The 115343-nt window shown below is 64.6% G+C and carries 103 protein-coding genes (1 of these 103 only partly in view); 42 read left to right on the top strand and 61 right to left on the bottom strand.

Annotation, left to right across the window (positions count from 1 at the left end; all coding sequences use genetic code 11):
* Positions 1-179 precede the first annotated feature (179 nt).
* From FQ775_RS23650 to FQ775_RS23630, 5 genes are all read right to left on the bottom strand, one after another.
* A complete protein-coding gene (locus FQ775_RS23650; RefSeq protein ID WP_167813151.1) occupies positions 180-1199 on the bottom strand; it encodes a DUF5681 domain-containing protein in 1020 nt (339 codons plus the stop codon).
* The gene (locus FQ775_RS23645; protein ID WP_167813150.1) at positions 1196-2572 is read right to left on the bottom strand and encodes a site-specific DNA-methyltransferase; all 1377 of its coding nucleotides are present in this window, start codon (positions 2570-2572) and stop codon (positions 1196-1198) included. The genes FQ775_RS23650 and FQ775_RS23645 overlap by 4 nt, the downstream gene beginning before the upstream one ends.
* Before the next feature lie 307 nt (positions 2573-2879).
* Complete coding sequence (locus FQ775_RS23640; RefSeq protein WP_146297493.1) at positions 2880-3998, bottom strand: CaiB/BaiF CoA transferase family protein; 1119 nt, start codon at positions 3996-3998, stop codon at positions 2880-2882.
* Positions 3999-4008: 10 nt separating this feature from the next.
* A complete protein-coding gene (locus FQ775_RS23635; RefSeq protein ID WP_146301772.1) occupies positions 4009-5178 on the bottom strand; it encodes an acyl-CoA dehydrogenase family protein in 1170 nt (389 codons plus the stop codon).
* 25 nt (positions 5179-5203) lie between these two features.
* Positions 5204-6772 (bottom strand): MmgE/PrpD family protein, encoded by a 1569-nt coding sequence (locus FQ775_RS23630; RefSeq protein ID WP_246730223.1) that lies wholly within the window; start codon positions 6770-6772, stop codon positions 5204-5206.
* On the opposite strand from FQ775_RS23630, the gene FQ775_RS23625 reads away from it, so the two are divergent.
* The 16 genes from FQ775_RS23625 to FQ775_RS23550 all read left to right on the top strand — a co-directional run bounded on the left by FQ775_RS23625 (position 6762) and on the right by FQ775_RS23550 (position 22223).
* Positions 6762-7673: a LysR family transcriptional regulator gene (locus tag FQ775_RS23625; protein ID WP_146297495.1), complete on the top strand. Its 912-nt coding sequence runs from the start codon at positions 6762-6764 to the stop codon at positions 7671-7673. The two genes, FQ775_RS23630 and FQ775_RS23625, sit on opposite strands and share 11 nt — an antisense overlap.
* Before the next feature lie 102 nt (positions 7674-7775).
* Positions 7776-8192: a carboxymuconolactone decarboxylase family protein gene (locus tag FQ775_RS23620; protein ID WP_146297497.1), complete on the top strand. Its 417-nt coding sequence runs from the start codon at positions 7776-7778 to the stop codon at positions 8190-8192.
* Between the two features lie 151 nt (positions 8193-8343).
* Positions 8344-8979, top strand: coding sequence for a TetR/AcrR family transcriptional regulator (locus tag FQ775_RS23615; protein ID WP_167813149.1), 636 nt, complete (start codon positions 8344-8346; stop codon positions 8977-8979).
* Positions 8980-9056: 77 nt separating this feature from the next.
* Positions 9057-10073 (top strand): DctP family TRAP transporter solute-binding subunit, encoded by a 1017-nt coding sequence (locus tag FQ775_RS23610; protein WP_206064807.1) that lies wholly within the window; start codon positions 9057-9059, stop codon positions 10071-10073.
* Between the two features lie 49 nt (positions 10074-10122).
* On the top strand, positions 10123-10602 hold the full coding sequence (locus tag FQ775_RS23605; protein ID WP_146297503.1) for a TRAP transporter small permease: 480 nt from the start codon (positions 10123-10125) through the stop codon (positions 10600-10602).
* Positions 10599-11885 carry a TRAP transporter large permease gene (locus tag FQ775_RS23600; RefSeq protein ID WP_146297505.1) on the top strand — a complete coding sequence of 429 codons (1287 nt, stop codon included), beginning with the start codon at positions 10599-10601 and terminating at the stop codon, positions 11883-11885. The genes FQ775_RS23605 and FQ775_RS23600 overlap by 4 nt, the downstream gene beginning before the upstream one ends.
* Before the next feature lie 19 nt (positions 11886-11904).
* Complete coding sequence (locus FQ775_RS23595; protein ID WP_146297507.1) at positions 11905-13617, top strand: class I adenylate-forming enzyme family protein; 1713 nt, start codon at positions 11905-11907, stop codon at positions 13615-13617.
* 53 nt (positions 13618-13670) lie between these two features.
* Entirely contained in the window at positions 13671-14459 is a 789-nt protein-coding gene (locus FQ775_RS23590) for a hypothetical protein (protein WP_146297509.1), read from the top strand.
* Between the two features lie 15 nt (positions 14460-14474).
* Entirely contained in the window at positions 14475-14804 is a 330-nt protein-coding gene (locus FQ775_RS23585; RefSeq protein ID WP_146297511.1) for a carboxymuconolactone decarboxylase family protein, read from the top strand.
* A gap of 49 nt (positions 14805-14853) precedes the next feature.
* A complete protein-coding gene (locus tag FQ775_RS23580; RefSeq protein WP_167813148.1) occupies positions 14854-15726 on the top strand; it encodes an amidohydrolase family protein in 873 nt (290 codons plus the stop codon).
* Entirely contained in the window at positions 15723-17537 is a 1815-nt protein-coding gene (locus FQ775_RS23575) for a CoA-transferase (RefSeq protein WP_146297515.1), read from the top strand. The genes FQ775_RS23580 and FQ775_RS23575 overlap by 4 nt, the downstream gene beginning before the upstream one ends.
* Positions 17534-18313: a citryl-CoA lyase gene (locus tag FQ775_RS23570; RefSeq protein WP_146297517.1), complete on the top strand. Its 780-nt coding sequence runs from the start codon at positions 17534-17536 to the stop codon at positions 18311-18313. The genes FQ775_RS23575 and FQ775_RS23570 overlap by 4 nt, the downstream gene beginning before the upstream one ends.
* A 40-nt stretch (positions 18314-18353) precedes the next feature.
* Entirely contained in the window at positions 18354-19433 is a 1080-nt protein-coding gene (locus tag FQ775_RS23565) for a C4-dicarboxylate TRAP transporter substrate-binding protein (RefSeq protein ID WP_167813147.1), read from the top strand.
* A 79-nt stretch (positions 19434-19512) separates the two neighbouring features.
* Positions 19513-20016, top strand: coding sequence for a TRAP transporter small permease subunit (locus tag FQ775_RS23560; RefSeq protein WP_167813146.1), 504 nt, complete (start codon positions 19513-19515; stop codon positions 20014-20016).
* A gap of 10 nt (positions 20017-20026) precedes the next feature.
* Positions 20027-21352 carry a TRAP transporter large permease gene (locus FQ775_RS23555; protein WP_146297523.1) on the top strand — a complete coding sequence of 442 codons (1326 nt, stop codon included), beginning with the start codon at positions 20027-20029 and terminating at the stop codon, positions 21350-21352.
* Positions 21353-21371: 19 nt separating this feature from the next.
* Positions 21372-22223, top strand: a complete 852-nt coding sequence (locus FQ775_RS23550; protein WP_146297525.1) for a hypothetical protein — start codon at positions 21372-21374, stop codon at positions 22221-22223.
* Positions 22224-22957: 734 nt separating this feature from the next.
* Here FQ775_RS23550 and FQ775_RS23545 read toward each other — a convergent pair.
* The gene (locus FQ775_RS23545; protein WP_246730222.1) at positions 22958-25072 is read right to left on the bottom strand and encodes a PQQ-dependent dehydrogenase, methanol/ethanol family; all 2115 of its coding nucleotides are present in this window, start codon (positions 25070-25072) and stop codon (positions 22958-22960) included.
* A 288-nt stretch (positions 25073-25360) separates the two neighbouring features.
* On the opposite strand from FQ775_RS23545, the gene FQ775_RS23540 reads away from it, so the two are divergent.
* Entirely contained in the window at positions 25361-26275 is a 915-nt protein-coding gene (locus tag FQ775_RS23540) for a helix-turn-helix domain-containing protein (RefSeq protein ID WP_146297529.1), read from the top strand.
* A 69-nt stretch (positions 26276-26344) separates the two neighbouring features.
* Here FQ775_RS23540 and FQ775_RS23535 read toward each other — a convergent pair whose 3' ends face one another.
* Positions 26345-27241 carry a DMT family transporter gene (locus tag FQ775_RS23535; RefSeq protein WP_146297531.1) on the bottom strand — a complete coding sequence of 299 codons (897 nt, stop codon included), beginning with the start codon at positions 27239-27241 and terminating at the stop codon, positions 26345-26347.
* Between the two features lie 91 nt (positions 27242-27332).
* On the opposite strand from FQ775_RS23535, the gene FQ775_RS23530 reads away from it, so the two are divergent.
* Positions 27333-28259: a LysR family transcriptional regulator gene (locus tag FQ775_RS23530; RefSeq protein ID WP_146297533.1), complete on the top strand. Its 927-nt coding sequence runs from the start codon at positions 27333-27335 to the stop codon at positions 28257-28259.
* Positions 28260-28286: 27 nt separating this feature from the next.
* Here FQ775_RS23530 and bhcD read toward each other — a convergent pair whose 3' ends face one another.
* The 4 genes from bhcD to bhcA all read right to left on the bottom strand — a co-directional run bounded on the left by bhcD (position 28287) and on the right by bhcA (position 32672).
* Positions 28287-29252: an iminosuccinate reductase BhcD gene (bhcD, locus tag FQ775_RS23525; protein WP_146297535.1), complete on the bottom strand. Its 966-nt coding sequence runs from the start codon at positions 29250-29252 to the stop codon at positions 28287-28289.
* A gap of 95 nt (positions 29253-29347) precedes the next feature.
* A complete protein-coding gene (locus FQ775_RS23520) occupies positions 29348-30469 on the bottom strand; it encodes a DSD1 family PLP-dependent enzyme (protein WP_146297537.1) in 1122 nt (373 codons plus the stop codon).
* Positions 30470-30495: 26 nt separating this feature from the next.
* The gene (gene bhcB / locus FQ775_RS23515; protein WP_146301774.1) at positions 30496-31452 is read right to left on the bottom strand and encodes a beta-hydroxyaspartate dehydratase BhcB; all 957 of its coding nucleotides are present in this window, start codon (positions 31450-31452) and stop codon (positions 30496-30498) included.
* A gap of 20 nt (positions 31453-31472) precedes the next feature.
* Positions 31473-32672 (bottom strand): L-aspartate--glyoxylate aminotransferase BhcA, encoded by a 1200-nt coding sequence (bhcA, locus tag FQ775_RS23510; protein WP_146297539.1) that lies wholly within the window; start codon positions 32670-32672, stop codon positions 31473-31475.
* A gap of 204 nt (positions 32673-32876) precedes the next feature.
* On the opposite strand from bhcA, the gene bhcR reads away from it, so the two are divergent.
* Positions 32877-33713, top strand: coding sequence for an HTH-type transcriptional regulator BhcR (gene bhcR, locus FQ775_RS23505; RefSeq protein ID WP_146297541.1), 837 nt, complete (start codon positions 32877-32879; stop codon positions 33711-33713).
* Here the strand turns inward: bhcR and FQ775_RS23500 are convergent.
* From FQ775_RS23500 to FQ775_RS23480, 5 genes are all read right to left on the bottom strand, one after another.
* Complete coding sequence (locus FQ775_RS23500) at positions 33710-34537, bottom strand: dipeptide ABC transporter ATP-binding protein (protein WP_146297543.1); 828 nt, start codon at positions 34535-34537, stop codon at positions 33710-33712. The two genes, bhcR and FQ775_RS23500, sit on opposite strands and share 4 nt — an antisense overlap.
* The gene (locus FQ775_RS23495; protein ID WP_146301775.1) at positions 34534-35385 is read right to left on the bottom strand and encodes an ABC transporter ATP-binding protein; all 852 of its coding nucleotides are present in this window, start codon (positions 35383-35385) and stop codon (positions 34534-34536) included. The genes FQ775_RS23500 and FQ775_RS23495 overlap by 4 nt, the downstream gene beginning before the upstream one ends.
* A 2-nt stretch (positions 35386-35387) precedes the next feature.
* Positions 35388-36242, bottom strand: coding sequence for an ABC transporter permease subunit (locus tag FQ775_RS23490; RefSeq protein ID WP_146301776.1), 855 nt, complete (start codon positions 36240-36242; stop codon positions 35388-35390).
* An 82-nt stretch (positions 36243-36324) separates the two neighbouring features.
* Positions 36325-37329 carry an ABC transporter permease subunit gene (locus FQ775_RS23485; RefSeq protein WP_146297545.1) on the bottom strand — a complete coding sequence of 335 codons (1005 nt, stop codon included), beginning with the start codon at positions 37327-37329 and terminating at the stop codon, positions 36325-36327.
* A 58-nt stretch (positions 37330-37387) separates the two neighbouring features.
* Entirely contained in the window at positions 37388-38980 is a 1593-nt protein-coding gene (locus FQ775_RS23480; RefSeq protein ID WP_146297547.1) for an ABC transporter substrate-binding protein, read from the bottom strand.
* Positions 38981-39210: 230 nt separating this feature from the next.
* Here FQ775_RS23480 and FQ775_RS23475 point away from each other — a divergent pair, with 230 nt between their 5' ends.
* Positions 39211-39774 (top strand): DUF924 family protein, encoded by a 564-nt coding sequence (locus FQ775_RS23475; RefSeq protein ID WP_146297549.1) that lies wholly within the window; start codon positions 39211-39213, stop codon positions 39772-39774.
* A gap of 247 nt (positions 39775-40021) precedes the next feature.
* Positions 40022-41650, top strand: coding sequence for a long-chain-fatty-acid--CoA ligase (locus FQ775_RS23470; RefSeq protein ID WP_146301777.1), 1629 nt, complete (start codon positions 40022-40024; stop codon positions 41648-41650).
* Between the two features lie 25 nt (positions 41651-41675).
* Here FQ775_RS23470 and FQ775_RS23465 read toward each other — a convergent pair whose 3' ends face one another.
* The gene (locus FQ775_RS23465; RefSeq protein ID WP_146297551.1) at positions 41676-42584 is read right to left on the bottom strand and encodes an SDR family oxidoreductase; all 909 of its coding nucleotides are present in this window, start codon (positions 42582-42584) and stop codon (positions 41676-41678) included.
* Between the two features lie 95 nt (positions 42585-42679).
* On the opposite strand from FQ775_RS23465, the gene FQ775_RS23460 reads away from it, so the two are divergent.
* Complete coding sequence (locus FQ775_RS23460; RefSeq protein ID WP_146297553.1) at positions 42680-43243, top strand: TetR family transcriptional regulator; 564 nt, start codon at positions 42680-42682, stop codon at positions 43241-43243.
* A gap of 160 nt (positions 43244-43403) precedes the next feature.
* On the opposite strand, the gene FQ775_RS23455 is transcribed toward FQ775_RS23460, so the two are convergent.
* Complete coding sequence (locus FQ775_RS23455) at positions 43404-44123, bottom strand: hypothetical protein (RefSeq protein WP_206064805.1); 720 nt, start codon at positions 44121-44123, stop codon at positions 43404-43406.
* 112 nt (positions 44124-44235) lie between these two features.
* Here FQ775_RS23455 and FQ775_RS23450 point away from each other — a divergent pair, with 112 nt between their 5' ends.
* On the top strand, positions 44236-45783 hold the full coding sequence (locus FQ775_RS23450; RefSeq protein ID WP_167813142.1) for a B12-binding domain-containing radical SAM protein: 1548 nt from the start codon (positions 44236-44238) through the stop codon (positions 45781-45783).
* Positions 45784-45804: 21 nt separating this feature from the next.
* Complete coding sequence (locus FQ775_RS23445) at positions 45805-46107, top strand: hypothetical protein (protein WP_146297558.1); 303 nt, start codon at positions 45805-45807, stop codon at positions 46105-46107.
* Between the two features lie 205 nt (positions 46108-46312).
* On the opposite strand, the gene FQ775_RS23440 is transcribed toward FQ775_RS23445, so the two are convergent.
* Positions 46313-47026, bottom strand: a complete 714-nt coding sequence (locus FQ775_RS23440) for an HAD family hydrolase (RefSeq protein WP_146301778.1) — start codon at positions 47024-47026, stop codon at positions 46313-46315.
* Positions 47023-48699: a glucose-6-phosphate isomerase gene (gene pgi, locus FQ775_RS23435; RefSeq protein WP_146297560.1), complete on the bottom strand. Its 1677-nt coding sequence runs from the start codon at positions 48697-48699 to the stop codon at positions 47023-47025. Before pgi ends, FQ775_RS23440 begins: the two co-directional genes overlap by 4 nt.
* Positions 48700-48865: 166 nt before the next feature.
* On the opposite strand from pgi, the gene FQ775_RS23430 reads away from it, so the two are divergent.
* Positions 48866-50356, top strand: coding sequence for an aminotransferase-like domain-containing protein (locus FQ775_RS23430; protein WP_146297562.1), 1491 nt, complete (start codon positions 48866-48868; stop codon positions 50354-50356).
* Between the two features lie 31 nt (positions 50357-50387).
* On the opposite strand, the gene FQ775_RS23425 is transcribed toward FQ775_RS23430, so the two are convergent.
* Positions 50388-52202 (bottom strand): IlvD/Edd family dehydratase, encoded by a 1815-nt coding sequence (locus FQ775_RS23425; protein WP_146297564.1) that lies wholly within the window; start codon positions 52200-52202, stop codon positions 50388-50390.
* Between the two features lie 140 nt (positions 52203-52342).
* Here FQ775_RS23425 and FQ775_RS23420 point away from each other — a divergent pair, with 140 nt between their 5' ends.
* Entirely contained in the window at positions 52343-52795 is a 453-nt protein-coding gene (locus FQ775_RS23420; protein ID WP_146297566.1) for an SRPBCC family protein, read from the top strand.
* Positions 52796-52804: 9 nt separating this feature from the next.
* Here the strand turns inward: FQ775_RS23420 and paaG are convergent, their stop codons facing one another.
* On the bottom strand, positions 52805-53602 hold the full coding sequence (gene paaG, locus FQ775_RS23415; RefSeq protein ID WP_146297568.1) for a 2-(1,2-epoxy-1,2-dihydrophenyl)acetyl-CoA isomerase PaaG: 798 nt from the start codon (positions 53600-53602) through the stop codon (positions 52805-52807).
* A gap of 163 nt (positions 53603-53765) precedes the next feature.
* Here paaG and FQ775_RS23410 point away from each other — a divergent pair, with 163 nt between their 5' ends.
* Entirely contained in the window at positions 53766-54452 is a 687-nt protein-coding gene (locus FQ775_RS23410) for a Crp/Fnr family transcriptional regulator (protein ID WP_146297570.1), read from the top strand.
* A gap of 15 nt (positions 54453-54467) precedes the next feature.
* Here the strand turns inward: FQ775_RS23410 and FQ775_RS23405 are convergent, their stop codons facing one another.
* The 3 genes from FQ775_RS23405 to apbC form a co-directional block, all read right to left on the bottom strand.
* Positions 54468-58640 (bottom strand): cytochrome P450, encoded by a 4173-nt coding sequence (locus FQ775_RS23405; RefSeq protein WP_146297572.1) that lies wholly within the window; start codon positions 58638-58640, stop codon positions 54468-54470.
* Between the two features lie 98 nt (positions 58641-58738).
* The gene (locus FQ775_RS23400) at positions 58739-60541 is read right to left on the bottom strand and encodes an adenylate/guanylate cyclase domain-containing protein (protein ID WP_146297574.1); all 1803 of its coding nucleotides are present in this window, start codon (positions 60539-60541) and stop codon (positions 58739-58741) included.
* Between the two features lie 234 nt (positions 60542-60775).
* The gene (gene apbC, locus FQ775_RS23395; protein ID WP_146297577.1) at positions 60776-61948 is read right to left on the bottom strand and encodes an iron-sulfur cluster carrier protein ApbC; all 1173 of its coding nucleotides are present in this window, start codon (positions 61946-61948) and stop codon (positions 60776-60778) included.
* Between the two features lie 188 nt (positions 61949-62136).
* Here apbC and FQ775_RS23390 point away from each other — a divergent pair, with 188 nt between their 5' ends.
* Genes FQ775_RS23390 through FQ775_RS23375 form a run of 4 tightly spaced genes read left to right on the top strand, consistent with a single transcriptional unit; the run spans position 62137 to position 64474 of the window.
* A complete protein-coding gene (locus FQ775_RS23390) occupies positions 62137-62556 on the top strand; it encodes a hypothetical protein (RefSeq protein ID WP_146297579.1) in 420 nt (139 codons plus the stop codon).
* A 32-nt stretch (positions 62557-62588) separates the two neighbouring features.
* Positions 62589-63002, top strand: coding sequence for a VOC family protein (locus FQ775_RS23385; RefSeq protein ID WP_146297581.1), 414 nt, complete (start codon positions 62589-62591; stop codon positions 63000-63002).
* Positions 63003-63011: 9 nt separating this feature from the next.
* A complete protein-coding gene (locus FQ775_RS23380) occupies positions 63012-63500 on the top strand; it encodes a VOC family protein (RefSeq protein WP_146297583.1) in 489 nt (162 codons plus the stop codon).
* 47 nt (positions 63501-63547) lie between these two features.
* Positions 63548-64474 (top strand): LysR family transcriptional regulator, encoded by a 927-nt coding sequence (locus FQ775_RS23375; protein WP_146297585.1) that lies wholly within the window; start codon positions 63548-63550, stop codon positions 64472-64474.
* Here the strand turns inward: FQ775_RS23375 and FQ775_RS23370 are convergent.
* Positions 64450-64743 carry a hypothetical protein gene (locus FQ775_RS23370; protein WP_167813141.1) on the bottom strand — a complete coding sequence of 98 codons (294 nt, stop codon included), beginning with the start codon at positions 64741-64743 and terminating at the stop codon, positions 64450-64452. The two genes, FQ775_RS23375 and FQ775_RS23370, sit on opposite strands and share 25 nt — an antisense overlap.
* A gap of 233 nt (positions 64744-64976) precedes the next feature.
* Here FQ775_RS23370 and FQ775_RS23365 point away from each other — a divergent pair, with 233 nt between their 5' ends.
* The 6 genes from FQ775_RS23365 to FQ775_RS23340 all read left to right on the top strand — a co-directional run bounded on the left by FQ775_RS23365 (position 64977) and on the right by FQ775_RS23340 (position 71491).
* Positions 64977-65207 carry a hypothetical protein gene (locus FQ775_RS23365; protein WP_146297589.1) on the top strand — a complete coding sequence of 77 codons (231 nt, stop codon included), beginning with the start codon at positions 64977-64979 and terminating at the stop codon, positions 65205-65207.
* Between the two features lie 264 nt (positions 65208-65471).
* A complete protein-coding gene (locus tag FQ775_RS23360) occupies positions 65472-65957 on the top strand; it encodes a formate dehydrogenase subunit gamma (protein WP_146297591.1) in 486 nt (161 codons plus the stop codon).
* Complete coding sequence (locus FQ775_RS23355; RefSeq protein WP_146297593.1) at positions 65954-67510, top strand: formate dehydrogenase beta subunit; 1557 nt, start codon at positions 65954-65956, stop codon at positions 67508-67510. Before FQ775_RS23360 ends, FQ775_RS23355 begins: the two co-directional genes overlap by 4 nt.
* A gap of 10 nt (positions 67511-67520) precedes the next feature.
* Positions 67521-70409: a formate dehydrogenase subunit alpha gene (gene fdhF / locus FQ775_RS23350; protein ID WP_146297595.1), complete on the top strand. Its 2889-nt coding sequence runs from the start codon at positions 67521-67523 to the stop codon at positions 70407-70409.
* Positions 70410-70422: 13 nt separating this feature from the next.
* On the top strand, positions 70423-71250 hold the full coding sequence (gene fdhD, locus FQ775_RS23345; RefSeq protein ID WP_146297597.1) for a formate dehydrogenase accessory sulfurtransferase FdhD: 828 nt from the start codon (positions 70423-70425) through the stop codon (positions 71248-71250).
* Positions 71240-71491 (top strand): formate dehydrogenase subunit delta, encoded by a 252-nt coding sequence (locus FQ775_RS23340; protein ID WP_146297599.1) that lies wholly within the window; start codon positions 71240-71242, stop codon positions 71489-71491. Before fdhD ends, FQ775_RS23340 begins: the two co-directional genes overlap by 11 nt.
* 82 nt (positions 71492-71573) lie before the next feature.
* On the opposite strand, the gene FQ775_RS23335 is transcribed toward FQ775_RS23340, so the two are convergent.
* The 35 genes from FQ775_RS23335 to FQ775_RS23165 all read right to left on the bottom strand — a co-directional run bounded on the left by FQ775_RS23335 (position 71574) and on the right by FQ775_RS23165 (position 109678).
* A complete protein-coding gene (locus tag FQ775_RS23335; RefSeq protein WP_167813140.1) occupies positions 71574-72968 on the bottom strand; it encodes a hypothetical protein in 1395 nt (464 codons plus the stop codon).
* 118 nt (positions 72969-73086) lie between these two features.
* Positions 73087-74514 carry a gamma-aminobutyraldehyde dehydrogenase gene (locus FQ775_RS23330; protein WP_146297605.1) on the bottom strand — a complete coding sequence of 476 codons (1428 nt, stop codon included), beginning with the start codon at positions 74512-74514 and terminating at the stop codon, positions 73087-73089.
* A 17-nt stretch (positions 74515-74531) separates the two neighbouring features.
* The gene (locus FQ775_RS23325) at positions 74532-75347 is read right to left on the bottom strand and encodes an ABC transporter permease (RefSeq protein ID WP_146297607.1); all 816 of its coding nucleotides are present in this window, start codon (positions 75345-75347) and stop codon (positions 74532-74534) included.
* The gene (locus tag FQ775_RS23320) at positions 75337-76305 is read right to left on the bottom strand and encodes an ABC transporter permease (protein WP_146297609.1); all 969 of its coding nucleotides are present in this window, start codon (positions 76303-76305) and stop codon (positions 75337-75339) included. Before FQ775_RS23320 ends, FQ775_RS23325 begins: the two co-directional genes overlap by 11 nt.
* Positions 76302-77300, bottom strand: coding sequence for an ABC transporter ATP-binding protein (locus tag FQ775_RS23315; RefSeq protein ID WP_146297611.1), 999 nt, complete (start codon positions 77298-77300; stop codon positions 76302-76304). Before FQ775_RS23315 ends, FQ775_RS23320 begins: the two co-directional genes overlap by 4 nt.
* Before the next feature lie 144 nt (positions 77301-77444).
* Entirely contained in the window at positions 77445-78599 is a 1155-nt protein-coding gene (locus FQ775_RS23310; protein WP_146297613.1) for an ABC transporter substrate-binding protein, read from the bottom strand.
* 131 nt (positions 78600-78730) lie between these two features.
* On the bottom strand, positions 78731-79639 hold the full coding sequence (locus FQ775_RS23305; protein WP_146297615.1) for a LysR family transcriptional regulator: 909 nt from the start codon (positions 79637-79639) through the stop codon (positions 78731-78733).
* A 102-nt stretch (positions 79640-79741) separates the two neighbouring features.
* Entirely contained in the window at positions 79742-80131 is a 390-nt protein-coding gene (locus FQ775_RS23300; RefSeq protein ID WP_146297617.1) for a DUF8776 family protein, read from the bottom strand.
* An 11-nt stretch (positions 80132-80142) separates the two neighbouring features.
* Entirely contained in the window at positions 80143-80682 is a 540-nt protein-coding gene (locus FQ775_RS23295) for a chemotaxis protein CheD (protein ID WP_206064804.1), read from the bottom strand.
* The gene (locus FQ775_RS23290) at positions 80679-81068 is read right to left on the bottom strand and encodes a response regulator (protein WP_146297619.1); all 390 of its coding nucleotides are present in this window, start codon (positions 81066-81068) and stop codon (positions 80679-80681) included. Before FQ775_RS23290 ends, FQ775_RS23295 begins: the two co-directional genes overlap by 4 nt.
* On the bottom strand, positions 81056-82129 hold the full coding sequence (locus tag FQ775_RS23285) for a protein-glutamate methylesterase/protein-glutamine glutaminase (protein ID WP_146297621.1): 1074 nt from the start codon (positions 82127-82129) through the stop codon (positions 81056-81058). The genes FQ775_RS23290 and FQ775_RS23285 overlap by 13 nt, the downstream gene beginning before the upstream one ends.
* Entirely contained in the window at positions 82126-83007 is an 882-nt protein-coding gene (locus tag FQ775_RS23280; protein ID WP_146297623.1) for a CheR family methyltransferase, read from the bottom strand. Before FQ775_RS23280 ends, FQ775_RS23285 begins: the two co-directional genes overlap by 4 nt.
* Positions 83004-83480, bottom strand: a complete 477-nt coding sequence (locus tag FQ775_RS23275; protein ID WP_167813139.1) for a chemotaxis protein CheW — start codon at positions 83478-83480, stop codon at positions 83004-83006. Before FQ775_RS23275 ends, FQ775_RS23280 begins: the two co-directional genes overlap by 4 nt.
* Positions 83477-85663 carry a chemotaxis protein CheA gene (locus FQ775_RS23270; protein WP_146301781.1) on the bottom strand — a complete coding sequence of 729 codons (2187 nt, stop codon included), beginning with the start codon at positions 85661-85663 and terminating at the stop codon, positions 83477-83479. Before FQ775_RS23270 ends, FQ775_RS23275 begins: the two co-directional genes overlap by 4 nt.
* 28 nt (positions 85664-85691) lie before the next feature.
* The gene (locus FQ775_RS23265; RefSeq protein WP_146297625.1) at positions 85692-86057 is read right to left on the bottom strand and encodes a response regulator; all 366 of its coding nucleotides are present in this window, start codon (positions 86055-86057) and stop codon (positions 85692-85694) included.
* A gap of 1 nt (position 86058) precedes the next feature.
* Positions 86059-86346, bottom strand: a complete 288-nt coding sequence (locus FQ775_RS23260; RefSeq protein WP_167813138.1) for an STAS domain-containing protein — start codon at positions 86344-86346, stop codon at positions 86059-86061.
* Between the two features lie 300 nt (positions 86347-86646).
* Positions 86647-89109: a methyl-accepting chemotaxis protein gene (locus FQ775_RS23255; RefSeq protein WP_206064802.1), complete on the bottom strand. Its 2463-nt coding sequence runs from the start codon at positions 89107-89109 to the stop codon at positions 86647-86649.
* Between the two features lie 71 nt (positions 89110-89180).
* Positions 89181-90353 (bottom strand): ABC transporter substrate-binding protein, encoded by a 1173-nt coding sequence (locus FQ775_RS23250; protein WP_246730220.1) that lies wholly within the window; start codon positions 90351-90353, stop codon positions 89181-89183.
* 410 nt (positions 90354-90763) lie between these two features.
* A complete protein-coding gene (locus tag FQ775_RS23245) occupies positions 90764-91729 on the bottom strand; it encodes a flagellin N-terminal helical domain-containing protein (RefSeq protein ID WP_206064801.1) in 966 nt (321 codons plus the stop codon).
* A 755-nt stretch (positions 91730-92484) separates the two neighbouring features.
* The gene (locus FQ775_RS23240) at positions 92485-92790 is read right to left on the bottom strand and encodes a DUF6074 family protein (RefSeq protein ID WP_146297632.1); all 306 of its coding nucleotides are present in this window, start codon (positions 92788-92790) and stop codon (positions 92485-92487) included.
* Between the two features lie 180 nt (positions 92791-92970).
* Positions 92971-93732: an ABC transporter permease gene (locus tag FQ775_RS23235; protein ID WP_146297634.1), complete on the bottom strand. Its 762-nt coding sequence runs from the start codon at positions 93730-93732 to the stop codon at positions 92971-92973.
* On the bottom strand, positions 93729-94655 hold the full coding sequence (locus FQ775_RS23230; RefSeq protein WP_146297636.1) for an ABC transporter ATP-binding protein: 927 nt from the start codon (positions 94653-94655) through the stop codon (positions 93729-93731). Before FQ775_RS23230 ends, FQ775_RS23235 begins: the two co-directional genes overlap by 4 nt.
* A gap of 239 nt (positions 94656-94894) precedes the next feature.
* The gene (locus FQ775_RS23225) at positions 94895-96469 is read right to left on the bottom strand and encodes a hydantoinase B/oxoprolinase family protein (RefSeq protein WP_146297638.1); all 1575 of its coding nucleotides are present in this window, start codon (positions 96467-96469) and stop codon (positions 94895-94897) included.
* A 30-nt stretch (positions 96470-96499) separates the two neighbouring features.
* Entirely contained in the window at positions 96500-97498 is a 999-nt protein-coding gene (locus FQ775_RS23220; RefSeq protein WP_146297640.1) for a zinc-binding dehydrogenase, read from the bottom strand.
* Positions 97499-97547: 49 nt separating this feature from the next.
* The gene (locus FQ775_RS23215) at positions 97548-98648 is read right to left on the bottom strand and encodes a M24 family metallopeptidase (protein ID WP_146297642.1); all 1101 of its coding nucleotides are present in this window, start codon (positions 98646-98648) and stop codon (positions 97548-97550) included.
* Between the two features lie 26 nt (positions 98649-98674).
* Positions 98675-99511 carry an aspartate/glutamate racemase family protein gene (locus FQ775_RS23210; protein WP_146297650.1) on the bottom strand — a complete coding sequence of 279 codons (837 nt, stop codon included), beginning with the start codon at positions 99509-99511 and terminating at the stop codon, positions 98675-98677.
* Between the two features lie 20 nt (positions 99512-99531).
* A complete protein-coding gene (locus FQ775_RS23205; protein WP_146297652.1) occupies positions 99532-101196 on the bottom strand; it encodes a hydantoinase B/oxoprolinase family protein in 1665 nt (554 codons plus the stop codon).
* Positions 101197-101207: 11 nt separating this feature from the next.
* On the bottom strand, positions 101208-103283 hold the full coding sequence (locus tag FQ775_RS23200) for a hydantoinase/oxoprolinase family protein (RefSeq protein ID WP_146297660.1): 2076 nt from the start codon (positions 103281-103283) through the stop codon (positions 101208-101210).
* 1 nt (position 103284) lies between these two features.
* Positions 103285-103785 carry a GAF domain-containing protein gene (locus tag FQ775_RS23195; protein WP_146297661.1) on the bottom strand — a complete coding sequence of 167 codons (501 nt, stop codon included), beginning with the start codon at positions 103783-103785 and terminating at the stop codon, positions 103285-103287.
* Entirely contained in the window at positions 103772-104584 is an 813-nt protein-coding gene (locus FQ775_RS23190) for an ABC transporter ATP-binding protein (protein WP_146297662.1), read from the bottom strand. The genes FQ775_RS23195 and FQ775_RS23190 overlap by 14 nt, the downstream gene beginning before the upstream one ends.
* Entirely contained in the window at positions 104581-105474 is an 894-nt protein-coding gene (locus FQ775_RS23185; protein ID WP_146297665.1) for an ABC transporter ATP-binding protein, read from the bottom strand. The genes FQ775_RS23190 and FQ775_RS23185 overlap by 4 nt, the downstream gene beginning before the upstream one ends.
* Entirely contained in the window at positions 105471-106304 is an 834-nt protein-coding gene (locus tag FQ775_RS23180; protein ID WP_146297667.1) for an ABC transporter permease, read from the bottom strand. The genes FQ775_RS23185 and FQ775_RS23180 overlap by 4 nt, the downstream gene beginning before the upstream one ends.
* The gene (locus tag FQ775_RS23175; protein ID WP_146297669.1) at positions 106301-107326 is read right to left on the bottom strand and encodes an ABC transporter permease; all 1026 of its coding nucleotides are present in this window, start codon (positions 107324-107326) and stop codon (positions 106301-106303) included. Before FQ775_RS23175 ends, FQ775_RS23180 begins: the two co-directional genes overlap by 4 nt.
* Positions 107327-107391: 65 nt before the next feature.
* Positions 107392-108993 carry an ABC transporter substrate-binding protein gene (locus tag FQ775_RS23170; protein WP_146297675.1) on the bottom strand — a complete coding sequence of 534 codons (1602 nt, stop codon included), beginning with the start codon at positions 108991-108993 and terminating at the stop codon, positions 107392-107394.
* 10 nt (positions 108994-109003) lie between these two features.
* Positions 109004-109678, bottom strand: coding sequence for a helix-turn-helix domain-containing protein (locus FQ775_RS23165; RefSeq protein WP_146297677.1), 675 nt, complete (start codon positions 109676-109678; stop codon positions 109004-109006).
* Between the two features lie 264 nt (positions 109679-109942).
* Between FQ775_RS23165 and FQ775_RS23160 the strand changes: the two genes are divergently transcribed.
* The 5 genes from FQ775_RS23160 to lpdA form a co-directional block, all read left to right on the top strand.
* Positions 109943-110767, top strand: a complete 825-nt coding sequence (locus FQ775_RS23160; protein ID WP_146297679.1) for a metallophosphoesterase family protein — start codon at positions 109943-109945, stop codon at positions 110765-110767.
* A gap of 249 nt (positions 110768-111016) precedes the next feature.
* On the top strand, positions 111017-112249 hold the full coding sequence (locus FQ775_RS23155; RefSeq protein WP_146297681.1) for a 3-methyl-2-oxobutanoate dehydrogenase (2-methylpropanoyl-transferring) subunit alpha: 1233 nt from the start codon (positions 111017-111019) through the stop codon (positions 112247-112249).
* A 1-nt stretch (position 112250) separates the two neighbouring features.
* The gene (locus tag FQ775_RS23150) at positions 112251-113264 is read left to right on the top strand and encodes an alpha-ketoacid dehydrogenase subunit beta (protein WP_146297683.1); all 1014 of its coding nucleotides are present in this window, start codon (positions 112251-112253) and stop codon (positions 113262-113264) included.
* 1 nt (position 113265) lies between these two features.
* A complete protein-coding gene (locus FQ775_RS23145) occupies positions 113266-114591 on the top strand; it encodes a dihydrolipoamide acetyltransferase family protein (RefSeq protein WP_146297685.1) in 1326 nt (441 codons plus the stop codon).
* Positions 114592-114595: 4 nt separating this feature from the next.
* A protein-coding gene (lpdA, locus tag FQ775_RS23140) for a dihydrolipoyl dehydrogenase (protein WP_146297687.1) crosses the window boundary here: on the top strand, positions 114596-115343 show its 5' portion. Its footprint extends 650 nt past the window's final position; the window shows 748 of its 1398 coding nt (coding positions 1-748); it begins with the start codon at positions 114596-114598; the stop codon falls past the right edge of the window.

Here is a 115343-nt window from a genome sequence, read left to right as displayed (position 1 = left end):
CATCTGGCCCCGGTCAAGCCGAAGGCCAGGCACCTTCGAATGACGGGTTTCAAGGTCGCGCCAGATCAGGCGGAATGACCGCAATTGGGTCGGCTGCGGATTGTCAGCTTACCCAACTCTTCGGCCGGAACCGGACAGTCCGCAATCGGCCCCGTTTCTGCCCTTCTAGTTTCACGGTTCTACGCCACCGAGCCGTTGCCTCGAATGAATGGACGCGGCGTCTCGTCAAACTCACCGCGGGCAATTGCATCGACATCAATGCGGCCTTCGCGAACTGCCTGCACGAAGTCGAATACGTTCGTTAGCAGTTTGTGCGCTGACTGCAGGTCGGCGAACCGTGCGCCACGCTTGGCCGAGGCGCCGGCTGCCTTCCAGGCGCGATAGGTGTCCTTGAGAAGCTGTCGCAGATTGACCGCTTCGTAGCGCAACTGCCGAAGGATGATGGTGGTGTCATCAAGACGGAAGCGTGACGGCAAGGTCGAGTCGAGAACACTGGCAAAGAGCAAGGCGCCTGATTGCTCGGACCTGTCCGGTTGCTCGGTTTGGCTTGCCTGGCGCGCCGCCAGCCGCTCGTCCAGCACGTCCTGCATGATCAGTGCGTCACGGTAGCGGACTATCTGTTCGACCTTGCACAGCTCGGCTTCGTCGACAGGGCCTGCAAAATGGTAGCCGTAGTCGTCGTCGATGACGATATCGTCGGGATGCGGAAGGATCCGTCTCGTCTCCTCGCCGGCCTCGACTGCTCGTTCGAACCGTCTCGTCTGCACGCGTTTGAACTCATGTGCGAAGGCCTGCCGTTTCGACCTGTCGCGCGCCCGCTGGATGTCGGCAGACCGGATCAGGTCGAGTGCAAGGCCCTGTGAGCGAGCATTGCCCTTGAGCGCAGCCACCATCACCGAGCGGGTAACGGCTTCTCGCGTGGGGACTTCCAGGACGGTATCCCCTTCCCTCATTCTGATCGGTTTGGCAGCCTGATCGTGCACGGCCTGCAAGAGCGGCTGATCTTCGAGCGTCAGGCCTTCGGCCTTGGGTGCACGGGGCCGCCCGCCGGGATTGCCTGACTGCCCCCTCTGGAAGCGTGTTGCCTTCGGTGGGTTCCTGTAGCCAACGCCCCCGATGATCTGCTCCTTCGCTCTGGCGACGGCCTTGTCGGCAATGGGCTTCGGCTCTTGACTGGACTTTTCTCCATCGTCGCTCATGCGTGGCGCCCTCGGCGGAGGCCACTAGCGCGCACCGGCTTGGTTGACGCACTATTCTGGTCAGCCTGTCCCAGCCGCTCGGCTGCGATCTCCTCGAAGCAGCGCCCGTCGCCGACAAGCGTTGCCCGCTTGCCGGTGTAGGTCTGCCAGCGGCTGACGATCGTGTCGCAGTAGATGGCGTCGAACTCGATGAGGCGAGCCTCACGCCCGCAGCTCTCGGCCGCAATCAGCGTCGAGCCGGATCCGCCGAACACATCGAGCACGACCTCGCCTCGCTTCGAACAGTCGCGGATCGCATCGGCAATCATGGCGACCGGCTTGACGGTCGGATGCATGGCGAGCTCGTCAGCCCGGCTGGCGCCGAGACTGCTGATACCGGCATAGTCCCAAACATTGGTGCGATAGCGACCGGTCTCGCCAAGGCCGAAGGCATTGGTGTGTGGCGCCGTGCCAATCTTGTAAACGAAGACCAGCTCATGCTTGGAGCGGTAGAAGCTGCCCATGCCGCCATTGGTCTTGTTCCAGACGCACAGATTCTTCAGCTCCGAGAACAAGCCATCCGCCGCCGCCGCCAACTCGCGCATGTGACGCCAGTCCATGCAGACGAAGGCAATCGCACCGTCCTTCGCGACGGAAGCGGCATTGCCGAGCGTGGATCGCAGGAACTCGGTGAACTCCGCCTCGCTCATCTCACCCGAGGCAAAGGCGAACTCGCGATGACGCGTACGGCCAAGCCCGCCGACGTGACCCTGGATCGGCACGTTGTAGGGCGGATCGGTGAAGATCAGGTCGACCCGCCCTGCCCCCACCAGACGCCCGACGTCCGCAGACGCCCGAGCATCGCCACATAAAAGCCGATGGCGCCCGAGCTGCCACAGATCACCGGTTTTGGTGGCCGCTTGCACCGGCAAGGGCGGAACCATATCGGCGCCGTCAGGGGAAGCCGCAGAGGCCTCCCGCGCGTGATCGAGCGTCAGGTCGATCTCGGCCAGCGAGAATCCGGTGATGGTGACATCGAACTCAAGGTCGATCAGTGCCTGCAGCTCAAGTGCCAGGAGTTCCTGATCCCAGCCCGCATTGAGAGCCAGCTTGTTGTCGGCCAGCACGTAGGCTCGTCGCTCTTCCGCCGACAGATGCGACAGCCGCAACACCGGTACATCCGCCATACCGAGTTGCCTGGCTGCAAGGACCCGTCCATGACCGGCGACGATCTCGTTCTCGTCACTGACCAGGACGGGATTGGTGAAGCCGAAGCGTCGGATACTGTCAGCGATCTGGCCGATCTGCATCTTCGAATGGGTGCGGGCGTTGCCGGCATAGGGGCGTAGCGCCCGCACCGGCAACATCTCTATCTTCGGATGCTGAAGATCCATGGTCTCTCCTTGTCCTGCGGCGTACGAAGAGTTGCCGCTGCAGAACAATGAGAGAACATGGGTGCAAGGCGCAAGGCCCCAAAGCTATCATCAAGGTGCCGTAAATCAGCGGTTCCAAGCGCTTCTCGAAGGCCAATCCTGTGAAGGGTCTTTGAAGACCCTTTGAAAGGCCTTTGACCGGAATCCGGCTTCGAGAGCTACGCGAGCTTAGGGGTCACAATTCCGTGATCACGGGTCCTGCCTGCCTGGTACTGGTATGTGGACTCGCGCCCGATCCACCGGCGCAGATGTTCGATGTCGACGCCGCTCATCCTGCCGTCTCCGCGAATTCCTTCCGCAGCGCCTCGGTGTGGGCGCCGAGCGCCGGGACCGGGCCGCCCTTGATCTCGCGCCGGACGGGAGAGGCGACGCCGTCGAAAGGGCCGCCGGGCGTCTCGACCCTCAGGCGCCGCAGCGCGGCGTGGCCGGAGAGATTCTCGACGGTCGACACGTTCGACCAGGCGAGCTTGTTCGCCTCCAGCTTCGCGACCGCCTCGGCGCGGCTCATGGCGCCGAAGATGCCGGCCATGATGACGCCGAGCGCCTGCCGGTTCTCCACCCGGCGCGGATTGTCGCGGTAGAGCGGGTCGTCGATCAAATCCGGCCGTTCCAGCACGCCCGTGCACAGGCGACGCCACTCGCCGGGGTTCTGCACCACGATGACGATCTCGCCGTCGGAACAGGTCACGGCGCAATAGGGATAGATCGCGGCGTGCTCCAGACCGGTGCGCGGCGTCGCCTTGCCCCCATAGTCGTGGTGGAGCAGCGGCACGCTCATCATGTCGGCCATGGTGTCGAACATGGCGACCTCGATCGCCTTGCCCTTCCCGGTGATCGAGCGCTCGACGAGCGCCTCCAGCACGGCGGCATGTGCGTTCATCCCCGTCATCACGTCGGCGATGGAGACGCCGACCTTCACCGGCGTGTCGGGCGTGCCGGTGACCGAGCACACGCCGCTCTCGGCCTGGATCAGCATGTCGTAGGCGCGCATGTCGCGCGCCGCGCTGTCCTGCCGGTAGCCGACGATGTCGACAGCGATCAGCCGCGGATGGCGCGCCACCACGGCGGCCGCGCCGAGCCCGAGACGGTGCGCTGCCCCCGGCGCGAGGTTCTGGATGAAGACGTCGGCCTTCGCCACCATGCGCTCGACAAGCGCCCGGTCCGCCGCGTCCTTGATGTCGAGGACCGCGCTCTCCTTGCCGCGGTTGAGCCAGGCGAAATAGGCGCTCGTGCCGCGCACCGCCTTGTCGTAGTGCCGGGCCGTCTCGCCCTCGGGCTTCTCGATCTTGATCACCCGCGCGCCGGCATCGGCGAGCCTGAGCGTACAGGTGGGAGCGGCGACCGCCTGCTCTATGGCGACGACCAGAAGTCCATCCAGGGGCAGCATCGCGTCGGACTCAGTAGGAGCGCGGCATTCCGAGAACGTGCTCGGAAAGGTAGCTCAGGATCAGGTTGGTGGAGATCGGCGCCACCTGGTAGAGCCGCGTCTCCCGGAACTTGCGCTCGATGTCGTATTCTTCCGCGAAGCCGAAGCCGCCGTGCGTCTGCACGCAAGCCTCCGCCGCCGCCCAGGAGGCCTCGGCCGCCAGCATCTTGGCCATGTTGGCCTGCTCTCCGCAATCCTGCCCGCTCTCGAAGAGGTGTGCTGCCTGGTGCACCATCAGTTCGGCGGCCCGCATCTGCGCATAGGCGCGCGCGATCGGGAACTGCACGCCCTGGTTTTGGCCGATCGGACGCCCGAACACGGTGCGCTCGCCGGCATAGGCCGAGGCCTTCTCGATGAACCATTTGGCGTCGCCGACGCATTCGGCCGCGATGAGGATGCGCTCGGCGTTCATGCCCGACAGGATGTAGCGGAACCCCTTGCCTTCCTCGCCGATCAGGTTCTCGGCCGGCACACGCACGTTGTCGAAGAAGACCTCCGTGGTGGAATGGTTCATCATGGTGCGGATCGGCTTGATCGACATGCCCGATTTCAGCGCTTCACGCATGTCGACGATGAAGACCGACAAGCCGTCGGTGCGTTTTGACGCATCTTCCTTGGCGGTAGTGCGGGCGAGAAGCAGCATCAGGTCGGAATGCTCGGCGCGCGAGGTCCAGACCTTCTGGCCGTTGACCACATAGGTGTCGCCCTCGCGCCTCGCGAAGGTCTTGATGGAGGTGGTGTCCGTGCCGCTGGTCGGCTCTGTCACCCCAAAGGCCTGGAGGCGCATCTCGCCTGATGCGATGCGCGGCAGATACTGCCGCTTTTGCACGTCGCTGCCATGCCGCAGAAGCGCGCCCATGATGTACATCTGGGCGTGGCAGGCCGCCCCGTTGGCGCCGGCTCGCTGCACTTCTTCCAGAATCGCGACGGCCGCCGAAAGCGGCAGGCCGGAACCGCCATATTCTTCCGGAATCAGCACCGAAAGGTAGCCGGCGTCGGAAAGCGCCTTCACGAACTCGCTGGGATACTTGTTCTCGCGGTCGAGCCGACGCCAGTAGTCCGGCGCGAAACCATCGCAGAGCTTGCGAACGCTCTGCCTGATCTGCGCGATCTCGTCGCCCTGTGGTAGATCCTTGACCATCATGTCTGCCCGTCCGTTCCTGTCATCATGCGATTGCCATGCCTGCGCCGGCCTCCTCGCGAGCCGGCAAAAGCGTGCCGATCGCGTCCCGCCGGCCGATCGCCCACAACTGCAGCAACAACTCATCCAGTTCTGGTGGTGAGACCGCGCCCGAGAAGGCCGCCAGCCCGCGCACCTTCGTCTCGATCTCGTCCCGCGAGAGCGTGTTGCCCGGATCGCCCTTCGGTTCGTCGACCCGTGCCTCGAAGCGCTGGCCGTCGACCGTCTCGACCATCACCTTTCCGATCCAGCGTGCCGGATAGGCTTCGTCTATTTCGGCATCGAGTTCCATACGGACGCAGTCGCGGAAAGCCGCCACGTCCTGCCGGGCGTAAGCCTGGTCGAACTCGTTCATACCGGCGCGGCCGAAAGCTGCGATCAGGCCCAGCGTCGTGCCCATGGAGAACTTTGCCTGGTGGACGCTTGCAGGCGAGACCACCGGGCCGAGCACGTCGATCGCGCCCTGGTGAACGTGCGCGGTTACGCTGGTGATGTCGGCCATTGCAAGGCTATTTTCACGCATTGCCTTCAGCAGCGCGTCCGCCGCCGGATGGGTATGCCGGCACGAGGCGTGGAACTTGAAAGAGGTTTCCGCAAGCGCCCAGCGGGTGCCCAGCCGGTCGGTCAGCTTGGCAGGATCGGCATCGCTCGACATGCCGGCCGCGACACCCTGGCGTCCTTCGAGGATCTGCTTCGCGCCGGTAAACCCGTCCTTCGCAAGACAGGCTGCCATTAATCCGTTGGCGGCGGCCTTGCCGGTGTGCAGAGGCTTGGAGTCGGCGCCGTCGCGCAGGAATTCCCATAGCCCTGCCGCCTGAGTTCCGGCGGACCCGAAGGCGTGGAGCATTCCCTCGGGCGTCAGGTCCAGCAATCGCGCCGATGCCGCCGCAGCTGCGATCGTCCCGGCCGTACCGGTCGTATGGAAGATCTTGTAATGGGAGCGACCGAGAAACTCCCCGACGCGGATACCCACTTCGTAGCCGGCCACGATAGCCGCGATGAACTCCCGTCCCGATGCTCGGTGCGCCTGCGCGAGCGCCAGCGCGGCCGGAAAGACCACGGCGGCGGGATGGAACACCGAGCCGTTGTGGACGTCGTCCTGCTCGGCCACGTGCGAGGAGGCCCCGTTCACCAGAGCGGCGAAGAGCGGCGACGACGAGGAACGGTCGATCAGGATCTCGCACGGTCCGTGCGCCGGTCCCATGGACGTCGCGAAACCGGACAGGATCTCGACCGGGCGCACGCCCTTGCCGGCAAGCGCGGAGCCCACCCAGTCGACGAAGAGATCGACTGCCCGGGCCACGACATCGGCCGGTATATCCTTATAGCGAATCCCGGCGGCGAAGGCCGCCAGTTCCGCGCCAGGAAGATCAGTCTTCTCGTCACGCATGATTTTACCTCCGCTAAGTGGTAGACGGCATTCGTTCACGCCGCGAGCCGTCCACGACGAATGGCTTCCACCATGCCGGACCGCGGCCGGCAATTCGTTATTCGGGAAAGAAGTTTTCAGTAGAAATGAACGGGGCGGTGATTCGAAGGGGCCCATGACCAGCATCCGCTACGATCTCGTCGACCTTCGCCTGTTCATCAGCATCGCTGAGGCCGGCAACCTGACGCGCGGGGCAGAAAGGGTACATCTGTCGGTCGGTGCGGCCTCGATGCGCATCAAGAACCTGGAAGAAGCTCTGGGCACGCCGCTGTTCATGCGGCGCAGCAAGGGCGTGACACTGACGCCGGCAGGCGATTCCCTGCTGACGCATGCCCGGCGGGTCTTCCGCGACCTGGAGCGGCTGCATGGCGACTTGCAGTCTTTTTCCCGCGGTCTCAGGGGCCGCATTCGCGTCTTGGCCAACACCACTGCTATCACCGAAATCTTGCCCCGCGCACTTGGTTCCTATCTGACTTCCCATCCTCATGTGGACGTGGAACTGGAAGAGCGGCTGAGCCCCGAGATCGCGCGCTCCGTCGCCGATGGGTCTGCCGACATCGGCATCCTTGCCGGCAACATCCGCACCGACGAACTCCAGGTGCTGCCCTATCAAGAGGACAGTCTGGTCCTGGCTGTCCCGAGCCGTCATCCACTCGCTACGCGGACTGAGATCGACTTCGCCGAGGTGTCCGCGCTGAGCTTCGTCTCTCTGCAACAGGGAAGCGCCATTCACGGCTTCATGGAAAACATTGTCGCGGACATGGGCGTAGAACTGGACATCCGCATCAAGGTCGCAGGCTTTGGATCGCTGTGCCGGATGGTTGAGGCCGGCGTTGGCGTCGGCATTCTTCCTGGCTCCGTCGCGCACCGGCTTAAGCAAAGCCATGACATCGTCGTCGTGCGGCTCTTAAATCCCTGGGCAGTGCGCGAACTGAAAATCTGTGTTCAGTCGCTCGAGGACCTGCCGTCCTTCGGCCGCGAACTCGTCGAGCATCTGATCGCGCAGAGTTCGCAGGCTCGACCCTGAACCCTGTCCGTTTAGACTGGACGCATTCAGACTTCCGCGAAAGCGAACGTCGCCGACCGCACGATTGGCTGTCGGAACCAGTAACCCGACGCGGAGGACGACATGAATCGCAGGCAAGATGGAACGGCGGTTATCAGGCAGATGATGGGTGCGGAGATGGCCGAACGGCTCATCACCTCGGCAGAGTCGAAGACCTTCGGGGCGGATGTCGCAGGTTACGCGATCGACCAAGCCTTCGGCGAGATCTGGATGCGCGAGGCGCTCGACCGCAAACAGCGCAGCCTCGTATCGATGGCAGTGATGATCGCCCTGAGGCAGCCGAACGAGTTCGGGATCCACATGAACATAGCGCTGAACAACGGTCTCACCCTCACGGAGATCGAGGAGGTCATCGTCCAAACGTTGCCCTATGTCGGGTTCCCGGCGGTGGCGACGGCATTGACCTCCGCCAACGCAGTGATCAAAGCGCGCGGCTTGGATGAGAGCCCCGACTACGAAGGGCATCGTGGCCTTCTCTAACTGCCCGTTCGTGCGAGCTGCACCGTCCATTCAGCAACAACGAACGCAAGAAAAGCTTCATCGCTTTGACTCTGATCGGGCGATCAGGTAGCAAGTCCTGATCAGCTGATCAGGATTACCTGGTCCGTGAATCACGGATGGAGAACCCTACGTGCAGCGGGCGATCAACGCGCAGGTTCAGGACACGACGCGAGTCATCGAGACACGCGAACGCATTGTCCGCGCCGCGATCGCGGTATTCCGTCGCAAAGGATTCCACGGCGCGACTACGCGCTGCATTGCCGAGGAAGCGGGGGTCACTCAGAGCAACATCTACAACTACGTTCGCTCCAAGGACGACATCCTCTATCTGGTCTGCGAGCACCTTGTGGGGCTCTATTCAGCGAGCGTCGACGGCGTGATGCGCGAATACGTGGACCCCTACGCGCGCCTGATCAATGCGCTGAGAGGCATCATGGCGGTGATGTTCGATCACCGTGACGAACTGGTTCTCCTCTACAACGAGGTCCATGCGCTTCAGAAACCTGACCGCAAGCTCGTCCTGAAGGCGGTGGCGCGCTTCATCCGACAGTTCCAGCAACTGCTCGACGGCTACGTCGCCGATGGCGGGCGGCTGCGTTTTTCCAACACGCGGATTTCGGCGAACCTTTTATCTTTCGTTCCCGCCATCGTCGCCCTGCGCTGGTGGGACCTTTCGCTTTACAGCGACCGCGAAGAAGCGGAGCAGGCGATTTTTGAATTTATCCTGGCTGGACTGGGAATTCCCGGTCCTGGCGCCGGGACGTAAGCGGCGCCGGCCCTATGGAGCTCGGGCCGGCGTTCGCCTTCTGCAAGAAAAGAAGCTACACAGCGGAGGAAGCAGAGATGAAACAAAGAATGTGCGCGGCGGCAGCCGCCCTCAAAGCGCTTGCGGCAGCCGGCGTCTTTGCATTTGGAATGGGTTCGGCGCTCGCACAGGATGACATACAAGAGCGCAGCCTGCGCTTCGCGATGTCCGTCGGGGCCAATTCCCCGTGGACGCAGGCGGCGCAGCGCTTCGCCGACAACGTCGAGGAGGCGAGCGGAGGTAAGATCGAGATCACCGTCTATCCCGACGGCCAGCTCTCGAACGGCAACCAGGTCGCCGAATTCGAACTGCTGCAGAACGGCACGGTCGACTTCACCTTCCATTCCAGCATCATTCTGAGCATCGTCGATCCGCGCTTCAGCCTCTTTTCCATGCCGTGGATCGCTCCGTCAGAGGAGGAGCTCTTCGCACTGATCGACGGCCCGGGGCAGAGAGTGTGGGACGGATTGTCGGAAAAGGGAGTGAAGCCGCTCGGGGGGTTCTCGACCAGCGGATTCCGTCAGCTCACCAACAACGAGCGTCCGGTCACCAGGCCGGAGGACCTCGACGGCCTGACCCTGCGCGTGCCGGGCCTAAAGCTCTATCAGGATGTATTTAAGGCCATGGGCGTCAATCCCGTGCCGACGAGCTTCGGCGAGCTCTACGGCGCCCTTCAGCAGGGTGTTGTCGATGGCCAGGAGAACCCGATCAGCCTGATCTATGTGTCCAACTTCCACGAAGTCCAAGACTACATGACGATCTGGAACTATTCGGCGGACGCGATCGGCATCCTGACAAACCAGGCGCTATGGGACGCCCTGAGTTCCACGGAGCAGGAGATATTCACGACCGCGGCGAAGGAGGCCGCGTCCTGGCATCGCGCGGAGCAGTCGGCGGCCGACACCAAGCTGCTCGAGGAAATCGAGAAGTCGCTCGAAGTCACGACGCTGACCCCTGAACAGATCGCGGCTTTCCGCGAGAAGATGGCACCCATCTACGCGGAGTGGGAGCCGACTATAGGCGCGGATCTCATGAAGTCGGCGATGGGTAACTAGCACGGAACCGGCGCGGCCCCGGCCGCGCCGTACCTTCCGCGAGATCCTCATGGCCGAACAGCGACAGCCGCGCATCCCGACCGCAGTGGTCATCGAGCACAGGGTGCTCGAAGCCGCGCTGCTGGTCCTGCTCGCCCTCAACACGGTCAGCATCGCTGCTCGCTATGTCTTCAATCATGCGATCGGCGAACTCTTCGAACTCATGATCCTGGGAAGCGTGGCCTTCTACTGGCTCGGCATCGCGACCGCCGAACGTGCGATGGCGCACCTCGGCGTCTCCGTCTTCATTCCGCTGTTGCCGGCTGCCCCGCGCAAGGTCTCGGAACTCGTGAGATTGCTCGTCATAGCCGGCTTCCTTCTCGGGGTCGTCTACAGCGGCGTCCATCTCGTCGCCGGACAGGCAGGGCTGGGATTGACCTCGGGGCTGCTCAACATGCCTCTCTGGCTGTTCTCGGTCTTCATGCCGTTGGGCGCTGCGCTCATGCTCGTCCGGGTACTGCGCGGATATTTCAACGGCGGACGGCAATGAACGACACCGTCCTGCTCATCCTTTTGCTGGCGGTCTTCATCGCCATCAACGTTCCCGTCGCCATCGCGCTCGGCGCCTCCGCAATGGTCGTGGGCTACATGATGCAGGGCAACCTGAGTTTCGTCGCTTCCATCCTGTTCTCCTCCCTGCAGAAGATCGAGCTTCTCGCCATTCCCTTCTTCATCCTGGCCGGCAACGTGTTCGATCGCTCCGGCATCATGCGGCGTCTCTTCGGGCTTGTCGATTCGCTGGTCGGCCGCGTGCGCGGCAAGACCGCGATCGTGACCAGCGGCGTCTCGGTGCTGCTCGGCGGACTGTCGGGCAGCGGACCGGCCGACACCGCCGCGCTCGGCGCAACGCTCGGCCCCATCATGCGCGAGCGCGGCTATTCGAAGGGCTTCGCCGCATCGGTCATTTCCGCCGGCGGAGCGCTGGGGCTCGTCGTTCCACCGAGCATCGCCTTCATTCTCTATGGCGTGGCCGTACCCGGCGTCTCGATCGGTCGCATGTTCGTTGCCGGCATCCTGCCGGGCATCCTGCTCGGCGTGCTGATCGCCATCTGTGCCTGGATCATCTGTGTGCGCCGGTCCTACGATCCGCCACGCGACCGGTTCTCGCTCCCAGCCGTTATCGGCGCCTTCGCGCAAAGCGTTTTCGGCCTGATGGCGCCGCTGTTCATCATCGGCGGGATCTACCTCGGCATCTTCACGCCGACTGAGGCGGCCGGGGTCGCCGTCGTCTACGGTCTGCTGGTGGGCATCTTCATTTATCGCGAGATTGGTTTCCGGCATCTGCGGGAGATCGCACGCGTGACGATGATCGACACCGCCGTTGTGCTCTTCATCGTCGCCTGCGCCTCGCTTTTCTCCTGGGTCATCACGATCGACGGGACTGTCGTGCGTTGGGTGGCGGATTTCTCGTCGTCGGTCAGCGCCGAATGGCAGGTCTTCCTGCTCGCCGCGATCGTGCTCCTCATCGCCGGGCTCTTCATCGACGGCGCCTCGATCTACCTTATCCTGGTGCCGCTCCTGATACCGGCGGTGCGCGCACAGGGTATTGACCTGACCTGGTTTGGCGTCTTCGTCGCGGTTGCAGTGGCAATCGGCCAGTTCACGCCGCCGGTCGGGGTGAACCTCTTCGTCGCCGCGCGCGTGCTGGACGTCCGAGTCGAGGAGATTCTCCGCGAGATCCTGCCGTTCGTGGCTGTGTCGATGTTTGCGCTCGTCCTCCTCTACCTCTTTCCGGCGATCACGCTGTGGTTGCCGTCCACGATGCCCAAATGACAGACGGGGAGAGCGACCGATGAGAGATCAATGGTACGTCGATGCCCTCACGACCTGGGCCGATGTGCTCGATCGCCAAGTCGAGCGCCACGGCGAGAAGACGCTGTTTGTCTTCGAAGATCAAACGATGACCTATGCCGAGTTCGGTGCCGCGGTGGACCGCTTCGCCAAAGGGCTGATCGCGCTCGGCGTGCGCAAGGACGACGTGGCCGCGATCTGGATGACCAACAGCATCGACTGGGTGGTCTGTCAGTTCGCCATCTACAAGGTCGGCGCGACGCTTCTGCCGCTCTACAGCTACTATCGCAGGCCGGAACTGGAATACGCGCTCGACCAGGCGCAGGTCTCCACGCTGATCATGGCCGACAGTTTCCTCGGCAAGATCGACGCGCTGGCGATCTTGGAAGAGACCATCCCCGAACTGCGGACCACTGACCGGAATGCCTTTGCGAGCGCCAAGTTCCCCGCATTGAAGCGCGTGATCCTGGCCGGGGAGGGCGAGGATCTGCCGGGCCGCCACAGCTTCGACGATGTCTGCACCCGCGGCGACAACGAGGTCTCCGACTACGAGCTTCTCAAGCGCCAGACCTCCGTCTCGCCCTTCGACTTGATGAACATCATGTACACCTCGGGAACCACCGGCTTTCCCAAGGGCGGCATGTCGATGCACGTCACGAACCTGACCACCATCGGTCAGTGGTCGCAGATGGCCGAACTCGGCCCCGATGACGTCATCCTCTGCCACGTCCCCTTGTTCACCAATTTCGGCGGCCTCTATGGCGCAGCACTCGGCATCCGCAATGGCGCGAAGGTGGTGATCACCGAGCAGTTCGACGCGGCACAGTCGCTGCGGCTGATCGAGGCGGAAAAGGTCACCTACATTCCAGGCACGCCGAGCATGTTCCGCATGATGCTCGACCATCCGGACGTATCGCAGCGCGACCTCTCCTCGGTGCGTGGCGGCCACGTCGCCGGCGCGCCCCTGACTGACACCACCATGCGCGAGATCCTCGAGGTCCTCGGCGCCGAAAACATCATGCAGGCCTGGGGCCTCAGCGAATGCGGGGGGCTCTCCACAGTCTCCACCCGCCACCATCCGCGCGACAAACGGCTGAAATCGGTGGGCAAGCCGCTGAAGAGTGCCGTGGTGCGGGTGGTGAACTCCGACACGTTCGAGGACATGCCCGCCGGCGCGCAGGGCGAGATCATCCTGGGCGATCGCTACCCTGGCTCCTGCGTCGGACGCGGCTACTACGGGATGCCCGACAAGACGGCGGCGGCCATTACCGAGGACGGCTGGTTCCGCACCGGCGACGTCGGCTTTTTCGACGAGGAGGGGTTCCTTTACATCACCGGCCGGGTGGATGACATGTTCACCGTCGGCGGCTTCAACATCTATCCCGCCGAGATCGAGAACAAGCTCGAGCAGCTGCCGGGCGTGAAGGAGGCCTTCATCGTCCCAGTGGCCGACCGGCGCCTGGGCAACGTTCCGGCAGCCTGGATCGCACGCGCCGAAGGCACGACGATTGATCCGGTCGAGATCGTGGAGTTCTGCCGGCGGACCATGACCTCGCAGAAGGCGCCGCGCCGGGTGTTTTTCTACGAGTCCGGCGACCTGCCGATGACGCCGGCCGGAAAACTGAAGAAGAAGGACCTGACCGCGCGCACCGCCGCCCTCGTTGAGGCCGATGCCGGGGCGGGGCTCGTCCTGCAACCGGAGACGCAGCAATGACGGACTGGCCCCAGCACGTGATGGTCGATGGTCCGCGCGGCAGGATCGTCGCGATGGATTCCGTCGGCCACGTGGACGAGCGCAACGACGTCAGCGACGTCCTGATATGCGGCTCGCATGGCGCCCCGTGCGCCACCCAGCTGATGGTCTGGTGCCGACCGCGCGGCGTCTTCGTGCACGATGCCGGCGTCGGCCTCGGCGAAGGCGGCGTGAGTGGCCTCAAGCTTCTCGATGCCTACCTTATCCCCGGCGCAACGGTGGATGGAAACTCCGCCCGGATCTCCGACGGCCGAGACATGTACGAGAACGGCACGGTTTCGCGGGCCAACCAGGCCGCGAGGCTGATGGGCATTTCCGAAGGCATGGCGGTGCGTGAGGCCGCGCAGATGCTGCTCGACCGCAACCCGGCCTTCCGCGCGCCCGCGCGCCGGCAGATCAGGGTGCACGCGGACGAACTGGGCAGCGTCTACGCCCTCGACACCGTGAAGTATGCGGATTCCCGCATTGCGGGCGGGGTCCTGTGCATGGGCTCCCACGCCGCTCGGGCCATGGCCGACTACGTCGAGGACATGGACTACCGGCTGGCCGGAGTAATCACCAACGACGCGGGGCCGTCGAAGGACCAGTCCGGCATCGCCGGACTCGCGCAGCTCGACGGCATCGGCATGCCTGCAGCGGCGGTCAGCTGCGCCACGGCGCGCGTCGGCGATGCCCGCAGCACCTATTTCCAGGGCCGCATCTCGGCCCTCAACGAAACGGCGGCCTCGATCGGAATCGAAAAAGGCCAACCGGCCACGGAGGCCGCACGGCTGATGCTCCGGCGCGCATCCGGCACGAAATGATAGGGAGGTTTTCGAATGTACGAACGCAAGCACAACTGGCGCGATGTCATCAAGACGATCGATCCCGAACTCGAAACGCGCATCAGTGGCTATACCGGCTATGCGCTGGGGCAGGAATCGGAAATCCCACGCAAATACAAGGAGCTGATCCTGATGGCCTGCTCCGCGGCCGTCCGCTACGGCTCCTCCATCCGCACACATGGCAGCGAGGCGATGTACCACGGCGCCACCGACAAGGAGGTCGTGGAGGCGCTTGCGCTCGCCTCGCTCACCGCGGGTTTCACCGCCTTCATCGACGGCATCGAAGCGCTCGGGGACCAGCTCACCGTGGACGAAAAGAAGTGACCGGCGTCGTGCCGAACCGAACGAAGACAGGACGCCGAGACCGCATCGCATGACCCAGCCAATGGCCATCGACTACTGGACCAACATCTTCACGCCCGACGGGCTGCGCAAGATGTACACGGAGAACGAGGAACTCGCCCCCGTCGTCAAGTGGTGGAGCATGGACGAACGCATCAAGGGCTACCAGCCCGACCAGTTCGTCCAATTGCTCGACGAGTGCCGCATCGAGAAGGTCTACGTTCCGAGCTTCAAGATGCAGAGCTACAAGCGTCGCGCGCCGATCCTGTCCGTCGAGGCGGACGACGTCCGAGAGTTGATGGCGGGCTGCCCCGGCCGGGTCGGAGGTCTCTTCGGCATCGACATATCGCTCGGGATGGGAGCCGTGCGGCAGCTCGAGATCGCCGTGCGCGAGTGGGGCTTCGAAGGCGCCCACATCCACTGCAACGGCTGGGGCATCCCGCTGAACCACCGCGAACTCTATCCGATTTACGCCAAGTGCGTGGAACTCGACATTCCAGTCATAGTGCAGAGCGGCCACTCGGCCGAGAAGATGCCCTCGGAGATGACCCGGCCGATCCACCTCGACGACGTGGCGCTCTACTTCGAGGACCTGCGGATCGTCGCCTCCCACACCGGGTGGCCGTGGGTGGAGGAACTGATCGCGATGGCCTGGAAGCACCCCAATCTCTACATCGGCTGCGGCGCACACGCGCCCAAATACTGGGATCAGAAGCTCGTCCGCTTTCTCGACAGCCGGGGCAAGGGAAAGGTGCTGTGGGGCACCGATTTCCCCGTCGTGCGCCACAAGGACAGCCTTGAGCAAGTAGCGGCGATCGACCTGAAGCCGGAGAGCCGCGCGCTGCTGATGCGCGGCGCCGCCGAGAAGGTCTTCAAGTCACTCAAGGCGGGCGGCTTGCAATGAACGCTCTGCCCACGGATCGCGAAGCGCTGAGGGCGATGTTTGCCGAACCGGCGGACGGCCGCTTCGGCCGCTCCAAGGTCATGCCGCTTGATGATGCCATCCGCGCCCATGTCGAGCCCGGCATGTTGCTGCACTTCGCCTATTCGGAAGGCCGTCCGATGGCGGCCAGCAACGCGCTGGTGCGCGTCTTCGCGGGGCGCGATCCGGGCTTCACGATCGTCAGCGCCGGCCTCGTCGCCAACCAGGCCTCGCTCGTCACCGAGCGGATTGCCAAGCGCCTGATCGTCTCCTTCGTTGGCGAGAACTATCCCACGCCAGGCCCGAATCGCCTGTTCCAGAAAGCCATCGACAGCGGCGACGTCGAGGTTGAGAACCACTCGCTGCTGGTCCTGTCGCAACGGCTGGCCGCCGGCGCCTACGGCTTTCCCTTCGCTCCCACACGGTCGTGGGGCGGAAGCTCGCTGGCCGACAACGAGTGCTATGCCGAGATCGACGATCCTTTCGGAACGGGCCAGAAGATCGGCGTCGTCAAGCCGCTCATCCCCGACGTGACCTTCGTCCACGGGCTGGCTGCCGATACCGAGGGCAACATCATACTGTCACCGCCCTTCGGCGAGGGCGACATTTCGGCCTTTGCGGCAAGCAAGGGCGTGGTGGCGACCGTAGAGCGCATCGTTTCGCCCGATGTCGTGCGGCGCCACGCGCATCTGGTGAAGATCCCCGCCTACCGCGTGCTCAGCGTCTCCGAGGCTCCGTTCGGCTGCCATCCTTATGCGATCTATGCGCCCGAGGGGCTGGGCGTGCCGGCATATGTCGAGGATTTCCATGCGTTCGCTCAAATCCGTGCGGCTTCCAAGACGCCCGAGCTCTTCGACGAATGGGTGAGGGATTGGATTCTCGGCGTCGACAGTCACGAGGACTACGTCGCCAAGCTCGGAGTCGATCGGCTCGACGCCCTGCGAGGCAGGGCGCCCTCCGACGCCTGGATGGACGACGTCGCACCCGCCACCCTGAAACGACTGAGCGGGATCGAGGGCTACGACAGCCGGGAGCTGATGGTGGTGGAGGCGGCGCGAGCCGTTGAGGCGAAGGTGCGCGACGAGGGGCGTACGATTGTGGAGGCGGGCGTCGGCCTTGCCAATCTTGCCGCTTGGCTGGCTGTCGCTAAGCTCCAGCACGAGGAGGGCATTCCGGCCGAACTCGTGGCCGAGATCGGGCTGTATGGATACCTGCCCAAGGCCGGCGAGCCCTTCATCTTCTCGAACCGCAACCTTCCCACCTGTAAGAGCATGACCGGCGTGGAAGCGGTGCTGGGTCTCTATGTCTCCGGCCGCCACAACAACTGCATCGCCATCATCGGTGCCGGTCAGATCGACAGCGCCGGTAACATCAATTCGACCCAGACGGGCGACGGCCGCTTCCTCCTCGGCTCGGGCGGTGCGAACGACATCACCTCCGGTGCAGCCGACACGATAGCGGTCACACAGCAGTCCCGCCACCGGCTGGTCGACACGCTCCCCTATGTCACCAGCCCCGGAAAGAACGTCTCCACGCTCGTCACAGACCTCGGCGTCTACGAGAAGGAGGCGGGTCGCTTCGCACTGACCCGCTACTTCCCGCTCCCCGACCAGTCGAGGGACGAGACGGTCGCCCATATCCGTTCGCAATGTGGGTGGGACCTCGTGGTCAGTGAACGGCTCAGGGCGGCCGAGCCGCCGCGGCGCGAGGATCTCCTGAAACTGCGTCTCTACGACATCCGCAACGATTTTCTCGATTACAGCGCCGAGCGCGAGCAAGGAGCCGCCCGATGAGCCCGAGGTCGCAGCCCCGCATCGAGACCAGTATGGGAACCCTGACGTCGGATACCATAACCGTCCGCGGACGGGACCTGGTCGACGACCTGATGGGCAAGGTCGACGCCGCGTCGCTGTTCTTCCTCGAAGTCACTGGCCGCCTTCCGGACGAGGTCGAGAACCGGCTCCTCAACGCCATGATTGTTTCCATCGCCGAGCACGGGATGATGCCCAGTGTCATCGCGGCTCGGCTGACGATCTTCGGCGCCCCGGAATCCTTCCAGGGAGCGGTCGCGAGCGGGCTTCTCGGCGCCGGTGACGTCTTCGTCGGCCCCACCAGCAACGTCGCACGCATTCTCCAGGTGGAGGCCGCGGGGTACGAAGGAAGTTCCGCCGAGAAGGCGAAAAAGATCGTTGACGCCTATGAGAAACAGGGCAGGCGGATACCGGGTCTCGGGCATCCGCACCATCCCGTCGACCCGCGCTCGGAAAAGCTCCTCGCCATGCAGCGCGAACTCGGCGCACCGCGCGCGCACACCGACCTGATGCTCGCCATCCACGAGGCGGCCTGCAAGCAGCGAGGCAAGCACCTGACCTTCAACGCGGTCGCGGCAGTGGGCGCCATCGCATCCGACATCGGAATCGACTGGCGTGCGGTACGCGGAATCGGGCTGGTTGCACGCACCATCGGCCTGATCGGCCATGTCTTCGAGGAGCTCAACCGCCCGTCCGCGCAGGCGATCTGGAACCTCGTCGAGGAGAATTCGGATTATTCCGATCCACAGGGCGCGTAGCTGTACGAACCGCGCCGTCAACGAAGAAAGGGAGGAAACGATGACCAGGATCAAAATGCTTATCGCCGGCCTGTTTGCGGGAACGGCGGCAACGATGACATTCGCCGCTCCGGCCTGGGCTGCGGAATACGATCTCCAGTTCGCGAGCTATATCGGCAAGGGTGCGGCGCAGAGCCGCGCGCAGGAATGGTGGGCGCAGGAGATCGAGAAGCGCACCGACGGCCGCGTCCAGGTCGAGTTCTTCTACCAAGGCTCCCTGCTGCCGGCCACGGATATTCTTCAGGGGGTCGCCGACGGCCGCGCCAGCCTCGGCTACGTCGCCAATGCCTATCACCCCGCCGAACTGCCGCTGTCGAGCATCGTCGGCTTGCCGTTCATGACGGCCAACGCTGAAGCGCAGATGCTCACCTTCACCGAACTCTACGAACGCAACGAGGCCTTCCGCAACGAATGGGAGAGCAAGGGCGTCCACGTGATGTTCTTCAATCCGCTGTCGGAAAACATCGTCGGCATGCGGGAGAACGTCACCACGCTGGAAGGCATGAAGGGCAAGTCGATCCGCGGCCTCGGCTACGTCAACCAGGTTCTCCAGGCGATCGGCGCCAATCCGGTGGCCATCGCCGCGCCTGAGATTTACGAGGCGCTGCTGCGCGGCACCCTGGATGGCTACTCCGGCTTCGCCTTCGAGGTCGTCCCGGCCCTGAAGCTGCACGAGGTCGCGCCCTACACCTTCGCCACCGGCACCGGCAACTACGTCTTCGCCGCCACGCCGATCACCAAGTCGCTGTGGGACGGCATGCCCGACGACCTGAAATCGATCATCAACGAGGTGAACGCGGAATACACCTCCAAGGTGATCGAGATCCTTACGCAGACCGAGGACGAGGTCTGCCGGACGATCAAGGAGTCGGGTGGTACCGTCTCCGTGCTTTCGGAAGAGGAAACCGAGACCATCCGGGAGGCGGTCGGCGACAGCATCGAAAAGAAGTGGATCGAGGAAGCGTCCGCCCGCGGGGCGCCCGCGGCCGAATTCCTCGAGGACTACAAGGCCACGCTGGCGAAGCACGAAGCCGAGGCGACCTATGTCTCGGGCGTGAAACGCTGCGCCGACGCGAACTAGACTACAGCGAAAGAGGAACGGGAGGCGAGGCCGTCGCGGCCCCGCCTCTCACTGGATGCCGATGAGGAAACCGATCGAAATGATCTCCGCCGCGTTCGCCATCCTGGCGTCGGCCTGCGTCATGTCCATGATGGTGCTGACGTGCCTGGATTCGGCAATGCGCTGGTTCACCGGCCGCTCGGTCGCGGGTGTGCAGGAGATCGTCGAGCAATTGATGGTGGCGATCGTGTTCCTGGGGATGGCCTATGCGCTTCGGCGGGGCGAGCATGTCTCGGTGAAGGTCTTCACCTCGGTCCTCCCCTTCCGCGTGGCGGCGGTCCTGCGCCTGGTCGGCATCGTCATCATGATCGGCATCGTAGCCTGGATGACCTGGCGCACCGGCCAGACCGCGTGGCGATCCTTCCTCACCGGCGAGGTCCGGTTCGGGCTGCTGCAGGTTCCGGTCTGGCCCGCGCGACTCGCGATCCCGCTCGGTCTGGCGGCGCTGATCCTGCAGGCTCTGCCGAGCGCCGCCGATCAGTTCCGGCAGGTGCGAACTGGCGAGGGCGCTCCCGCCTTGCCGGCTGGAAACCAGGCTTTCTAGCGGGCGGGCTATGGACGTATCACTCATAGTCCTGCTGGTCTTCGTCGCGCTGATCGTGCTCCTCCTCATCGAGGTGCCGGTGGCGTTCTCGCTTGCGGCCAGTGGTGCGTTCGGGCTCATCCTGCTGCGCGGCACCTCCGTGGCGGGCGCGACGCTCGGAAGCGTCCCCTTCCAGTCGTCCTCCTCCTTCACGCTGATCGTTGTGCCGATGTTCATCCTCATGGGCATCTTCGCCATGCATGGAAACATCGCCGACGACCTCTTCCGCCTCACCAACCGACTGATGCGCGGCGTCCGCGGCGGCGTGGCGGTGGCCACGGTCGTGACCTGCGCCGGATTTGCCGCCGTCTGCGGATCGAGCGTCGCGACAGCGGCGACCGTAGGCCGCCTGACGATCGGGGAGATGATCCGCTACGGATTCAACCCTGCATTCGCAGCCGCCATCGTCGCCTCGGCCGGTACGCTGGGCGTGCTGATCCCGCCCAGCATCGCGCTCGTGCTCTTCGGCGTGATCACCAACGAATCCATCGGCCGCCTGCTAATCGCCGGCATCGTGCCGGGCATCCTCTCAGCCGTGGTCATGGGAGTCGGGATACTTGTCTGCGCGCGCCTCGGGATCGGCTTCGACCGCAAGGCGTCCGTCCCTGCCGAGGAGGCCGGAACCGGGCATGGCGGGCGGCACGGCGGCGTGTTCAAGCTCCTGCTGCTCTTCGTGATCATCGTGGGAGGGATTTATTCGGGCCTGATCACGGCCACGGAAGCCGCGGCGATTGGCGCCTTCGCTGCGTTCCTCATCATGCTCGTCTCGGCCATTTGGAACGGAACCGGCGTTGTGTCGCGATTGTTCGCTTCGCTGCGGGACAGTGCCTCGATCACGAGCATGGTCTTCGCGATCATCGTCGGCGCCAGCATCTTCTCCTACTTCATCGTCTCGGCCGGTGTGCCCAATGCCTTCGCCGGGTGGATCCTCGGCATCGACCTGCCGCCCCGGCTTCTCGTGCTGCTTTTGCTCCTGTCGCTGATCCCCCTTGGGATGTTTCTGGATGGAGTGTCCATCCTGCTCATCACGGTGCCGCTCTACTATCCAGTGGTCGTGACGGGCCTCGGCTATGACGGGCTGTGGTACGCAGTGCTGACGGTCAAGATGATTGAGCTCGGATTGATCACGCCGCCGGTGGGGGTGAACGTCTTCATCGTCGCGAACATGGCGAAAGGTGCGGAACTGGAGAAGGTCTTTCGCAGCATCACCACCTTCATCGTGCTCGACCTGGTCATATTCGCAATCTTGTTCGCCTTTCCCGTGCTGGTCACCTGGCTTCCGGCCAGCGTGCGCTGACAACTTCAAGGACCCCACCATGACAGAAGTACCCGAAGTCCCGACAACACAGGAAATCGTGGAGCAGACTCTCGACGGGCGCATCATCGTCATGGATTCGATCACCTTCGCGGATGCGCGCAACAATTCGGGCGACGTCCTCATCGGCGCTTCGTTTTGCGGCATGCTCTCGATCCGATGGCCTCTGCGGGTGAACCCGAAAGGCGTCATCTGCCACGCGGCGGGACCCGGCAAGGACGCGGCCGGCGTGAATGGGCTTTTTGCGCTGGAAGCACGGGAGATCCCCGGCGCGGCGGCCGCCACGATGTCCTGCCGCATCGCGGACGGGCGGGACATGTACGACAATGGCGTCGTCGGCTATCTGAACGACAGCGCGGCAAAGCTCGGGATTGAGGAAGGCATGCCTATCCGCGACGCCGCGCGCCGCATGCTGGAGCGCAGGCGTGATATCGGCGACGTCCACCGTCCCGTCGAGATAGCCTGGCAGGGCGACGTCGGACGCGTCATCGCCATGGGATCGGTGACTTTCATCACCACCGCCAACGCGGGCGACGTCGTGTGCGCCGGTTCGCATTTCGGCCGGACCTCCGCGGCCTACTCGTCCCGCTTCGACCTCGCTGGGGTGATGTGCAGCGACGCCGGTGGCTGCAAGGACGGCTCCGGAATTTCCGGCCTCGCGGTCCTCGATGCAAAGGACGTACCCGGAGCGGCAGTCTCGACCGACAGCGCCAGGATCGGTGACGGGATGAGCACCTACCGGGACGGCATCCTTTCCGCCGTCAATGCGAAGGCGAGCTCAATTGGCATCGAAGCCGGGATGATGGCAAAGGATGCGGCACTCATGATGCTTAAATATCGCGCTCACAGATGAAATATTATGGGGTGTTTGTTGATCTGACACTAGGATGGGTTCACCATCGTTCGACAAAGTTTGGCGACAACGCTTGGCGTTGCGGAGCAGTGATCTACTCCCCCGCCGACGTAAGTTCTACCTGAGCAGTTGCTCCTGCAATCGCCTGGCCCGCAGCTCTCTCAGTCAATCCGACCCGTGTCATGCTGAAACAAACGCTTCCCGTCGACGACGCGTGTGTGCCCACGGGAGGACATACCGCTCCCGTCGACCAACAATTGATTAGCACCTTGTGACAATCCTTTGCCGATAGTCGGCACTCGCTTCCCGTTTGCCGGCTGTAGTTTCCCACTCAATGCAGATCGTTTCCCACCTAGCGACAATCGCTTCCCAGCCAACGACAATGGGTTCCCGCTACATGGCAGCGGGAATCCCTGTTCTTCGGCTTCGATCGCCTGTTATTGGCCGGGCATTCGCTGTTCTTCGGAATTGGTTGCCCCGTTATGAGAAGCGGGGAAAATGGTCGTAGGTCTCGGAAGAAGCGGGGCTATTCGCTGCAGCCGCGGCGAGCATTTCGGCGAAAACGAGGGGAGTCCCCTGTTATTTCCCTCTTAACAGGGAACTGCAGGAGAGACGAGTTAGCGGCAGACTGCACTCGGCACCAGTCCGGTTCTCAGTCGTCATATGCTCTCCTTGCGACCTGTTCGAGAAGGACCGCGAGGAGCATCCGGCGCTCCCCGCGATCGCGTGACCGGCTATTTGGGACGCACGGCGTCAGCCGTGCCCTGGATAAAGGCGACGATCTTCTTCACCTCGTCCTCGGTCAGCTTGCCCTCGAAGGTCGGCATGCCACCCTCGACGAACGCACCGGTCAGCAGCAGCTCCGCCGCATTGTTCAGCGTGTCCGCACTCGAGAAGCCGAGATTGGGGATGTTGCCGCCATTGTTGACGCCCGGCACACCGTGGCAGAACAGGCAACTCGATACGTAGAGCGCGGCACCCGGCCCGATATCTTCGGGATTGTAAGGCACGCCTGCGACAAGCGTCGCGGGCTCGCGCTCGACCATCTCGGGCATCTCGCCCTTGCCGTCGAGCATGAAGGTGTAGACCCTGCCCGGCCCGGTCTTCTCGGTCGCCCGCTGCATCTGGCCATAGACGCCACCCCAGCCGACGGCGACGGTCACATACTGGACGCCGTCCTTCTCCCAGGTGCTCGGCGCGGCAACCACGCCGGAGCCGACGGGTGTCTGCCAGAGCATCTCGCCCGACTTGGCATCATAGGCGACGAAGCGGCCGTCAGCCGTACCCTGGAAGACGAGGCCGCCGGCGGTCGTCAGTGTGCCGCCGTTCCACGGAGAAACGTAGTTGGCGCGCCAGACTTCCTTCTGGTTGACCGGATCCCACGCCAGCAGGTGGCCGAACGGCGTCGCCGTCGGCGCCACGGTGTTGAACAGGTAGCCGAGGTTCCAGCCCAGATTTGACATGGCCGCCCCAGGCACATGGGTGTTGAGCTGCCAGTCCGGATTGTGCTGCTGGACGAGCGGCACGCCCTGCGCCGGAATGTAGACCAGTCCGGTCTGCGGGTTGAATGACATCGGGTGCCAGTTATGGGCACCATACGCACTCGGGATCGTCTCCCACGGCTCGGTTCGCGAGCGCGCACCATCGACCTCGATTGGACGACCCTCCTCGTCGTAGCCGGTCGCCCAGTTCACCTCGACGAATTTTTCGGCGGAGATGAAATCGCAATTGGTGCGGTCGACGACATAGAAGAAGCCGTTCTTCGGGGCGTGTAACCAGACCTTTCGCGCCTCGCCCTCGATTTCGAGGTCGGCAAGGATGATGTGCTGGGTCGAGGTGTAGTCCCAGTTGTCGCCCGGCGTCTCCTGATGGTGGCAGACATATTCGCCGGTATCGGGGTTCAGCGCGACCACCGAGGCGAGGTAGAGATTGTCGCCGCCGGCCGGGCTCCTCAGGTTGCGGTTCCAGGGACTGCCATTGCCGGTGCCGACATACATCAGGTCGAGCTCGGGATCGAAGGCCATAGAATCCCACATGGTGCCGCCGCCACCGGCCTCCCACCACTTGCCGGCGGGATCCCACGTCTCGGCGGCCGCCTTCATGCTGTCGTCCTCGAACGGCTTCGAAGGATCGCCCGGCACCGAATACCAGCGCCATTGCTGCTCGCCGCTCGTCGCGTCGTAGGCGGTAATGTAGCCGCGCACGCCGTATTCGGCGCCGGCATTGCCGATCATCACCTTGCCCTTGTAGACCCGCGGGGCGCCGGTGATGGTGTAGGACATCTCGCGGTTTTCGATCGTGTCGATCTTCCACGCTTGCGCGCCAGTTGCGGCGTCGATCGCGTGCAGGAACCCGTCATAGGAGGCGACGAAAACCTTGCCTTCGTAAACGGCGACGCCGCGATTGATGACGTCGCAGCAGCCCTTGTAGGCATAGTCCTTCGGGACTTCGGGATCGTATTCCCAGAGCTTTTCGCCCGTGACCGCGTTGAAGGCGTGAACGATGCTCCACGAGGCCGTCACATACATGACCCCGTCGACGACGATCGGCGTCGCCTCGACGCCGCGGCGCGAATCGAGGCCGGCCGACCATGCCAGCGCGAGCTTGGAGACGTTCTCCGTGTTGATGCCGTCGAGCTTCGAGTGACGCGTCTCCTCGTAGTCGAGGCCGTGCGTCGGCCAGTTCCTGGTCGCTTCCTTGTTGGCGATGATCGCCTCGGTATTCACGGCCGAGATCGCCTGTGTGATGGCATCGGCTGACAGTTCTTGCGCCGCGGCGGCAAACGAAAGGGCTGCGCCGGCGATGCCCGCCATAGCGGCGGGTATGGCAGTTCTCATTGTTCGTGGCATGGCTTCCTCCCGGGATCGAAGCATGTCGTCGCCATCCGCAGGCTCCTCCCGGCGGAATGCGACAAATGAAAGTCTAGCTCGACCAATGGCTGCCGGCTTGGATTCTCACGCCATAACGAGCGGAATTTTTGCGCCGGCCGGAAACCGTGTCTCCACACGACTGGTTCCACCCGCCGAAGGGGCGCCCAAGTGTTCGTCCTTGCCAAATCCGAAAGCCGCTTTACCATTTCCCGAAAAACCGCCGGTCGCGCTGAGGAGCCCGCCGGACAATAAGCGGAGGGAACCCAGGTGCATTTCGACGAATGGCATTCGCGCCTGCACCGCACGTGCGGCCACTATTACGGCGTACCAGGGCGTGGTCGGCATGACATCGACGGCCATTTCAAGGCCGTCCGTTTCCACGGCCTCGACATGGCCAACGTCGCCTGCGACCTCGATCTGATAGAGCGGTCGCCAGACGGCATCAGGCGGGATGAGAACGAGCACATCTTCCTGTTCGCTCAGCTTTCGGGGCGTTCGCTGGTCGAGCAGCAAGGGCAACAGGACATCGTGGAGGCAGGCGAGTTCTATCTGCTCGATTCGACGAAGGTGGCGCAGATTCGCTACCAGCGCAGGACCTCGCATTTTCTCTCGGTTCACCTGCCGCGCGGCACGTTCCTTCTGGAAGCGGACAACAAGCTCGCCATCGGGCGAACGCTGAGGTCGGGCCATCCCATGAACGCGGCCATGCGCGCGCTTTTCACGAAGGGCGAAGGGAAGTGGAGAAACGCCTGGCATCGCGAGCGCGACCCGAGCTACCTGTTCGACCTGGTGCGGATCGCGTTCACGCCCGAACAGGACGCCATGGACGCCGCGCGCATGAGTTCGCGCGAGAACCGCTTCGCGCTCGCCGTCAGCGTGATGGAGCGCAACCTCACCAACCCGCAGCTTTCGCTCAACTGGCTCGCGCGCAAGATCGGCATTTCGGAGCGCCAGTTGCAGCGCGACTTTCTCGACAACGGGACCAGCTTCATTCAGCTTCTGCGCAAGAAGCGCCTGGTCCTGGCGACCGAACTCCTGTCGCTCCATCGTCCTGCCGAGAGCACGGTCAACATTACCGACGTCGCCATGCGCTCGGGCTTCAACGACATCTCAAACTTCAACCGGTCCTTCAAGGGCCGCTATGGCTGTTCGCCCAGCCAGTATGCGCGTGAGCACGCCTGACGCGAACTCCCCGCAAGGCAAGCAGAAAGGGGCGCCGATGGCGCCCCCTCTGCTTCACCGCCCGCACATTCAGCTGCGGCTGAGATTGACGACCACGACGCCACCAAGCGCCATCAACCCGCCGATCATACCGAGCAGCGTCGGAACCTCGGCCAGCCAGAAATAGCCCATGACGGTGGCTACAGGCGGAACGGCGTAGAGGAAGTTCGAGGCGCGCGCGGCCGGCAGGCGCGACAGGGCGACCGCCCAGCTGGCATAGGCGATCAGGCTCGGCACCACGCCCAGATAGATCGCCGCGAAGAAGCCTTCCATATCGGCCGTCGCAGCCTGTCCGATCGCTTCCGGCAGGAAGGGCGACAGCACGACGGCGCCGATGACCATGTTCCATGCCGCCACGGTGAGCGGATGATGGGTCTTGAAGAGCGGCTTCTGAACGATCGTCGTGGTCGCCGCCGCCAGGGCTCCGCCGAGGATCAGCAGCGCTCCGAATTCAAGCTTGAGCCCCTCGCCCTCGCCGAGCGCGATCAGGCCGATACCGGCGAAGGACAGGATCGTCCCCGCCCAGGCGATGGCGGGGAAGCGTTCGCCGAGCACGAACACGGCGAAGGCGGCAGTGATGATGGGGCTGACATTGATGATGAAGCTCGCCGCGCCGGCCGAAACGGTCCGCTCGCCGAAATTCAGGAACAGCGTGTAGAGGCCGACGAACACCACGCCGCCATAGACGAAGCGCCAGGCCTCGCCGCGCGCCGGCCACGCCGGGCGCATGACGATCAGATAAAGCGCTGCCGGAAGGGCGGCGATGGCGAAGCGGATGGCGCCGAGCTCGGCGGGGCCGAAGCTGTGCAAGCCGGCGCGGATCGCCGGAAAGGCCGAGGCCCAGCCGATGATGGTGACGCCGACGGCGATCAGCGCGCCCATGTCCAGTCGAGTCTGATTTCCTGAGAATTCGATTGCGGTTGTCATGGCTTTGTCTCCGTCGCACCGAGGCGTTGGAGCCAATAAAGGATCGAACGAGCTCGTTGACAAACGAAAGGATCGAGGGTCAGCTGTGAGCATGGATCACAGCTCGCGAGACCTCCCACCGCTCGACACCCTGCGCGCCTTCGAGGCCGCGGCGCGCACCGGCAGCTTCTCGGGCGCGGCCGAAGCGCTCAACATCACCCATGGCGCGATCAGCCGCCAGATCGCCAAGCTCGAGGACTGGCTCGGCCTGAAGGTGTTCGAGCGCGGGGCGCGCGGCGTCGAACTGACGCTGGAGGGCCAGCGGCTGTTCCTGCGCACCTCTGAAGCCTTCGCACTGATTGCCGACAATACCGACCGCTGGACGGAACCGCGCGGCGCCATGGTGGTGCGGCTCGCCTCGATCCCGTCGCTTTCAAGCCTGTGGCTGATCCCGCGGCTGAAGGAACTGGAGGGCGGGCCACCACCGCTGCGCATCCTGCTCGAGGTCGACATCCGCCAGACGGATCTGGAGGATGAAGGCATCGACCTGTCGGTGCGCTGCGGGCGCGGTGGCATCCCGGGTCGGGTCTCGGTCAAGCTGTTCGAGGAGCATATTTTCCCGATCGCGCGGCCGGATATCGCGGCGGAACTCGGCTCGGGTGATCCGGAGCGGCTGTTGAAATACCCGCTGATCCACGATTCCGACGCCTCGGGCTGGCGTGCCTGGCTGGGCGCGCATGGCATCGACTATCGCCCGCGAGCGCAAGACCGGCGCTTCGAGGACTACAATCTGGTGCTCGACGCCGCCGCCTACGGGCTTGGCATCTCGCTGGCGCGACCGCCTCTGGCGGGGCCGGTGATCGCGAGCGGGCGCATCGCCCAGGTCGATCAGCGCACCGTGCTGAACCCGGTTTCCTACTGGATGGACCGCCCGGTTGGCGAGGCGCGCCCGGCGGGGGCCGAACTGGCGCGGCGGATCGCCGCCTGTGCCGAGCTCGACCCGGCCCGGGTCGAGCAGTTCCTGAAGGACGGTCGCTAGCAGCTTTTCCCGACCCTATTGTCCCGATCAGAGATCGACCGACACCAGCGGCCCGGCATCACGCGCGAGCTCGACGACCTTGGCCGCGCCGGCGAGGTCTTGCAGGGCCACGCCGGTTCCGTCGAACAAGGTGATCTCCTCCAGTGACCTGCGGCCGGCAGCGGCGCCCGTCACCACGGCGCCGATCTCGCCAATGTCTTCGGCGAGGACGAGCCCGGCGGCGACGGCGTGCTGGCATTCGCCGATCGAGATCGATTGCGCCACCTCGTCGGTGAAGACGCTCGCTGCGGCGACCAGTCCCGGATCAAGTTCCTGCTTGCCTCTGGTATCGGTGCCCATCGCGGCGATGTGGGTGCCCGGCTTCACATGTTCGGCGAGCAGGATCGGCGCGAAGCTGGAAGTGATGGTGATGATGACATCCGCCTCGGCGCCAAGGCGATCCAGTTCGACGGCCTCGAAGGCAACGCCTTCCGCCTGCGCGACGGCGGCGAGCCCGGGCAGCATTTCAGGATGCAGGTTCCAGCCCACCACCTTCTCGAAATGGCGTTGACGCAAGGCAGCGCGCATCTGGAACGCGGCCTGGTGCCCGGCCCCGACCATGCCAAGCACCCTGGCGTCCGGTCGAGCGAGATAACGAATGGAAACGGCACTTGCGGCGGCGGTTCGCATCGCCGTCAAATGATTGCCCGACACGATGGCCGAGGGACGGCCGGTGTCGGCATCGAACAAAAGCACCGCTGACTGATGGTTGGTCAGCCCCTTCTCCGCATTGCCCGGCCAGTAGCCACCTGCCTTGAGGCCGAGCGCGAGGCCGGCCCGGTCGAAGCCCGACTTGATGCCGTAAACGGCGTCGGCGTGGCCGATCATGTCGCGCACAACGGGAAAGTTTTCCGCCTCGCGCCGGCTCATCGCGGCAAAGACCGCTTCCACGGCCTCGAAGGCGGCCTCGGCCGTGAACAGCCTTTCGACCAGGTGCTCGGGTATCACGATCATGGGTGGCGCAGACTTTCCTGTAGGTGAAGGGCCCACCCGGCGCGGTTCCCCTTCGGCACGCCGGGTGGTGGCATTCGCGAGTTCCATCGCAGCGGCTACAGGCACATGCCGCGCGCCGTGACGGGCCAGAGCGCCTCCACGCGGCCATTGCGAATGCCGACATACCAGTCGTGGACATTCACGGTCGGATCGCAATGTCCGGGGATGAGCTTGAGCTTGTCGCCAAGCCTCAGCTTGTTTTCGGGATCGGAGATGACCCCGTGCTCGTCCGACGCGCCGATATAGGTGACGTCATCGCGGTCGAAGATGACCGGCAAGCCGCTGTCGACGCTCTGTGCCTTCAGGCCGGCGTCGCAGATTGCGCGGTCGGTCTTCGTCTTCGACATGACGGTCGTGTAGATGAAAAGCGCGTTGTCGAACTCGCCGATGAAACCGCCCCTGTCGTCCTTCACGCGCTGGTAGTCGGCATCCATGAAGATGTAGGAGCCGCACTGCAACTCGTTGTAGACGCCACTGACGCCCTCGAAATAGTAGGTTCCCGTACCGGCACCAGCGACGATGTCGCAGTCCAGCCCTTCGGCCTTCAGCAGATCGACCGTCTCCCGGACCTTCGCGACCGCGGCGTCGATCAGGCCCTTTCGTTCGCTGAAATCATGCACGTGCTGAGCCTTGCCCTGATAGGCCTGCAGTCCAGCAAATGTCAGCCCGGGCGCCTTGTCGATCTTCTTGGCGATTCCGACGGCCGCCGCGCCGGGCTGCACGCCGCAGCGGCCAGCGCCGACGTCGATCTCGACCAGGCACTCGATCGTGACCCCGTACTTCTGGGCGGCGGCGGACAGGTCATCGACATTGCCGAGATCGTCGACGCAGACCAGAACGCGTGCGCGGGTAGCCATAGCCGCGAGCCGCTCGATCTTCTTCGGCGTCACCACCTGGTTCGAGACGAGCACGTCGCGCACGCCGGCCGAGACCAGTGCCTCGGCTTCACTCACCTTCTGGCAGCAAACGCCGACGGCCCCACCCTTTTCCACCTGGATGATCGAGATGTCGGAGGATTTGTGTGTCTTGGCATGGGCGCGGTGGCGCAGGCCATGCTTTTTCATGAAGTCGGCCATCGTCCGGATGTTGCGGTCGAAGGCGTCGAGGTCGACCAGGAGGCAAGGGGTGTCGACCTCCTCGACCGGCATGCCGACCGAAGCGGGTATGTTGATGGTCATGGAATACTCCTCGGGAAACGAAATTCTCAGGCCTTGTTTATCCAGGGCAGCTTGTCGAGATCGACATTGCCGCCGGTCAGGATCACCCCGACGCGGCGACCTGCGAACAGGCCGGGATTCTTGAGAACAGCGGCGACCGCGACGGCGCTCGACGGCTCGATGACGATCTTCATGCGCTGCCAGACCAGCCGCATGGCGGAGACGATCTCCTCTTCGCTGACCAGCAGGATGTCGGTCACGTAGCTCGAAACGAAATGGAAGGTGCGCTCGCGCAGCGAGACCTTCAGGCCGTCGGCGACCGTCTGCGGGGCGTCGTCCTCGATGATGTGGCCGGCCTTGAGCGAACGCCAGGCGTCATCCGCATTCTTGGGCTCGGCGGCGTAGACCTTGGTGTCGGGTGCAATGTTGGAGAGGGTCAGGCAGGTACCGGAAATCATGCCGCCGCCGCCGATGGGCGCGACCACGGCGTCCAGTTCGCCGACCTCTTCGAGAAGTTCGCGCGAACAGGTCCCCTGCCCGGCGATGACGCGGTGGTCGTTGTAGGGATGCACGAACTCGGCGCCGGTGCGGTCGACCAGCGCCTCCAGGGTGCGCTCGCGCGCCTCTGTGCTGGGTGCGCAGGTGATCACCTCGCCGCCATAGCCGCGCACGGCGTCCATCTTCGCCTTCGGGGCCGTCTCCGGCATGACGACGGTCGCCTTGATCCCGCGGCGGCCGGCCGCGTAGGTAAGCGACAGGGCATGGTTGCCGGAGGAATGGGTGGCGACGCCACGCTTGGCATCGGCCTCAGAAAGACCGAATACGGCGTTGCAGGCGCCGCGCACCTTGAAGGCCCCGGCCTTCTGGAAATTCTCGCATTTGAAGAACAGTTCCGCGCCGGCGAGCCCGTCGAGGTACGAGCTCGTGAGCACGGGCGTGCGGTGCACATAGGGCCGGATGCGCTCATGCGCGGCCAGAACGTCATTGTAGGTCGGGATATACATCGTGGTCGAACTGTCCATGGTCAGGCGGCCTTCCTGGAGATACGGTGGGAGACGCCGTTGGTTGACCGGTAATATTCCTGCGCGGCACGCACGCCGGAGCCCAACGTAACCGGAAAGTCGAGATCGGCCATCGCCATTTCGGCGGTTGCGATCCCCGACAGCGCCATGACGTCGGTCATCGAGCCGAGATGGCCGATGCGAAAGACCTTGCCGGCGACCTCCCCGAGACCGACGCCGAAGGCGACGCCGTATTTCTCCGCCGCGTGGGTGACGACACGGGTGCCGTCGAGGCCGTGCGGGACGACGATCGCGCTCACGGTGTTGGAATAGAGCCGCGGGTCGCGGGCGCAAAGCGACAGCCCCCAGGCTTCGACGGCCTTGCGGATGCCCTCGGCGATCCGGAAATGGCGGGCGAACACCGCCGGCAGCCCCTCTTCCTCAAGCATCTTCACTGCCTCGACAAGGCCGAAGATCAGGTTGAGTGGCGGCGTATAGGGATAACCGCCGCGCTGGTAGGCGGACAGCATGTCGCGGAAGTCAAAGAAGCAGCGTGCGCAGGTCGCTTTTTCCATCGCCGCCTGCGCCTTGCGGCTGACGCCGACGATGGCGAGGCCGGCCGGCAGCATGAAGCCCTTCTGCGAACCGGTGACGGCAAGGTCGACGCCCCATTCGTCCATGCGAAAGTCCATCGAGGCGATGGAACTGACGCCATCGACGAAAAGCAGTGCCGGATGGCGCGCCTCGTCGAGCGCCTTGCGCGCCGCGGCGATATCGCTGCGCACGCCCGTTGCCGTCTCGTTATGCGTGGCGAGGACGGCCTTGATGCCATGGCCCCGGTCGGCGGCAAGGACCTCCGCGAAGCGATCGGCCGGCAAGCCCTCGCCCCATTCGGCCTCGATCACCTCGACCTCGAGACCGTGGCGCCGGCACAAATCGATCCAGCGGTGCGAGAACATGCCGTGGCGGGCAGCAAGCACGCGGTCGCCCGGCGATAGCGTGTTGGTGATGGCGGCCTCCCAACCGCCGGTCCCGGTCGACGGGAAGATCACCACCTCGCCGTCGCGCGTCTTCAGAACGCGCCGCACACCGTCGACAGCCGGCTTGAAGGCCTCGGCGAACAGGCTCGAGCGGTGATCGATGGTCGGCACGTCGATGGCGCGCCGCAGCCTGTCGGGGATGTTGGTCGGTCCGGGAATGAACACCGGATTCTGTGTCGACATTGCGCGTCCTCCACTGGTCGCGGCATCAGGCGCCACCGTCAGGCGGCCGCCGAAGAATGGGCCTACGATAGGCTTGCCCGGCATCGCGCGCAATTTTTTTGAAAAATTTTTTCATTCTTCTTCGCAGGTCGCTTTACCCACTGTTCTGTATATGCTTTTTTGTTTTCCGCAGACTGAAAAAATTTTACGCTTATGGTGACAGTCATGGATAATCGCATCAAGCGCTCACGGGGGAGGCCGCGCGCCTTCAACCGGGCCCAGCAGGGAGGGTCGGTTCAGTCGCTCGACCGCGCGATCGCCATCCTGAAACGTGTTGCCGAGGCCGATGGCCTGTCGCTGTCGGAGATCGCAGCGGCGATGGAGCAGGCCCCGTCGACGGTCTACCGGGTGCTGATCACGCTGCAGAAACACGGCATTGTCGAGTTCGACGAAAAGAACCAGCTCTGGTTCGTCGGGCTCGAGGCGTTCCGGATCGGCAGCACCTTCCTCGGACGAACCAGCATGGTCGAGCAGAGCCGGCCGGTCATGCAGGCGCTGATGGCGCAAACTGGTGAAACGGCCAATCTCGCCATCCTCGATGGCGGCGAGGTCATCTTCGTCAGCCAGGTGGAGACACATGAGCCGATCCGCGCCTTCTTCCGACCCGGCACGCGCGGGCCGGCGCACGCATCGGGCATCGGCAAGGCGCTTCTGGCCTTCCTGCCGCAGCGCCGGGTCGACCATATCGTGCGCGACAAGGGACTGGCGCGGTTTACCGAACGCACCATCGCCGAGCCTGGTCGCCTGGTCGAAGAACTGGAACAGACGCGGGCGCGCGGCTGGGCGGTTGACGACGAGGAACGAACCGTTGGGATGCGCTGCATCGCCGCCCCGATCTTCAACGCCTTCGGTGAAGCGGTGGCGGGCGTGTCGATTTCAGGGCCGTCGGTTCGGGTCTCGCAGGAAAACGATGCCCGGCATGGCGAACTGGTTCGCAAGGCGGCAGCGACGATCACCGCCGCGGTCGGTGGTCGCGCTCCAAAGCCGCCGGGCGACGCCTAGGCCGCCTTCCTGGCGAGGCGCGCCCTGATGCTTTCGACGTCGGCGCGAGGCGTGGCCGCGAAAAGCGTCCTCGTATAGCTGTGCTGCGGGTCGGAGAAAACGCTGTCGCGGCTGCCATATTCGACCGCCTCGCCGAAATACATCACCATCACGTCGTCGGCGATGTAGCGCACCACGGACAGGTCGTGGCTGATGAAGACATAGGTGAGTTCAAACTCGTCCTGCAGGTCGGCGAGAAGGTTCAGAACCTGCGCCTGCACCGACAGGTCGAGCGCCGAGACTGGCTCGTCGAGCACCAGGATGCGCGGGTTCAGCATCAGTGCGCGGGCGATCGCGATCCGCTGGCGCTGGCCGCCCGAGAACATATGCGGATAGCGATTGAAATGCTCCGGCCCGAGCCCGACCTTCAACAGCATCTCCATGGCCCGGTCGCGCCGCTCCGCCGTCGGCATGGCGGTGTTGACCAGCAATGGCTCGCCAAGAACATCGCCGATCTTCTGGCGCGGGTTGAGCGAGCCGTACGGGTTCTGGAAGACGATCTGCACCTTGCGGCGCAATTCCGCCGTCAGGCCGTCACGGGCAATGTCGATCTTCTCGCCATCGATGAAAAGCTCGCCCGCAGTGGGGGCGTCGATCATCGTGATGATGCGGGCGAGGGTGGACTTGCCGCAGCCGGATTCGCCGACGATCGCGAGCGTCTTGCCCTTCTCGACCCTGAAGGAAACGCCCTTGACCGCGTGGATCGTGCGCGACGCCGAAAACAGCCCACCGCCGATGTGGTAGTCGCGGACGAGTTCGCGGCCTTCCAATACGATCTCGCTCATGCGGAGGCTCCGTCGCCTGCGTAGCCGTCGAAGATGTCGGAGATCGTCGGCAGCCGGTCGCCCGTCGCGTTGTCGGGGAGCGCAGCCAGTAAGGCCTTGGTATAGTTGTGCTTCGGCGCCTCGAACAGCGAAAGCACGTCGGCCTCCTCCATCTTGCGGCCCCGATACTGCACCACGACGCGATCGGCCGTCTCGGCGACCACGCCCATGTCGTGGGTGATCATGATCAGCCCCATGCCGTGCTCGGCCTGCAGTTTCATCAGCAGGTCGAGAATCTGTTTCTGGATGGTGACGTCAAGCGCGGTGGTCGGTTCGTCGGCGATCAGGAGCCTGGGATTGCAGGCGAGCGCAATCGCTATCATGACACGCTGGCACTGGCCGCCCGACATCTGGTGCGGGAAGACGCCCAGCCGCTCCTCCGGTTCCGGAATGCCCACGTCGGTCATAAGCTCGATTGCGCGCTTCCGGCGCGCCTTTGCGTCAAGCCCGGTGTGCACCCGCAGCACTTCCTCGATCTGGAAGCCGACCGTGAAGCACGGATTGAGGCTGGCGACCGGTTCCTGGAAGATCATGGCGATGTCCTTGCCGATGATCTTGCGCCGCTCCGCCGCAGAAAGGGTAAGCATGTCGCGGCCGGCAAACTCCATGCGGGCGGCGGTTACTTTCGCAGTCCACGGCAGCAAGCCCATCACGGCCAGCATCGCGACCGACTTGCCGGACCCGGATTCGCCGACAATCGCCAGCACCTCGCGAGCGTCGACATGCAGCGACACACCATCGACGGCACGGAACGGGCCGCTGGCGGTTTCGAACTCGACGACGAGGTTTTCAATGGCGAGAAGGTGCATCGTCACGACCTCTTCAGTTTCGGGTCGAGCGCATCACGCAAGCCGTCACCCATCAGGTTGATGGCGAGCACCGTGACCAGGATCGCAAGGCCGGGCAAGGTCACCACCCACCAGGCGCGCAGGATGAATTCCCGCGCCTCGGCGAGCATGGTGCCCCATTCCGGTGTGGGCGGTTGGGCGCCCATGCCGAGAAAGCCGAGTGCAGCGGCATCGAGGATGGCGGTAGAAAAAGAGAGCGCGGCCTGCACGATCAGTGGCGCCAGGCAGTTGGGCAGTATGGTGCGGAACATCAGCCGCAGATTGCCGGCGCCGGCAACGCGCGCGGCTGTTACGTAGTCCTGACCCTTCTCCGCCATGACCGCGGCTCGGGTCAGGCGCACGTAGTGCGGCTGCTGGACGAGGGCGATCGCGATCATGGCATTGGTCAGTCCGGGGCCAAGTATGGCAACCAGCACCAGCGCCAGCAGAAGCGACGGGAAAGCCAGGATGATGTCCATCAACCGCGTCACGGCGGTGTCGATGACACCCCGGAAATAACCGGCGGCGAGGCCGATGATCACACCGACGCTGACGGACAGCGAGACCACGACCAGGCCGATGAACAGCGAAAACCGCGCCCCGTAGATCAGCCGCGAGAGGATGTCGCGGCCAACGGCGTCGGTTCCGAGAAGGAAGCGCCAGTCGCCGCCCTCCTGCCAGACAGGCGGCACGAGGAAGGAACCCCGGTTCTGCAGGCTCGGGCTGTGCGGTGCGATCAGCGGCGCCAGCAGCGCGACGACCACGATGAAGAGGAAGACAAAAAGCCCGATGACGGCGCCGCGGTTCTGCGAAAAATAGTACCAGAACTCGCGCAGCATGGCGCGACGTTGCGACACGAAACCTGCTGAGGTCTTCGCTCCGGTCGTGGCCGCGTTTTGTTGTCCGGTCACGCTCACCGCCTCAGTGCCTGATCTTGGGGTTAACGAGACCGTAAAGCACGTCGACGATCAGGTTGACGATCATGATGACGGCGGCGATCAGCAACAGGCCCCCTTGCACCACCTCGTAGTCACGCTTGGAAACGCTGTCGACCATCCACTTGCCGATGCCGGGCCACGAAAAAATGGTCTCGGTGAGGATCGCGCCGGCGAGAAGAACGCCGACCTGCAGGCCGATCGTGGTGATGACGGGGATCAGCGCGTTGCGCAGCGCGTGCAGGCCGATCACCCGCCGTGGCGGCAGGCCCTTGGAGCGCGCCGTGCGCACATAATCCTCGCCGAGAACTTCCAGCATTGCCGAGCGCGTCTGGCGGGCGATCACCGCCAGCGGGATCGTGGCGAGCACGACCGTCGGCAGGATGAGATGCGACACCGCCGACTTGAAGGCGCCGGCCTGCCCCGAAAGCAGGCTGTCGATCAGCATCAAACCGGTCACCGGCGGGAAGAAGTAGATAAGCGAAATACGTCCCGAAACCGGCGTCCAGCCGAGGATGCCCGAGAACAGAATGATCAGCAGCAGGCCCCACCAGAAGATCGGCATTGAATAACCGACAAGTGCGGCGCCCATGATCGACTGATCGAACCACGATCCCCGCCGCACCGCCGCGACGACGCCTGCGGGCACGCCGACCAGTATGGCCACGATGATCGCGCAGAGCGAGAGTTCGATCGTGGCTGGGAAAAGGGTAAAGAATTCATCCAGGACCGGCCGCTTGGTGACGATCGAGTTGCCGAGGTCACCTTGAAGCAGGTCTCCGACATAATTGAAATATTGCACATAGAGCGGCTGGTCGAAGCCGTAGAGAGCCCGAAGTTGCTGGTAGCGCTCCTCGCTCATGCCGCGCTCGCCGGCCAGCAGCAGGATCGGATCGCCCGGCAGCAGCCGGATGAAAGAGAACGCGATGATGGAGACCCCAATGAAGGTGGGTACCAGCAGCGCCAGGCGGTAAATCAGAAATCGCAGCATTGGAAACCGGGTCGGCGGCGGCCGGAGCCGCCGCCGCTTTGCTCGTGGGAACTATCGCCTACTCGGCGAGATCGACGCCCTCGAAGGCATGTCCGCCGAGCGGATCCATCTTGTAGCCCTGCACTTCCTTGCGCATGGGCATGAAGACGACCGAATGCGCGATCGTGGCCCAAGGCGCTTCGCGCTTGAAGACGACCTGCGCCTCCTCGTAGATCGCGGCACGCTCCTCCTGCGTGCTCAACGTCTTCGCCTTCTGGATCAGGCCGTTGAACTCGTCGTTGCACCATTGCGCGCGATTGGCGCCACCCACGGCGTCGCAGCCGAGCAGAACGGCCAGGAAGTTGTCCGGATCGCCGTTGTCGCCGGTCCAGCCGAGCAACACCGCACCGTCGCGGTCCTCCGCCTTGGAGCGCTCGAGATATTCGCCCCACTCATAGGACACGATCTCGACCTCGACGCCGATATTGCCGAAATCCTCCTGGATCAGTTCGGCCATGCGACGCGCGTTCGGATTGTAGGGGCGCTGCACCGGCATCGCCCAGACCTTCATCGACAGGTCGGAGACGCCGGCTTCGGCGAGCATCGCCTTGGCAGCGTCCGGATCGTACGGATCGTCCTCGATGGCGTCGTTATACGACCACATCGTCGGCGGGATCGGGTTCTTCGCCGCCTGGCCGGCACCCTGGAAGACCGCGTCGAGAATGGCTTCCTTGTTGATCGCCATGTTCAGCGCCTTGCGCACCTTGGCGTTGTCGAAGGGCGCGACCTTGGTGTTGTAGGCCAGATAGCCGACGTTGAGACCCTGCTGCTCCATGACGTTGAGCTGATCGTTGGCCTTCAGGCTCTCGATGTCCGCGGGGTTCGGATAAGGCGTGACGTGGCACTCGCCGGCGATCAGTTTCTGCTGGCGCACCGAGGCGTCGGTGGCGATCGCAAAAACGAGATCGTCGATCGGCTGCTTGCCGGCCCAGTAGTCAGCATGCGCGGCATAACGGATCACGGCGTCAGGCTGGTAGGCCACGAACTTGAACGGGCCGGTGCCGATCGGCTTCTGGTTCAGGTCGGAGACGTTGCCGCCTTCCGACAGCTTGTCGGCATATTCCTTGGAGAACACCGACGCGAAATCCATTGCCATGTTGGCGATGAACGGTGCCTCGGGACGGTTAAGGACGAACTTGACCGTCATGTCGTCGACCTTCTCGACGGACTTGATCAGGTCCGGCATCGACATGCCGTTGAAATATTCCCAGCTCGCGCCTTCGACATAGGCATGGAACGGGTGGTCAGCGACGCGCTGGCGCTCGAAAGTGAAGATCACGTCGTCGGCGTTGAAGTCCCGCGACGGGGTGAAATAGTCGGTGGTGTGGAACTTGACGCCCGGGCGCAGCTTGAAGGTGACCTCGAGGCCGTCATCCGAAACTTCCCAGCTCTCCGCCAGTCCGGGTACGGTGTTGGTGGTTCCGGGTTCGAACTGGACGAGCCGGTTGTAGATCGTCTTGGAGGAGGCATCGAAGGTCGTTCCGGCGGTATAGAGCGCCGGGTCAAAACCTTCGGGCGAGCCTTCCGAGCAATAGACCAGTGTCTTTGCGTTGGCGACGCCACCGAGCATCGTCGCAGCCAGCAGAGCGGCCGCGAAGCTGTACCGTTTCATATGAAAGTACTCCCATTACCTTGGCTGGGACCGTTGTGCCCCGGCCCGTGAAGGCGGCATATAAGCACCGATCATTGAGCATGGAAACACCCCAGATTCGTGCCGCAAGGGAAGTTTCGTCTCCGTTCCGGCGTCGGGGTAGAATGAATTTGCGATCAACCCAGCGGCGAGCCTCGAGGCGCTCTTTGCAATTTGGCGGGGCGACGACTAATTGTCGGTCAGGAGGACCCATGAACAAGCCGACCAGCCCTTTTGACGCCGGAGCCGTCCTGCGCTTCTGGTTCGACGAAATGACGCCGGAAGACTGGTACTCGGGTGCCGAGGACATCGACGACAGGATCAGGACGCGGTTTGCCGATACCTGCGAGGCGGCGCTCCATTCTCCGCCTGAAGCCTTCCTCGGCGACCCTCGATCGGCACTTGCGGCCATTATCGTGCTCGACCAGTTCACCCGCAACATCCACCGCCGGACGCCGGATGCCTTCGCCGGCGATCCCGTCGCGCTGGCCATTGCACACGGGGCAATCGAGCGCGGCTACGATGCGGGCATGACGGAAACGGAGCGCCAGTTTCTCTACATGCCGCTGATGCATTCCGAGGTGCTTGCCGACCAGGAGTTGTCAGTGAAGATGTTTCGCGACCTCGGCAACGAAAACAGCCTGAAATACGCCATCGAGCATCGCGACATCGTCGCCCGCTTCGGTCGCTTCCCGCATCGCAACCGCGCACTCGGCCGTGAAAGCTCGCCGGAAGAGGCGAGTTTCCTCGAGGGCCACAGCGGCTACGGACAATAGCCGCCGCCCGTGCAGCCGAAACGCACGCAGGCTGCTCTAACCTTTACGTCAACGTAATACTTGCACGCCGGCGCAGCTTGGCCCTAGATACGACAAGGGAAGCCGGCTTCTCGCGTGTCGCCCGCCTGTCGGGCCGCGGTTGACCGGACAGAACAAGCGCTGCTGCGCGAGGGAGGATCAGGTGACCGACACGAGTGCCAAACCAACCAAGGCCGACCATCCCTGGCTGAAGAGCTATCCGCAGGGCATGCCTTCCGAGATTGCCGGTCTGCCCGCGAGGTCGATCGGCGAACTTCTGGTCGAGGCGTGCCGGACCCATGCCGGCCGGCCGGCCTTCACTTGCATGGGCAAGTCGCTCACCTTTGCCGAGGTCGAAAAGAAATCGGCGGATTTCGGTGCCTTCCTGCAGGCCAGGGGGCTGGCGAAGGGCGCGCGCGTCGCCATCATGATGCCGAACGTTCTACAATACCCTGTCACCATGATGGGTGTCTTGCGCGCCGGCTACACAGTGGTGAACGTCAATCCGCTCTATACGCCGCGCGAACTGGAACACCAGCTCAACGATTCCGGCGCCGAGGCGATCGTCATCCTGGAAAACTTTGCCGCGACGCTGCAGGCGGTCGTAGCCCGGACCAAGATCAAGCACGTCGTGGTGGCGACGATGGGCGACATGCTCGGCTTCAAGGGGCTGATCGTCAATTTGGTGGTGCGCCGGGTCAAGAAGATGGTGCCCTCGTGGTCGCTGCCCGGCCACCTGGCCTTCAACGATGCGCTGTCGGCCGGTGCTTCGGCGAGCCTGAAGCCGGTCGAGGTCGGTGAGGATGATGTCGCCTTCCTGCAATACACCGGCGGCACCACCGGGGTTTCCAAGGGCGCGACCCTGCTCCACCGCAACGTGCTCGCCAACGTCGCGCAGAACGCGATCTGGATCGAAAGCGCCTATGCGAAGAAGCCGCGCCCTGAGCGGCCCATCTACCTCTGTGCGCTGCCGCTCTATCATATCTACGCGCTCACCGTGAACGCGGTGATGGGCATGCAGCAGGGCGCGGAAAACATCCTCATTCCCAACCCGCGCGACATCCCGGCGCTGGTCAAGGAATTCGCCAAATATCCGATCAACGTCTTCCCCGGCCTCAACACGCTGTTCAACGCGCTTTTGAACAACGAGGAGTTTCAGAAGCTCGATTTCAAGCCGCTGGTGCTGACCTTCGGCGGCGGCATGGCGGTCCAGCGCGGCGTCGCCGAACGCTGGAAGAAGCTGACAGGGATCGTGATCTCGGAAGGCTACGGCCTCTCCGAGACGTCGCCGGTCGCCACCGGCAACCGTTTCGACGCCGACGAGTTCTCGGGCACGATCGGACTGCCGATCCCGTCGACCGAAATCGCCATCCGCGACGAGGACGGCAAGGACCTGCCGATCGGCGAGGTCGGCGAAATCTGCATCCGCGGGCCTCAGGTCATGGCGGGCTACTGGAACCGGCCCGACGAGACGGCAAAAGTCTTCACGGAGGACGGGTTCTTCAAGTCGGGCGACATGGGCTTCATGGACGAGAACGGCTTCGTCAAGATCGTTGACCGCAAGAAGGACATGATCCTGGTCTCCGGCTTCAACGTCTATCCGAACGAGATCGAGGAAGTCGTCGCCGGCCATCCCGGCGTGCTCGAGGTGGCGGCGATCGGCGTGCCCGACGAGAAATCGGGCGAGGTGCCGAAACTGTTCATCGTGAAGAAGGACCCTGCACTGAAGGAGCAGGACATCTACGACTACTGCAAGGACAAGCTCACTGCCTACAAGCGGCCGAAGAAGATCGAGTTCCGCGAGGAGTTGCCCAAAACCAATGTCGGCAAGATCCTGCGCCGCGAGTTGCGCAACTGACGCCGCGGGACCGGCGGTCGAGACCTCAGCGATAGCCCGTCGCGTCCGCCGGCTTGCCCGCATCCTGCACTTCGACCACATAGGGCCAAGCATTCGGGCGCGAGCCGTCAAGGTCGGTAAAGCCGTAGACCTGCGCGAGCCCACCGCTTGACAGCGATTGACCGTTCCAGCGCGACCGGTCAGGGTCGGCGGCAAGGGCGGCGATCGCGCGGCCGATGAAGCGTGGCGTCTCGGAGATGACGAAATGCGGCACCTTCGCGGTGGCGTCGCGCCAGTTCTCTTCGGTCACCTCAAAGGCCTCAAGCATCATCTCGGAGCGCAGCCAGCCCGGCGTGATCGAGACCGAGGTCGCACCACGCGCCACCAGATCCTTGGCATGAGCCCAGGCCATGCGGTTCACCGCAACCTTGGCTAGATCGTAGAAGGGTGAGAGGCGGTAGTGGTCGGCGTTGTAATCGGCGGTGCCGTCGGTCACTTCGACCAGCAGGCCACCGGGACGTTCGATCATCAGCGGCAGGGCATGATGCGCCGTGATCAGGTGGGTGTCGATCGCGAGTCTCAGGATGCGCAGCCCGTTAGCAAGGTCATGTTCCCAGACGGACTTGTTCCATTCGAACAGTTTTTCGCCGCCCCAGATGTCGTTGACGAGTATGTCGAGCCGGCCATGATCGGCGCGAATGCGGCCAACCAGATCGCGAACCTCGTCCGGTACGAGGTGGTCAACCTGAACGGCGATGCCTTCGCCTCCTGCTGCGCTGACCAGTGCCGCCGTTTCCTCGATGGTTTCAGGCCGGTCGTATTCCGAGCGCTGCCCGCGGGTCGAACGGCCGGTGACATAAACGACTGCGCCCGCGGCACCGAGTTCGACCGCTATGCCGCGGCCGGCGCCGCGCGTGGCGCCTGCAACAAGCGCAACCTTGCCCTTGAGCGACATGCAAAACTCCCTGTTCGCCGCCGGGCCCGCCAGCGGCTTGTGTGGATGCCTGGAATTAATTATAAACGATTGTTCGTTTATAATTGGATGTCAAGATGCCGCGACGAAAGATCCTGCCGGATGCCAAGGTGCTGGAGGCCGCACTTGCGCTGATGCATGCGCGCGGCCCCGAGGCCCTGACCTTTGCGGCGCTCGCCGAAGCGAGCGGCCTTTCTCCGGCCACGCTCGTGCAGCGCTGGGGTTCCAAGGCAGCCTTGAAGCAGGCGGCCCTGCTTCTGGCCTGGGACCAACTCGACGAACGTACGGTTGGCCTTGCGAACGCCGTTCCGCGGACGCCGGACGGCGCTATCGCCCTGCTCGTCGGGCTGTCAGGGAACTATGGCGATATCGAACGTTATGCCGAAGGCCTGCTCGTGCTGCGCGAGGACCTGCGCGACCCTGCCCTGCGCGCTCGGGGCGCGGCCTGGCGCGATGCACTGGCGACTGCCCTCACCGGCTGTTTCACCGGCGAAAGGGACGCGCCGGCCGACATCGGCCTGTTGCTCATCGCCCAATGGCAGGGTTCCCTGCTCTGGTGGAGCTTTGATCCTCGCGGCCGGATCGAGCGCCATGTCGAGCAATCCTTGCAGCGCTTCGTCGCGGCTTTGCTGTCTCGTTGACGATCTCACCGCCCGGCCAGCCAAGCGGGCAGTCCGGCGACCGTAAGCCGCGGCGAACATTTGCGTGATGCCGAGAGCGAGGACGGTCTTCTCCGCCCCGGAGGGACCGTTGATCGCAACCCCAGACAAGTATCCATCGACATGCACGCGCAGTGGCCGCTCATCCAACCGGCCGGACGGCGAGCCATCCAGCAGCGATACAGACCGCCACCGCGCAAAGAGCCAGGAGCAGATAAAAGCGCCGCGCAGTCGTCGGCCGGCACCAGTTCCAGCGGTGCACGGCGCCATATGTGGCCGTTCCGTCGACCGCGGTGAATGCTAGCAAAGCGAGCAGAACGGGCCAGACCACGCCGAGTGAGATACTGGCCATCACCAGCACGCGACTGGCCACGTGGATCAGCGTCGCGAGCGCCCGTTCGATGGCGAACATGTGGGCTACAACTCGCGAAGCCGCCGCGCCGCGCAGCCAGACGCGATGCTGGCGGCGCAGTTCGGGATCGTGGCGCCGCCGGACGCCCGTGATGACAAGATAGGCAACCTCAACCGCCGCAGCGCCGATGCCGCACCAGAGCCCGCTCTGCAGCGTCGCTTCGGCCATTCCGGCCGCGACCGCGAGCCAGAGCACGCCAAGTTCCGACACGCCCGAGACGAGCCCCGCAAGCGCGGCTCCGCCTGGGCCCCGGCGGCTCAGTCTTTCCGCCTGCGGCGTCCGGTTCACGACAACCTTCAGGACCAGCGCGAACACCCATGCGAGGGCGCCGACCCCCATGGGCACGGCAGAGTCCGGGTGCGCGATCCACATGGCGACAGGAACGGACGCGAACGCGAGCAGCGTGGCGCCGTTGGTTAGGTTGGCCTGTGCTTCGGTACCGGATGGCAACATACAACTCTTGATAGCTATGAGTTCAGTATTATACTATTTAAGGTTGCAGATTCTGTTGCTGAATGATAGTCTTCCGGCATGCTTTCGTCGTCTCGGAGGGAGGCACACCATGAAGATAGTACTCATCGCGCCGCCTATCATGGACAATGTTGGCGGCCAGTTGGTCTCCATCGCGATGGACGCCCACCGGGAGTGCCCTCCCTACGGGATGTATCTGCTGCAGGCCGTGCTGGAAGCGGCGGGACATGAGGTCGTGTTCGTCGACCTGATCGCGGCCGGCAGTTTCTCCATCGAGAGCTGGCTCGAAGACATCGACGATGCCGGCCTCATCGGTATCGGCGCCACGTCGATGTCCTGGCCTACGGCCCTCTTGGTAATCAGGCAGATCAGGGATCGCTGCGCGACCGTTCCGATCGTGGCAGGCGGCATCCATCCGACCATGTTCGACCAGTACGTGCTGGCCGCCTTTCCAATCGATTTCGTGGTTCGCGGCGAAGGCGAAGTGGCGATCGTCGCGCTCGCCGAGGCGCTCGAGACGGACCGCGACTTTGCCCGCGTCCCCAACCTGTCCTGGCGCGACGACAGCGGCGCAATCATTCGCAATCAGATCCACAAGCTGATCTCAAAGGAGGAACTGCCTTCCTTCCCGGTCCCGGATTACGGCCGCATGCCGGCAGGCATCTACCAGTCGCTGTCGATCGAATCCTCGCGCGGCTGCGTCTTCGATTGCTCCTTCTGCTCGACCTCGTACCGCCGGACCTGGCGGGGTATCTCACCGGGGGAGTTCGTCGATCGCCTTGAAGCGATCATGCCGTATTGCGAGCGTACGACCGCGGGTCACATCCACATCATCGACGACGAGTTCTCGATGAACGTGAAACGCGCCACGCAGATTGCGCGCCTCATCGCGCAGCGGGGATTGACGCCCGGACTGGTCTTCGATTCGCGCGCCAACGACATCCTCAGCGAAGACTACGTCGACGCGATAAGGCCCTTCACGACGCAGTTCCTGATCGGCGCCGAGTGCGGCTACGACGACGGCCTCGACAAGATCGGCAAGGGTACGACCTGCGAGAAATTGAACGCCGCTGCGCGGATTCTTTATCGCCATGGCCTCTCGGAGCGTGCCGATTTTTCTTTCGTGCTCGGCTTGCCATGGGAAGGTCGCGCCGAGATCGAAAAGACGATTGCTTTCGCCGCAAGCCTGCACGGGCGTTTCGGCGTTCGTATCCTGCTCCAATGGTATTGCCAGATACCGGGCTCGCGGCTGTGGGACGCCGCATGCCGGGACGGTCTCGTGACCGAGGCGATGTACGATGAGTTCGGCTTCTTCGGAAACTACTACCTCTTCCAGTCCGGCGTGCGCGTCGCCACCGACGACATCTACGCCATCTCGGAGCGCGTCGCCGCGATCCAGACGCTCGCGCGTCTTCGCTACCCGTCGGCCAACATGATCGAATACGCTTTCCCGGAACCGGTGGCGAAATATTACCCGCGCATCCTGAAGACCTTCCGCGAGAACGGACTGGAGAGCCTGCGCCAGGTCGCCAAGCCGGGATCGAAGGCGGCTGGCAGGTACGAACCCCATGACGCGCCGGCGCTGGTGGACCATCAGCGGGTCGGCTTGCCGCTCCGGCATTTTGAAGGCGTGCACTGAGCAACCCACGGAGGATTTGCCATGGAACTGATGCAAGGTGAAGAGAAATATGCCGAGGCGCTGAACAAGGTTTTCTCGGACAAGGAGACGATCGCCCGGCTCGAGACGGATCCGGTCACGACACTGCAGGATCTTGGTTTCGAACTCGACGAGAAGGCGATCGCGGAAATCCGGTCAGGACCGGCCCAACCGGAACTCGGCGTCGCCGCTGTCCCTGCCGTGCTCGTGCGCGTGGCGACCAACGGCACACGGCCTGCTGTCAGCGTCGTGGTCCGGACCTCGACGGTCGCCGCCACTCGCGGGCGCGCGACCGAACTCGAATAGACCAGGCGCGAGGTGAACCCGGTCTTCGCCGTTTGAAGCCGTCGCCGCGCAATTGCGCCTGAGGCCGGGTCATCGCTTCCGTCGAGGATGATGACACTTGAAGCAGCCCGCCTCCCAAGCCATGGCGGGCGCGGCGAAGGATCGTCGACAAGTCCGAGCTATCCGTGACGCGCTGCGTCGCGGCTCGGCTGCCGCGCCGAGGGTTTCACCGCCCGGCCAGCCAGTCAGGCAACTCGGCGACCGAGCCGAGCACGACGCTCGCCCGGCGCGCCAACGTTTCGCGCGTGCCGGTCCCGGACAGGACGCCGATGGCGAGCCCCGCGCCGGCAGCATGCGCCATTTCGAGATCGTGGCCGTTATCGCCAACCATTGCGATCTCGGACGGCTTCAGACCGGTGAGATCGCAGAACGCGAACACGGTGTCTGGCGCCGGCTTGGGCGCAGCAACCGCATCATATCCGTAAGCGGCAACGAACATTTGCGCGATGCCGAGCGCGGCGATCGTCTTTTCCGCGCCGCTGGTGGAATCGTTGGTCGCAACCCCAAGCCGGTAACCGTCGCCGTGCAGGCGCGCAATCGCGTGGGGGATGCCGGACACGGCAACCGCGCAACGGGCGCCTTCTGTGGCCGTCACCTCGTCGAAATGCGCGATCATTCGCTGCCGTTCCTGCGGCGTCCGATCCGGGTACCAGAGCGCGACGATGTCGGCATTGGTGCCGGCGGCGAACGCGGAATCGGCGCGGAAACAGTCCTGCGCGACGTCATATCCGGCGCGATCGAGAAGCCGGTCGGCGGTCTCGCGAGCGCCCCCGGCCGCCTCCAGCGCCAGCCGCTGGGCAATCGCGGACCAGGTCGCGTCGAAATCGACGAGTGTGCCGTCCTTGTCGAACAGGATGCCCCTGATCGCCACGCCCGTCAGCGCTCCGCCTGAAGATAGGCCACCAGGCCGGCGGTCGAGCCGTCGAGGCCGTCGCCCTCGGATGCGCCGGTCACGACCGGCAACAGGGCTGTGGCGAGTTCCTTGCCCAGTTCGACGCCCCACTGGTCGAAAGCGTTGATGCCGAAAAGCTGCGCCTCGACGAAGACGCGATGCTCGTAGAGTGCGATCAGGCGGCCGAGCGCGAAGGGATCGAGCTGCCGGTAGAGGATCGTGAGCGAAGGCCTGTTGCCGGAAAAGACGCGATGCGGGGCCAAGGCAGCCGCCTCTCCTTCCGCCACACCCTTCGCGACGAGCTGGGCGGTCGCCTCGGCCAGGGTGCGGCCTTTCATCAGCGCCTGCGACTGTGCCAGGCAATTGGCAAGCAGGAGGTCCTGATGTTCCTGCAGTTCCGGTTCGTGGCCGCGCGCGGCCGCGATGAACTCGACGGGGATGATGTCGGTGCCCTGATGCAGCAGCTGGAAGAAAGCGTGCTGGCCGTTGGTGCCAGGCTCGCCCCAGACCAGCGGCCCGGTCGGCGTGGCGACCGGCGCGCCGTTGAGCAGCACGCCCTTGCCGTTCGATTCCATGTCGAGTTGCTGGAGATAGGCCGGCAGCCGCGCCAGCCGCTGGTCGTAGGGGATCACCGCGCGCGCCGGATAGTTGCAGACGACCCGGTGCCAGAAGCCGACCAGGCCGAATACAAGCGGGAGGTTCTCGCGCAGCGGCGCGGAGCGGAAATGCTCGTCCATGGCATGCGCGCCGGCGAGGAAGTCCCGGAACCGTGCAGGGCCGATCGCCAGCATGATCGGCAGCCCGATCGCCGACCACAGCGAATACCGTCCGCCGACCCAGTCCCAGAAGCCGAACACGCGTGTCTCGTCGATCCCGAAAGCCGCCACCCGGTCAAGCGCCGTCGAGACCGCGGCGAAATGGCTGGCCACGGCTTCGCTGCCCAGCGCATCGGCGAGCCATTTGCGCGCGGTGGCCGCGTTGGTCATCGTCTCCACGGTGGTGAACGTCTTGGACGCAACGACGAAAAGGGTTTCGGCAGGATCGAGCCCTTTCAGCGTATCGGCGATATGGGCGCCATCGATATTGGAGACGAAATGCGTGCGCGGGCCGTCGTGGAACGGCGCGAGCGCGGCCGTGGCCATTGCAGGGCCGAGATCGGAGCCGCCGATCCCGATATTGACCACGTCGGCGATCGGCTTGCCGGTGGCGCCCTTTGCCTCGCCACTGCGTATGGAATCGGCAAAGGCTGCCATGCGGTCGAGCACCGAGTGGACGTCGGCCATCACATTCCTGCCATCGACTGCCATAGCCGCCTGGCGCGGCGCGCGCAGCGCCACATGGAGGACGGCGCGATCTTCAGTGGCGTTGATGTGCTCGCCGGCGAACATTCGATCCCGGCGCGCCTCGACACCGGCGGCGGCGGCCAGTTCGGCAAGCAACTCCATCGTACGGCGGTCGACCGCCGTCTTCGACCAGTCGAGCAGCAAATCGTCGAAACGCAGCGAAAACGCCGAAAACCGGGCTGAATCTTCGCGAAAGACGGCCGCGAAGTCGAAGGGTGCCACCTCGTCGCGGTGCGCGCCGAGTTCAGCCAGCGCGCGGTCGAAAGCGATACGGTCCACGGAGTTCGTCCTTTCCTGTCCGCCTCCCCGATAGATCATTTCGGCGCCAAACAGAAGGACGCAGCGGGCTGCAGGCCGAAGATTGGTGGCCCAACGTTAAGTGGCTCAAATGCATCGGTGACAAAAAACTCTGGCGCAAGCGGTTGGACCAGCCTTGAAGCCTATTCTTCATCCGTTTAATTTCCGGCCCGGAGGGAAGCCTGCCATGCCTACGCGAAGCGATTCCGCCATCTGGTCCGGTCTTTTCACGATCTCGCCCGACTCGGGCCAGACCCTGCAGGCACAGATCCGGCAGGCGATCGTCGCAGCGATCCTCGACCGCCAGATCTCGCCGTCCATGCCTCTGCCGTCATGCCGGGTGCTCGCCGAGAAGCTCGGCGTGGCACGCGGCACCGTCGTGCTTGCCTTCCAGCAGCTGGTCGACCAGGGCTTCCTGATCGCGCGCGAGCGCCGGGGCCATTTCGTGAACCCTGAAGTGTTGACCGCTCCGTCGCGGCAAGGTCCCAGAGGACTTCCCACCGCAGGCGGCATCGACTGGAAGTCGCGGCGCAAGATGAAGGCGAGCGAAATGCCGCCGCCGATGAAAATGGACAACTGGATCAAGTCGTCCTTCCCGTTCGTCTACGGCCAGTTCGATCCGGGCCTGTTTCCCACTGCCGAATGGCGCGAGTGCAACCGCATGGCGCTGGCGGTACTCGAAATCCGCGACTGGGCCGCCGACATGGTCGACCGCGACGACCCGCTGCTGATCGAGCAGATCCAGGCGCGGCTCCTCCCGCGGCGCGGCATCTTCGCCAATCCCGACGAGATCATCGTGACGCTGGGGGCGCAGAACGCGCTCTACATGCTGGCCGAGCTGCTGATGAGCAGGGGCACCCGCGTGGCCATGGAAGAGCCGGGCTATCCGGATGCGCGCTCCATCTTCAGGCTCGCCGGCGCCGACACGGTTCCCGTGCCGGTCGACGGCGAAGGCATCGTGGCTTCACGCGTTCCGAGTGACTGCGGCTACGTATTCGTCACGCCGAGCCATCACTGCCCGACGATGGTTCCACTCAGCCAGAAGCGGCGGGAGGAACTGCTGGCGCGCGCCGATCGGCACGACCAGATCATCATTGAGGACGGCTATGACAGCCAGCTCATCGACGACGCGCCGCAGCAGGCGCTGAAAAGTCTCGACCGCTCGGGCCGTGTCATCCATGTCGGATCGATGTCGAAGACGCTGGCGCCTGGCCTGCGGCTTGGATACATCGTCGCCTCCGCCGAACTGATCGCGGAACTCCGCGCCCTGCGCCGCTTCATGCTGCGCCACCCGCCAGCCAACAACCAGCGCGCCGTGGCGTTGTTCCTGTCACTCGGTCATCACGACGCGCTGGTGCGCAAGCTGTCGACGGCTTTCGCAGAAAGGCGGCAACGGCTTGTCGAGGCGACCTCGTGCTACATGCCCGACTGGCGCTGCACCGATTCGGCCGGTGGCACGTCGATGTGGCTCGAAGGCCCTCCCGGTACAGACTCGGCCAAGCTCGCCGAACTGGCGGCTGCGCGCAGCGTCCTGATCGAGCCCGGCGAGCGGTTCTTCGACCGCGCCGACGCTCCGAAACGCTTCATGCGGCTCGGCATCTCCTCGATCGCGATCCAGCACATCGAGCCCGGCATTCGTGAACTGGCCGCCGTCGTCGGACGCAGGGCCGCCGCCTAGCGCGGCGCCAACCCACCGGCGACAAGGCGCCTTAGTGATTGTCCCGCGGCACGCCCATCATCTGGGCGATACGCTGGAATTTCACGGCCGGCTTCAGCACCATGCCGTCGGCCAGCTGATCGACCATGGCGCGCTGGATTTCCTGCCACGGCGTCTGGTGCTCGGGGAAAGCATAGCCGCCATCCTTTACCAGCGCCTGTCGGCGGCTTTCGAGTTCGTCCTTTGAGATCAGGATATCCGCTGATCCCTTCTTCAGGTCGATACGCACGCGATCCCCGTCGCGCAGCAGAGCCAGTCCGCCGCCGACCGCGGCTTCCGGCGATGCGTTGAGCACCGAGGGACTTCCGGACGTTCCCGACTGGCGACCGTCGCCGATGCAGGGCAGCGCATGGACGCCCTTCTTCAGCAATGCCGCCGGCGGCTGCATGTTCACCACCTCGGCCGCGCCCGGATAGCCGACGGGTCCCGTGCCGCGCATGAACAGGATCGAGTTCTCGTCGATGCCGAGCGCCGGATCCTCGATGCGGGCGTGATAGTCTTCGGGACCGTCGAAGACGACCGCCCTGCCCTCGAAGGCTTCGGGGTCGTCGGGGTTCGACAGGTAGCGGTCACGGAATTCCTTCGAAATCACGCTGGTCTTCATGATCGCGGATTCGAACAGATTGCCCTTGAGATTGATGAAGCCGGCGCGCGGCCGCAGCGGTTCGGCGACGGTGCGGATGACATCGGCGTCCAGGGTCTCGACATCGCGGCAATTGTCGCCGATCGACCGTCCGTTTGCCGTCACCGCGTCGGGATGCGGCAGCACGCCCGCCTTGAGCAATTGCGAAACGACCGCCGGCACGCCGCCGGCATGATGGAAATCCTCGCCGAGATATTCACCCGCCGGCTGCAGGTTGACGATCAGCGGAACGTCGTGGCCCAGCTTCTGCCAGTCGTCATTGTCGAGCCGGACGCCGAGATGGCGCGCGATTGCATTGAGATGGATCGGCGCATTCGTGGAGCCACCGATGGCCGAGTTGACGACGATGGCGTTTTCGAATGCCTCGCGGGTCATGATGTCGGAGGGCTTGAGGTCCTCGTTCACCATGGACACGATGCGCTTGCCCGTCTGATAGGCCATCTGGCCACGCTCACGATAAGGCGCCGGAATGGCGGCGGAACCGGGAAGCTGCATGCCGAGTGCCTCGGCCAGCGAGTTCATGGTGGTGGCAGTACCCATGGTGTTGCAATAGCCGACCGAGGGCGCCGACGATGCGACGATCTCCATGAACTCGTCATAGCCGATCTCGCCGGCAGCCAGCCTTTCACGCGACTCCCACACGATCGTCCCCGACCCGGTCCGCCGGCCCTTGTGCCAGCCATTGAGCATCGGCCCGACGGACAACGCAATCGCCGGGATGTTGACCGTGGCCGCCGCCATCAAGAGGGCCGGCGTGGTCTTGTCGCAGCCGACCGTCAGCACCACGCCGTCGAGGGGGTAGCCGTAGAGCACCTCGACCAGGGCAAGGTAGGCGAGGTTGCGGTCAAGCGAGGCGGTGGGGCGCTTGCCGGTCTCCTGAATGGGGTGAACCGGGAACTCGAAAGGAATGCCGCCGGCGGCCTCGATGCCTGCCCGCACGCGGCGCGCCAGATCGAGGTGATGGCGATTGCAGGGCGAAAGGTCTGAGCCGGTCTGGGCGATGCCGATCAGCGGCTTTCCCGACTGCAATTCGTCCCGGGTCAGGCCGTAGTTGAGGTAACGCTCCAGATAGAGCGCCGTCATGCCGGGATCGTCCGGATTGTCGAACCATTGCTGCGAACGCAATTTTGTCGTCTGCGGCCGCCGCCCTAACCTGTTCGTCATCTTCTGCTCCCCGATTGATGGTCAATCGTTATTCGAAGCGGCCCAACGCAGCAAGATAGCAAGCTCCGTCCAGCAATAGACAAGCGGTCGCCGCTGGGCTAGTTCGCTTGTGCTGGTTGTGTACGGAGAGGAGCGGCACGATGGCCATGAACATGGAAGGCGAGGAGACGATCGAGGCTCCGATCGGGAAGGTCTGGGAGGCGCTCAACGATCCGGCGGTGCTGAAGGCGAGCATTCCCGGCTGCGAAAGCCTCGAGAAGAAGTCCGATACGGAACTTGCCGCCACCGTGTCGCTGAAGATCGGGCCGATCAAGGCACGCTTCCAGGGACAGGTCGAGTTGAAGAACCTGAAGCCGCCGCACTCCTACACGATCCAGGGCGAAGGCAAGGGTGGCATTGCCGGTTTTGCCAAGGGCGGCGCCGACGTCGAACTTAAGGAGCAGGGCCCGAACGAGACCTTGCTGACCTACAAGGTCAACGCGGATGTCGGCGGCAAGATCGCGCAGTTGGGCAGCCGGCTGATCATGTCGACCTCAAAGAAGCTCGCCGGCCAGTTCTTCTCGAACCTCAACGAGCAGGTGACCAAGGGCTGACCAGCCGGCCTACCCGGCCTTGCGGCGGTAGTCGGCCGGCCGCTTCTGCAGAAAGGCCGCCACGCCTTCCTTGTAATCGTCCGACATGCCGGCCTCGCGCTGGAGCTGGCGCTCGAGGTCGAGTTGGTCGTCAAGCGAATTGGTCGAAGCGGCATGGATGGCCTTCTTCGTCAGCGCGTAAGCGTGCGTGGGCCCGCGCGCGAAGCCTTCCGCAAGCGCCGTCGCTTCCGCCATCAGGCGATCGTCCTCGACCGCCCGCCAGATCAGGCCCCAGGCCGCCGCGTCGTCGGCAGCCAGCGGATGCGCGGTCAGCGCCAGTGCCTTGGCGCGCGCCTCGCCGAGTTGGCGGGTGAGCCAGTAGGTGCCGCCTGCGTCGGGGATCAGCGCGATCTTGGAGAATGCCTGGATGAACTTCGCCGACTTCGCCGCGATCACGATGTCACAGGCCAGCGCGACGTTGGCGCCGGCCCCGGCGGCCACGCCGTTGACCGCGCAGATGACGGGTTTCGGCATGGCGCGGATCGTTCGCACCAGCGGATTGTAGAAGGTCTCGAGCGTCTTTCCCAGGTCGGGGCTGTCGCCGATCAGGGTCGGATCGCGGTCGGAAAGATCCTGCCCGGCACAGAAGCCGCGACCTGCTCCGGTCAGGACGATGGCGCCGCAGTCGGCATTCTCCTGACACTCGGCCAGTGCGGCCCGCAACTCCTTGTGTTGCACTTCGTTAAACGCGTTCAGACGATCCGGCCTGTTGAGCGTGATGACGCTGTAACCGTCTTTTCGTTCATGCAATACTGTCTCGTCGCTCATCGGGTGTTCCTCCTCGTGCCCTTCAGGGCCGGTGCTTGCGCGGCAGTTTACATGCCGAAGGCCGGCAATCAATTTCAACCGGCGCGAGGGAGAAAAAATGACGCGCCCGCGCCGCGACGACGAGGAACGGTCCGGCCGGGGGCGGGAACCGGTTGGATGCTAGATGGCGGGTGACGTGGCTTTCGGCGAAACGCAGCAGGACCAACCGCAGGCGCGGCTGAGGGAGGACCTTTTCGCTCTTCTCTTTGCCGGCTGCGGACAGGAGCGCGTCCAGGCAGGTCAGAACCTGTTCATGCAGGACGACGAGGCCGACCGTGTCTACGGCGTCCTCAACGGCACCGTCGAGATCGCGATCTATTCGGAGGGCGGCCGCAAGCTGGTCGCAAACATCGAGACCGCCAAGAGCCTGATCGGGGAGATCGGCGCTCTCGACGGTGGATTGCGGACAGCCACGGCGACCTGCCTGACAGATTCGGTCCTCGTCTCGGTCTCGCGACGCCAGCTGTTCGACCGCATCGAAGCGCATCCGCAACTGGCGTCCGCCATGATCGGATTGTTGTGCGCGCGCCTGCGCTGGGTCAGTGCCGAACTCGGTGACCAGGCCTTGCTCAAGATCGAGGCGCGGCTCGCCAAGCGGCTGCTTTTCCTTTCCGAGCTCATCCCCGACGAAGAAGGCTGGATCCGCATTTCACAGTCGGAGCTGGCCGAGTTTCTGGGCGCGACGCGAGAGTCGGTGAACAAGACGCTGACGGACTGGCGCCGCCTCGGCGTCATCGAGATCAGGCGCGGCGGCCTGAAGATCGTGAACGGTCGCGCTTTGGAGCGCATCGGCTCGGCGCCCGAGGATTGAACGCGCGGCCTGCCGCTATGTTCGTGAACGCAGATAGCGCAAGGCCCGCCTGCCGGGCATGAAGAAATATCCGCCACCCTTCACCGTAGTGAAGGCAGAGAGGCCTTCGAGCCGGCGGGGACCCTTCGGCCCGGGGATGGTGAAGGTGCCGCCCGGCCCGACCAGCGGATCGGTCTCGTTCCGCAATCCCTCGAAACCGCTGTTGAGGACCCAGCTCTGCTGCACGAACTCGAACTGCCGCTCGATGTCGGCGTTGAGGCACATGAACAGCATGCCCTTCTCGAGCTTGCCGCCGCGCAGCTTCTTTTCATAGGTGCGTCCGATGCGCAGGATGCGATGCCGCTTGGACAGCGCTATCTGCACTTCGGGATCGCCGCCGAGGGAATCGCGCGGATTGGACCGCCTGATATGGGCGCCGAAGGGACAGCGGTGCCCTTGCGGATCGTCACGCGCAAACAGGAAGGAATTGTCGGCCTCGCGGTCCTTGCGCCATACCGGATTGCGCACCAGCGAGGAGCCATCCTTCCAGCGGCCGAGCATCTTGGCGCCGATCCACTCCTCGGTCGGACGCCCGTCCATTGTGGCGGTACCGAGCGCCTTCGCCGTCTTCTTGCAATAGGCGTCGAACGCATCGACGTGCTGGACCAGCTGGCGCACGACGAGGAATGAGCCGTTGCGGCCGAAATCGCGCCGTGTTGCATCCTCGCTACCGCGTTCGGCATCAAGGATGCCGGGAAGCCGATCCTTCGGATCGGCGCCGGCTGCGAGGGTCATCGATGGCGGCAGATGGCCGTATTCGTCGCGATAACCGAACAGGAACTCGCCGGCTGCGACGCGATGCTGCGGGTTGGTGGGGTATCGCGCCCTGGGCGTCCCCGCGATCACCGGCTGTGAAATGCCGTCGCGATAGCCGAAATGCTCGTGCGGCTTGTCGGTGCCGTTCTTCCAGATCGTGAGCGGCAGCCGCGAAACCAGTTCGATGCCCGCCGCGATGCTGCGCTCGATCAGCGCCTCCACGTCGGCCTTCAGGCGGGACTCGTTCGCGGCGTAGCAGATAAAGAACACGTCGGCGGAGCTGCCTTCCGCCCCCCAGTCCCAGTTGGACGATGCATTGTCGCCGGTGTCGCCGAGCGCACGCGCCTTTTCCGCATTGGCCATGCCGCGCCTGAACGCAGTCGGAAACGTCGCCAGGTCGCCGGCCGGGCCGCCCAGGCCCAGGCGGCGCAGGCCGTCCGGTCCGAATGCAACGATCAGCGCGGCATCGACGGGTTCGGCGTCGCCGAAGGAGACATTTTCCAGCAGGTGGTCGAGCCAGGCGGCGCGCGCTTTACGATCGTGTTTCTCGGGGATCGACATGGCCAGCATCTCGGCCCATTCCAGCTTGCCCATGCCCCCGAAGACGATCGACTGGATATCGCGCACTTCGAGCTCGCGCACCGGGCGCGGCGATGAACCGAAACGGTCGAGCCAGTCGGCGGCCTGGGTGTCGGTTTCCGCCGAGGCGATCGCCTGGCGGATGGAGGAGTTGCGGCGGATGGCGAGCGTGGTCAGCTCGGGATAGGCCGAATACCAGAACAGGGTCGGAATCTGTTGTTCCCGCGCCCAGAGCTTGAAGCGGTCGCCATCGGTCGCGCCGTCAAAGAACAGGTTCCTGGCGCGGGGAAAGCCTTCGGTGTTGCTCCAGACCGCGGTCAGGCCCTTGCTCGCCTTGGTGATGAAATCCTCAAGGTAGCTGCCCCAGCTGCCACCGTAATTGCTGAAGAAAAGCAGCTTGTCGGTGCCGGGCAGCAGCACCCAGCGGGCATAGTGGATGGAGCCGATGTCGGCGAGCCGGCCCGGCATGAAGACGTGACGCGCGAACTGGAGGATCGCGAAGAAGCCGAGCCTCAGGGTGAGCCGGCGCAGCAGGCCCGGTTTCATGACCGAGACGGCGGCGAGATGGTTGTGGGCCATGTGGTTCTCGCGCCGCGAGATCTGCTCGAAACGGTCCGGCGCGAGATGGGCGCCGCCGACCGGATCGCTCCGCTCCTTGCGCCGGAAGCGCGCGTAGACAAACCAGCCGAGAACGCCAAGAACGGCAAGCAGCACGATCGTTCCGACAACCAACGCCGCCAGGGCGGCGAAGACGCCACGCCAAAAACCACCGTCCCATCCGCCGAAGGCAAGAAGGAAAAGAGGCAGCGCCACAGCCACGATCATGAGGAGCAGCGTCGTAACCAGGGTAGGATCCCTCACGAGAGCCCACACCGCCCCGGCCACCTTGCCCTCCCGACCCTCCAGCCGCTGTTCGGCAGGCTGGAACGCCCATTCGAAGCCGGCCTTGCCGGCCAGGGCGTCGCGAACGGTGCGCAGCCGTTCGAGCGGCGTCGCCGGCCCGTCGGCCGGTTCCTCGGCGAGGATGGCCTGCGCCTCGTGGACTAGCCGGTCCTCGGCGAGAATCCTGCTCACTGAATGGCCGGGTGTGCCGGTGAAGCACAGGCCAGGCTGATGGCGCGGCGCCGGCGACACCTTGACGGCGTGGCGACGCATCACTCCGGCGAGGTCAGCGTCGGCAGTTGCCGCGCCGGCGGCCTCGAAGATCGGGCGCAGGAACGCGCCGGCCTCGGCGGCGACGCGGTCGATCGCCTCGTTCTCGCTGCCGTCGGCAGAGAACTCGAGCACCAGATGATAGCTCTCGCCCCGCGCCTCGGATGCAATGTCCGCCTTGCCGACCACGGACAGGCTGGCAAAGTGGATGATGCCGGTCCGGTCAAAAGCCTCACGGACCGCCGGCTCGGGCGGATTGCCAAGTGCATCGACCATCTCGCGGAGGTTTTTCGCCGAGGTGTCTTCGGAGACCGGCACGGCAATGGTGACGAAGGCGTTGTCGACGACCCTGGATTCCGGCGGCAGGTCGAAATCGACGCGCAAGGTCTCGGGAAACGCCCCCCGGCGCGTCAGCCGTCCGGCCCGCCCGGCAGCGCGCCGCAGACCCGGCTTCGAAAACAGCGCCTTCAGAGCTTCCGCGATCTGTACCTTGGCCAGTTCGGCTCCGACACACCAGTGAATGCCGTGACCGAAGACCAGCGAGCCACGCAGCGACCGGCTCGGATCGAACCTTTCCGGGTCGACCACGTCCTCCTCGTCGAACATCGCCGAAAGCGTCGACGGCCATACCGTCATGCCCGCGCGCAGGCGCTTTTCCCTCGGCGTGTCCTTTGCGATGACGGTGTCGCGGGCGACATAACGCAGCGGCCCGAGATTGATCGGCTTGAAGCGCATTGCCTCCATCACCGCGGCCGCGAGGGCCGTATCGTCGTCGGCCGCGATCGCTGCCGCCACCGCTTCCCGCGCCTCGTCCATCGACAGAATGACATCCAGGGAGTTGCCGGCCGCGAGCAGGTTGGTCGGCGTGAAGCCGGTGATCATGCCCATCATGATCGAGCGGATCTCGTTCTCGCTCAGCGCGTCCGGATCGGCATCGTGGAGCTTGACCAAGCGGGCAAGCGGCGTCTCGGGATCGATGCGGCCCGCCCGCACCTCGGCGATCGAGCAATCGATCGCCTGGTTCATTCGCGCGGCGGCCACCACCGCGAGTTCACGGGTGGTCGCATTACCGGAAAAGTCGGCGAAGAACAGCGACGACAAGGCGATCGCCCAGTCGGCGAAAATCTTCTCATCGTCGATCGCCATACCGTAATAATCGCGACAGATCAGCACCGGAACGATCTTCATGAGTTCGCCGACGGCGTCAAAGCCCGGCATGGCATGCCGCATGACCTCGCGCGAATGGCGGGCAGCGATCGGCCGCACCTTCTTTTCGACCTCGGCCGGCGGGAACGCGGAGAGAAGGGCTGATTTCAGTCTACGGTAGTCCGGCCCGTCCTGCATGCCGAGCACGAAGTCGGCGCCGCCGGCCATCTCGCGCATTTCGGGGCCGAACGGCGTCTCGAACACGTCCTGCCGTTCGAGGATCTCGCGCACGTCGGCATTCTTCAGCACTAGCGCGAAGCGGGACAACTTGATGGTCGGCCAGCGCCGGCGCAGGAACCTCAGGAGCGGCCGGGGATTTTCAAGCAAGGCGGTGATGATGCGCGCGCCTATGCCATTGCTGCGAAGCCGCTCCGCGTCGAATGGCGGCATTTCGGACACTGGCTTTTGCGCCGCCTGGGCAAACTCCACCCCGTCGAAATATTTGGTCCGGATCATCGTCGTTCCCGCGCACTGCCGCCATTGTAGCAGTAGGGCGCACGCCCCTTGGCTGTAAGTGACATGGTTCACAGACAGCCGCAGCGGCGCTTTGGCGCTTAGCCAACGCCCTCCAGCGCCCTGTCAAAAAGGTCGATCAGAAAACGGTTCTGGCCGGAATCGGCAAACGGGATGAACTCCACGCGCCGGGTCGCAAATTGCGGATCGCGGGCGGCAAGCACCGCGCGCTCGGCCTTGGCCGCCGCGTGGTCGCCTTGCGCGCCCAGCGCAGCGATCTTCAAAAAGCGGGCGTACCAATAGGATGGGGCAAGCGAAAGCGAGCGCTCCGCCGTGACCACGGCCGACGGCCAGTCCTGCGCGAAACAATAGGCGGAGGCCAGTTCGCCGAGATTGTGAAACCGGTAGAGGTCGAACGGGCTCAGGCGGTCGGCGTCGAGAAACAGCGGGATGGCGCGTTTTTCGTCCCCCAGAAGCAGATGGGCGCTGCCCATTGCGGAGCGCGCGAAGGCGAAGCTTGGATTGATGCCGATCGCTTCGGCAAGGTGCTCGCGCGCCGACGCCGGGCGGCCGAGCATTATGTCGACGATCCCGAGATGGGCGTAAGGGCGCGCGTCCTGGCTGTCCATGTAGAGCGCAGTGCGGGAAAACTCCTCGACCCTGGCAAGGTCTTCCTTGTATTCGCCGCTGCCGCCGAAGTTCAGCCACGAGCGCCAGAAGTACCACCACGCCAGTTCGTTGAGCACCGTACTGGCGTTCGGGTCGCGTTCGTAGGCCTTTTCGAAAAATTCGAGGGCAAGCTCGGTATTCTCGCGGGTCCGGCGCTGCATGTGCCAGCGGCCGCGGCGGACGAGTTGCCAGCTTTCGAGCCCTTCCCAGGGGACACGGAAGGTCCGCGCCTGCTCGACCCGGTCGACCTCCTTTTCGAGCATTGCCACGATCTCGTTGCCGATCTCGCCCTGCATGGCAAACATGTCGGAAAAATCGCGGTCGAAACGGCGCGACCAGATGTTGCGGTTGGTCGAGGCGTCATCAAGCGCAGCGCGCACCCGCAACCGGCTCCCGCTGCGGGCGATCGTGCCGGTCACGACATAGCGCGCTCCGAGCGCGCGCCCCGCCGCGTCAGGCGAAATCGCCTCGTCGCGAAACTGCAGGCTCGAATTCATCGAGATGACGGGCAACCAGCGGGTGTTCGAGAGGCCGACGATGATGTCTTCGGCCATGCCCTCTGCCATATAGCTGATCTCGGGATCGCCAGCCTCAATGCGGAATGGAAGCACGGCGACCGCGGGCGGGCCGCCTTTGCCGTCAGCGCGGAAGAACGAAAAGGCTGAAACCGGCACATCGCGCGGTTCGGCGTGCTGCGCCGTGGCGCCGTCGGCGCGGTCGACACGGAAGGCCCGCACCGGAAGCAGGATGTTGTGGAATTCCCGGATGCCGAGATCGGTGAAATGCGCCGCCATCCGGCCGCGGACGTGATGCCAGGTGGTCTCGGAAATCACAACGCCGCCCTCGGGGGCAATTTCCTGCAGTCGCGCCGCGATATTCACATCATCGCCATAGCGGCTTTCGTCGCGCACGATCACATGGCCGGTATTGATGCCGGCGCGGAAGGCCATCCGCCGCGATTCCTCGACCGAGGCGTTGACGTCTCGTATCCGGCTCTGGAAATCGATCACCGCCAGCAGCGCCTCCACCGGAGCGCCGAATTCGGCCATCATGCTGTCGCCGGCGGGGCCGAAAAGGCGTCCGCCGAACGTCGTGCAGGATTCCCGAATGAGATCGCGGTGTTTTTCGAAAGAGGAAACCGCCGCCTCGTCGTCCATGCCCATGAGACGTGAGAACCCGGCCGCGTCAATCGACACGATCGTAGCCACCTGCCGCTGGAACTGACGGCTGGGCATCTAGGCCTCACCTCTCATGCGTCCCGGCAAGCGTAACAGGCGCCCCCACCCGCTCAAAAACCGTCCACCAGATGGAACCGCACCCCGGGCCGAAGTCCGCGGGACGCACGCACCCCTCAGCGCCGCCCTGCCGGACCACGCGCTGTCAGGATTATCAAATACGATTAGATGTTTCTACCGTTAGAGCCAGCTATATTAGCAAGTACCCGGCGCCAGGGCTTGTCTCCGGACGCGCTACTCGAAGATGATCTCCGGCGCGGCATCATCCCCGGCGACCTCTAGCTGCTCGGCAACCGCGGTCGCGATCGTCCTGTATGTTTCGGCATGCGCACTTTCGGGCGCGGAGACCACGACCGGAGCACCCGCGTCCGACGTCTCGCGGATCGACATTTCGAGCGGAACTTCGCCAAGAAAGGCGATGCCGAGTTTCCCGGCTTCGGCCCGGGCGCCGCCATGGCCGAAGATATCGTAGCGCTTGCCGGTGTCGGGAGCGATGAAATAGCTCATGTTCTCTACGATGCCGAGTACTGGCACGTCGACGCGGCGGAACATGTTGAGCCCCTTGCGCGCATCGATCAGGGCAAGATCCTGAGGTGTCGAAACAATGACGGCGCCGGCCAGCGGCACCTGCTGCGCCATGGTGAGCTGGGCATCGCCGGTGCCGGGCGGCATATCGACGACGAGGATGTCGAGCTCACCCCATTCGACCTCGCGCAGAAGCTGGGTAAGGGCGGACATGACCATGGGACCACGCCAGATCATCGGCGTTTCTTCCTCGACCAGGAAGCCGATCGACATCACCTTGAGACCATATTTCTCCATCGGCTTCAGTATCTTGCCGTCGACGGTCTGCGGCTTGCCGGAAATCGCGAGCAGACGCGGCACAGACGGGCCGTAGATGTCGGCATCGAGCAGGCCGACACGCAGCCCGGCCGCCAGCAGGCCCAGGGCGAGATTTACGGCCGTGGTGGACTTGCCAACACCGCCTTTGCCGGAGGCGACCGCAATGATCTTCTTCACGCCGGGAACATCGCGTCGGCCCGACTGGCGGCCCGCTGGCGCTCCTTGCGGCTCAGGCGCGCGGGGTGCCGCGTGGCGGGGCGGCGGGGGCGTCGATGCTGCGCGCCGCGGAGCAGGCGCGCGCTCCATGCCGCCGCCTTTCTTCTCCGCCGTCAGCGCCACCACGGCGCCGGTCACGCCCGGCATTGCCTTGACGGCCCGCTCCGCAGCCGCACGCAGCGGTTCGAGCTGCTGCGCCCTGTCGGCCGGCACCGTGATCGAAAAGAACACCTTCCCATCGGCGACGAAAATCTCCGAAACGAGTCCGAGCGACACGATATCGCCTTCGAAGTCGGGGCCCTTGATGGCGTGAAGCGTCTCGATGACGGCTTCCTTGGTGACGGTCATGGCGTTTCTCTCGCGAATTGACGCGCCGGAGATAATGCAGATCGCGCGCCGGGCCAAGGGATGGCTGGATTCGCCGACCTGGCAAAAAAAATCGAACGCTCGTGTCGAATCCGCCGTCGCCCGTTCGTCGGGTGGGTACGAAGGCGCCGCAACGGCGGCGTCCAGCCCACAATCAGGGAACTTGGAAGATGAACCCCGTGCCCGCAGAGGCCGCCAACAACCCCTCCCCAACGCGCCGTCCCTTACGCAGCATTGCTGCAGTCGTCGCGGGGCTCGCGACCGTAGTCGTACTCTCGACCGGTGCCGACGCCCTGTTTCACGCGACCGGCGTTTTCCCGCCCGCCGGCGAACCGATGATCGCTGCCGGCGACTACGCACTGGCTTTCGCCTACCGCAGCGTGTTCGCCGTGCTGGGTGGCTACATCGTCGCATGGCTGGCGCCCTCCGCACCGCTGCGCCACGCGCTGGTGCTCGGCCTCATCGGCACCGCCGGTGCGACCGCCGGTGCCGTCGCCATGTGGGGCGTCGGACCCGGCTGGTATCCCGTCACGTTGGCGCTGACCGCCCTGCCGCTGACCCTGCTCGGCGCCGCACTGGCCAATCGCTAGAAACTCTCTCTCCCCAAGCAAAGGAAAAGACCATGAAGTTCATTCCCTATCTCTCTTTCGACGGCCGCTGCCGCGAGGCCTTCGAGTTCTATGCCAAGGTGCTCGGCGGCCGCATCGAAGCCATGCTCAGCCACGGCGAAACGCCGGCCGGCGCCGAGGTCTCGCCCGGCTGGCAGGACAAGATCCTGAACGCCCATCTCGTAACCGAAGCGGGTGAACTGATGGGCGCCGACTCGCCGCCCGAATTCGGATCCGCCGAGCAGAAGGGCGTTTCCATCTCGATCCAGATCGAGGACGAGGCGCGCGCGGAGGCGATCTTCAACGCCTTCGCCGACGGCGGCACGGTCACGATGCCCTTCGAGACAACCTTCTGGGCAAAGAAATTCGGCATGGTGACGGACCGCTTCGGCACCTCGTGGATGATCAACTGCGCCCAGGCGCAATAGGAGGAGGACATGCAGAACAAGATCAGCACCTGGCTCTGGTTCGAAACCGAAGCCGAGGAAGCGGCGCGCTTCTACGCGTCGGTATTTCGCCGTACGGAACTGGGCGAGGTCGCCCGGGCGTCGGGCGGCGGCGAGCCCTACATGCAGGAAGGCCAGGTCATCACGGCTGAAGTCACCATCGAGGGCCAGCAATTCGTCTGCCTGAACGGCGGCAAGCACCCGGAAGGCATCCCCAACGACAGCGTGTCCTTCCAGATCCTCTGCGCCGACCAGGCCGAGGTCGACGAATACTGGAACAAGCTCGCGGCCGACGGCGGGCGCGAGGTCCAGTGCGGCTGGGTCAAGGACAAATACGGCTTTGCCTGGCAGATCGTGCCGGAGGTCTTGTACCGCTACATGAACGGGCCGGACCGCGAGGCCGCCACCCGCGTCACCGCGGCGATGATGAAGATGGTCAAGCTCGACGTGGCCGAACTGGAGGCGGCGGCCAGAGGCTGACGACAAGGCGATTGGCGGGAGGCGTACGCAAGGCTACGTTTCCCGCCATGATCGACAAGCTCGAATTCTTCATCGCACTGGCCCGGGAACAGCATTTCGGCCGCGCCGCCGAGACGCTCGGCATCACCCAGCCGACGCTTTCGGCCGCCGTCAAGCAACTCGAGGACCAGCTCGGCGTCATGCTGGTCAAGCGCGGCTCGCGTTTCCAGGGCCTGACGGCGGAGGGCGAGCAGGTGCTGACCTGGGCGCGCCGCATCGTCGGCGACGCGCGCACCATGCGCGAGGAGATGCGCGCCGCCCGCAAGGGCCTTTCCGGGCGTATCCGCATCGCTGCCATTCCGACCGCGCTGGCGATGGTCGCCCGCATCACCACGCCGTTCCGCGAGCGGCATCCCGGCGTCAGCTTCTCGGTCCTGTCGCGCACCTCGATCGAGGTCCTGTCGTTGCTAGGCAATTTCGACATCGATGTCGGCATCACCTATCTCGATAACGAGCCGCTCGGCAACGTCGTGTCGGTGCCGCTCTATTCGGAGCGCTACCAGCTGATCACGGCGGCCGGCAACGCTTTGTCCGACCGCGCGCAGGTGAGCTGGGCCGAGGTTGCCGAACTGCCGCTCTGCCTGCTCACGCCCGACATGCAGAACCGGCGCATCATCGACCATCACCTGGCCGAAGCCGGCGCCGTGGCGCGGCCGACACTGGAGTCCAATTCGATGATCGTGCTGTTTTCACACATCCGGACCGGCAAATGGGCCTCGATCATGCCGCTCAACCTTGCGGAAACGTTCGGCTTTGCCGAGCCGATCCGGGCCATTCCGATCGTCGAGCCCGACGCCAGCCATCTGGTCGGGCTGGTGGCTACAAAACGCGAGCCACATCTGCCGTTGGTCGCGGCGCTTCTGGACGAGGCGATGGCGATGGCGGAAGCCGGACTTGCGGCGTCCGGAAATCACCCGCCGCCATTGCAGCGATGAAGCGCCGTCGGCGCGGCCAGCGCGACGGGCGCTTCAAACGCTGCCGTCGTAAGCAACGGGCGCGCAAACGCCATCGCCGCGCCGAAAGCCATCGCCACTGCCATGACCTGATACTCGATATCCTCAAGAGCAACGTTCTCCGCCAGGTTTCGCAGCCTGACCGTTTCGGCGAGTACTGGCACGTTGACGATGTCCTTTTGGGCAATCGCTTCCGCAACAGCGCTGCGAACGTCGCAAACGAGCTTCTCTGATAAGTGTCTGTCCATCATAACTCCTGCCGAAAGAATAGCGCGTCCAACCCGTCAATCAAGAGGAGTTATCCTATTTTCTCAAATTATTTCAATTAGTTAGTAATAGGCATTGCTGCGCATCTTTGCGGCTTCTGAGCCGCAGTGGCTCTTGACGACAACAATGCCTGAGCCCGACAAGGTCACCTATCTTGCGACTGCACAAGCGCCGCCTATATAGTCGCTTACTCATTCGGCGGCTGGCGGAGGCGTTGATGTCGGACCTTGAGCGCGGCGAACGACTGCAGATCATGCTGAGCAAGGAAGAACTGGCAGCGGTCGAAGACTGGCGCTTCGACAAGCGAATGCCGAGCCGGGCAGCTGCCGTGCGCGAATTGCTGCGACGGGGGTTGGTCGCGGAAGGCTTTCTGACGGCCCTTACCGGAGCCAAATCTCAGGATTTCGGCGTGCTGGGCGTCAAGTCCGACGGCGAGGCCGCGGACTGACCCGGCCGGTTCCTCTGTTCTCTGGCCGCATATCGGCCCAGACAGGCCGCCCGTGACGCTTGCCGCCGCTTCTGGACGAGGCGATGACGCTGGCAAGCGATTTCCGCGTGCACGGCTAGACTAATGCTTCGGCAGCGGTCACGCTTGATAGAAGTTTTCTATCAAACCACGGAACTGCTTTATTGATTCAGGCGGTTTCGTCTGGTTTCCTAACGACTTAGCGCCGGTTCCCGGCGATCCGAACAGGGAGGGCGCTGCAAGATCATGCAGCAGCAAGGTACCCAGGCGCTGGCGGACGTCGCCGCGCGCACGAACGCCGTCATCGACGAGTTGAAGGGGCTGGAAGGTCCGCTTCTGCCGATCCTCCATGGCGTGCAGAAGGAATTCGGCTGCGTGCCGCGAGACGCGCTGCCGGTGATCGCCGACGCGCTGAACCTGTCGCGCGCCGAGGTACACGGCGTCGTTTCGTTCTATCACGACTACCGCAGCGAACCGGCCGGCCGTCATGTGCTGAAGCTCTGCCGCGCGGAGGCCTGCCAGTCGATGGGCGGCGACGCGATCGCCGACAGGCTGCAGGAATTGCTCGGCATCTCCTTCCACGAAACGGCCAAGGACGGCTCGGTGACGCTGGAGCCGGTCTACTGCCTCGGACTGTGCGCCTGCGCGCCTTCGGCGATGCTCGACGGCGTCGTGATCGGCCGTCTCGATGAAGGCAAGGCGCAGGAAATCGTGGCGGAGGTGCGGACATGACCGTCACGATCTACGTCCCCCGTGATTCCGGCTCGCTGGCGCTCGGCGCCGACAAGGTGGCGAAGGCCCTCGCGGCGGAAATCGCGAAACGCCGGCTTGACGCACGGATCGTGCGCAACGGTTCGCGCGGCATGTACTGGCTGGAGCCCATGGTGGAGGTGGCCACGTCCGCCGGCCGCGTCGCCTACGGGCCGGTGCAGGCGAAAGATGTCGGTGCGCTGCTCGATGCCGGGCTGCTTGATGGCGGCAACCACGCGCTCGCGCTGGGCGATCCGGAAAAGATCCCGTTTTTTGCCAGGCAGCAGCGCCTCACCTTCGCGCGCTGCGGCATCACCGACCCGGTCTCGCTTGAGGATTACGAAGCCCATGGCGGGCTGCGAGGTCTCAGAAACGCGCTCAAGCTCACGCCGGCCGAGATCGTGAAGCAGGTGACCGATTCCGGCCTGCGCGGACGCGGCGGCGCCGGCTTCCCGACCGGCATCAAGTGGAACACCGTGCTCGAGGCGCAGGGCGAGCGCAAATATATCGTCTGCAACGCCGACGAAGGCGACTCGGGCACCTTCTCCGACCGCATGGTCATGGAGGGCGATCCGTTCGTGCTCATCGAGGGCATGGCGATCGCCGGCATCGCGACGGGCGCGACCAAGGGTTACATCTATCTCAGGTCCGAATACCCGCACGCCAGTATCGCGCTCCGCGAGGCGATCGACGCCGCGCGCAAGGCCGGCGTGCTCGGCCAACGCATCCTCGGCTCCGACCATGCATTCGACATGGAAGTGCGCATCGGCGCCGGCGCCTATGTGTGCGGCGAGGAGACCGCGCTGCTCGACAGCCTCGAAGGCAAGCGCGGCCAGGTGCGCGCCAAGCCGCCGCTGCCCGCCCACAAGGGGCTGTTCGGCAAGCCGACCGTCATCAACAACGTGATCTCGCTCGCTTCCGTCCCGATCATCATGGACAAGGGGGCCGAGTTCTATCGCGATTTCGGCATGGGCCGTTCGCGCGGCACGATTCCGATCCAGCTGACCGGAAACGTCAGGCATGGCGGCCTGTTCGAGGCCGCCTTCGGCATGACTCTCGGCGAACTGGTCGACGACATCGGCGGCGGCACGGCGACGGGCCGCGCGGTGCGGGCCGTGCAGGTGGGGGGGCCTCTGGGCGCCTATTTCCCGCGCGCCCTGTTCGACACGCCCTTCGACTACGAAGCCTTTGCGGCCAGGGACGGGCTGATCGGCCACGCCGGCATCGTCGTCTTCGACGACAGCGTCGACATGCTGAAGCAGGCGCGTTTCGCCATGGAGTTCTGCGCCATCGAGAGCTGCGGCAAGTGCACGCCGTGCCGGATCGGCTCGACCAGAGGTGTCGAGACGCTGGACAGGCTGGCAGCGAATATCGAACCGGAAAAGCAGGTCGAGCTCGTCACCGATCTCTGCAACACGATGAAGTTCGGTTCGCTGTGCGCGCTGGGCGGGTTCACGCCCTACCCGGTGATGAGCGCGCTGACGCATTTCCCTGAGGACTTCCGCCCGCAGCCGATGCGCGAAGCGGCGGAATAGGAGACGGCCAATGTCATTCGTCAATGAAATCGACTACGGCACACCGGCCTCGAAGGCCGAAAAGACTGTGACGCTCACCGTCGACGGCAAGAAAGTCACCGTTCCCGAAGGGACCTCGATCATGCGCGCGGCGATGGACGCGGGCGTCGAGATCCCGAAGCTGTGTGCGACCGACATGCTGGAGAGCTTCGGCTCCTGCCGCGTCTGCCTTGTCGAGATCGAAGGGCGCGGCGGCACGCCGGCATCCTGTACGACGCCTGTTGCCGAGGGCATCGAAGTACGGACGAAAAGCGACAGGCTCGACGCGATCCGCAAGGGCGTGATGGAGCTCTACGTCTCCGACCATCCGAGCGCCTGGAACGAACGGCGCGGTACCGGCGCCAGCGAATTCGACCGGGTCGCCGCTCAGGTCGGCCTGAGCGAAAACCGCTATGGCACGGACGGTCGCAACCATGTCGCGCCGGGCGTTGCCCCCGGCGAAGGCTCGCTCAATGTCGACTACATCGCGCGCGACGAGAGCAATCCCTATTTCACCTACGACGCCTCGCAATGCATCGTGTGCTCGCGTTGCGTGCGCGCCTGCGAGGAGGTGCAGGGCACCTTCGCGCTGACCGTCGAAGGACGCGGCTTCGAGAGCCGCATCTCGGCCGGCATGCACGAAAACTTCCTCGAATCGGAATGCGTGTCGTGCGGCGCCTGCGTCCAGGCCTGCCCGACGGATGCGCTGCGCGAGAAGACGGTGCTCTACATGGGCATGCCGGAAAGCTCGACCGTGACGACCTGCGCCTATTGCGGCGTCGGCTGCTCCTTCAAGGCCGAGATGAAGGGCGAGGAAGTCGTTCGCATGGTGCCTTACAAGGACGGCAAGGCCAATCGCGGCCACTCCTGCGTGAAGGGCCGTTTTGCCTACGGCTACACCACGCACAAGGACCGCATCCTCAACCCGATGATCCGCGACAAGATCACCGATCCGTGGCGCGAGGTCAGCTGGGAAGAAGCGTTCGCGCATGTGGCCAATGAATTCCGCCGCATACAGTACCAGTACGGCAAGGGCGCCATCGGCGGCATCACCTCGTCGCGCTGCACCAACGAGGAGACCTATCTCGTTCAGAAGCTGATCCGCCAGGGCTTCGGCAACAACAATGTCGATACCTGCGCGCGCGTCTGCCACTCGCCGACCGGCTATGGATTGAAGACCACCTTCGGCACCTCGGCCGGTACGCAGGATTTCGATTCTGTCGAGCACACCGACGTCGCCATGATCATCGGCGCCAACCCGACCGACGGTCACCCCGTCTTCGCCTCCCGGCTGAAGAAGCGGCTCCGGCAGGGTGCGAAGCTGATCGTGCTCGATCCGCGCCGCATCGACATCGTGCGTCAGCCGCATGTCGAGGCCGCGCACCATCTTCCCCTCAAGCCCGGCACCAACGTCGCCGTGCTGACCGCGCTCGCCCATGTCATCGTTGCCGAGAGCCTCTTCGACGAGGCCTTCATCCGCGAGCGTTGCGACTGGTCGGAATTCGAGGACTACGCCGCCTTCGTTTCGGCGCCGCATCACAGCCCCGAAGAGGTCGAGAAGGTGTCGGGCGTCCCCGCCGAAACGATCCGCGCCGCGGCCAGGCTCTACGCCACCGGCGGCAACGCGGCGATCTATTACGGCCTCGGCGTCACCGAGCACAGCCAGGGCTCGACCACGGTGATGGCGATCGCCAACCTCGCCATGCTGACCGGAAATATCGGCCGGCCGGGTGTCGGCGTGAACCCGCTGCGCGGCCAGAACAATGTGCAGGGCGCCTGCGACATGGGCTCCTTCCCGCACGAGCTTCCGGGCTACCGCCACATGTCGGACGATGCAACCCGCGACATTTTCGAAGCGGTGTGGAAGGTCACGCTCGATCCGGAGCCGGGGCTGAGGATCCCCAACATGCTCGACGCCGCCGTGGAAGGCTCCTTCAAGGGCATCTACGTCCAGGGCGAGGACATCCTGCAGTCGGACCCGAACACCACCCATGTCGCCGCAGGGCTGGAAGCGATGGAATGTGTGGTCGTCCACGATCTCTTCCTCAACGAGACCGCCAACTACGCCCATGTCTTCCTGCCGGGCTCGACTTTCCTCGAGAAGGACGGCACCTTCACCAATGCCGAGCGTCGCATCAACCGCGTGCGCAAGGTGATGGCCCCCAAGAACGGGTTGGCCGACTGGGAAGTGACGCAACGGCTCGGCCACGCGATGGGGCTTTCCTGGAACTACACCCATCCCTCGCAGGTGATGGACGAGATCGCGCGGACCACGCCGAGCTTCGCCGGCGTCACCTACGACCTTCTGGACCGCGAAGGCTCCGTGCAGTGGCCCTGCAACGAAAAGGCCCCGCTCGGTACGCCGGTCATGCATATCGACGGCTTCGTACGCGGCAAGGGCAAGTTCATCCGCACCGAATATGTGGCGACCGACGAAAGGTCCGGTCCGCGCTTCCCGCTGCTGCTCACGACAGGACGCATCCTGTCGCAATACAATGTCGGCGCGCAGACGCGGCGCACGGCGAATGTCGAGTGGCACAAGGAGGACCGGCTGGAGATCCATCCGCATGACGCCGAACAGCGCGGCCTGCGCGACGACGATTGGGTCAAGATCAGGAGCCGTGCCGGCGAGACCACGCTGCGCGCGCTGGTGACCGACCGGGTCGCGCCGGGTGTCGTCTACACCACCTTCCACCACCCCGACACGCAGGCCAACGTGGTCACCACCGAATATTCCGACTGGGCCACCAACTGCCCGGAATACAAGGTGACAGCGGTGCAGGTCTCGCCCTCCAACGGCCCGTCCGACTGGCAGGTCGAATACGAGGAACAGGCCCGCCGGTCGCGGCGTATCGCGCGGCCGCTGGAAGCGGCGGAATGATGACGGCCGCCTCATCGTGACCCGCCCGCCCATCACCTCGACCACCCGCATCGCCCGCCGCGTCGGCGGTACGAGGGCTGCGGCACGCATGGTGCCGGAGGAAACTCCGGTGGCGCTATCCTACGCAGGCACCACCCACGCGGTGATGATGGCGACGCCTTCGGATTTCGAGGATTTCGCGCTCGGTTTCTCGATCACGGAGGGCATCGTCGGCTCACCGGACGAGATCGAATCGATCGTCGTCGAGGAGGCAGGGCCCGGTGTCGATATCCAGATCAGGTTGAAAGACGCCGCCAACCGGCGCTTCGAGGCCCGCCGGCGCCGGCTCGCCGGCCCAGTCGGCTGCGGACTTTGCGGCATCGAATCGATCGAGGAGGCGATGCGCGCGGTCAGGCCGATCGGTGATCTTTCACTTACGCTGAGCGCCCGCGACGTCACCCGCTCGGTCGGCCTGCTTGCGAAATCCCAGCCGCTTCACGCCGACACCGGCGCCGTCCACGCCGCCGGCTTCTATGTCCCCGGCAAGGGCATCGTGGCGGCGCGCGAGGATGTGGGCCGACACAACGCGCTCGACAAGCTTGCCGGCGCGCTGGCGCGCGCGGGCATCGACGGGGCGAGCGGCGCCGTGGTGGTGACGTCGCGTGTCTCCGTGGAGATGGTCCAGAAGACGGCTGCGATCGGTGCACCGGCGATCATCGCCGTCTCGGCGCCGACAGCGCTTGCCATCCGCATGGCCGAGGACGCCGGCCTGTCGCTCGTCGCGCTGGTGCGCGGCGAGGAGTTCGACATCTTCACGCATCCCGAGCGCATCACCAGTGGAGCCAGCCAGAATGTCGCCTGAGCACAGCACGCGCACCGGCAAGGACAAGCTCGTCTACATGGCCAACCAGATCGCCAGGTTCTTCGAGGCGATGCCGCGGGACGAGGCGGTCGAGGGCGTGGCCAAGCACATCAACGATTTCTGGGAGCCGCGCATGCGGCGCCAGTTCTTCGAGGTCGTCGATGCAGGCAGCGAAGGGCTGTCACCGCTCGTCCGCGAGGCGACCGCGAAGATCCGCCGGCCCGCTCAACACGTCGCCTGACCCTGGAGCAATGCGCGGCGGTTCTCCCCTTCCGCCGGATGAGAGGTGCAGGCGCTGAGCGCCCGGTGACCAAACATCGAACCTATTGCCTGACCAAGGCGACGTTGCGCGCCAGCGTCTCGGAGACCTCGCGGTCGACTTCTGACGAAGCCGACTGCAGGCTCGACATCATGTAGATCTGTCCAGACGTGGCCTCGAAGGTTAGGTAGTCGACGTAGAACTTGTAGGTCTCGCCGGCCTTGCAGGCGGTAAACGCCGTGGCGACTGCCGGGTCATCCTCGGCCGGCTTCTTGCCCGAAGCGAACGAGCCGTCGCAATTGCGTGAATCGTCGGCGATGACATCGGCAATCACGCCGTCCGGCGTGGTCGAGCCGGCCTTGAAGACATGCAGCGTGCCGCGCGTTCCGGGTGAGGTCCAGCCGACCGCCGCGGTCTTCAGGAAGTTCGGCGCATCCTCGCCAAGGCTGCGCTGGTCGGTCAGTTGGAAGCCGGCAAACTCGCTCGACGCGAACATCGCAATGACAAACCTGGTCGCGTCGAGAATGTCCTGCGGCGAATTGGCGAAAGCGGCGCCGGGCTCCTCGGCGGGCGGCGTCGCGGCCGGCTTGGCGGGCGGGGCGGCAGGTGTTGCCGGGGGCGCGGCCGGGGTGCGCGGCGGCGTCGCCAGTGCCACCTCCCGCTCTGGCGTATCGGTGGTCCTGGGCAACGGGTCCGGACTTCCGGAAAACGCCGGCGTCTTCGGTACCGCGTCGGATATCGCGATTTTTGCGGCAGCCGGCGGAGGCTCGGGCGGCGCTACCGGTGTATTCGGGGCCGTGCCGGCGGCAGGCGTGTTGAGCACCGCGGACCCCGGCATGCGCGGTACGTTCGATGCCGGCGGTTCGGTGCGGGCCACGACAGCCGGTGCTTCGGGCATTGGCGCCGGTTTCGGCGCCTTGGCGACAGGGGCCGGCGCCGGAGCAGGCGTCCTGGCGACGGGAACGCTGTAGTCGAGATAGTCGTTCACGCATTTGAGCGTCCGCGACAGAGCTCGCGACGTGCCGGTCAGGCTGAAGGAATAGTTCTGCCCGCCTGCCTCGACCTTCAGGACCCGGCCGCGGCGGAACTGGTTGAACAGGTAGTCCTTGGCGATCAGTTCCGCCATCACGAACTTCGGCGTGATGACGTTGGCATTGACCGAATTCACCTCGTGCTTGTCGATCTGGTAGCGGATCGGCACCGTCTCGCCGTCCTGCATGGTCCAGTTCTCGTGCGAGAAGCCCATGCGCCAGAGATAATTCCGGTCGATCGCGAAATGCAGCCTGATGCCGGACTTGTAGTCGGCCGATATGGCGCAATGGCTGAAGGCCACGCCGTCGTCATAGGCGCCGCCGTCCCAGTTGCCGGACTTGTAGGCGCTGCCGCGGATCTCGTCCGCGACGGCCGGCGCTGCCGTCAGCAGCGCGGCCGCAAGAGTAAAAGCCAGACGTTTTGCCACGACGAACCTCCCACCCGAGGCGTTCCGGTCGGGTCGGCACGGCCGCGGTTCACGCGCGGCCGGCGCCAAACCTCATGGCAATCATAACCCCATCTGCCCGAGCGGCAAGGCAGTCGGCCTATCCGTGCGCAACCATGACGTGGCGAACCGCCGTGTAGTCCTCGAGCGCGTAGGACGACATGTCCTTGCCGTAGCCCGACTGCTTGAGCCCGCCATGCGGCATCTCGTTGACGAGCATGAAGTGGGTGTTGATCCAGGTGCAGCCATACTGCAGCCGGGCAGCCGTTGCCATGGCGCGGCCGACATCCTTGGTCCACACCGAGGAGGCAAGCCCGTAATCGGAGTCGTTTGCCCAGGCGACGGCGTCGTCGACATCGCTGAAGCGGGTCACCGACACGACCGGCCCGAACACCTCGCGTTGCACGATCTCGTCAGCCTGCAACGCCCCGGCCACCACGGTCGGCTGATAGAAGAAGCCCTTGCCGGCGCCCGGCTTGCCGCCGGTGGTGACCTCGATGTGCTTGAGCTCGGCGGCGCGTTCCACGAAGCTTGCTACGCGGTCGCGCTGGCGCGGCGAGATCAGCGGCCCGATCTCGTTTTCGGTGTCGTCGTCCTTCGCGTAGCGGATCGAGGAGACGGCCGAGGTGAGGTCGGCGACCAGCTTGTCGTAGACCTTGCCGCCGGCATAGACCCGGCAGGCGGCCGTGCAGTCCTGGCCGGCGTTGTAGTAGCCGAAGGCGCGCAGCCCGTTGACCACGGCGTCGATGTCGGCGTCGTCGAAGACGATCACCGGCGCCTTGCCTCCCAACTCCAGATGGGTCCGCTTCACCGACTTCGCGGCGGCCTGCAATATCTTCTTGCCGGTCGCCACATCCCCGGTGAGCGAGATCATGTTCACCTTCGGATGGTTGATCAGCGCATTGCCGACCGTATCGCCACGGCCGAGCACGACGTTGACCACGCCCTCCGGCAGGATGTCGGCGAAGATCCTCGCCAGCTTCAGAGCCGTGAGCGGCGTCTGCTCCGACGGCTTGAAGACGACAGTGTTGCCGCCGCCGATCGCGGGCGCCAGCTTCCAGGCCATCATCATCAGCGGATAGTTCCAGGGTGCGATCGAGCCGACGACGCCGATCGGGTCGCGCCTGATCATCGACGTGAAGCCGGCCATGTATTCGCCCGCCACGGCGCCGGGAAGCGTGCGCACGGCGCCGGCGAAGAAGCGGTAGCAGTCGACGATGGCCGGAATCTCGTCGTTCAGCACAGCGTTGATCGGCTTGCCGCAGTTGAGCGCCTCCAGCGCCGCGAACTCCTTCGCCTCGGCTTCGATGCGCTCGGCAATCTTCAGGAGATAGCCCGACCTTTCGCCGGGCGTGGTTTTCGACCAGGAGACAAACGCCTTCGCCGCTGCGGCGACGGCCGCGTCGATCTGGGCCTGGCTCGCCTCCGGCAGGTCGAGGACCGTTTCCCCGGTTCTGGGGTTGAGGATTTTTTCCTCCGCCTCCGTGCCTTTCTCGAAGGCCGATCCGATCAGCATCTGGGTGTCCATGGGTTCCTCCTGGGGGATCATTTGCCGCCCCCGGCCACCTGGTCCCCGTCGCGGGTCAGGTAGAAGGCGGCGAGTATGGGCAGGAAAGTGACAAGCACGACGACCATGGCGACGACATTGGTCACCGGGCGCTGGCGCGGTCGCACCAGTTCCTCGAGCATCCAGATCGGCAGGGTCTGCTGCTGGCCGGCGGTGAAGGTGGTGACGATGACCTCGTCGAAGGAAAGCGCGAAGGCCAGCATGCCGCCGGCGAGTAGCGCCGTGCCGAGGTTGGGCAGGATGACATAGCGAAAGGTCTGGAACCCGTCGGCGCCGAGATCGTAGGAGGCCTCGATCAGCGATCCGGACGTCCTGCGGAAACGCGCGACGGCGTTGTTGTAGACCACGACGACGCAGAAGGTGGCGTGCCCCAGGACGATGGTCCAGGTGGAGAACGGGATGTCGGCGAGGTTGAAGGCCGACCTGAGCGCTATGCCTGTAATGATGCCCGGCAAGGCGATCGGCAGGATGACGAGGAGCGAGATCGTCTCGCGGCCGAAGAAGCGCGAGCGGCTGACGGCGGCCGCGCACAGCGTGCCGAGCACCAGCGCGATCACCGTCGAGATCGCGGCCACCTTCACCGACAACGACAGGGCCTGCCAGACGTCGGGGCGGTTCCAGGTGACGGCAAACCAGCGCGTGGTGAAGCCGGGCGGCGGCCACTGATAACTCTTGTCCTCGGTGGTGAAGGCGTAGACGAAAATCAGCAGGATCGGCAGGTGCAGGAACAGCAGACCCGCCGCGGCGGCAATCTTCAGGCCGAGGGGGGCGGAGGCGTTGCGGTCAGAGCGCATCGAAGGCCCCCATGCGCCTCGCACCCCACAGGTAGAAGGCCATCACGACGATCGGCACCACGGTGAAGGCGGCGGCCAGCGGGATGTTGCCGGCCGTGCCCTGGTGCGCATAGACCGCCTGGCCGATGAACAGCCGCGAGGTGCCGATGATCTGCGGGATGATGTAGTCGCCAAGCGTCAGCGAGAAGGTAAAGATCGACCCCGCCACCATTCCTGGCAGGGCGAGCGGCAACAGCACGTGGCGGAACGTCTGCCCCGCCGAGGCGCCGAGGTCGGACGACGCCTCTATGAGATTGCCCGGCACGCGCTCCAGCGCCGCCTGCGTCGGCAGGATCATGAACGGCAGCCAGACGTAAAGGAACACGAGGAAGGTGCCGGTGAAGGAGAAGGACAGCGAGTTGCCGCCGACGATCGGCAGCGACAGCCATGCCTCGATCAGCCACGTCATGTGGATGCGGTCGAAGAGCCAGGTGAGAATGCCCTCCTTGGCCAGGATCAGCTTCCACGCATAGACCTTGACCAGATAGCTCGACCACAGGGGCAGCATCACGCCGAGGTAGAAGAGCGCCTTCCATTTGCCGCGCGCGTAGCGAGCCGCATAGTAGGCGATCGGAAACGCGACCACGGCGGCGGCAATGGTAACGGCCGCGGCCATGACGACCGTGCGCAGGATGATGTCGAGATTGGTGGCCTGGAAGAGTTCACGATAGGTCTTCAGCGTGAACTCGTAGCGGATCAGGCCGGAAAACTCGTCGATTGAGAAGAAGCTCTGCAGCAGCAGCGCGAACAGCGAACCGAGATAGACGATGCCCAGCCACAGCACCGGCGGCGTCAGCATGAGGAACAGCAGCAGTGCCGGCCGGCGCCAGAAGGTGTCGGAGATGGCGCCGAAGAGGCCGCCACGCCCCGGCAGGATCGCCGCCGGGCCCGACCGCTCCATGGACGCCGCGACGCTCATGCCGGCTCGTCCATCAGATGCAGGTGCTCGCGGTTGAAGGTGAGCATGACCGCTTCGCCCTCGGCCGGGATCGCGGTGCCGGCCGGCAACGTCGCATGCATCCTGATGCCGTCGGCATCGAGCGCGACGCGGGTGGTGGCGCCGAGAAAACTTCGCGAGACGATGCGGGCGGGCACACCGTCACCCGAGGTCTGACGCTGGATACGAATCGCCTCGGGCCGCAGGCTGCCCCAGCCGCGCTGGCCGGAATAGCGTTGCACGAACTCGGGCGGCAGCACGTTGGAGGAGCCGACGAAATCGGCGACGAAGCGAGACCGAGGCCGGCGGTAGATGTCCTCCGGGGTGCCGATCTGCATGATCTTGCCGTCGTTGAAGACGGCGACACGGTCGGCCATCGACAGCGCCTCGCCCTGGTCGTGGGTCACGAAAACGAAGGTGATGCCGAGCGTCTTCTGCAGCGCCTTCAGTTCTTCCTGCATCTGCTCGCGCAGCTTCAGGTCGAGCGCGCCGAGCGGTTCGTCGAGGAGGAGCACCTTCGGCTTGTTGACGAGAGCGCGGGCGAGCGCGACGCGCTGGCGCTGGCCGCCCGAGAGCTGCCCGGGCCGGCGCTCGCCATAGCCGGGAAGCTGGACCAGCGTCAGGGCTTCTTCTGCCGCTTGCAGTCGCTCCGTGCGCCCGATGCCGCGCACCATCAGGCCGTAGGCGACATTGTCGATGACGTTCAGATGCGGAAAGAGCGCATAGTCCTGAAACACGGTGTTGACGTTGCGGCGATAGGGCGGAACACCCTCTGCGGTCTCGCCAAAAATCTCGATATGCCCAGCCGTCGGCTGTTCGAAGCCGGCGATCAGGCGCAGGCAGGTGGTCTTGCCCGAACCCGACGGGCCAAGCATGGCGAAGAATTCGCCCGCCACGATCTCGAGGTCGACGGCATCGACCGCGCGCACGGAGCCGAAATGGCGGGAGACTTCTTGAAAGGTGACGGCTGGTGTCATCGGTTCGCGATCTGGCGGCAGGCGGACCTGGTCTCGGCCGCCGTCAACAGGTTTGGTCCCCGCAAAGCGTGCGGGATGGCACGCCACTAAGGCCCGTTCCTCTCCCCGGCAAGCGGGGAGAGGCGGCAGGTGCGTTCGATGACCCTAGCGGCCGCCGATCACGCCGATATAGTCCGAGACCCAGCGATAGTAGGGAACGCACTGCCCTTGGCTTTCGCAATTGGAGACCGGCGTGGTCCAGAAGCGAATCTTCTCGAAATCGTCCATGCCGTTTGTGGTGCAGCCTTCGGCGTTCTGCATGCCACGCCCGTCGGTACAGGCGGCCGGAACGGAGGGGTTGGCCCCGAACCAGACCGACAGATCGCTCTGAAGGTTGGACGACAGGGTGTGCTCCATCCACATGTAGGCGCAGTTGGGATTGGCGGCGTCGACATGCATCATCGTGGTGTCGGCCCAGCCCGTTGCGCCCTCTTGGGGGATCACCGATGCCACCGGCTGGCCGTCGGCCTTGAGCAGATTGACCTGGAACGGCCACGAACCGGACGCGACCACGCCCTCGTTCTTGAAGTCGTCGATCTGGATGAAGGCGTCGTGCCAATAGCGGCCGACAAGCTGACGCTGCTGGCGCAGCAGGTCGAGTGCGGCCTTGTACTGGTCGTCGTTCAGTTCGTACGGATTCTTGATGCCGAGGTCTGGCTGGTGATGCATCAGGTAGAGGGCGGCGTCGGCGACGTGGATCGGCCCGTCATAGGCCTGGACACGCCCCTTGTTGGACTGGCCGTCGCCAAGCTCCATTTCCTCGAAGACGACGTTCCAGGAGGTCGGTGCCTCCTTGAACACGTTGGTATTGTACATCAGCACATTGGGGCCCCACATGTAGGGCACGCCGTAATGCACGCCGTCGACCGTATGCCAGGGTGCACTCTTCAGGCGGTCGTCGACATCCTTCCAGCTCGGCACGAGATCGACGTTGACGGGCTGGACGCGCTTGCCGGCAACGAGCCGCAGCGAGGCATCGCCGGAGGCGGTGACGAGATCGAAGCCGCCCTCGTTCATCAGGGCCACCATCTCGTCGGACGTGTTCGCTGTCTTGACATTGACCTTGCAGCCGGTCTTTTCCTCGAACCCGGTCACCCAGTCGAATTTCGGATCGGTCTCTCCGCGTTCGATATAGCCCGGCCAGGCGACGATGTTGACTTGGCCTTCGCCCTCGCCGATTTCCTTCAACTGGGCAACGGCCGGGCTTGTCGCCGCAAGGGCGAGCGCGATAGCGGTGCAGGAACTGAGCAGTCTCGTCATGACGGTTCTCCCATTGACGGGGGCCGCTCTCCAGCGGCGGCCTGATCCCTCGCCGCCAAGGTGTGCCGAAACCTGACCATTCGCAATTTCATTTATCAGAAAGGCGATATCGATTTTTCCGATATATATCGTCAGCGGTGCCGGTTTGTGCGCTGGCCCTGTGCGATACCGATGAAGTCGCGCGCCGTCTGGGCGAGGCCGGAGCCGCGCCGCCAGACCATGCCTACCTGCACGACCGGCAGCGAACCGGAGATGTCGCGCGACTCGATGCGGTCACCTTCTAGCGACCACGGGCGGTAGATCAGGTCCGGCAAAAGGGCCACGCCTGCTCCGGTTGCCACGAGGCTGCGCACGGCTTCGACCGACCGGGTGCGGAAGGCGACATGGGGACGGGTGCCCAGCGCGGCCAGCAGCTTGCCCGTACTCTCCTCAATCTCGTCGATCGTGAGCATGATCAGCGGTTCCCCGGCAATGTCCTCGAGCGCGATGATGTCGGCGCCGGCCAGGCGATGGCCCAGAGGCAACCACAGCCGATAGGGCGAAACCTCGAGGATTTCGGCCTGCAGCGCCATGCGGTCGCGAAGGTTGGAGGTCACCATCACCGCGACGTCGAGTTCGCCGCCGATCAGCAGGTGTTCGAGATATTCGCCATTGTCCTCGATCGCGGAAACGTCGATGCCCGGATAGGCGCGTCTGTATCGGGCCAGGAGATCCGACAGCACATAGCCGGCAACCAGCGATGTCACGCCCAGTTGCAGTCGGCCGGTGAGCGCTTCCGGATCGCGGGAGAAGGTCAGTCGGGCATCGGAGACGTCGCCGAGGATCTTGGTGGCATGGCGCAGGAACTGATGTCCCTTGTGCGTGATCGAAAGGCCCCGCGGATGCCGTTCGAAGAGTTCCACGCCAAGGTCGCCTTCGAGTTCCTTGATTGCTTCCGTGACCGAGGATTGCGAGATCGACAGTATCTGCGCGGCGCGTGACACGGCGCCCTGTTCGGCTACGGCGACGAAGTATTGCAGCTGGCGGAAGGTGAAGGCCATGTCCGCATTAATAGGCCAGGCACCGGGAAAGGAAAGCTTGCGTCTCGCCTTGCCAAGCCTCGGCGCATGGCGGACTTACGCCGCCCCCGATGATGCTCGCGTTCAGAAAAGGTCGCAGTGGCCGTAGTCGATATCGTCGTGGGCGTGCTCGCCGCGCCCCTGGGTGCCAAGCCTGTGCGCCAGCTCGGCGAGCTTCAGCGCGCGAACGGCTGCGGTGGCGTCGACGCGCCACTCCGGCGACAGTTCGAGCAAGATCGCGCGCAGGAACGAGGCGATGCCGGCAACTTTCTGCGACAGCAGGTCGGCCTCCTGGACCGCGCTCGCATAGGCCGGATCTGCCACCGCGGCCGCGCCGATCGCCGCCGCGATATGCGCCTGGTTGGCGTCGACCGCATGCGCGATCGCTTCCAGTTCGGCCTCTATCCGCGCCAACACGTCGCCGACCGGTTCGGTCTGGTCGATCTCCACCGCGACGGCTCCGTTTACGCTCACGCCACTTCCCCTCAGAACAGTTCGAGTTCGCCGCTCGCCGGTACCTGCGGAACGCGCGGTTCGGGACGCGGGACCGGAGCGACGGTGCGCGGCAACAGGAACTGGCGCGCCTTGCCCGTTGCCGGGTGGTATTCGAGGCGCCGGCCCTGGTCCCCGCCGACGCTGCCGCCGACATAGGAGATCTGCTCGTTTTCCAGGAAATGCCGGGCGAATTCGATGTTCTTGCCACCGATGTCGGCAAAACCCTGCACGGTGCGCGCGCCACCGAACAGCTTCGTCTCCAGGTTCTCACGCCGGGCGCCGCGCTTCAGCAGGCCGTTGACGAGCAACTCCATCAGATAGACGCCGAACCGCTCGGCCTCGTTGTTGCCCGAACCTTCGCCGCCGCCGGGAAGCAGGAAATGGTTCATGCCGCCGATCTTCAGGACCGGGTCGCGCATGCAGGCCGCCACGCAGGAGCCGAGCACGGTGGTCAGAACCGCGTCCTGCTTGTCCGTAACGAAACACTCTCCCTGGATGACGTGAACGCGTTCGGGACGTGCCCCTATCAATGAAGCCTCCCGACGATCGCTTCGAGCGCCTTCTTCAGATCGGCGGGAGTGAACGGCTTGTTGAGGTAGTTGTTGAGGCCGAGCTTGCGCCCTTCGACGAGGACGTTCTTGTCGGCGTTGCCGGTCAGGATCATGAACGGCACGCGTGCGGTCGGCTTGTAGGTGCGGATCGCCTTGAGGAGTTGCAGCCCGTCCATCTTGGGCATGTTCATGTCGGAGATGATGAGATGGCTGGGCGTCTTCATCATCATTTGCATCGCCTGCTCGCCATCGGCGGCAACCGCAATGTTCCTGAACCCGATCGTTTCCAGTGCATCGCGCAAAAGCATGCGACTGGTTGTCGTATCGTCGACCGCCAGTATCCTCAGCTGGGCTAGGAGTGACATAGCACGGACCCTTCTTTTCTTGCTTTGGCGCCGGCAAAGATCTCCCGCGCAATGCTGTTTAACGCTACCTGCTTTTGCACCGCGCCCACCTCGAATGCCACGCGCGGCATCCCGTAAATGAGCGAGGTCGCCTCATCCTGCCCGATCGTCCGTGCGCCGGCCCTGCTCATCTTCAGGAGCCCGTCCGCGCCGTCCTTGCCCATGCCGGTCAGGATGACCCCCACCGCATCGCCTCCGGCGGCCTGCGCCACCGAACCCATCAGAACGTCGACTGACGGACGATGACCCGAAACAGTGTCGCCGGCGCGAAGCCGGCTTTCCAAAGTGTCGCCGCGCTGCACGACTTCCAGGTGGAACTGGCCGCCCGGCGCGATGTAGACGTTACCCCGCGACAGCGGCCGCCGGTCCTCCACCTCCTGCACGCGTGGCTGGCACATGCGATCGAGCCGGTCGGCGAAGGATCGCGTGAAATTGGCCGGCATGTGCTGGGTGATGACGGTCGGCGGACAGTCGGCGGGGAACTCTGTCAGTACCGTGATCAGCGCTTCAACACCGCCGGTCGAAGCGCCTATGGCGACAACCCGTTCGCTGATTGAGCCAAGCCCGAGCGTCTTGCGCGGCTCGCGCGGTTCGCTCGACGATGGCCGCGCAGGCGGACGGGCGCGATGGCGCCCGGAGCCAGCGGCCAGTACCTTCTCGACGAGATCGTCGAAGGAGGCGTTGTCCTTGAGCGAAGGTTTGGCGACACAGTCGAAGGCACCCTGCGCGAGCGCCTCGATGGTCACTGCCGCGCCGCTCACCGTGAGTGTCGACACCATGATGACCGGTCGCGGGCGGTGCTTCATCACCCGGCGCAGGAAGTCGATGCCGTTCATCTTGGGCATCTCGATGTCGAGGGTGATCACGTCCGGATCGAGCGTGTCGACCATGCGGAACGCCTCGGTCGGGTCCGGCGCCTCGCCAACGATCTCGATGCCGGGGTTGGCCTCGAGCGCAAAGCGGATGATCTTGCGCATGGTGGCGCTGTCGTCGATGATCAGAACCCTTACCGGTTTCATCACACTCCCCCCCTTGTCTGGCGCCAGGTCGTGACGCCGTCAGCGACGAAATGGTCTGCGGACGGCCCCGAAACGCGTTCGGAATGGCCGATATAAAGATGCCCGCCGGGCTTGAGCGCGGCGGAAAAGCGCGTCCACAGCTCGGCCTGCTTGGTCTTGTCGAAATAGATCACCACGTTGCGGCAGAAGATGACGTCGAAACGCTTCTTCATCGGCCATTTGGCGAACAGGTTGAGTTCGCGGAACGCGACCAGGCTCTGCACCTCGTCGGCGACCTGGAAACGTGTCTCGCCCGTCGAGGAGACGCGCTGCAGCCAGCGCCGCCGCATCTCGGCCGGCACGTCGGTCAGCGCGCTTTCGGGGTATTCGCCGGCGCGCCCTTCCGCGATCATGTTGGGGTCGATGTCGGTCGCAAGGATGCGGATGTCGTGGCGCGCGACGTCGGGCATCACCGACAACAGCACCAGCGCGATCGTGTAGGGCTCCTGGCCGTTCGAGCAGCCGGCCGACCAGATCCGGACTTCCTCGCCGCGCCGCGCCCTGTCAAGCAGGCCCGGCAGCACCTTTTGTTTCAGGTGCTCGAAATGATGCGCTTCGCGAAAGAACTTGGTGACGTTTGTGGTGAGCGCCGCGACCATGCGCTGGCGCTCGTCGAGCCCGCTCGAACCCGCCACCAGGGTGCAATAGTCGCGAAAACTCTCCAGGCCAAGCGCCCGCAGCCGTTTGGCCAGCCGGGCGTAGACGAGTGCCGCCTTGGCCTCCGACAACTGGATTCCGGCATGATCGTGGAGGATCGACGCAATGCGGCGAAAATCCTCCTCGGTGAGCAGATACTCACCAGGAACGATACCGGACGTCTGAGGCGCGGCGGCTTGGCTCAATTCAGCGTTCCCGTTCCCTCGTGCGTCGACTGGATGACGCTGTCGAGGCCGATCAGGCTGATCATGCGGCCCTCGATCGCCAGCACGCCCTTCATGAAGCAGCGCGCCAGCTCGGAGGCGACGTCCGGCGTCGGCTGGATCGATTCGGAGGTGATCGTCAGAATGTCCGAGACCGCGTCGACCAGCAGGCCGACCGACTGGTTGCCGACCTGGGTGACGATGATCACGTGGCGCGCGGTCGGCTCCGTGGTCGGGAAGCCGAGACGGGCGGACAGGTCGATCACCGGCAGCACCGAGCCGCGCAGGTTGATCACGCCCTTCACATAGGCCGGCGAGTGCGGCAGCGGGGTCGTCGGCGTCCAGCCCCTGATGTCGCGCACCGACATGATATCGAGGCAGAATTCCTGCTCGCCGAGCCTGAAGGCGATCAGCTCGCTGTTTTTCAAAGCGTCGTTTTCCTTGGCCTGCATCATGCTGCGTTCCTCTTTCGGTTTGCTGGTTCGGCACGCGACGGTTCCGAACGGCTGCCGGCGACGATGGCGTCGACGTCGAGAATGACCGCGACGCGGCCATCGCCGAGGATCGTCGCCGCGGCCACGCCGAAGACATGCCCGTAATTGGTTTCAAGGCTCTTTATGACGACCTGCTGCTGGCCGATGATGCCGTCGACGAGAAGCGCGCTCTGGGCCCGGTTCTCCGATTCGACCATGATCGCGACGCTGCCGACCGGATCGGCCTCGGTGCCGCGATAGCCCAGTTCGCGGCCGACATCGATCAGCGGAATGAACGAGCCCCGGGTCGAGATGACACGGGCGGTCTCGCCAAGGCCGTGAACGTCGGACTTCTTGGGCTGCAGCGTTTCCACGATCGCCGTCAGCGGCACCACCAGTGTCTGCCCGGCCACCGTCACCACCATGCCGTCGAGGACGGCGAGAGTCAGCGGCAGGCTGAGCGTAAACACGGTACCCTTGCCCGGCTTGGAGCTGATCGCGATGCGCCCGCCGAGCGCCTGGATGGAGCGCTTGACCACGTCCATGCCGACGCCGCGGCCCGAAACGTCGGAGACCGAGCTGGCGGTCGAGAAGCCCGGCGCGAAGATCAGGTCGTCGATCTCGTTGTCGGCAAGCTGGGCGCCGGCGTCGATGATGCCCTTCTTGACGGCGATTTCCTTGACGCGCTCGCGGTTGATGCCGCAGCCGTCGTCGGAAACCTCGATGATCACACGGCCGGAACGGTGCGCCGCGGTCATCCGGACGACACCCTGTTCGGGCTTGCCGGCCTTGACCCGGTCCTCGGGCTTTTCCAGGCCGTGGTCGATGGCGTTGCGGATCATGTGCGTCAGCGGGTCGGTCAGCCGCTCGATGACGGTCTTGTCGACCTCGCAGTTCTCGCCTTCCGAGATCAGCCGCACCGACTTGCCGGTCATGTCGGCGACCTCGCGCACGACGCGCGACATGCGCTGGAAGATCGGGCGTACCGGCTGGGCGCGGATCGCCATCACCGAATCCTGGATCTCTCGGGTCAGCTGCTCGAGGTCGTCGAGCCCGACGGCCACCTCCGACAGCCGAGCGATGCCGGCTTCCGTCACTCGCTGGGCAAGCATCGACTGGTTGATGACGAGCTCGCCGACGAGATCGATCAGCCGGTCGACGCGGTCGAGATCGACGCGGATGGTGGTCTGCACCTGCTGCGCCGGCGTGGCGGGCGCATTCGCCGCCGCAGCCGGCTTCGCCGCCGGTTCGGCCACGACTTCTGCCAGCCGTTCCATGACCGCCTCCGGTATGGCCGGCTGATCGTTGGCGGCGATGGCGGCGGGGGCATCGACCTCGGCTACCGGCTCCGGCGTGAACTCGAAATCGGCGTCCACGGCCGGCTCGGCTTCGATCCTGATATCGCAGTCGAACTCGACAAACTCGAAAACCTCGCGAACGGCGGCCTCATCCGACTCGGTCGAAAGGCGAACGTTCCAGGCGAGATAGGCGCCCTCGGGGTCGAGTTCGCCCAGCAGCGGGACCTCGGAGATGTCGCAGGCGACGTCGGCCTCCCCCAGCGCGCACAGTTCGCGCAGCAGCTTCGAGGCGTCGTTGGCCTTGGCGTAGAGTTCCGGCTTCGGCCTGAACCACACCTTGAAGACGTTGGCGCCGGCGGCCTCACCGTCGTCACCGACAAGATCGTCAAATGACACGGTAATCGGATAGAAATCGTCGCCCTCGGCGGGGGAATCCTCACCGTCATCAGTCACCACGGGCGCCGCTTCGGCCGCCGGCTCGGGGGCGCCGTCAGGATCGACGATGCGAGTCAATTCATCGTGGAGCTGGGCAACGCGGCCCTGGTCCATGTCGCCGCCGTCGCGCGAATAGCGCACAAGGTCGGCGAGGATGTCCGACGAGCGCAGCATGAGCTTGATCAGGGGCGGCGAGGCGTCGATCTGAGCGCCGCGCATGAGGTCGAGCACGGTCTCGAATGTGTGCGCGAAACGAACCAGTTCGTCGAGGCCGAAGGCCCCGGCTCCGCCCTTGATCGAATGCACCGCCCGGAAGACAGCGTTGATCGTGTCCTCGTCGCTCTGCTCGCTTTCGATCGCGAGGAGCCCGGTCTCGAGTTCGGCAAGCTGTTCTTCACACTCCTGGAAGAACGTCTGCTTGATTGCCGCCATCGTATCCACTGGCACGTTCTCCGGGTTTTCAGGCCGCTACGCGGTTGATCGCATTGACCAGCTTGGCCGGGTCGAAAGGCTTGACGATCCAGCCGGTGGCGCCAAGGCGTCGGGCGCGGTCCTTCTTGTCGTCGACGCTTTCGGTCGTCAGCACGAGAATCGGGATGGCGCGATGCTGTTCGTCGCCGCGCACCGCCTCGATGAAGCCGAAACCGTCCATGCGCGGCATGTTGATGTCGGTGACGATGACATCCGGGCGCGCGCCCCGCAGCACCTCCAGCCCGTGAACGCCGTCCTCGGCCTGCAGCACGTTCATGCCGGCTTCGGTCAGGGTGGCGCGCAACATTTCCCGGATGGTCCGCGAGTCATCGACGGTCAATACTGTCTTGGTCATCTCAAACGTTCCTCACGCTCATATTGGCGACTTCAAGCCCCACGGTTTCGAGGCTTTCGGCAAAGGCCTGCGAAGGCTTCGCCAGCTCAAATTCCATGCCGTCATGCGCCCAGGTTCCCGACGCCGACAGCAACACCTGAATGCACTGGGCTCCGATCTTCTCGACCGCGGAGGCGTCGACGACGACATCCTTGCCCCGCACCTTCAGGAACTCCGCGACGAGCGGTCCAGCGGCGGTGATGTCGAGCACCGGCTCCAGCTTCACGGCTTCCGAGGTTCCCGCCTTCATTTGCCCATTCCCCTCAATGCCCCACAGTTCGGGTCTCGCCCCGCCCACGGACGGCGACAGTCGTTGCCGGAGCATTGCGCGCAGGCCGCGCGACGCCGGAAAGCCGCCTGTCCATGATCTTCATCCCGGGAAAACCGGAGTGCGGGAGCGGCGTCATGCCTTTGGCGCCGTCCTCGCCAATCCCTGCCCAGCAAGGATTCGCATGCATTGGTTTAACACTTGTTAACGCTGCCGCGCGCATGCGCCTGCCGGAGACGGCTGGACATCCCGGGCTTCGCGATGGCGCGACCACCACGGCCATCAGAACTCCTCCCAGCCGTCATCGACGTCGACCGCCTCGGCCGCGGCCGCCACGGCGGCGCGACCGGTCGTGCGCATCGCGACCTGGCCCTTCGCGGGCACTCCGGCGGGCGCGGAGGCCGGTTCGGATGCCGCAGCCACCGCGCCCGCAATGCGGAAACGCCCGATCAGCGTGGCGAGCTGGCTCGCTTCCTTGGCCAGCCCATGGCTCGCCGCCGTCGACTGCTCGACCATGGCGGCGTTCTGCTGGGTCGATTCGTCCATGTGGTTGACAGCAGTATTGATCTGCTGAAGCCCCGTTGCCTGCTCTTCCGCGCTGGCGGCGATTTCGACGACGGTGTCGCTGATCTCGGCAACCTTGCCGACGATCGCGCGAAGCGCCTCGCCGGTCTCGCCGACCAGGGCCACGCCGCAGCCCACCTGCTCGCCGGAGGCCGAGATCAGCCCCTTGATCTCCTTGGCCGCCTCGGCGGAGCGCTGGGCCAGCGCCCGCACCTCCTGGGCGACGACGGCAAAGCCCCGACCCGCTTCGCCAGCGCGCGCGGCCTCGACACCGGCATTGAGGGCCAGCAGGTTGGTCTGGAAGGCGATCTCGTCGATGATGCCGATGATCTGGCCGATCTGTTCCGACGATTTCTCGATCTCGTTCATGGCCGCGACGGCGCGCGTTACCACCTCACCGGACCGTTCGGCATCGTCCTTGGCGGCGTTGACGACGTTGCGAGCACGACCAGCCCCGTCAGCGGTACGCTTGACGTTGGAGGTGATCTCGTTAAGCGCGGCCGCCGTTTCCTCGAGGCTGGCGGCCTGCTGTTCGATGCGGCGCGCGAACACGTCCGCGGCCGTCGATATCTCGCCGCTGCCCGTGCGCATGTTGTTCGAACTGACGACGATACCGCCCATGACGTCGTGCAGGGCGGCGATCGCCCGGTTGAAGTCGTCCTGGAGCTTGCGGTACTCCTCGGCGAACGCTTCTTCGAGGCGGTAGGTCAGGTCGCCGGAAGCGAGCTTCTCGAGGCCTTCGCCGAGCGAGCGCACCACGAAGGCCTGCTTCTCGGCCGCCGAAGCGGACATGTCGGCGTTGCGGCGCCGTTCCACCTCGGTCTGCGTGCGATGCTCTTCGGCCTGCGCCTCTGCCGTGACCTTGGCCACAGCATTGTCACGGAAGATCTCCACGGCGCGGGCAATCTCGCCGAGTTCGTCGCGCCGGCTGCGGTCACGCTCGGAAAGCTGCAGATCGAGGTCACCGGCGGCGAGCGCCGAGATCACCTGGTGAATACGCGACAGGCGGCGCAGGACGCTGTTGGAAACATAGAACCAGGCGATCGCCATCGACACCAGAAGGCTGAAGGCGGCAAGCACCATCAGATACGTCTTGGCATCGGCGAGGCTGCTTTCCGCGCTGTCGATGAACTGGTGCGACCGCGTCTGCGTCGTCGTAACGAGTTCCTGCATGCCAGCCGTCAGGCCGGCCTGGCTTTCCTGATACCTTGCCACCAGCCCGTTGACGGCTGAGGCAGCCTCGATCTCCTCGCGCCTGATGACGAAGATCGAGCGCTCGGCGCGGCCGGGCTGCATCAGTGCGGCAACGCCCTCCTGCAGCCGCTCGGTCACCGCTTCGGGCGGCAGCGAAGCCACTGCCTTGTCGACCTTGGCAGTCGTCGCAGTGAACCGGTCCGACAAATTCACGAGTACGCTGGCGCTTTCGGCAAGCGAGGCCTCGGCGAAGATGCCGAGGGCGTGGTTCGCCTCCGTGCGCAATGCCCAGGCGTTGTAGAGCTGGGTCAGCTGGACGTCGGCCAGGCGCTTGACCGTCGCCATCAGCATGAAGGGATCGATCGTCTTGATCAGGCCTTCGAGACCCATGTGCAGGTTGAAGCCGGCATCGTCGATCACCGGCACCATGATCTCGGTCAGTGCGCCATGGGCTGCGAGCGTCGCCTCGGTGATGGCGACGCGTTCGCCGCGCAATTCGAACTGGCGGTTCTTCATGGCGACCAGTTCACGCCCCATCTGGGACAGGTCGGACAAGCGCCCCTCAAGGCCGGAAACGATGCCCTCGTCGACGCCCTTGTCGACCAGGGTGGCGATCTCCGCACCAAGTTCCTGCTCGCGCGCACTGATTCGCTCACTGAGTGAGCCGAGCGAACCCGCGTCGTCGGCAATGGCGATCGCCGACGCCAGACCGGCCACCTCGCCGCCCTGGCGCGAGATCGACAAGGCGAGTTCCATCTGCGGCAGGCTTTCCTGGGTGACCTGTGCAAAACTGCGATCGATCGCCACGAAGGAGCGGTAGCTGACGAAACATGCCGCCAGCGTCAGTCCGGTCACGACGATGAAGGCGCCGATGAGGCGCGCCTTGATGCCGAAGCGCGACGGTTTCACCTCGCGGGGCGCCTCCGCCTCTTGGGACTCGTCATCGTGGAGATCGGGGTCGTCGAAATGATCGTTTCGTTCGTTCACGTCCCGCTCTCCGGAAATCCCGCCAGAAACTGCAGTCTCGGGTGTCAGATGATCGTCGTTGCGCATGGCCTTCACCCGATCGCTGTGACGGCGTCGAAGCCGCCGGATTTGTTGATGACGGTCAGGAAGACATCGTCGGAGCCCTGGTTGTCGCTGGCGCCGTAGGAAAGGGTCAGCCCGCCCAGATCGAAAGAGCCACTCTTGACGGCGTCGAGGAAGGCCTGGCGGGTCGGTTCGCCGGAGACCTTTTCGAGCGCCATCACGGTCAGCAGGCCGACGATGTAGCCTTCGAGCGACACGAAACCCGGCTGCTCGCCCGGTTCATGCGCCTTGAGCGCCGCGTGATAGCGGCCGACCAGCGGCAATGACGCATCGCCCGGAAACGGAACCACCTGGGTGATGTAGACGCCTTCACCATCGGCGCCGAGTTCCTTGGCTAGCGCGTTGCTGCCCACGAAGGAAATGTTGATGAAGCGCGGATTGAAATCGATGCTGCGCGCCACCCTGATGAACTCGGCGCAGGGTCTGTAGGGCCCAATCAGGATCACCGCGTCCGGCTCCTGGCGTCGGATCTCGATCAGCGCCATTTTCACCGCTGTGGTATTACGCTGGAAGGTTCCTTCCGCGACCAGCGCCATCTCGCGCTTGTCCATGGCCTTGCGGGTGCCCGCCAGGCCGGCGCGGCCAAACGCGTCGTCCTGGTAAAGGATGGCGATGCGCTTGGCGCCGAGGTCGCGCGTCATGCGCTCGACCATCATTTCCGTTTCCTGGAAGTAGGAGGCGCGGACGTTGACGATGTTTGGCTTATGCGGATTGCGCAGCGATTCGGCGCCGGTGAATGGACCGATGAAGGGTACCCCGGCCGCTTCGGCAATCGGGTGCGTGGCGTTGGAGGTCGGGGTGCCGACCGCGCCTATCAGTGCGAAGACCTTTTCATCCTCGATGAGCCGGTTTGTCGCGGCGATGGCCTTGCCGGGTTCATAGCCATCGTCAACCGACACAAGGTCGAGCTTGCGGCCCGAGACGCCGCCGGCCCGGTTGGCCTCTTCGAACGCGGCCAGGATGCCGGTGCGCATGCCGGTGCCCAGCGCCGAGGCCGGTCCTTCGAGTGCTGCGGCCTGACCGAAAAGTATGCGCTTGTCGTCAACGCCTGTTTCAGCCAGCGCCGGCATCGGGCGAATGGCGAAGCCGGCGGCCGCGCCCAGTGCGAGTTTCATCGCGGCGCGTCTGTCGAGGAGGATCATCGGGCGTCTCCACAAGAAGCTGAAATTTCCGCGCCACGGCGGAAGCAACGAGAACTAAGAGAGGATTTGGCTCGGAACCGGAGTGGCAACATGCAAGGCAGGCTCTTCCCGGAAAAACGCCGGGCGTGGCGAAAAATGCACATGCCGAACGAGCCGGCCCGGCGACCCGGCCTCATGCCTGTTGGTGGATGCAGCCCCCCAATGCCGCCGCATCTGCTGTGATAGCCAACAAACTTTGTACAAAGGTTAATTCGATTGCCATCCAACTTGTTAACCTCCGATCAACCATCCAAGCCTCGCCGGCCGCTTTCGCGACCGTCCAGCGGACAAAAAAAGCCGGCGCTTGCGCGCCGGCCTGGACCAGAGGTCAAGTCGGGGAAAGATCGTTCGGGCGATGCCTTTCAGGTGCCTTAACCCTGGAAGAGCGAGAGGATACCCTGGACGCTGGCATTGGCGATCGAAAGACCCTGGATGCCGAGCTGCTGCTGTACCTGGAGCGCCTGCAGGCGGGTCGATTCCTTGTTCATGTCGGCATCGACCAGCGAGCCGACGCCACGCTCGATAGCGTCCATCAGGCTGTTGACGAAGGACACCTGAAGGTCGACGCGTTTCTTGGCGGCGCCCAGATCGGAAGCCGCCTTGGTCATGCGGCTGATCGCGTCGTCCACACCGCGAATGTAGTTGTCCAGCGTGGTCAGGTCGGCTGCGTTGTTGGTCAGGGCCGAAATGTCGAGGTTGGCGACAGTGAAGCCGCCGGCCGACTGGTCGGCGAGCAGCGCGCCGGTCGCCGTGTCGTAGCGACCGTCGAGAATGCCGGTACCGGCTGCGGCCGCGTCTACCGCGGAGTCGAACAGCTTCACACTGTCGGTATTGATGGTGATCGTCGACACCGAGACCGTGCCGTCGGAGGCGCGGGTGAAGGATGCGACGATCGACTTCGAGGCGTTGTAGCTGGCGGCGCTCGAATCGACCGATAGCCAGTTCTCGCCGGAGAAGGACGAGGCGGCCGCGTTGCTGGTCAGCTGTCCCTGCAGTGCCGTGATCTCGGCCTGGATCTTGGCGCGGTCGACGCCGGGCTCGCGGGCGGCGACCAGCTTGGCCTTGATCTCGTCGACGACGTCGATGGTGTTGTTGATGCCCGTATAGGCGATGTCGATCTTGGCGGCGCCAAGACCGAGTGCGTCCTGGACCGTGAGCAGGGCCTTGTTGTCCGAGCGCATTGTGGTGGCGATCGACCAGTAGGCGGCGTTGTCGCTGGCTTCGGCGACGCGATAGCCCGTGGAAATGCGAGCCTGGGTGGTGGCAAGCGCCTTGTTGGTCGCCTGCAGGCTCTTCAGCGCGGTCATCGCGGAGGCGTTGGTCAGAATACTGGACACGCTAGGCCCCTTTTCATTTTTGCCCGGAGCTTCACGGGCGGAAGTGTTACCCCTGTTGCCGCGGGTCATCCCCTTCCTGTCGGAAATCCGATCCGCCGCGTCTTAACGTTTGTGAACGATCATGCTTAATAAACGGTAAATCGGGTTAACGACCCTCGGGCCGCTCTCGACATGGCGCAGCCAGACGCAGCGAGAAAGCTGCGGAAACGCCCGTGTTTTCGTGGAAATCCGCCAGAAACCCGCAGAAAATCCGCGGGAACTCCGCGCCTCGGCGGCAACTATGGTTAATGGACGGACCTGGTTTCGACCGGCGATCGCCTTAACGAGGTTAACTTTCCCGGTCGTTTTCCGCTGCCGGCAAACGAGCTGCTAGAGGCGCTGTATCTCTTGATTCGCAGCGGCGAAGCTTGCCGAAGGCGGATGCCCGTCTTGCGGAGTGAGTGGGGGCGAATCGCACGCGTCGACGTCCGCTCATCGCGCTTGGGCGCATGCCTAACCCGCGATGAAACGTCGATCTATCTTGTATTTGAGAGTCCGCCGACGGGGGTCGTTGCGGCCAAGGAGTTTGTTGGCAGGATCGGACTTGCGGGCTGCCACACGACGCGACCCGTTCGCGCCAACCGCGAGCATGATCGGCAGCTGTCGTGCTGGCGAAATTCCCGTCAGTGCGCGATATGCCGGCGCCGCGCGGGTGATAACCGGGAACTCCTTCAGCCCGCGGCGCAGCGGCCTTGACGAAGCGGCCAGTACGGCCGTCAGCCGATGCCGGTGGTCACCTCGGCAAGGGCCTCCTCGAACAAAGTCTGCAGCGCCAGTTCGACCTCGTAGAAAAAGGCGCCAACCTCCTCATCCTGCTCGCTCTCGCAGAGGCCGAGCTTTTCAAGCTCGCCGAAGAAGCGCGCCGCGAGCCCGTGCCGGAACTCGTCGCGGGCATCGACATTGCTGATGCCGGCAAGTGCACGCGCCGCCGCATCCACTTCGCCTGCTCGCCGCCAGAGCGGAAACGCCACCACACGCGCCGCATCTGCGGCCTCTCCATCCCCGTACCAAAACGCCTTCACGCCAAGTCTCCCCTCGTACTGGCCGGGCCGACACCACTCAGGCGTCGAGGCAGTGCAGCAGTCCACTTTGCTGCACTGTTCCGGCATTCGAAACGTCGCGAATCGCTCGCGACCGATGGCCCGAGCTTGAGGGTCGGAACCTTTCGGGAAAGTTAGCGGCGTCGAGAACAGTTCAGGGAGTCATGCCTTCAGGCGATAGCCGGTGCGGAATATCCAGGAGACGATGCCGAGGCAAATGAGCAGAAAGACCAGCGTCATGCCAAAGCTGATGCCGACGCCGACATCCGCCTCGCCGTAGAAGCTCCAGCGAAACCCGCTGACCAGATAGACGACCGGGTTGAACAGGGTCACCGTGCGCCAGAGCGGCGGCAGCATGTCGATCGAATAGAACGAACCGCCGAGGAACGTCAGCGGCGTGACGATCAGCAGCGGAACCAGTTGCAGCTTCTCGAAGCCGTCAGCCCAGATGCCGATGATGAAGCCGAACAGGCTGAAGGTGCAGGCGGTCAACACCAGGAACAGGATCATCACCAGCGGATGCTCGATGCGCAACGGTACGAAAAGGCCCGCCGTGGCAAGGATGATGGCGCCCAGGATGATCGACTTAGTGGCGGCGGCCCCGACATAGGCGACAACGATCTCGAAATGGGAAATGGGCGCCGAGAGGATTTCGTAGATCGTGCCGGTGAACTTCGGGAAATAGATGCCGAAGGATGCGTTGGAGATGCTCTGGGTCAGGAGCGAAAGCATGATCAGTCCGGGCACGATGAAGGCGCCGTAGCTCACCCCACCGATTTCCTCGATGCGCGAGCCGATCGCGGCGCCGAAGACAACGAAATAGAGAGAGGTCGAAATGACCGGCGAAACGATGCTCTGGAGCAACGTTCGGAACGTACGCGCCATTTCCTGACGATAGATCGCCCAGATGCCGTGGAGGTTCATTTGCCGTTCCTCACCAGGCTGACGAAAATCTCTTCCAGCGAGCTTTGCCTGGTATCGAGATCGCCGAAGCGGATTTCGGCAGCGTCGAGATCCTTCAGCAAACGCGTGATACCGGTCCGCTCGGCTTGCGTGTCGTAGCTGTAGATCAGCGTGTTGCCGTCGTCGGAGATGGCGAGGTCGTAGTTGTCGAGACTACGGGGAATTTCGGAGAGAGGATTTCGGAGTTGGAGCCGCATCTCCTTGCGGCCGAGCTTGCGCATAAGTTCGGCCTTGTCCTCGACCAGGATGATGTGGCCCTCGCTGATCACGCCGACGCGGTCGGCCATCTCCTCGGCCTCCTCGATATAATGCGTCGTGAGGATGATGGTGACGCCGGAATCCTTCAGCCCGCGCACCATCTGCCACATGTCGCGCCGGAGTTCGACGTCGACGCCGGCAGTCGGCTCGTCGAGGAACAAGATCTTCGGCTCGTGCGACAGCGCCTTCGCGATCAGCAGGCGACGCTTCATGCCGCCCGACAGCGCCATGATCTTTTCGTCACGCTTGTCCCACAGCGACAGCGTGCGAAGTACCTTTTCCAGATAGGCCGGGTCAGGCGCCTTGCCGAACAGACCGCGCGTGAAGGACACCGTCGCCCAGACGCTTTCGAAGGCGTCGGTGGTGAGTTCCTGCGGAACCAGTCCTATGAGCGAACGCGCCTTGCGATAATCTTTCAGGATATCGTGGCCATCGACCGTGATGTCGCCGGACGTGCGATTGACGATGCCGCAGATGATCGAGATCAGTGTGGTCTTGCCGGCGCCGTTGGGCCCGAGCAGAGCGAAAATCTCGCCGCGGCGCACATCCAGGTCGACGCCCTTGAGCGCCTGGAAACCGGACGCGTAGCTCTTGGTAAGGTTCGATACGGAGATGATCGGCGACATGGGAGCCCCGGATAGCGGAAGTGCCGGCAAAAGTCAGGCCCGGAAAGGGCCTGCGGAAAGCGATGCTGACATGGCGTTGACAGACGCCGGCATAAACCAGCCGAATGGGCAGGTCGGAGCGGCCACAGCATGTGGCCAGCTCCGACTCCGACAGATCGCCGCCATGGATACGCAGCTCTGAGGATGGTGTGCGGTCGGATCAGGGCCGAGCCGCCAACAGCAGAAACGTCGCGGCGAAGCTACGACACGCTGCCCCAGCCGCCGCCATTTGCTGTCCCGACGAGAATTTCGTCGCCCGGCTCCAGCCTCACACCGCTGGCGAAGGTGTAGTCGTCGCGGCTGCCGTCCGTGTGGATGACGGAAAGGCCGTTGACACCGCCGGCGTCACCGCCGTTGGCGCCCCAGACCGGCTGGCGCGCGCGGCTGTAGCCGGCCGACATGATCGCGGGCGCGCGCAACCTATAGCTCGTCTCCATGCCCTTGCCACCCGAGTGCAGGCCCCTGCCCTCGGTGCTTTCGCGCAGGCGCTTGAAGCCGACGTCGAGGCCGTAGCGCGCCTCGCAAATCTCGACCGGGCAGTTGAAGGTCTCGCCATGGCTGGCCGAATACATCGCGTCGAGCCCGTCGCGGGTCGCCGTTGCCCCCCAGCCGCCCATCTGCGGCTCCACCATGGTGAAGCGGCGCGCCGTGTCGGGGTGATCGCCGGCGATCACGGTGCCGCAGATGGAGCCGAAATGCCCGGCCGGCAGTCGCTCGGGCAAAGCCTTCGCCATGCAGCGCCAGAGCATGTCGTAGAGGCGGATTCGGGTCTCGAAATAATAGCCGTGCGGGGCGTTGCCTTCGGCATGGAAGATCGTGCCCCGCTCGGTGATCACCTCCAGTGCCCGGAATGAGCCGGCATTGGCGAAAAGCGTCGGATCGGTGAGCGCCTTGAAGATCATCTGGGCCGAGATGACGGCACCGTCGCGGCTGGTGTTGTAAGGCGCGGCGCGCTGCTTCGGGTTGCCGCGAAGGTCGACCGTGAAACGATCCCCGGCGACCGTGATCGCGGCCCGCCACAAGGCGCCGTCATCCTGCTCCTCCTCGATCTCGTAGGTGCCCTCGGGCAGCGAGGCGAGACCGGCAAGCCCGCGCCGTTCACCTTCCTCAAAAAGGTCCACGAGTGCTGCGCGATAGGCGGCGAGACCGTAGCTCTCGACCAGTTGGCGAATGCGGGTCTCGGCCTTGCGGCTCGCCGCCACCTGCGCCCAGAGATCACCGTTGACGAAATCGGGCAGGCGCGAATTGGCGGCGATGATGTCAAAGACCGAGCGCAGGGGGCGCCCGTCCTCGAACAGCCGGACCGCCGGCAGGCGCAAACCTTCCTGGAAAATCTCGGTGACGTCGACCGACATCGAGCCAGGCGTCATGCCGCCAAGGTCGTTCCAGTGCGCGATCGAGGCGGACCAGGCCACAAGTTCGCCGTCGGCGAAGACCGGCAGTGCGATGACGACGTCGTTCAGATGCGTGACGCCGCCGTAATAGGGATCGTTGGTGACGAAGCAGTCGCCGTCGCGGATGTTCTCCAGACCGTTGAGTTCGACGATGCGTTTCACTGCCTTGTCGAGCACGCCTACGAAGGTCGGGATACCGGCGCCGGAGGAGACCAGTTCGCCGCGCGGATCGGTGATGCCGGTACCGACGTCGAGCACCTCGTAGATGATCGGGCTCATCGCCGTCTTCTTCAGCACCGCGAACATCTCATCGGCGGCCGCGATCAGGCTCGCCTGGATGACCGAGACGGTGATGGGATCGACGGCTTTGGCGGGTTTCATGGCTTGGGACCTTGGTTACGGAGACGCCGGCTAGAGGCCGGTTTCGATCATCACCTTGCCGTGCGTGCTGCGCGGCTGGCTGAGATAATCGAAAGCCTCCACATATTTTTCCATAGGGTAGACGCGATCGATCTGCGGACGGATCACCCCGTCGCGGAGCATTCCGTAGACAGCTTCACGACCCCGGGCGCAGGCCGCCTCGTCCTCGACGTAGTTGAATACCGAATAGGGCTGGAACACCGCGTTCGTCTGGAACATGTCGACGAAGGGCAGCGCCGGCCACTGCTTGTCGAGCGTGCCGTAGAAATAGATGCGGGCATTGCGCGCCAGCGCGGGACTGTATCGCGAGATCAGTCCGGCGCCGACCGGATCGAAGGCCACGTCGATCCCCTTGCCGCCGGTCACATCCTCGATCATTCCGGCCACGTCGTCGCGGCCCGAAACGATCACATGGTCGGCGCCCATCCGCTTCAGATAGTCGACATTCCTCTCGAAGCGCGTCGTGCCGATCATGGTCGCGCCGCGTGCCCGGCCGATTTCCAGCGCGGCCGCGCCCGCTGTGCCAGTCGCCGCGGTGACCAGCACGTGGCTGCCCGGCCCGACCGGCGTCACCTCGGCAAGCGGGAACCAAGCGGTGAGGTACTGCATCCAGATCGACGCGCATTCGACCGGGGAGAGGTTCGGCGGCGCCTTGGCGACGTAGCGGGTGTCGATCACCAGCGACTCTGTGCTGGCGCCGCGGTCGTAATAGAAATAGGGCAGCGTCGAAACCCGCTCGCCGACGTCAAACGCTTCGACACCGGGACCAACGGCGTCGATGACACCGGCCGCCTCGATGCCGACGCGGGCGGGAAAGTGTCGGAAGCTGAAGGAATAATTGTCCTTCATCAGGTCCTGATCGCCCCAGTTCAGGGCGAAGGCCTCGACCTTGAGCCTGATCTCGCCGGCGCCCGGCTCCTCGAGCGGCTCGTCCTCCAGCCTGAGGCCCTGGTAGCCTGAATAGTCGTGGATTCGCCAGGCACGCGGCATGGGGTTTCCTTCGTTGGGTCGTTCGATGCGGTCGGGTTTGCCTTGCCGGTCACCCCGCCGCGACGTGCAGGTCGCGCGGCAGCGATGACAAGACTTCTGGGCCGTCTTCGCGCAGGACCACGATCTCTTCGAGCCGGATGCCGAAGCGGCCGGGAAGGTAGATGCCGGGCTCGATCGAAAACACCATGCCCTCTTCCAGCACCGTGTCTGAGGTGGCGGTGATGTAGGGCGGCTCATGTCCGTCGATGCCCATGCCGTGGCCGGTGCGGTGGACGAAATAGTCGCCATAGCCGGCGTCGGCGATCACCTTGCGCGCGGCCGCATCGACCTCCTTGGCCCGGACACCGGGGCGGGCCGCCTTCATCGCCGCCTGAACGGCGTTCTCCACGATCGTGTGGATTTGTCCGTAGCCTTCCGGCGGCCGGCCGACAGCGGCCATGCGGGTGATGTCGCTCGGAAAGCCCGCCTTGCGGGCGCCAATGTCGATGACGATGGCGTCACCCTCGCCGAGTTTGCGCTCGCCGGTCTGGTGGTGCGGGAAGGCGCCGTTGGGGCCGCCGCCGACGATCCAGAACGCGGGCACGGCGCCCTCGGAACCGAAATGGTCCTTGATCTCCTGCGCAAGCTCCTTCTCGGTCATGCCGGGCCGGATGGTCGCGAAGGCCTTCTGCATGGCGCGGTCGGCGATCGCTGCGTTCATCTTCAGCTTCTCGATCTCGCCGGCGTCCTTCCTCATGCGCAGCCGTCCGAGCGTCCTGTCGGTGAAGGCGTGAGCCGCATCCGGCAGGGCACCCAGCAGGAGCAGGGCGAAATCGGCGCGCATGGTCTCGTCGAGGACGACGTTCCTGGCCTCGCGCCCACCGACGTCTTCCAGCGCGGCCGCAAGAGCCGCGTCGGGGCCGTCGGCGTCGGCCCAGTTGTGGAAGGCGATGTCTGTCTCCTCGCGCGTTCCCTCGGCATTGAGCACCGGCATCAGAAAGGCTTCGCGCTCCCGGCCGACCAGGAGCAGGCAAGGCCGCTCGTCGGGATGGGGATGGAAGCCCACCAGCCAGTCCATATGCGAGCCGGGGGCGATCGCGACGAGGTCGGCGCCCTCCTCCTTCATGGCTGCCCGCAGGCGGGTCAGTCGGTCGGCGGTCTGTGTGGACATTCTCGGTTCCGTCTGTTCGTTGTCGCTTACGCGGCGCGGCGGGCAGGTCCGGCTTCGTCGGCCGGAACGATGACGCGGGTGCCGAAGGCCTCGCCGTCGTCGAAGCCGCCGAAACGCGCCATCTCTTCCTCGGAAGGCGCCTCGCAGGACCATTTGCGCGACGGCTTCCAGCCGCATTGGCGCTTGAGGATCGCGGCATATTCGGCGCGCTTCAAAGCGGCGATCGAAGGATCTATGACCGGCACGCCGAGGCGGCGCTCGACCTCCTGGTAGAAACCGACCTCCATGGTGCAGCCAAGGATCAGCGCCTCGGCGAAATCTTCCTCGACCGCCTTGCGGCCGGCCTCGATCAGGCGGCGGCCGGTCTCGGCGTGATCGGCCTGGAACTCGTTCACGCCAAGTTCGACATGATAGAAACCGGCAAGGCGGTCACGGTGGCCGTGCTCGTGCACGGTCGACTGCATCTGGTGGACCCATTTGCGGCGGCCGACGATGACGCCGAAGCGGTTCGACAGGCTGGCCGCGATCTCGCAGGAAGCAACGCAAGGAGCGGTCACGATCATGTCGCCGGAAACCTCGCGGGCGTCGTGCAACGCAGTGTCGTAGAAGCAGCCGATGGCGAAAGCGTCGAAGCCCTCCCGCGCAGCGGCGCGGGCGGCGCGGACGATGCCGCGCGTCACCATCGCTTCGTAGGAGCGGAACTCGATATGGGTGAAGCCGCCTTCGCTTGCCGGCAGCGAGGTCACATGCACCTCGGTGCCGGGCAGCTTGTTGTCGCGCGCCATGTCGGCAAAGATTGCGTCATGCGCCTCGTCGCCCGCGATCGGGCTGAAATACATGATCTTCAGGGGTTTTTCCGTCATCTCATCCTCCTCGAAATGGCTCAGCCTGAGTAGCCGTAGATTTCACGCGCGCGTTCAGGCGTGATCAGGCCGTTCTTCACGTCGGCGGCGACCGCTTCCGGGTCGCGCTGCTTCGGATCGCCGATACCGCCGCCATTGCCGGTGACGACCCGGATGACATCGTCGGTGTGTGTGGTAAGGCCGGAGACGAAAGAGAATTTTTCCGTCGAGCCGTCCTTGCGGATCACTTCGACATAGTTGGGCGAACCTTCCATGCCGCCATCGAGCGACCAGGGCGGGAAACGCGAGCGGGTGTAGCCGGCGGTCAGAAAACCGTTGTCGGCGCGCACCCGGTAATCCATGACGATGCCGCGGCCGCCGCGATATTTGCCCTCGCCGCCGGGTTCGATGTTGAGCTCCATGCGGTCGACGTAGAGGCCGTTGCGGGCCTCGTTGACCTCGGCCGGGCAATTGTAGGTCTCGCCGTGGAAGCCGCAGAAGATGGCGGAGTTGCCATCGCGGCCGCGGCTTGCGCCCCAGCCGCCGAGCTGCGGCTCTATGATGGTGTACTGCCGGCCGGTGTCGGGGTGGATGCCGCCGATGAAGGTGCCGCACACGGAGGCGAAGTGGCCGGACGCCAGGCGCTCGGGCATGTGCGGCGCCAGGCAGCGCCACATGATGTCGTATACCCGGAGCTCGATCTCGTAATAAAAGCCGATCGGCGCCGGTTCCTTCGCATGGAAGACGGAGCCCTCGCGGGTGAGCAGCCGGATCGGCCGGAACGAACCTTCATTGGCCGGCGAATAGGGATCGGTCAGCGACTTGAAGATCATCTGCGCGGCGACCATGACGCCGTCGCGGCTGGTGTTGACCGGATTGTTCGACTGGTCGGGATTGTCGCGCAGGTCGACCGTGAACGCATCGTCGGCGATCGTGATCTTCACGTTGAAGAAACGCCCGTCATCCTGCTCCTCGGAGAGCTCGAAGGTGCCCTTGGGCAGGTTGGCGAGCTCCTTGAGCGATACCTGTTCGCCGAAATCCATGAACGAGGCCATGGCGTTCTCGAAGGTCTCGACGCCGTATTTCTCGGCGATCTCCTGCAGGCGCCTGGTTCCGATGCGCACAGAGGCGATCGCCGCCCACACGTCCCCTTCGAGCACGTCGGGCATGCGTGAGTTGACCTTGATGATGTCCATCACCGGGCGGATCGTCTCGCCCTTCGAGATCACCTTGATCGCCGGCAGGCGCAAGCCTTCCTGAAAAATCTCGGTCGCCTCGCCCGTCAACGAGCCCGGCGCCATGCCGCCCACGTCCGAGTTGTGGGCGATGTTGGCGGTCCAGGCGATGATGCGGCCGCCTGCGAAGACCGGCATGGCGACGACGATGTCGTTCAGATGGGTGACCCCGCCGTAGTAGGGATCGTTGGTGGCGAAGACGTCGCCCGGCTCGATGTCGCCTTCCCTGGAGAACTTCTCCACGATCACCTTCACCGCCTTGTCGAGCACGCCGATGAAGGCCGGAATGCCGGCTCCAGAGGAGGCAAGCGCACCCTTGGCGTCGGTGATGCCGGTGCCCATGTCGAGCACCTCGTAGATGATCGAGCTCATCGCGGTCTTCTTCATTACCGCGAACATCTCGTCGGCCGTCGCCTGCAGCGAACTCTGGATGATTTCGAGCGTGATCGGGTCGTTGGACGCGTTGGCCATCTCGTTCCTCCTCACTTCGAAAGCGTGATGTGGATGTTGCCGTAGCCGTCGATCTCCACGGCATTGCCAGGATGGATGACGACGGTGGTGCCGGGATCCTCGACAATCGCCGGGCCGGAAAACTTCATGCCGGGTTCTAGCCTGGTACCGTCATAGATCGCGGCTTCGTGGACACCTTCGAGCGCAAAATCGACCTTGCGGCTGCCCTTCAGCGCGGTATCGGCCTCGTCATCCGTCTCCGGACGCTCCTTCATGGTCAGCTTGCCGACCTCGGCGGAGGCGACGAGGTGGATGCCGACGAGTTCCACGGGCGCGTCGAGACGGTAGGTGTATTCGCGCTCGTAGGTCTCGTGGAACGCCGCCTCGATGCCGGAGAGACGGTCGTCGGTGACGGCGCCCTGGTCGAGCAGCACCTCGGTCGTGTGCTCCTGATTCTGATAGCGGAACTTGCCGTAGCGCAGGAACTTCACCTTATCGGCCGCCACGCCCTCCTCGGCGAACTGGCGACGGGCGCGATCCTCTGTCTCGGTGAAGAGGTTCTCGATCACGGCGGCGGAGCCGGGCTTCAGTTCGGCGAGCCGGGTGACGAAATAGTCGCGCCGCAGGTCCGACATCATCATGCCCCAGGCGGAAAAGACCGGGGCACCCGCCGGGACGACGACCTTGCTGACGCCGAGTTCCTGCCCGAGAGCGACGGCATGCATGGCGCCGCCGCCACCAAAGGCGACGAGGGTGAATTCACGCGGGTCATGGCCACGGTTGAGCGACACCAGCTTGAGCGCGTTGACCATGTTGGCGTTGGCGATGCGGATGATGCCGCGCGCTGCCTCGTCGGCGTCGACCCCGAGCTTGTCGCCGACAGCGCGGATCGCCTTCTCCGCCGCTGCCATGTCGGCCACCACCTCGCCGCCGCAGAAATAGTCGCGGTTGATGCGGCCGAGCCAGAGATTGGCGTCGGTCGTGGTGGCATTGTCGCCGCCGCGGCCATAAGCGGCCGGGCCTGGCATGGCGCCGGCGGACTGCGGGCCGACATGCAGCTTGCCGAAATCGTCGACCCAGGCGATCGAGCCGCCGCCATTGCCGATCTCGACCAGATCGACCACAGGCACCATGATCGGATAGCCGGCAGAGGTGCGGTCGCGCTCGATCCAGTAGTCGGTCATGATCTTGACTTGGCCGTCCTCGATCAGCGAGCACTTGGCCGTGGTACCGCCGATGTCGAGCGCCAGCACGTTGGGTTCGCCGATCAGCTTGCCGAGTTCGGCCGCGCCCCAGAAGCCGGACGCCGGCCCGGACTCGACCATGGTGATCGGGATGCGGGAGACACTTTCGAGCGAATCCACCCCGCAATTGGACTGCATGATGTAGGGACTGCCCTTCAACCCCTTGTCCTTCAGCCCGCCGGCCAGGCGCGACAGGTAGCGCTCGGCCGTTGGCTGCACATAGGCCGAGAGCACTGCCGTGTTGGTGCGCTCGTATTCACGCCATTCGCGGGTGATCTGATGCGATGAGACCACGGCCACCTCTGGCCAGAGCTTGCCGACCTCGGCAAGTGCGGCCTGCTCGTGCGATGGATTGGCGTAGGAATGCAGGAAGCTGATCGCGACTGCCTCCACACCATCCTTGCGGAAATCGTCAAGGATCGCGGCAAGACCCGAAAGGTCGAGCGGCTTCATTTCCTCGCCCTTGTAGTTGACCCGGCCGGGCAGTTCGCGACGCAGGTAGCGGGGCACGAAGGGCTTCGGCTTCTCGTAATGCAGGTTGAAGAAGTCGGGCCGGTTGCCGCGCGCGATCTCGAGCGTGTCGCGGAAGCCTTCGGTCGTGATCAGCCCCACCTTGACGCCCTTGCGCTCGGTCAGCGCGTTGATGACCACCGTGGTGCCGTGGGCGAGGAAATCGATCGCAGCGGGGTCGATGCCGGCCTTGGCGATGACGTTCAGAACGCCTTCCTCGAAATTCGGCGGGGTGGTGTCCGACTTCGCCGTGACGATGCAGGATTCGCCGGTTTTGTGGTCGGTCTCGAAGCAGACCAGGTCGGTGAAGGTGCCGCCGACATCGGTGGTAACGCGGATGGTGGTGTCGGCCATGTCAGGCTCCCGTGGTTTGAACGCGTTCGTTGAGCAGCAGGCAGATCATACCCGGAAGCTTCAGCGCCTCCGCGGCCTCGACCCGCTGCTCGGTATAGAAGCCCGCCTCATGCAGACAGTTGATCGTGCCCGCGACCTTGCCATCGATGATGATCGGCACGTTGATGACGCTTTCGCAGCCAAGCGAGCGGATCAGTTCGTGATCGTCGAAGACGGCGCGGATGCCGTCGATGTCGTTGGCGACGAAGGTCTTCTTTTCGCCGATCACCTGTCGCGACCAGTCGGTCTCGTTGGCGGGCTTGGTGCCCGAGACCGGGTAGGCCTCCGGCATGTTGGAATAGATGCGGCCGGCCACACCGTTTTTGGCGTCATGCGTCATGATGGTGAAAAGCTTCACCCCGACCACGTCGTTCGTCAGGGCGCAGAGCGCGTCGAACGATGCCTTCGGCTGGTCGGCGCACGCGGCCGCGTCGAGGAATTGCGAATAGTCAGGCACCTGCATTCTCGTTCTCCATGAGGCGGTCGCGCAACGCCACTTCCTCGCCGGTGACGACCGGCACCGCGCCAATGAGGCGGCGGGTGTAGGGGTGCTGCGGATCGGCAAAGATGATCTCGGTCGGGCTCAGTTCGAGCAGCCGGCCCTTTTCGAAGACGGCGACGCGGTCGGCGATGTTGCGCACCACCGACAAATCGTGGGTGATGAAGACGTAGGTGAGGTTGCGCTTCTGGCGCAGTTCGGCGAGCAGCTTCAGGACACGGGCCTGCACGAGGACGTCGAGCGCCGAGGTCGGCTCGTCGAGTACGACCAGATCGGACTCGCAGGCGAGCGCCCGGGCGATCGCCACGCGCTGGCGCTGGCCACCTGACAGGGCGGCGGGCGAGCGCGAGATGAAATCGGCAGGCAGGCCGACCTCCTCAAGCAAGCGTCCGACGCGGTCACGGCGATGGGGGCGGTCGCCGATCCCGTGCACGTCGAGCGCCAGCCTGAGCGAGGCGCCGACCGAGCGGCGCGGGTTGAGCGAGGAGAGCGGGTTCTGCTGCACAAGCTGGATCGCGCGCCGGTGCCGCAGTTCGCGGCGCTCGGGCAGGATGTCGCCCCGCCACGAGATCGAACCCATCGACGGCGGATAGATGCCGAGGATCATATTGGCGATGGTCGACTTGCCGGAACCGCTTTCGCCGACGATCGCCAGACATTCGCCTTCCTCGACGTCGAGCGAGACGTCGTCGACGGCGCGGACCTCGCGGGTGCCGAGCGAAAAGACCTTGGAGACGTTGCGCAGGGAGAGCAGGTGGGTCACGGCCGTGCCTCCCCCGGCTCGCCGCAGCCTTCGTGGACGACGAGCGGCTGGAAATAGTCCTCCGACACGTCCTCGATCTCCGGAATGCCGCCGCCCGTGATGCGCGGCACCGCCGAAAGCAGGGCGCGGGTATAAGGATGGCGCGGGTCGGCAAAAAGGCCCTCGGCCGTTGCTTGCTCGACGATCCGGCCCTTGTAAATGACGTAGACGCGGTCGGCGAATTCGCGCACCACACCGAGATTGTGCGAGATGAACAGCACCGAGGTGTGATGTTCCTCGACGAGGTCTCGCATCAGCTTCAGCGTCTGCGCCTGCACGGTGACGTCGAGCGCGGTGCCGGGCTCGTCGGCGATCAGCAGCGAGGGCTCGTTAGCGAGTGCCATGGCGATCATGACACGCTGGTTCATGCCGCCAGAGAGCTGGAAGGAGTAGGATTCGAGTGCCCGCTCCGGGTCTGGGATCGCGACATCGGCCAGCCGGGCAACTGCCTTCGCGCGCGATTCTGCCTCGGTGATCCCCGGCTCGGCACGCTTCAGCACCTCGTGGAACTGGGTTCCGATCCGGTAGACCGGGTTGAGCGACGATGTCGGGTCCTGGAAGATCATCGACATCTTCGTGCCGCGCAGCCGGTGCCGCTCGGCATCGGGCAGGCGGTCGAGGTCGGTGCCCTCGAACTCAAGGGTGCCGGAGATGCGTGCGCTCCTCAACTGCTGCAACAGGCCGAGGATGATACGCGCGGTGACCGACTTGCCGGAACCGGATTCGCCGACAAGCGCGACACGCTCGCCCTTGTCGATGTGCAGCGAAATACCGTGCAGCACCTCGGCCATGCCGGCCCAGGTCCTGAAGCCGAGACGCAGGTCGGCGATACGCAGGGTCGTGGCGGTCATTGGTCGACCCCCAATATGTCGCGCAGCGCGTCGCCGAGCAGGTTGAAGCCGAAGACGGCGACCAGGATCGCGAGACCCGGGAAGACGGTCAGCCACCAGGAATCGGGCAGGTATTTCGCGCCGTCGGCGACCATCGAGCCGAGATCGGGCGTGGGCGGCTGCACACCAAGGCCGAGGAAGGAGAGCGACGAGGCGATCAGGATGACGAAGCCGAGGTCGAGCGTCATCTTGGTGACGATCGAGGGCACGCAATTGGGCAATATCTCGCGGAAGATGATGTGCGGCTTCGAGGCGCCGATTACCTCGGCGGCGAGCACGTAACCCTCCTCCTTCTCGGCCCGCGTCAGATTGTAGACGAGGCGGGTGTACCAGGGCCACCACATGGCGGTGACGGCGAGCATGCCATTGGTGAGCGTCGGCTCCAGGAGGCCCATCATGGACATGGCGAGGACCAGCGGCGGAATAGACAGGAAGACGTCTGTGATGCGCATCAGCACGTATTCGGTCCAGCCGCCGAGATAGCCGGCCACCAGCCCGATGGTGACGCCGATTGGCACGGCGATGGCAAGCACCACGATGCCGAGCACGAGCGAGATGCGATAGGCGTAGAGGATGCGCGAGAAGAGATCGCGGCCGACCAGATCGGTGCCGAACAAATAAGGCCATTCGGGCGCCTTGTTGAAATTTGCGAAGTCGACGACCGCACCGGCGTGCTCAGGGAAGGGCGCGATGAAATCGGCAAAGACCGCACTGACGACGACAAGCGTGATGAGGATGACGCCCGTGAGCGACAGGGGGTTGCGCAGGAGGATGAAGAGCGATCGTCTCATGACGCCCTCTGCGAGTAGCGGATGCGCGGATTGATGAAGGCGATCAGGAGGTCGACGACGATATTCACGATCAGGAACATCGCCGAGATGATCAATACCGTGCCGACAATAGCGTTGAGATCCTTGCGCAGGATGACGGCGACACCGTAGCGCGACAGGCCCGGCCAGGCGAAGACGGCCTCTACCAGGAAGGCGTTGCCGAGCATGGCCGCGAAATCGAGGCCGATAATGGTCAGCGACGGAATCAGCGAGGGCCGGAAGGCGTAGCGGTTGGCGATCCGACGTTCCGGGAAGCCATAGGATTGCGCCATCTCGATGAACGGCCGGTCGTAGGTCTCGACCATGTTGGAACGCGTCAGCCGCGCCGCCTGGCCTATGCCCGAAAGTGCCAGCGCGAAGGCGGGCAGCACGATGTGCCAGGCCGCATTTGCGAAGGCGCGAAGATTGCCGGCGAGCAGCGTGTCGACCATCAGGAAGCCGGTGACCGAGGGGATCGCATAGCTGTCGGCGATGCGTCCCGCGATCGGGAACAGCGGCAGGTAGAAGGCAAAGATCAGCATCAGGATGACGGCCCAGACAAAGCTGGGAGCCGACACGCCGAGCAGCGTGAAGACGCGCACCGCATGATCCGCCCATGAGCCGCGGTAACGTGCGGCGATCACGCCGAGCGGCAGGCCTATCAGGATCATCATGAGGCCGGCGACGACGATGAGTTCGAGCGTTGCGGGCAGGAACTGGGCAATGTCGGTCGTCACCGGGCGGTTGGTGTAAAGCGAGACGCCCAGGTCGCCACGCGACAGATCACGAAGGAAATAGCCGTATTGCACCGGCAGCGACTCGTCGAGATGCAGCCGGTCACGCAGCGCCTGCACCTGCTCGGGCGACGCGCTCGGGCCTAGCGCGATGCGCGCCGGATCGCCGGGGATGACCCGGGCGATGGTGAAGATCAGCATAGAAACCCCAACCAGTACGATCAATGAGGTTCCCAGCCGCTTCGCGAGGAGGCGGATGACAGGCGGCATGATGCGCGACCTTGGTTTCGATTTGCGGCCGGCGGCTGGTGCCGCCGGCCGATGCCCGGCGAGCGTTACTCGCCGGTCATTTCCATGAGCCGGAAGGTGAAGCCGAAACCGTCAAGCCCGAACGCCTTGTCGGGATCGGACAGCGCCGGCGCCTTGAAGCGGTTCGACGCGGCGAACAGCGACTGGCGGTCATAGGCGTAGATCGACGGCGCGATCTCCATCAGGCGATCGTTCAGGGCCGAATAGGCTGCCTCGCGTCCCTCGTCGCTGGTTTCTGTACGACCCTTGTCAAGGGCTGCGTCCACCGCCTCATCATCGAGATATTCCGGCGACTGCCAAGTTCCGGCGGCCGTGGAATGGTACATGGCGTAAAGCAGCGTGTCGGGGTCGCCGGTCACTGCGTTGACGAAGACCTGCGAGATGTTGGGCGTGTTCTCCGGCTTGGTGACCTGCTCGGTGAACAGCGCCCAGGGCAGCTTCTTGATCTCGGACTTGATCCCGAGTTCGGCGAAATTGGCCTGCATCAAGAGAGCGTAGCGCTCCTCGAGCGGAACCTCGCCGATCCAGGAAATCTCGAGGTTGAAGTCCTCCGGCGCGTATTTGCAGTCGGCCAGATACTGCTTCGCCGCCTCGAGGTCGCGCGACAGCGTTTCGGAGGCCGGGTTGGAGCCGAACATGCCGACCGGGATCGCGCCGGTCGAGGCCGAGCCCTGGGCGACATCGTCAGTGACAGCGACCATCTTGACGCCGGCGGCATAGTCGTAGGCCTTCGACAAAGCCATGCGGCAGTTGACGTCATCAAGCGGCGGCTTGGTGGTGTTCATCTTGATGTAGAAGGCGCCGCCGCCGCTTTCCTTCAGGATCTGCGCGCCATCGGCGGCAAGCGACTTCAGCACCTCCGGCGGCAGCCACTGCGAGGAGATGTCGTGCTCGCCCTGGGCGATCAGCGTGCGCACGGTGGCTGCTTCCAGCCCGTAGCGCAGGCGCACCGTGTCGGGGGCGGCGTCCGGGACACCGAGGAAGTAGTCGGGGTTCTTCGCCATCACCGTCTCTTCCTGCGGATTGTGGGAGACCACCTTGTAGGCGCCGGTGCTGGCTGCATTGCCTGACAGGAAGGCCTGACCCCAATCCTTCATCTCGCCCTCGCCTTCACCGAGGTTCTCCATCACCAGCTTCTTGTCGACGATCGGCAGGCGAACCAGCGAGGCGATGAACGGCGAATAGGGCTGCGACAGCTTGAAGCGCACCGTCTGCCCGTCGACGGCTTCCGCAGCGTCAACGTTCTTGAACAGGTAGGACAGGCCCTGACCAAGCGCCTTCATGCGATCGAAGGAAAAGACGACGTCTTCGGCTGTCAGCGGGTTGCCGCTATGGAACTTCACGTCAGAGCGCAGCTTGAAAACGAAATCGCTGCCGTCGGCTTCCCAACTCTCGGCCAGATGCGGCGCGTAGCCCGGACCGCCCTGAACCGGGATGACGAGGGTGTCGTATATGTTGAACATCAGGATGGAGTCGGCATAGTCCGAGGCCTTGCCGGGATCGAGTTCGCCGACGGCGACCTCGTCGAGACGGAGGACGGTTTCGGCGAATGCCGGGGCGAGCGCGGCGGAGCCTAGGGTCGATGCGGCGAGAAGCGCTGCCGCGAGAGTCCTGGTGATACTGGTCATCGTGGTTCCCCTATTGTTTGACCTTGTTTTCTGCCGAAGTCTTGCGGCCGCCCTTCTTGCGGACCGCGGGGACGACGCTGTGCGCCGCCGAGCCCGGTTCATCACCGAAGACATCCATCGTGCAGGTATGCAGGATGGTCGACGGCGCGCCGGTATGGTTCCAGGAGGAGTGGACATCGGTCGAAGGGAAGTGGATCGAATCCCCTGCTTCCAGAATGTGAACCTCGCCTTCCACTTCCACTGTGATCCCGCCCTCCAGGACGTAAAAAATCTCCTCGCCCTCATGCGCGATCGGCTCTGAACGATAGCCGGGAGGCTCGTGGATGATCACGCTGCGCAAAACGTTGCCGGGGAAGGACGCCGACAGGCGTTCGTAGACAAGCGAGTTGCTGCCGACCGCGTAGTGCGGCCGCTGGTCATGCCTGGTCGTCGGCACCGTCAGCCGCGGCTGCGAGAGAAATTCGGAAACGTGGACTTCCAGCACCCGGGCCACCGACACGAGGGATGACAGCGACGGCGTGGTGATGCCGCGTTCGATCTGGGAAATGAAGCCGACGGAAAGTCCCGCCGCATCGGCGACTTCCTTCAGCGTCAGGCCGAGGCTGCGCCGGCGGCTCCTGAGCCGCTCGCCAAGCGGATGGTGACCCGCCGCCTCCAGTTCCCCGAGTTCGACCTGCTCGTCCAAAGCCTTCCCCGATCGTTTTAGTATTTGTAAAAACGATGACTCCAGAGATCGAACGAGTCAAGGAAAATTTTAGCCAGACTAAAACTCTGAAATCGCCCAAAGAATTGCGCGAACCGGGTCGGACAGGGCCTGGCAGGCCACCAACGCCGAGACTGAAAGCATGCTTTCCAGAGAGGATTGTGCTTGCGCTGGCGACGGCGCTTGCGCCATCGTTCCGGCTTCTCCGACGGCAGCACACGAAGACTTCGAAGAGACCCCAAATCCATGAGCGACGCCACGACCTTCGTGCATCTCACGGACCTGCATCTGGTCCCCCCGGGAGGGTCTGCGGACCACCCGTGCGCGGGCAATGCCGACAGGCTGCGCAAGGCCGTTTCGATGATCGGTGCGATCAGGCCGCTCCCTGACTTCATCGCGCTGAGCGGGGATATCGCCGACCGGGGCGATATCGACAGTTACCGGCTCGCGCGCGAGGTCTTGGGCGAAAGCGGACTTCCGGTCGTCCATGCGCTCGGCAACCACGACACCCGGCAGCGCTTTTATGCGGGCATGCTCGATCGCGAACGGGATCTCGAAGCGCCGTACTGTCACGATCATGTCTTCGGCGACGCCCATGTCATCGCGCTCGACACCAGCGTTGCCGGAAAGGTCGCCGGCGCGCTTTGCCAGCCGCAGTTTGCCTTCCTCGGCGAAGCTCTCGCGCGGCATCCCAGACGGACGAAGGTGATCGTCATGCATCACGCCCCCTGGATCGGGCAAGGGATCGGCCATGGCTGGGAAACCATCGGCCCGCAAGACAGCGAAAGCCTCGCCGATGCGATCCACGGTCACAAGGTGGCCGGCATCCTGACCGGCCACGTTCACTATGACCGGGTCTCGATCTGGAACGGCGTGCCGGTCGTCACTACAACCGGGCTCTACAACGCCAACGACATTTTGCACAACGATGGCCTGCGCTTCGTCGCCGGCGCCTCCTTCGCGCTCTGCACGCTGCGGGACGGTGCGCTGACGGTCGCCTACGTGCCGCTGCCATCGGACCGCCGGGAACTCGCCGTCATCGACGAGGAGACCGTTCGCAGCTTCGTCTAGGGGAACGCCATCCGTTAGCCGCGCAAGAGAACAGCCTTCGCACCGCGCTGAAATTTCGGAAAATTTCGCGTTCCGCCCTCCCGCCGAACCCTTGTTGCGAACTTTGCGCCGCAGGACCGGAGCGGCGATCTTCCCCTTGCGAAAGGGCGCCGAAGGTGGATGATCGCTCGCGAGGGAGGATGGCGCCAGCGGCGGTAAGAACAACAAGAATGCCCGGCGACCCTCCCCAGTCCATCGGGAGCCCAAAGCATGGCCGACCATTCGCCGCTTCGTCTCAACGTACCCGAGCCGGAGGTGCGGCCCGGAGGCAAGCCGGACTTTTCCAACGTGAAGATTCCGAAGGCCGGCAGTGTGGACCGCCCGCCGGTCGACGTGCCACCTGAAGATATCCGCGACATGGCCTATTCGATCATCCGCGTGCTCAACCGCAAGGGCGAGGCGGTGGGGCCGTGGGCGGGGACGCTGACCAACGAGGAGGTGCTGTCGGGACTGCGTGACATGATGCGGGTGCGCGCCTTCGACCGCCGCATGCTGACTGCGCAACGGCAGGGCAAGACGTCGTTCTACATGCAATGCCTCGGCGAGGAGGCAATTGCCTGCGCGTTCCGCAAGGCGATGGAAGACGGCGACATGAACTTTCCGACCTATCGCCAGCAAGGCCTGCTGATCGCCGGCGGCTATCCGATGGTCGACATGATGTGTCAGATCTATTCGAACACGCGCGATCCCAACAAGGGCCGGCAGTTGCCGGTCATGTATTCGTCCAAGAAATTCGGATTCTTCTCGATCTCGGGCAATCTGGCGACGCAGTTCCCGCAAGCGGTCGGCTGGGCGATGGCCTCGGCGATCAAGAACGACACGCGCATCGCCGCCGCCTGGATCGGCGACGGCTCGACGGCCGAAAGCGACTTCCACGCGGGCCTGGTCTTTGCCTCGACCTACAAGGCGCCCGTCGTGCTCAACATCGTCAACAACCAGTGGGCGATCTCCACGTTCCAGGGAATCGCGCGTGGCGGCTCCGGCACCTTCGCCGCGCGCGGCCACGGTTTCGGCATTCCTTCGCTTCGCGTCGACGGCAACGACTATCTCGCCGTGCATGCGGTGGCGAGGTGGGCGATCGAGCGGGCGCGCCGAAATCTCGGCCCAGTGCTGATCGAGCATGTCACCTACCGTGCCGCGGCGCATTCGACATCCGACGACCCTTCGGCCTACCGGCCCAAGGAAGAGTCGGATGCCTGGCCGCTCGGCGATCCGGTCGAACGGCTGAAGAACCATCTCGTCGCGGTCGGCGAATGGTCGCCGGAGCGCCACAAGCAGGCCGAGGCCGAGATCGACGCCGAAGTGCTCGCCGCCCAGAAGGAGGCTGAAGCCTTCGGCACGCTGCACTCCGGCCCGAAGGCCTCGCCGCGGGACATCTTCGAGGACGTCTACGACAAGATGCCGCCGCATCTCAGGCGCCAGCGCCAGGAAGCGGGGTACTGAGATGCCGCGCATGACGATGATCGAGGCGATCCGCGACGCCCACATGGTCGCGATGGAACGCGACGACGATGTGGTCGTGTTCGGTGAGGATGTCGGCTATTTCGGCGGAGTCTTCCGTTGCACGCAGGGCCTGCAGGAGCGCTTCGGACGCGAACGCTGTTTCGACAGCCCGATCAGCGAATGCGGCATCGTCGGCACGGCGATCGGCATGGCCGCCTACGGGCTGCGTCCGTGCGTCGAGATCCAGTTCGCCGACTATGTCTACCCTGCATACGACCAGATCGTTTCGGAAGCGGCGCGGATCCGGCACCGCTCGGCGGGTGACTTCACCTGCCCGCTCACCATCCGCATGCCGACCGGCGGCGGCATCTTCGGCGGCCAGACCCACAGCCAGAGCCCGGAAGCGCTTTTCACGCATGTATCCGGACTGAAGGTAGTTGTGCCGTCCAATCCGATCGACGCGAAGGGCCTGTTGATTGCCTCGATCGAGGACGACAACCCCGTGATCTTCCTCGAACCCAAGCGGCTCTACAACGGGCCCTTCGACGGGCATCACGACAAGCCGATCATCCCCTGGTCGAAACATCCGCTGGGTGACGTCCAGGCAGGCCATTTCACCGAACCGCTCGGCAAGGCGGTGGTGCGGCGCGAAGGCTCGGCGGTGACGGTTCTTGCCTACGGCACGATGGTCTACGTGGCGGAGGCCGCGGCAGAGGAAAGCGGCATCGATGCCGAGGTGATCGACCTGCGCACCCTGCTGCCGGTCGACCTCGACGCGATCACGAAATCGGTCAGGAAAACGGGCCGCTGCGTCGTGGTACACGAGGCGACGCTGACATCGGGCTTCGGCGCCGAACTCAGCGCGCTGGTCCAGGAACACTGCTTCTACCATCTGGAGGCCCCGGTGCGACGGGTCACGGGCTGGGACACGCCCTACCCCCACGCGCAGGAATGGACCTACTTCCCCGGCCCGGCGCGCATCGGCGCCGCACTCGCCGAAGTGATGGAGGGCTGAGATGGGCCAGCACGTCATCAAGATGCCGGATGTCGGCGAGGGCATTGCCGAGGCAGAACTCGTCGAGTGGCACGTCAAGGTCGGCGACCCGGTCAACGAGGATACGGTGCTGGCCGCGGTCATGACCGACAAGGCGACCGTCGAAATCCCATCGCCCGTCGAAGGCACGGTCTCGTGGCTTGGCGGCGAGGTCGGCGAGCAAATCGCCGTCGGCGCGCCGCTGCTGCGCATCGAGGTTGCCGGGGAAGGCAATGCGGGTGACGCGGCCCCACAGGCAAAGCCGGCGAAGTCCGAAGAGCCCGAGGAAAAGGGCGCGGAATCGGCGCCGCGCGAACCTGAAAAGGCGACGCCGAAGCCGGAAACGGATGAAAAGCCGGTTTCGCGGGACCAGAAGGAAAAGACCTCGCCGCCGCCCAAGGACCAGCGTAGCCTGCCGGCGCAATCGCGCAAGGAAGGCGAAAAACCGCTCGCTTCGCCGGCGGTCAGGCTGCGCGCCCGCGAAGCCGGAGTCGACCTGCGGTATGTGCGTGGAACCGGGCCGGCCGGGCGCATCACCCACGAAGATCTCGACCTGCATCTCGAAGCCGGTCACCGCCCACGCGAGGGCGTCGGCCGCGCACCTGACAACCGCGTGACCGAGTTCAAGGTCGTCGGCTTGCGGCGCAAGATCGCCGAGAAGATGCAACTGGCGAAATCGCGCATCCCTCACATCACCTATGTCGACGAGGTCGAAATGGGCGCGCTGGAAGATTTGCGCGCCACGCTCAACAAGAAGAAGCGCGACGACCAGGCGCGGCTGACCCTGATGCCATTCCTCGTGCTCGCTATGGTGCGCGCCATCCGCGAGCAGCCCAACCTCAATTCGCTGTACGATGACGACGCCGGCGTTGTGCACCAGCATGGTGGCGTTCACGTCGGCATCGCCACGCAAACGCGCAATGGCCTTGTGGTCCCGGTGCTGAGGCATGCCGAAACGCTCGACCTGTGGTCGTGCGCGGCCGAAATCCAGCGTCTCGCGGAAGCGGCGCGGGACGGCACGGCGACACGTGAGGAACTGTCCGGCTCGACCATAACCATCACATCGCTCGGCGCACTCGGCGGGATCGCGACCACGCCGGTGATCAACCATCCGGAGGTGGCCATCATCGGCGTCAACAAGATGCAGGTGCGGCCGGTCTGGGACGGCGCCCAGTTCGTGCCGACCAGGATGATGAACCTGTCGTCGAGCTTCGATCACCGCATCATCGACGGCTGGGATGCGGCGGTCTTCGTGCAGCGAATCAAGGCGCTCCTGGAAACACCGGCGTCGATCTTCATCGAGGAATGACGGGATGAGAGACATCAAGTGCCAACTGCTCGTGATCGGCGCTGGACCGGGTGGCTATGTCTGCGCCATCCGCGCCGGACAGCTCGGCATCGACACCGTCATCGTAGAGGCCAAGAAGCCGGGCGGCACCTGCCTCAATGTCGGCTGCATCCCGTCGAAGGCGCTGATCCACGCCGCGGACGAACATGCCAGGCTGGCTGACTACGCCGCCGGCCGCTCGGCGCTCGGCATCCGCGCTGAAAAGCCGGCGATCGAGCTTGCGAGGACCGTTGAGTGGAAGGACGGGATTGTGCGCCGGCTCACCAATGGCGTCAGCGGCCTTCTAAAGAAGGCAGGCGTCAAGCATGTCGACGGCTGGGCCAGCTTTCGTGACGGCAAGACAGTACGCGTCGAGACGCAGACCGGCATGCAGACGATCGAAGCCGACAACATCGTCATCGCCACGGGATCGACTTCGGTCGAACTTCCCGGCATCGGCTTTGGCGGCAACGTGATCTCGTCGACCGAAGCGCTCGGACTCACGACCGTGCCGAAACGGCTCGCAGTCGTCGGTGCCGGCTATATCGGTCTTGAGATGGGCACCGCATTCGCCAAGCTCGGGGCCGAGGTCACCGTGCTGGAAGCGATGGACTGCATCCTGCCGCTCTACGACGAGGAGTTGACCAAGCCGGTCCGCAAGCGGCTGGAAAAGCTCGGCGTCACGGTGCTCACCGGCGTGAAGGCCGAACGCTATTCGGAAAGCGCGAAGACGC

This window comes from Nitratireductor mangrovi, assembly GCF_007922615.2.
Taxonomy (GTDB): Bacteria; Pseudomonadota; Alphaproteobacteria; order Rhizobiales; family Rhizobiaceae; genus Mangrovimarina; species Mangrovimarina mangrovi.
This window is presented reverse-complemented; position numbering and strand designations above follow the sequence as displayed.

What these genes read in the sequence shown, in the direction of transcription:
- FQ775_RS23650 (WP_167813151.1), bottom strand. Translation starts at nt 1,199, where the DNA reads ATGAGCGACGATGGAGAAAAGTCCAGTCAAGAGCCGAAGCCCATTGCC.
- FQ775_RS23645 (WP_167813150.1), bottom strand. Translation starts at nt 2,572, where the DNA reads ATGGATCTTCAGCATCCGAAGATAGAGATGTTGCCGGTGCGGGCGCTA.
- FQ775_RS23640 (WP_146297493.1), bottom strand. Translation starts at nt 3,998, where the DNA reads ATGCTGCCCCTGGATGGACTTCTGGTCGTCGCCATAGAGCAGGCGGTC.
- FQ775_RS23635 (WP_146301772.1), bottom strand. Translation starts at nt 5,178, where the DNA reads ATGGTCAAGGATCTACCACAGGGCGACGAGATCGCGCAGATCAGGCAG.
- FQ775_RS23625 (WP_146297495.1), top strand. Translation starts at nt 6,762, where the DNA reads ATGACCAGCATCCGCTACGATCTCGTCGACCTTCGCCTGTTCATCAGC.
- FQ775_RS23630 (WP_246730223.1), bottom strand. Translation starts at nt 6,772, where the DNA reads ATGCTGGTCATGGGCCCCTTCGAATCACCGCCCCGTTCATTTCTACTG.
- FQ775_RS23620 (WP_146297497.1), top strand. Translation starts at nt 7,776, where the DNA reads ATGAATCGCAGGCAAGATGGAACGGCGGTTATCAGGCAGATGATGGGT.
- FQ775_RS23610 (WP_206064807.1), top strand. Translation starts at nt 9,057, where the DNA reads ATGAAACAAAGAATGTGCGCGGCGGCAGCCGCCCTCAAAGCGCTTGCG.
- FQ775_RS23605 (WP_146297503.1), top strand. Translation starts at nt 10,123, where the DNA reads ATGGCCGAACAGCGACAGCCGCGCATCCCGACCGCAGTGGTCATCGAG.
- FQ775_RS23600 (WP_146297505.1), top strand. Translation starts at nt 10,599, where the DNA reads ATGAACGACACCGTCCTGCTCATCCTTTTGCTGGCGGTCTTCATCGCC.
- FQ775_RS23595 (WP_146297507.1), top strand. Translation starts at nt 11,905, where the DNA reads ATGAGAGATCAATGGTACGTCGATGCCCTCACGACCTGGGCCGATGTG.
- FQ775_RS23590 (WP_146297509.1), top strand. Translation starts at nt 13,671, where the DNA reads ATGGATTCCGTCGGCCACGTGGACGAGCGCAACGACGTCAGCGACGTC.
- FQ775_RS23585 (WP_146297511.1), top strand. Translation starts at nt 14,475, where the DNA reads ATGTACGAACGCAAGCACAACTGGCGCGATGTCATCAAGACGATCGAT.
- FQ775_RS23580 (WP_167813148.1), top strand. Translation starts at nt 14,854, where the DNA reads ATGACCCAGCCAATGGCCATCGACTACTGGACCAACATCTTCACGCCC.
- FQ775_RS23575 (WP_146297515.1), top strand. Translation starts at nt 15,723, where the DNA reads ATGAACGCTCTGCCCACGGATCGCGAAGCGCTGAGGGCGATGTTTGCC.
- FQ775_RS23570 (WP_146297517.1), top strand. Translation starts at nt 17,534, where the DNA reads ATGAGCCCGAGGTCGCAGCCCCGCATCGAGACCAGTATGGGAACCCTG.
- FQ775_RS23565 (WP_167813147.1), top strand. Translation starts at nt 18,354, where the DNA reads ATGACCAGGATCAAAATGCTTATCGCCGGCCTGTTTGCGGGAACGGCG.
- FQ775_RS23560 (WP_167813146.1), top strand. Translation starts at nt 19,513, where the DNA reads ATGATCTCCGCCGCGTTCGCCATCCTGGCGTCGGCCTGCGTCATGTCC.
- FQ775_RS23555 (WP_146297523.1), top strand. Translation starts at nt 20,027, where the DNA reads ATGGACGTATCACTCATAGTCCTGCTGGTCTTCGTCGCGCTGATCGTG.
- FQ775_RS23550 (WP_146297525.1), top strand. Translation starts at nt 21,372, where the DNA reads ATGACAGAAGTACCCGAAGTCCCGACAACACAGGAAATCGTGGAGCAG.
- FQ775_RS23545 (WP_246730222.1), bottom strand. Translation starts at nt 25,072, where the DNA reads ATGCCACGAACAATGAGAACTGCCATACCCGCCGCTATGGCGGGCATC.
- FQ775_RS23535 (WP_146297531.1), bottom strand. Translation starts at nt 27,241, where the DNA reads ATGACAACCGCAATCGAATTCTCAGGAAATCAGACTCGACTGGACATG.
- FQ775_RS23530 (WP_146297533.1), top strand. Translation starts at nt 27,333, where the DNA reads ATGGATCACAGCTCGCGAGACCTCCCACCGCTCGACACCCTGCGCGCC.
- bhcD (WP_146297535.1), bottom strand. Translation starts at nt 29,252, where the DNA reads ATGATCGTGATACCCGAGCACCTGGTCGAAAGGCTGTTCACGGCCGAG.
- FQ775_RS23520 (WP_146297537.1), bottom strand. Translation starts at nt 30,469, where the DNA reads ATGACCATCAACATACCCGCTTCGGTCGGCATGCCGGTCGAGGAGGTC.
- bhcB (WP_146301774.1), bottom strand. Translation starts at nt 31,452, where the DNA reads ATGTATATCCCGACCTACAATGACGTTCTGGCCGCGCATGAGCGCATC.
- bhcA (WP_146297539.1), bottom strand. Translation starts at nt 32,672, where the DNA reads ATGTCGACACAGAATCCGGTGTTCATTCCCGGACCGACCAACATCCCC.
- bhcR (WP_146297541.1), top strand. Translation starts at nt 32,877, where the DNA reads ATGGATAATCGCATCAAGCGCTCACGGGGGAGGCCGCGCGCCTTCAAC.
- FQ775_RS23500 (WP_146297543.1), bottom strand. Translation starts at nt 34,537, where the DNA reads ATGAGCGAGATCGTATTGGAAGGCCGCGAACTCGTCCGCGACTACCAC.
- FQ775_RS23495 (WP_146301775.1), bottom strand. Translation starts at nt 35,385, where the DNA reads ATGCACCTTCTCGCCATTGAAAACCTCGTCGTCGAGTTCGAAACCGCC.
- FQ775_RS23490 (WP_146301776.1), bottom strand. Translation starts at nt 36,242, where the DNA reads ATGCTGCGCGAGTTCTGGTACTATTTTTCGCAGAACCGCGGCGCCGTC.
- FQ775_RS23485 (WP_146297545.1), bottom strand. Translation starts at nt 37,329, where the DNA reads ATGCTGCGATTTCTGATTTACCGCCTGGCGCTGCTGGTACCCACCTTC.
- FQ775_RS23480 (WP_146297547.1), bottom strand. Translation starts at nt 38,980, where the DNA reads ATGAAACGGTACAGCTTCGCGGCCGCTCTGCTGGCTGCGACGATGCTC.
- FQ775_RS23475 (WP_146297549.1), top strand. Translation starts at nt 39,211, where the DNA reads ATGAACAAGCCGACCAGCCCTTTTGACGCCGGAGCCGTCCTGCGCTTC.
- FQ775_RS23470 (WP_146301777.1), top strand. Translation starts at nt 40,022, where the DNA reads ATGCCTTCCGAGATTGCCGGTCTGCCCGCGAGGTCGATCGGCGAACTT.
- FQ775_RS23465 (WP_146297551.1), bottom strand. Translation starts at nt 42,584, where the DNA reads ATGTCGCTCAAGGGCAAGGTTGCGCTTGTTGCAGGCGCCACGCGCGGC.
- FQ775_RS23460 (WP_146297553.1), top strand. Translation starts at nt 42,680, where the DNA reads ATGCCGCGACGAAAGATCCTGCCGGATGCCAAGGTGCTGGAGGCCGCA.
- FQ775_RS23450 (WP_167813142.1), top strand. Translation starts at nt 44,236, where the DNA reads ATGAAGATAGTACTCATCGCGCCGCCTATCATGGACAATGTTGGCGGC.
- FQ775_RS23445 (WP_146297558.1), top strand. Translation starts at nt 45,805, where the DNA reads ATGGAACTGATGCAAGGTGAAGAGAAATATGCCGAGGCGCTGAACAAG.
- pgi (WP_146297560.1), bottom strand. Translation starts at nt 48,699, where the DNA reads ATGATCTATCGGGGAGGCGGACAGGAAAGGACGAACTCCGTGGACCGT.
- FQ775_RS23430 (WP_146297562.1), top strand. Translation starts at nt 48,866, where the DNA reads ATGCCTACGCGAAGCGATTCCGCCATCTGGTCCGGTCTTTTCACGATC.
- FQ775_RS23425 (WP_146297564.1), bottom strand. Translation starts at nt 52,202, where the DNA reads ATGACGAACAGGTTAGGGCGGCGGCCGCAGACGACAAAATTGCGTTCG.
- FQ775_RS23420 (WP_146297566.1), top strand. Translation starts at nt 52,343, where the DNA reads ATGGCCATGAACATGGAAGGCGAGGAGACGATCGAGGCTCCGATCGGG.
- paaG (WP_146297568.1), bottom strand. Translation starts at nt 53,602, where the DNA reads ATGAGCGACGAGACAGTATTGCATGAACGAAAAGACGGTTACAGCGTC.
- FQ775_RS23410 (WP_146297570.1), top strand. Translation starts at nt 53,766, where the DNA reads ATGGCGGGTGACGTGGCTTTCGGCGAAACGCAGCAGGACCAACCGCAG.
- FQ775_RS23405 (WP_146297572.1), bottom strand. Translation starts at nt 58,640, where the DNA reads ATGATCCGGACCAAATATTTCGACGGGGTGGAGTTTGCCCAGGCGGCG.
- FQ775_RS23400 (WP_146297574.1), bottom strand. Translation starts at nt 60,541, where the DNA reads ATGCCCAGCCGTCAGTTCCAGCGGCAGGTGGCTACGATCGTGTCGATT.
- apbC (WP_146297577.1), bottom strand. Translation starts at nt 61,948, where the DNA reads ATGACCGTCACCAAGGAAGCCGTCATCGAGACGCTTCACGCCATCAAG.
- FQ775_RS23390 (WP_146297579.1), top strand. Translation starts at nt 62,137, where the DNA reads ATGAACCCCGTGCCCGCAGAGGCCGCCAACAACCCCTCCCCAACGCGC.
- FQ775_RS23385 (WP_146297581.1), top strand. Translation starts at nt 62,589, where the DNA reads ATGAAGTTCATTCCCTATCTCTCTTTCGACGGCCGCTGCCGCGAGGCC.
- FQ775_RS23380 (WP_146297583.1), top strand. Translation starts at nt 63,012, where the DNA reads ATGCAGAACAAGATCAGCACCTGGCTCTGGTTCGAAACCGAAGCCGAG.
- FQ775_RS23375 (WP_146297585.1), top strand. Translation starts at nt 63,548, where the DNA reads ATGATCGACAAGCTCGAATTCTTCATCGCACTGGCCCGGGAACAGCAT.
- FQ775_RS23370 (WP_167813141.1), bottom strand. Translation starts at nt 64,743, where the DNA reads ATGATGGACAGACACTTATCAGAGAAGCTCGTTTGCGACGTTCGCAGC.
- FQ775_RS23365 (WP_146297589.1), top strand. Translation starts at nt 64,977, where the DNA reads ATGTCGGACCTTGAGCGCGGCGAACGACTGCAGATCATGCTGAGCAAG.
- FQ775_RS23360 (WP_146297591.1), top strand. Translation starts at nt 65,472, where the DNA reads ATGCAGCAGCAAGGTACCCAGGCGCTGGCGGACGTCGCCGCGCGCACG.
- FQ775_RS23355 (WP_146297593.1), top strand. Translation starts at nt 65,954, where the DNA reads ATGACCGTCACGATCTACGTCCCCCGTGATTCCGGCTCGCTGGCGCTC.
- fdhF (WP_146297595.1), top strand. Translation starts at nt 67,521, where the DNA reads ATGTCATTCGTCAATGAAATCGACTACGGCACACCGGCCTCGAAGGCC.
- FQ775_RS23340 (WP_146297599.1), top strand. Translation starts at nt 71,240, where the DNA reads ATGTCGCCTGAGCACAGCACGCGCACCGGCAAGGACAAGCTCGTCTAC.
- FQ775_RS23330 (WP_146297605.1), bottom strand. Translation starts at nt 74,514, where the DNA reads ATGGACACCCAGATGCTGATCGGATCGGCCTTCGAGAAAGGCACGGAG.
- FQ775_RS23325 (WP_146297607.1), bottom strand. Translation starts at nt 75,347, where the DNA reads ATGCGCTCTGACCGCAACGCCTCCGCCCCCCTCGGCCTGAAGATTGCC.
- FQ775_RS23320 (WP_146297609.1), bottom strand. Translation starts at nt 76,305, where the DNA reads ATGAGCGTCGCGGCGTCCATGGAGCGGTCGGGCCCGGCGGCGATCCTG.
- FQ775_RS23315 (WP_146297611.1), bottom strand. Translation starts at nt 77,300, where the DNA reads ATGACACCAGCCGTCACCTTTCAAGAAGTCTCCCGCCATTTCGGCTCC.
- FQ775_RS23310 (WP_146297613.1), bottom strand. Translation starts at nt 78,599, where the DNA reads ATGACGAGACTGCTCAGTTCCTGCACCGCTATCGCGCTCGCCCTTGCG.
- FQ775_RS23305 (WP_146297615.1), bottom strand. Translation starts at nt 79,639, where the DNA reads ATGGCCTTCACCTTCCGCCAGCTGCAATACTTCGTCGCCGTAGCCGAA.
- FQ775_RS23290 (WP_146297619.1), bottom strand. Translation starts at nt 81,068, where the DNA reads ATGTCACTCCTAGCCCAGCTGAGGATACTGGCGGTCGACGATACGACA.
- FQ775_RS23275 (WP_167813139.1), bottom strand. Translation starts at nt 83,480, where the DNA reads ATGATGCAGGCCAAGGAAAACGACGCTTTGAAAAACAGCGAGCTGATC.
- FQ775_RS23270 (WP_146301781.1), bottom strand. Translation starts at nt 85,663, where the DNA reads ATGGCGGCAATCAAGCAGACGTTCTTCCAGGAGTGTGAAGAACAGCTT.
- FQ775_RS23265 (WP_146297625.1), bottom strand. Translation starts at nt 86,057, where the DNA reads ATGACCAAGACAGTATTGACCGTCGATGACTCGCGGACCATCCGGGAA.
- FQ775_RS23260 (WP_167813138.1), bottom strand. Translation starts at nt 86,346, where the DNA reads ATGAAGGCGGGAACCTCGGAAGCCGTGAAGCTGGAGCCGGTGCTCGAC.
- FQ775_RS23250 (WP_246730220.1), bottom strand. Translation starts at nt 90,353, where the DNA reads ATGATCCTCCTCGACAGACGCGCCGCGATGAAACTCGCACTGGGCGCG.
- FQ775_RS23235 (WP_146297634.1), bottom strand. Translation starts at nt 93,732, where the DNA reads ATGAACCTCCACGGCATCTGGGCGATCTATCGTCAGGAAATGGCGCGT.
- FQ775_RS23230 (WP_146297636.1), bottom strand. Translation starts at nt 94,655, where the DNA reads ATGTCGCCGATCATCTCCGTATCGAACCTTACCAAGAGCTACGCGTCC.
- FQ775_RS23225 (WP_146297638.1), bottom strand. Translation starts at nt 96,469, where the DNA reads ATGAAACCCGCCAAAGCCGTCGATCCCATCACCGTCTCGGTCATCCAG.
- FQ775_RS23220 (WP_146297640.1), bottom strand. Translation starts at nt 97,498, where the DNA reads ATGCCGCGTGCCTGGCGAATCCACGACTATTCAGGCTACCAGGGCCTC.
- FQ775_RS23215 (WP_146297642.1), bottom strand. Translation starts at nt 98,648, where the DNA reads ATGTCCACACAGACCGCCGACCGACTGACCCGCCTGCGGGCAGCCATG.
- FQ775_RS23210 (WP_146297650.1), bottom strand. Translation starts at nt 99,511, where the DNA reads ATGACGGAAAAACCCCTGAAGATCATGTATTTCAGCCCGATCGCGGGC.
- FQ775_RS23205 (WP_146297652.1), bottom strand. Translation starts at nt 101,196, where the DNA reads ATGGCCAACGCGTCCAACGACCCGATCACGCTCGAAATCATCCAGAGT.
- FQ775_RS23200 (WP_146297660.1), bottom strand. Translation starts at nt 103,283, where the DNA reads ATGGCCGACACCACCATCCGCGTTACCACCGATGTCGGCGGCACCTTC.
- FQ775_RS23195 (WP_146297661.1), bottom strand. Translation starts at nt 103,785, where the DNA reads ATGCAGGTGCCTGACTATTCGCAATTCCTCGACGCGGCCGCGTGCGCC.
- FQ775_RS23185 (WP_146297665.1), bottom strand. Translation starts at nt 105,474, where the DNA reads ATGACCGCCACGACCCTGCGTATCGCCGACCTGCGTCTCGGCTTCAGG.
- FQ775_RS23180 (WP_146297667.1), bottom strand. Translation starts at nt 106,304, where the DNA reads ATGAGACGATCGCTCTTCATCCTCCTGCGCAACCCCCTGTCGCTCACG.
- FQ775_RS23175 (WP_146297669.1), bottom strand. Translation starts at nt 107,326, where the DNA reads ATGCCGCCTGTCATCCGCCTCCTCGCGAAGCGGCTGGGAACCTCATTG.
- FQ775_RS23170 (WP_146297675.1), bottom strand. Translation starts at nt 108,993, where the DNA reads ATGACCAGTATCACCAGGACTCTCGCGGCAGCGCTTCTCGCCGCATCG.
- FQ775_RS23160 (WP_146297679.1), top strand. Translation starts at nt 109,943, where the DNA reads ATGAGCGACGCCACGACCTTCGTGCATCTCACGGACCTGCATCTGGTC.
- FQ775_RS23155 (WP_146297681.1), top strand. Translation starts at nt 111,017, where the DNA reads ATGGCCGACCATTCGCCGCTTCGTCTCAACGTACCCGAGCCGGAGGTG.
- FQ775_RS23150 (WP_146297683.1), top strand. Translation starts at nt 112,251, where the DNA reads ATGCCGCGCATGACGATGATCGAGGCGATCCGCGACGCCCACATGGTC.
- FQ775_RS23145 (WP_146297685.1), top strand. Translation starts at nt 113,266, where the DNA reads ATGGGCCAGCACGTCATCAAGATGCCGGATGTCGGCGAGGGCATTGCC.